The 82,047-nt window shown below is 40.1% G+C and carries 88 protein-coding genes; 40 read left to right on the top strand and 48 right to left on the bottom strand.

Features of this window, described 5'->3' with window-relative positions:
* Window positions 1-120 precede the first annotated feature (120 nt).
* A complete protein-coding gene (locus AC559H_RS15380) occupies window positions 121-525 on the bottom strand; it encodes a type II toxin-antitoxin system VapC family toxin (protein WP_026785412.1) in 405 nt (134 codons plus the stop codon).
* A gap of 2 nt (window positions 526-527) precedes the next feature.
* On the bottom strand, window positions 528-776 hold the full coding sequence (locus AC559H_RS15375) for an AbrB/MazE/SpoVT family DNA-binding domain-containing protein (protein ID WP_036831938.1): 249 nt from the start codon (window positions 774-776) through the stop codon (window positions 528-530).
* A 181-nt stretch (window positions 777-957) separates the two neighbouring features.
* Between AC559H_RS15375 and AC559H_RS15370 the strand changes: the two genes are divergently transcribed.
* Together AC559H_RS15370 and AC559H_RS15365 are read left to right on the top strand one after the other, a co-directional pair.
* Entirely contained in the window at window positions 958-1,203 is a 246-nt protein-coding gene (locus tag AC559H_RS15370) for a type II toxin-antitoxin system Phd/YefM family antitoxin (RefSeq protein ID WP_026795934.1), read from the top strand.
* Between the two features lie 12 nt (window positions 1,204-1,215).
* Window positions 1,216-1,614, top strand: a complete 399-nt coding sequence (locus AC559H_RS15365) for a type II toxin-antitoxin system VapC family toxin (RefSeq protein ID WP_026798539.1) — start codon at window positions 1,216-1,218, stop codon at window positions 1,612-1,614.
* Window positions 1,615-1,770: 156 nt separating this feature from the next.
* Here AC559H_RS15365 and AC559H_RS15360 read toward each other — a convergent pair whose 3' ends face one another.
* From AC559H_RS15360 to AC559H_RS15350, 3 genes are all read right to left on the bottom strand, one after another.
* On the bottom strand, window positions 1,771-2,154 hold the full coding sequence (locus tag AC559H_RS15360) for a type II toxin-antitoxin system VapC family toxin (protein ID WP_026785416.1): 384 nt from the start codon (window positions 2,152-2,154) through the stop codon (window positions 1,771-1,773).
* Complete coding sequence (locus AC559H_RS15355; RefSeq protein ID WP_026795933.1) at window positions 2,147-2,389, bottom strand: hypothetical protein; 243 nt, start codon at window positions 2,387-2,389, stop codon at window positions 2,147-2,149. Before AC559H_RS15355 ends, AC559H_RS15360 begins: the two co-directional genes overlap by 8 nt.
* 192 nt (window positions 2,390-2,581) lie before the next feature.
* The gene (locus AC559H_RS15350) at window positions 2,582-2,899 is read right to left on the bottom strand and encodes a hypothetical protein (RefSeq protein WP_051319544.1); all 318 of its coding nucleotides are present in this window, start codon (window positions 2,897-2,899) and stop codon (window positions 2,582-2,584) included.
* A gap of 252 nt (window positions 2,900-3,151) precedes the next feature.
* On the opposite strand from AC559H_RS15350, the gene AC559H_RS15345 reads away from it, so the two are divergent.
* Both AC559H_RS15345 and AC559H_RS15340 read left to right on the top strand, forming a co-directional pair.
* Window positions 3,152-3,382 (top strand): type II toxin-antitoxin system Phd/YefM family antitoxin, encoded by a 231-nt coding sequence (locus tag AC559H_RS15345; RefSeq protein ID WP_026795932.1) that lies wholly within the window; start codon window positions 3,152-3,154, stop codon window positions 3,380-3,382.
* Window positions 3,379-3,768: a type II toxin-antitoxin system VapC family toxin gene (locus AC559H_RS15340; protein ID WP_026795931.1), complete on the top strand. Its 390-nt coding sequence runs from the start codon at window positions 3,379-3,381 to the stop codon at window positions 3,766-3,768. The genes AC559H_RS15345 and AC559H_RS15340 overlap by 4 nt, the downstream gene beginning before the upstream one ends.
* Window positions 3,769-3,938: 170 nt before the next feature.
* On the opposite strand, the gene AC559H_RS15335 is transcribed toward AC559H_RS15340, so the two are convergent.
* Entirely contained in the window at window positions 3,939-4,532 is a 594-nt protein-coding gene (locus AC559H_RS15335) for a hypothetical protein (protein WP_026785418.1), read from the bottom strand.
* A gap of 213 nt (window positions 4,533-4,745) precedes the next feature.
* Here AC559H_RS15335 and AC559H_RS15330 point away from each other — a divergent pair, with 213 nt between their 5' ends.
* Entirely contained in the window at window positions 4,746-6,140 is a 1,395-nt protein-coding gene (locus tag AC559H_RS15330) for a helix-turn-helix domain-containing protein (protein WP_026798538.1), read from the top strand.
* Between the two features lie 213 nt (window positions 6,141-6,353).
* Here the strand turns inward: AC559H_RS15330 and argB are convergent, their stop codons facing one another.
* The 6 genes from argB to cax form a co-directional block, all read right to left on the bottom strand.
* On the bottom strand, window positions 6,354-7,247 hold the full coding sequence (argB, locus tag AC559H_RS15325; protein WP_026795928.1) for an acetylglutamate kinase: 894 nt from the start codon (window positions 7,245-7,247) through the stop codon (window positions 6,354-6,356).
* A gap of 79 nt (window positions 7,248-7,326) precedes the next feature.
* Window positions 7,327-7,833 carry a rod shape-determining protein MreD gene (mreD, locus tag AC559H_RS15320; RefSeq protein ID WP_235751400.1) on the bottom strand — a complete coding sequence of 169 codons (507 nt, stop codon included), beginning with the start codon at window positions 7,831-7,833 and terminating at the stop codon, window positions 7,327-7,329.
* 61 nt (window positions 7,834-7,894) lie between these two features.
* Entirely contained in the window at window positions 7,895-8,671 is a 777-nt protein-coding gene (gene mreC / locus AC559H_RS15315; RefSeq protein ID WP_026785422.1) for a rod shape-determining protein MreC, read from the bottom strand.
* 128 nt (window positions 8,672-8,799) lie between these two features.
* Window positions 8,800-9,948: an RNA-guided endonuclease InsQ/TnpB family protein gene (locus AC559H_RS15310; protein WP_036831933.1), complete on the bottom strand. Its 1,149-nt coding sequence runs from the start codon at window positions 9,946-9,948 to the stop codon at window positions 8,800-8,802.
* 234 nt (window positions 9,949-10,182) lie between these two features.
* Window positions 10,183-11,223 (bottom strand): rod shape-determining protein, encoded by a 1,041-nt coding sequence (locus AC559H_RS15305; RefSeq protein WP_071782712.1) that lies wholly within the window; start codon window positions 11,221-11,223, stop codon window positions 10,183-10,185.
* Window positions 11,224-11,416: 193 nt separating this feature from the next.
* A complete protein-coding gene (gene cax / locus AC559H_RS15300) occupies window positions 11,417-12,532 on the bottom strand; it encodes a calcium/proton exchanger (RefSeq protein WP_026795924.1) in 1,116 nt (371 codons plus the stop codon).
* A 261-nt stretch (window positions 12,533-12,793) separates the two neighbouring features.
* Here cax and AC559H_RS15295 point away from each other — a divergent pair, with 261 nt between their 5' ends.
* Entirely contained in the window at window positions 12,794-14,257 is a 1,464-nt protein-coding gene (locus AC559H_RS15295) for a bifunctional orotidine-5'-phosphate decarboxylase/orotate phosphoribosyltransferase (RefSeq protein ID WP_026795923.1), read from the top strand.
* A 90-nt stretch (window positions 14,258-14,347) separates the two neighbouring features.
* Here AC559H_RS15295 and AC559H_RS15290 read toward each other — a convergent pair whose 3' ends face one another.
* Window positions 14,348-14,761, bottom strand: a complete 414-nt coding sequence (locus AC559H_RS15290; protein ID WP_026785426.1) for a response regulator transcription factor — start codon at window positions 14,759-14,761, stop codon at window positions 14,348-14,350.
* 825 nt (window positions 14,762-15,586) lie between these two features.
* Between AC559H_RS15290 and AC559H_RS15285 the strand changes: the two genes are divergently transcribed.
* Entirely contained in the window at window positions 15,587-19,309 is a 3,723-nt protein-coding gene (locus AC559H_RS15285) for a PAS domain S-box protein (protein WP_071782615.1), read from the top strand.
* Window positions 19,310-19,361: 52 nt separating this feature from the next.
* Here AC559H_RS15285 and mutT read toward each other — a convergent pair whose 3' ends face one another.
* Complete coding sequence (mutT, locus tag AC559H_RS15280; protein WP_026785427.1) at window positions 19,362-19,775, bottom strand: 8-oxo-dGTP diphosphatase MutT; 414 nt, start codon at window positions 19,773-19,775, stop codon at window positions 19,362-19,364.
* 220 nt (window positions 19,776-19,995) lie between these two features.
* Here mutT and AC559H_RS15275 point away from each other — a divergent pair, with 220 nt between their 5' ends.
* Window positions 19,996-20,286: a hypothetical protein gene (locus tag AC559H_RS15275; protein ID WP_026785428.1), complete on the top strand. Its 291-nt coding sequence runs from the start codon at window positions 19,996-19,998 to the stop codon at window positions 20,284-20,286.
* 71 nt (window positions 20,287-20,357) lie between these two features.
* Window positions 20,358-20,585, top strand: coding sequence for a hypothetical protein (locus tag AC559H_RS15270; RefSeq protein WP_036831929.1), 228 nt, complete (start codon window positions 20,358-20,360; stop codon window positions 20,583-20,585).
* 256 nt (window positions 20,586-20,841) lie between these two features.
* Here the strand turns inward: AC559H_RS15270 and AC559H_RS15265 are convergent, their stop codons facing one another.
* From AC559H_RS15265 to AC559H_RS15250, 4 genes are all read right to left on the bottom strand, one after another.
* Window positions 20,842-22,545 carry a DUF262 domain-containing protein gene (locus tag AC559H_RS15265; protein ID WP_026785430.1) on the bottom strand — a complete coding sequence of 568 codons (1,704 nt, stop codon included), beginning with the start codon at window positions 22,543-22,545 and terminating at the stop codon, window positions 20,842-20,844.
* 181 nt (window positions 22,546-22,726) lie between these two features.
* Window positions 22,727-22,885, bottom strand: a complete 159-nt coding sequence (locus tag AC559H_RS15260) for a hypothetical protein (RefSeq protein WP_233428072.1) — start codon at window positions 22,883-22,885, stop codon at window positions 22,727-22,729.
* A 230-nt stretch (window positions 22,886-23,115) separates the two neighbouring features.
* Window positions 23,116-23,457: a DUF760 domain-containing protein gene (locus AC559H_RS15255; protein ID WP_026795922.1), complete on the bottom strand. Its 342-nt coding sequence runs from the start codon at window positions 23,455-23,457 to the stop codon at window positions 23,116-23,118.
* 146 nt (window positions 23,458-23,603) lie between these two features.
* Complete coding sequence (locus tag AC559H_RS15250; protein ID WP_026795921.1) at window positions 23,604-24,563, bottom strand: RNA polymerase sigma factor, RpoD/SigA family; 960 nt, start codon at window positions 24,561-24,563, stop codon at window positions 23,604-23,606.
* Between the two features lie 425 nt (window positions 24,564-24,988).
* Between AC559H_RS15250 and AC559H_RS15245 the strand changes: the two genes are divergently transcribed.
* Together AC559H_RS15245 and AC559H_RS15240 are read left to right on the top strand one after the other, a co-directional pair.
* Window positions 24,989-25,756 (top strand): proteasome-type protease, encoded by a 768-nt coding sequence (locus tag AC559H_RS15245; protein WP_026785434.1) that lies wholly within the window; start codon window positions 24,989-24,991, stop codon window positions 25,754-25,756.
* A 48-nt stretch (window positions 25,757-25,804) separates the two neighbouring features.
* Window positions 25,805-26,659, top strand: a complete 855-nt coding sequence (locus tag AC559H_RS15240; protein ID WP_026785435.1) for an NAD(P)-dependent oxidoreductase — start codon at window positions 25,805-25,807, stop codon at window positions 26,657-26,659.
* A gap of 196 nt (window positions 26,660-26,855) precedes the next feature.
* Here AC559H_RS15240 and AC559H_RS15235 read toward each other — a convergent pair whose 3' ends face one another.
* From AC559H_RS15235 to AC559H_RS15220, 4 genes are all read right to left on the bottom strand, one after another.
* Window positions 26,856-27,494, bottom strand: a complete 639-nt coding sequence (locus tag AC559H_RS15235) for a Uma2 family endonuclease (RefSeq protein WP_026795920.1) — start codon at window positions 27,492-27,494, stop codon at window positions 26,856-26,858.
* 235 nt (window positions 27,495-27,729) lie between these two features.
* Window positions 27,730-29,187, bottom strand: a complete 1,458-nt coding sequence (locus AC559H_RS15230; RefSeq protein ID WP_026795919.1) for a mechanosensitive ion channel family protein — start codon at window positions 29,185-29,187, stop codon at window positions 27,730-27,732.
* Between the two features lie 143 nt (window positions 29,188-29,330).
* Window positions 29,331-31,433: an adenylate/guanylate cyclase domain-containing protein gene (locus tag AC559H_RS15225; protein ID WP_202806303.1), complete on the bottom strand. Its 2,103-nt coding sequence runs from the start codon at window positions 31,431-31,433 to the stop codon at window positions 29,331-29,333.
* Window positions 31,434-31,615: 182 nt separating this feature from the next.
* Complete coding sequence (locus tag AC559H_RS15220) at window positions 31,616-32,809, bottom strand: RNA-guided endonuclease InsQ/TnpB family protein (protein ID WP_051319543.1); 1,194 nt, start codon at window positions 32,807-32,809, stop codon at window positions 31,616-31,618.
* A gap of 53 nt (window positions 32,810-32,862) precedes the next feature.
* Here AC559H_RS15220 and AC559H_RS15215 point away from each other — a divergent pair, with 53 nt between their 5' ends.
* From AC559H_RS15215 to AC559H_RS15205, 3 genes are all read left to right on the top strand, one after another.
* Window positions 32,863-33,015, top strand: a complete 153-nt coding sequence (locus AC559H_RS15215; protein ID WP_155806353.1) for a hypothetical protein — start codon at window positions 32,863-32,865, stop codon at window positions 33,013-33,015.
* 88 nt (window positions 33,016-33,103) lie between these two features.
* The gene (locus AC559H_RS15210; RefSeq protein ID WP_026795917.1) at window positions 33,104-33,448 is read left to right on the top strand and encodes a hypothetical protein; all 345 of its coding nucleotides are present in this window, start codon (window positions 33,104-33,106) and stop codon (window positions 33,446-33,448) included.
* On the top strand, window positions 33,445-33,624 hold the full coding sequence (locus tag AC559H_RS15205) for a hypothetical protein (RefSeq protein ID WP_026795916.1): 180 nt from the start codon (window positions 33,445-33,447) through the stop codon (window positions 33,622-33,624). The genes AC559H_RS15210 and AC559H_RS15205 overlap by 4 nt, the downstream gene beginning before the upstream one ends.
* Window positions 33,625-33,725: 101 nt before the next feature.
* On the opposite strand, the gene AC559H_RS15200 is transcribed toward AC559H_RS15205, so the two are convergent.
* The 4 genes from AC559H_RS15200 to bchI form a co-directional block, all read right to left on the bottom strand.
* Window positions 33,726-34,985, bottom strand: coding sequence for an aspartate aminotransferase family protein (locus AC559H_RS15200; protein WP_026795915.1), 1,260 nt, complete (start codon window positions 34,983-34,985; stop codon window positions 33,726-33,728).
* A gap of 86 nt (window positions 34,986-35,071) precedes the next feature.
* Window positions 35,072-35,446, bottom strand: a complete 375-nt coding sequence (locus AC559H_RS15195) for a hypothetical protein (RefSeq protein ID WP_026795914.1) — start codon at window positions 35,444-35,446, stop codon at window positions 35,072-35,074.
* Window positions 35,447-35,452: 6 nt separating this feature from the next.
* Complete coding sequence (gene ruvC / locus AC559H_RS15190) at window positions 35,453-35,971, bottom strand: crossover junction endodeoxyribonuclease RuvC (RefSeq protein WP_026795913.1); 519 nt, start codon at window positions 35,969-35,971, stop codon at window positions 35,453-35,455.
* 55 nt (window positions 35,972-36,026) lie between these two features.
* Complete coding sequence (bchI, locus tag AC559H_RS15185; protein WP_141295063.1) at window positions 36,027-37,118, bottom strand: magnesium chelatase ATPase subunit I; 1,092 nt, start codon at window positions 37,116-37,118, stop codon at window positions 36,027-36,029.
* A 124-nt stretch (window positions 37,119-37,242) separates the two neighbouring features.
* Between bchI and AC559H_RS15180 the strand changes: the two genes are divergently transcribed.
* Window positions 37,243-37,707 (top strand): DUF29 domain-containing protein, encoded by a 465-nt coding sequence (locus AC559H_RS15180; protein ID WP_026795912.1) that lies wholly within the window; start codon window positions 37,243-37,245, stop codon window positions 37,705-37,707.
* 71 nt (window positions 37,708-37,778) lie between these two features.
* Here the strand turns inward: AC559H_RS15180 and AC559H_RS15175 are convergent, their stop codons facing one another.
* The 4 genes from AC559H_RS15175 to AC559H_RS15160 all read right to left on the bottom strand — a co-directional run bounded on the left by AC559H_RS15175 (window position 37,779) and on the right by AC559H_RS15160 (window position 39,081).
* Entirely contained in the window at window positions 37,779-37,988 is a 210-nt protein-coding gene (locus AC559H_RS15175) for a type II toxin-antitoxin system HicB family antitoxin (RefSeq protein WP_026795911.1), read from the bottom strand.
* Window positions 37,985-38,203 (bottom strand): type II toxin-antitoxin system HicA family toxin, encoded by a 219-nt coding sequence (locus AC559H_RS15170; RefSeq protein WP_026795910.1) that lies wholly within the window; start codon window positions 38,201-38,203, stop codon window positions 37,985-37,987. Before AC559H_RS15170 ends, AC559H_RS15175 begins: the two co-directional genes overlap by 4 nt.
* 48 nt (window positions 38,204-38,251) lie before the next feature.
* Window positions 38,252-38,662: a helix-turn-helix domain-containing protein gene (locus AC559H_RS15165; protein ID WP_026795909.1), complete on the bottom strand. Its 411-nt coding sequence runs from the start codon at window positions 38,660-38,662 to the stop codon at window positions 38,252-38,254.
* Between the two features lie 116 nt (window positions 38,663-38,778).
* Complete coding sequence (locus tag AC559H_RS15160; RefSeq protein WP_026795908.1) at window positions 38,779-39,081, bottom strand: type II toxin-antitoxin system HigB family toxin; 303 nt, start codon at window positions 39,079-39,081, stop codon at window positions 38,779-38,781.
* Between the two features lie 484 nt (window positions 39,082-39,565).
* Here AC559H_RS15160 and AC559H_RS15155 point away from each other — a divergent pair, with 484 nt between their 5' ends.
* Window positions 39,566-40,645 carry a helix-turn-helix domain-containing protein gene (locus AC559H_RS15155; RefSeq protein WP_043939635.1) on the top strand — a complete coding sequence of 360 codons (1,080 nt, stop codon included), beginning with the start codon at window positions 39,566-39,568 and terminating at the stop codon, window positions 40,643-40,645.
* A gap of 17 nt (window positions 40,646-40,662) precedes the next feature.
* On the opposite strand, the gene AC559H_RS15150 is transcribed toward AC559H_RS15155, so the two are convergent.
* The gene (locus AC559H_RS15150) at window positions 40,663-41,313 is read right to left on the bottom strand and encodes a DUF938 domain-containing protein (protein WP_026795907.1); all 651 of its coding nucleotides are present in this window, start codon (window positions 41,311-41,313) and stop codon (window positions 40,663-40,665) included.
* A 179-nt stretch (window positions 41,314-41,492) separates the two neighbouring features.
* Here AC559H_RS15150 and AC559H_RS15145 point away from each other — a divergent pair, with 179 nt between their 5' ends.
* Both AC559H_RS15145 and AC559H_RS15140 read left to right on the top strand, forming a co-directional pair.
* Window positions 41,493-42,680: an AAA family ATPase gene (locus tag AC559H_RS15145; protein ID WP_026795906.1), complete on the top strand. Its 1,188-nt coding sequence runs from the start codon at window positions 41,493-41,495 to the stop codon at window positions 42,678-42,680.
* Entirely contained in the window at window positions 42,677-43,252 is a 576-nt protein-coding gene (locus AC559H_RS15140) for a DUF4276 family protein (protein WP_026795905.1), read from the top strand. Before AC559H_RS15145 ends, AC559H_RS15140 begins: the two co-directional genes overlap by 4 nt.
* Before the next feature lie 307 nt (window positions 43,253-43,559).
* Here the strand turns inward: AC559H_RS15140 and AC559H_RS15135 are convergent, their stop codons facing one another.
* Both AC559H_RS15135 and AC559H_RS15130 read right to left on the bottom strand, forming a co-directional pair.
* Window positions 43,560-44,063, bottom strand: coding sequence for an EAL domain-containing protein (locus AC559H_RS15135; protein ID WP_233423134.1), 504 nt, complete (start codon window positions 44,061-44,063; stop codon window positions 43,560-43,562).
* A complete protein-coding gene (locus tag AC559H_RS15130) occupies window positions 43,996-45,720 on the bottom strand; it encodes a CHASE2 domain-containing protein (protein ID WP_051340407.1) in 1,725 nt (574 codons plus the stop codon). The genes AC559H_RS15135 and AC559H_RS15130 overlap by 68 nt, the downstream gene beginning before the upstream one ends.
* Window positions 45,721-45,847: 127 nt before the next feature.
* On the opposite strand from AC559H_RS15130, the gene dapB reads away from it, so the two are divergent.
* Window positions 45,848-46,675 (top strand): 4-hydroxy-tetrahydrodipicolinate reductase, encoded by an 828-nt coding sequence (gene dapB / locus AC559H_RS15125; protein ID WP_026795904.1) that lies wholly within the window; start codon window positions 45,848-45,850, stop codon window positions 46,673-46,675.
* Between the two features lie 72 nt (window positions 46,676-46,747).
* Window positions 46,748-47,491 carry a DUF8619 family protein gene (locus tag AC559H_RS15120; protein WP_026795903.1) on the top strand — a complete coding sequence of 248 codons (744 nt, stop codon included), beginning with the start codon at window positions 46,748-46,750 and terminating at the stop codon, window positions 47,489-47,491.
* 415 nt (window positions 47,492-47,906) lie between these two features.
* Here AC559H_RS15120 and AC559H_RS15115 read toward each other — a convergent pair whose 3' ends face one another.
* From AC559H_RS15115 to AC559H_RS15090, 6 genes are all read right to left on the bottom strand, one after another.
* Complete coding sequence (locus AC559H_RS15115) at window positions 47,907-48,533, bottom strand: precorrin-8X methylmutase (protein ID WP_026785457.1); 627 nt, start codon at window positions 48,531-48,533, stop codon at window positions 47,907-47,909.
* Window positions 48,534-48,698: 165 nt separating this feature from the next.
* Entirely contained in the window at window positions 48,699-49,502 is an 804-nt protein-coding gene (locus AC559H_RS15110; RefSeq protein WP_026795902.1) for a TPM domain-containing protein, read from the bottom strand.
* Window positions 49,503-50,054: 552 nt separating this feature from the next.
* On the bottom strand, window positions 50,055-51,536 hold the full coding sequence (locus tag AC559H_RS15105) for a GUN4 domain-containing protein (protein ID WP_071782711.1): 1,482 nt from the start codon (window positions 51,534-51,536) through the stop codon (window positions 50,055-50,057).
* A 159-nt stretch (window positions 51,537-51,695) separates the two neighbouring features.
* Window positions 51,696-52,304 (bottom strand): Uma2 family endonuclease, encoded by a 609-nt coding sequence (locus AC559H_RS15100; protein WP_026795901.1) that lies wholly within the window; start codon window positions 52,302-52,304, stop codon window positions 51,696-51,698.
* Window positions 52,305-52,409: 105 nt separating this feature from the next.
* The gene (locus AC559H_RS15095) at window positions 52,410-52,895 is read right to left on the bottom strand and encodes a molybdenum cofactor biosynthesis protein MoaE (RefSeq protein ID WP_051319549.1); all 486 of its coding nucleotides are present in this window, start codon (window positions 52,893-52,895) and stop codon (window positions 52,410-52,412) included.
* 184 nt (window positions 52,896-53,079) lie between these two features.
* The gene (locus AC559H_RS15090; protein WP_036831923.1) at window positions 53,080-54,078 is read right to left on the bottom strand and encodes a polysaccharide deacetylase family protein; all 999 of its coding nucleotides are present in this window, start codon (window positions 54,076-54,078) and stop codon (window positions 53,080-53,082) included.
* A 225-nt stretch (window positions 54,079-54,303) separates the two neighbouring features.
* Between AC559H_RS15090 and sixA the strand changes: the two genes are divergently transcribed.
* From sixA to nuoK, 9 genes are all read left to right on the top strand, one after another.
* On the top strand, window positions 54,304-54,798 hold the full coding sequence (gene sixA, locus AC559H_RS15085) for a phosphohistidine phosphatase SixA (RefSeq protein ID WP_026785463.1): 495 nt from the start codon (window positions 54,304-54,306) through the stop codon (window positions 54,796-54,798).
* A 120-nt stretch (window positions 54,799-54,918) separates the two neighbouring features.
* Complete coding sequence (locus AC559H_RS15080; RefSeq protein WP_026795899.1) at window positions 54,919-56,091, top strand: citrate synthase; 1,173 nt, start codon at window positions 54,919-54,921, stop codon at window positions 56,089-56,091.
* 116 nt (window positions 56,092-56,207) lie between these two features.
* Complete coding sequence (locus AC559H_RS15075) at window positions 56,208-56,783, top strand: IS607 family transposase (RefSeq protein ID WP_026798537.1); 576 nt, start codon at window positions 56,208-56,210, stop codon at window positions 56,781-56,783.
* Window positions 56,780-56,980, top strand: coding sequence for a helix-turn-helix domain-containing protein (locus tag AC559H_RS15070; RefSeq protein WP_081692406.1), 201 nt, complete (start codon window positions 56,780-56,782; stop codon window positions 56,978-56,980). Before AC559H_RS15075 ends, AC559H_RS15070 begins: the two co-directional genes overlap by 4 nt.
* A 209-nt stretch (window positions 56,981-57,189) precedes the next feature.
* Window positions 57,190-58,407 carry an RNA-guided endonuclease InsQ/TnpB family protein gene (locus AC559H_RS15065; RefSeq protein ID WP_052349360.1) on the top strand — a complete coding sequence of 406 codons (1,218 nt, stop codon included), beginning with the start codon at window positions 57,190-57,192 and terminating at the stop codon, window positions 58,405-58,407.
* Between the two features lie 104 nt (window positions 58,408-58,511).
* Window positions 58,512-59,630 (top strand): NADH-quinone oxidoreductase subunit NuoH, encoded by a 1,119-nt coding sequence (gene nuoH, locus AC559H_RS15060; RefSeq protein WP_026795898.1) that lies wholly within the window; start codon window positions 58,512-58,514, stop codon window positions 59,628-59,630.
* 146 nt (window positions 59,631-59,776) lie between these two features.
* Window positions 59,777-60,373, top strand: a complete 597-nt coding sequence (ndhI, locus tag AC559H_RS15055; RefSeq protein ID WP_026785466.1) for an NAD(P)H-quinone oxidoreductase subunit I — start codon at window positions 59,777-59,779, stop codon at window positions 60,371-60,373.
* A gap of 114 nt (window positions 60,374-60,487) precedes the next feature.
* The gene (locus tag AC559H_RS15050; protein WP_026785467.1) at window positions 60,488-61,108 is read left to right on the top strand and encodes an NADH-quinone oxidoreductase subunit J; all 621 of its coding nucleotides are present in this window, start codon (window positions 60,488-60,490) and stop codon (window positions 61,106-61,108) included.
* 123 nt (window positions 61,109-61,231) lie between these two features.
* Window positions 61,232-61,543, top strand: coding sequence for an NADH-quinone oxidoreductase subunit NuoK (nuoK, locus tag AC559H_RS15045; RefSeq protein WP_026785468.1), 312 nt, complete (start codon window positions 61,232-61,234; stop codon window positions 61,541-61,543).
* Window positions 61,544-61,594: 51 nt separating this feature from the next.
* Here the strand turns inward: nuoK and AC559H_RS15040 are convergent, their stop codons facing one another.
* From AC559H_RS15040 to ndhC, 5 genes are all read right to left on the bottom strand, one after another.
* Window positions 61,595-62,857 (bottom strand): M16 family metallopeptidase, encoded by a 1,263-nt coding sequence (locus tag AC559H_RS15040; RefSeq protein WP_026795897.1) that lies wholly within the window; start codon window positions 62,855-62,857, stop codon window positions 61,595-61,597.
* A 222-nt stretch (window positions 62,858-63,079) separates the two neighbouring features.
* Entirely contained in the window at window positions 63,080-64,711 is a 1,632-nt protein-coding gene (locus tag AC559H_RS15035; protein WP_026795896.1) for an SdrD B-like domain-containing protein, read from the bottom strand.
* 230 nt (window positions 64,712-64,941) lie between these two features.
* Window positions 64,942-65,445: an NAD(P)H-quinone oxidoreductase subunit J gene (locus AC559H_RS15030; RefSeq protein WP_026795895.1), complete on the bottom strand. Its 504-nt coding sequence runs from the start codon at window positions 65,443-65,445 to the stop codon at window positions 64,942-64,944.
* The gene (locus AC559H_RS15025) at window positions 65,438-66,160 is read right to left on the bottom strand and encodes an NADH dehydrogenase subunit K (RefSeq protein WP_201799603.1); all 723 of its coding nucleotides are present in this window, start codon (window positions 66,158-66,160) and stop codon (window positions 65,438-65,440) included. The genes AC559H_RS15030 and AC559H_RS15025 overlap by 8 nt, the downstream gene beginning before the upstream one ends.
* Before the next feature lie 20 nt (window positions 66,161-66,180).
* Window positions 66,181-66,543, bottom strand: a complete 363-nt coding sequence (gene ndhC, locus AC559H_RS15020; protein ID WP_026785473.1) for a photosynthetic/respiratory NAD(P)H-quinone oxidoreductase subunit C — start codon at window positions 66,541-66,543, stop codon at window positions 66,181-66,183.
* A 204-nt stretch (window positions 66,544-66,747) separates the two neighbouring features.
* On the opposite strand from ndhC, the gene AC559H_RS15015 reads away from it, so the two are divergent.
* The 7 genes from AC559H_RS15015 (at window position 66,748) to AC559H_RS14985 (ending at window position 70,741) form a co-directional block, all read left to right on the top strand.
* Entirely contained in the window at window positions 66,748-67,077 is a 330-nt protein-coding gene (locus AC559H_RS15015; RefSeq protein WP_026795893.1) for a rubredoxin, read from the top strand.
* Between the two features lie 25 nt (window positions 67,078-67,102).
* Entirely contained in the window at window positions 67,103-68,110 is a 1,008-nt protein-coding gene (locus AC559H_RS15010; RefSeq protein ID WP_026785475.1) for a photosynthesis system II assembly factor Ycf48, read from the top strand.
* 99 nt (window positions 68,111-68,209) lie between these two features.
* A complete protein-coding gene (psbE, locus tag AC559H_RS15005; RefSeq protein WP_026785476.1) occupies window positions 68,210-68,458 on the top strand; it encodes a cytochrome b559 subunit alpha in 249 nt (82 codons plus the stop codon).
* A gap of 21 nt (window positions 68,459-68,479) precedes the next feature.
* Window positions 68,480-68,617 carry a cytochrome b559 subunit beta gene (gene psbF / locus AC559H_RS15000; RefSeq protein ID WP_026785477.1) on the top strand — a complete coding sequence of 46 codons (138 nt, stop codon included), beginning with the start codon at window positions 68,480-68,482 and terminating at the stop codon, window positions 68,615-68,617.
* Window positions 68,618-68,627: 10 nt separating this feature from the next.
* Window positions 68,628-68,747 (top strand): photosystem II reaction center protein PsbL, encoded by a 120-nt coding sequence (gene psbL, locus AC559H_RS14995; protein ID WP_071782613.1) that lies wholly within the window; start codon window positions 68,628-68,630, stop codon window positions 68,745-68,747.
* Window positions 68,748-68,885: 138 nt separating this feature from the next.
* Window positions 68,886-69,005: a photosystem II reaction center protein J gene (locus AC559H_RS14990; protein WP_071782612.1), complete on the top strand. Its 120-nt coding sequence runs from the start codon at window positions 68,886-68,888 to the stop codon at window positions 69,003-69,005.
* Window positions 69,006-69,130: 125 nt separating this feature from the next.
* A complete protein-coding gene (locus AC559H_RS14985) occupies window positions 69,131-70,741 on the top strand; it encodes a B12-binding domain-containing radical SAM protein (protein WP_026795892.1) in 1,611 nt (536 codons plus the stop codon).
* Window positions 70,742-70,801: 60 nt separating this feature from the next.
* Here the strand turns inward: AC559H_RS14985 and AC559H_RS14980 are convergent, their stop codons facing one another.
* The 3 genes from AC559H_RS14980 to AC559H_RS14970 all read right to left on the bottom strand — a co-directional run bounded on the left by AC559H_RS14980 (window position 70,802) and on the right by AC559H_RS14970 (window position 74,309).
* Entirely contained in the window at window positions 70,802-71,386 is a 585-nt protein-coding gene (locus AC559H_RS14980; protein ID WP_036833789.1) for a Uma2 family endonuclease, read from the bottom strand.
* 344 nt (window positions 71,387-71,730) lie between these two features.
* Complete coding sequence (locus tag AC559H_RS14975; RefSeq protein ID WP_026785480.1) at window positions 71,731-73,881, bottom strand: polyribonucleotide nucleotidyltransferase; 2,151 nt, start codon at window positions 73,879-73,881, stop codon at window positions 71,731-71,733.
* A 284-nt stretch (window positions 73,882-74,165) separates the two neighbouring features.
* Window positions 74,166-74,309, bottom strand: coding sequence for a hypothetical protein (locus AC559H_RS14970; protein ID WP_158295758.1), 144 nt, complete (start codon window positions 74,307-74,309; stop codon window positions 74,166-74,168).
* Between the two features lie 446 nt (window positions 74,310-74,755).
* Between AC559H_RS14970 and AC559H_RS14965 the strand changes: the two genes are divergently transcribed.
* Window positions 74,756-78,193, top strand: coding sequence for a PAS domain S-box protein (locus AC559H_RS14965; protein WP_026795891.1), 3,438 nt, complete (start codon window positions 74,756-74,758; stop codon window positions 78,191-78,193).
* 124 nt (window positions 78,194-78,317) lie between these two features.
* On the opposite strand, the gene AC559H_RS14960 is transcribed toward AC559H_RS14965, so the two are convergent.
* Window positions 78,318-79,583 carry an RNA-guided endonuclease InsQ/TnpB family protein gene (locus tag AC559H_RS14960; protein WP_237746368.1) on the bottom strand — a complete coding sequence of 422 codons (1,266 nt, stop codon included), beginning with the start codon at window positions 79,581-79,583 and terminating at the stop codon, window positions 78,318-78,320.
* Between AC559H_RS14960 and AC559H_RS14955 the strand changes: the two genes are divergently transcribed.
* The 3 genes from AC559H_RS14955 to AC559H_RS14945 form a co-directional block, all read left to right on the top strand.
* On the top strand, window positions 79,560-79,883 hold the full coding sequence (locus AC559H_RS14955; RefSeq protein ID WP_347375197.1) for a response regulator: 324 nt from the start codon (window positions 79,560-79,562) through the stop codon (window positions 79,881-79,883). The genes AC559H_RS14960 and AC559H_RS14955 overlap by 24 nt on opposite strands.
* A gap of 395 nt (window positions 79,884-80,278) precedes the next feature.
* Window positions 80,279-80,695: a response regulator gene (locus AC559H_RS14950; protein WP_237745595.1), complete on the top strand. Its 417-nt coding sequence runs from the start codon at window positions 80,279-80,281 to the stop codon at window positions 80,693-80,695.
* A gap of 601 nt (window positions 80,696-81,296) precedes the next feature.
* On the top strand, window positions 81,297-82,047 hold a 751-nt coding region (locus tag AC559H_RS14945; RefSeq protein WP_158442207.1), incomplete at its 3' end, for a response regulator transcription factor.

Below are 82,047 nucleotides of genomic sequence, written 5' to 3'. Positions count from 1 at the left end.
AGTGCGATCGCTCCTTTTTTTAAGAATGCGATCGCACTTTCTTGTGATGATCACGTTGTCATGATAGAAATTGGTGGTATAATAGACTAACTCATTCCCATGAATCCAATCAAAAATTAATTAATCTGGCTCTATATAACGTATATCTAAACGTTTGAAATCTCGATCAAAAGAAGCAACAGACTCATTTTCTTTACGAGCCACTTCTGCAAGATAAGCATCAACAAAATCAACATTTGCTGTCGCCATACTATCAAGGGCTGCTATTACTTGCTCACTAGATTCAAGAATAATACCCTCTGATGTTAACAAACCTATCAAAACATCTGCAACTTGTTGTCGAGAATAACCATAAAAAGAAATTAATACCCAAACCACTTCAGCCACAACAATTGAAGATACCTTGAGTGTAATTTCCCCTTGTTCAGCTTTCTGTAAAAATCTAGCAGATCGTTCAGCGAGATTGAGGGGATCATTGGTAATGAACCTTAATAAAATATTGGCATCTACCCAATAATTACTCATGATTATGACTGATTAGATTTCTGAGCTAAAGATTGAGCTACAGCTTGGCGTATAGTTGTTTTACCCGAATAAGGTTGAGTAGCTGGTAAAACTCCTCGAAATTCACTCAGGCATTTTCTTTGAATCGGTTGTAACTTAATTTCATTTCCGGTAACAATTAATAGGAATTCATCTCCCTGTTTCAGTTCTAAACGCTCACGAATTTCAGGAGGTATAGTAATCTGTCCCTCTTGATTAAGTTGTGTTTTCATGATTGAGCTATTTTCTTAGATGGGTTGTTTTGATTATATCTTAAGCAATCGCTCTCCCTACAATTATTACAAGAAAGTGCGATCGCTCTTTATTTTAAGAAGGCGATCGCTCTCCCTACAATGATCACATTGATATGATGGAAACTGGTGATATAATAAATTAAGTAATTCTGGGATCGTCATGGCTAAACTTCAGATTGAAAACTTACCCAACGACTTCAAAAAAAATCTCTCTGAGTTATTGTCTCGTGTAGAACTTGGAGAAGAAATTATTATTTCCAATCAAGGGGTGGCGATCGCGAAGTTAATTCCGTTTCGTCCTTCATCCAATCGACGGGCGAGTTTAGGGCAAGATCAAGGTAAATTTATCATACCAGACGACTTTAATGAACCGTTACCCCAAGAAATTTTGGCAGCATTTGAATGAAGGAAATGAACAGTGAAATTATTGTTGGATACCCAATGCTGGTTGTGGTGGTTTGCCCAACCTGAGCGATTAAATCAAGAAGTGATCGCACAGATTGCCGATGAAAGTAATGAATTATGGTTTTCTGTTGCTAGTGTTTGGGAAATTGGGATCAAAGTTGCGATCAGAAAATTACCATTGCCAGAGCCAATAGATACCTACATTTCTAGTCGTATGGTGCAGTTAGATATGCGATATTTAGAAATCAAAGCACCTCATGCACTGCGATCATCTGCATTGCCATTACATCATCGAGATCCCTTTGATCGTATGTTGATTGCTCAGGCTCAAATTGAGAATATGACGCTGGTGAGTGCTGATTCAATATTCAAGCAATACAGCGATATTTCTGTTCTTTGGGCTGCTAATTAATGTTAGATAACTGCTCTTTTTGTAAGAGTGCGATCGCTTTCCCTACAATTATTACAATAAAGTGCGATCGCTCCTTTTTTAAGAATGCGATCGCTTTCCCTACCTACAATTAAAACTACACCGATTAGGCAAATATTCTAATTAATTAGCTTCAATCTAACGCACCACTCGGACTTCAACTGCAAGGCTAAGATTGCTCCACAATCTATCAGTTGTCAGAACAGGTTGATTAAGAGAAATCCCTAACGCTAGACAAGCGCGATCACCAAATGAAAGCCCAATTGATTTAGTTTTTGGTCGCAGCATTCCCGACTTTAATGCTTGTTCTTGATCAAAAGCTACAACCTCAAGATTTAGATTAGATAGAATCTGCTGAATGACGTTTTCATTTATTCCTGCTTCTGCTAACTTTGCTATCACTTCAGACAAGTTAACGGTACTGATAGCAGCATTTCCAATAAACCGCGAAATTTCTTCGCTACCCGTTTCTTGATTCAGTAAAGCTAAGACAGCAGAGGCATCTAAAACAACTTCACTCACCTGTCGCCTCCAATTTCCGCTCCTGAATCAACTCCTCCGAGAGTTTTCTACCAGCAGGAATATATTGCCTGAAAATAGCTTGAGCCTTTTGGACGGAAGTTTGAGCCTGATCCGAAATCGGTTGATCTTCTATAACGAGAACGGCATTATACTGACCCACTGGTATATCTACAGGAGAATCGACTAACAACTTGCCATTGCTTGTTATCGTTACCTTTAATCCAATAGTTCGCATCGTCAACTCTACTGATTAATTTAACTATTAATTATAATTATAAAGATCCCAAAAATGACTAACAATCGCAATGATAATGAAGGGCAATCTCATCGATCTTCCTTGTCATTGGGATCACTTTAACTAAATCTTCTAATTAGCTTCAATTTAATACACTACAGCGAAAAAACCGTATATTCATAGGGGCGATGTTCAGATCCAAGATTCCAAGTCGAATGGTTGTACTGCTTGAATGCGCTGAAAGTCTTTATCAGTTGTTACTAGAGTAAGTTGATAGGGATTGGGGTTGTAGTCAAATTGTATTTCGCCTCGTGAGTATTTGACGGCTTCTAAACATTCTTGGAAATCGTCCCCTGACCAAGTGCCGATTGTCTTGAGATGAGCCAGAAAGGATCTAGCGGATGTGTTACGAGGTTTGCCCGCAAGAGAGTTAACGAAGGTGAGGACTTCGGCAAGGTGATCGCTCGGCAAAGTTTCAATTGCTTGCAGGAGTTGTTCTTTTAGGGTCATAAGCTGTGCGGGGGTTGTTGTTTATGGGTTGATCCTAATGGGTGTTCGCCCTTTATATTTTAGGTGATCGCCATGAACTTTTGACGCATTGCGATCACTTTCCCTAAAATTATTAAAAGAAAGTGCGATCGCTCTCCCTACAATTATTACAAGGAAGTGTGATCGCTCTTTTTTATTTAAGAGTGCGATCGCTTGGACTACAATGATCACATTGATATAATAGAAATAGATCAGATTGTGAACCGTTAAAAAATGACACAAATTACTACAACTGAATTACCCCAAACCTTGCAAACTCTATTGATAGAGGTTGAACGCACTAAAACCCCTCTAACTGTCATCCATGAAGGGCAACCATTAGTAATTATCTATCCCGCCAACAGCCAACCCTCACGCCCCGCTTTTGGGGCTATGAAAGGAAGCGGTGAAATATTAGGAGATTTAATCACTCCTGTTGCCCAACCTTGGGAGGTTTTAGAGTGAAAATTCTACTCGATACCCACATCTGGCTGTGGTATTTACTCGGTGACCAACGCCTATCAATCCAACTTCAAACGGTAATTGCAGATGTTAACACTGAACTTTGGTTGAGTCCTATTAGCATTTGGGAGACACTCATTCTTGCAGAAAAAGGACGGATATCTTTACAGCCTGATCCGGTTATATGGGTTAACTTAGCTTTAAAAACCCTAGAAACTCGTGAAGCCCAAATTAATCACCCTATTGCTATTTTAAGTCGCCAGATTTCACTACCCCATCAAGACCCCGCAGACCGATTTATTGCCGCTACAGCCATTTACTATGATTTAAAATTAGCCACAGTTGATGCTAACCTGACAAGCAATTCAACAATACAAACACTCAGTTAAGCAATATTCTATATTGGTGTAGGCGATCGCTTTTTTAAGACTGCGATCGCTCTCCCTACAATTATTACAATAAAGTGCGATCGCTCTTTATTTTAAGAATGCGATCGCTCTCTATATCATTATCAGATTGATATCATGGCAGTGGCTTAAATGGACAGGTAGAAATTGAGCTACTTTTTACCTCCAAAAAGTTTATATACTCCGTATCCAATAGCCGCAGCAGCCGCAACAGGTGCAGCCGCAACGATGGCAGTACCAGCAATTGCACCTCCCCCAACAACACCACCGATCCCTGCAAGGGTACCCATAATTGCAGCACCAGAAGCACCGCCAGCTACCGTTGCTATACCAGCACCAGCTATACCAGCAGCAGCCCCAATATTTGTAGCTGTTCTTGCCTTTGCACGAGCATCATTCTCCTCCTCAGACAAGTCAGGTTGGTCTTTGAACAAAGTTTCATTCATTATTTTTGCCCCAAGATAAGCTGGGCCTGCTGCTAATACCGCAGGCCCAACAGCCATCCCACCACCAACCACGCTACCGGCGGCAGCTAAACCCGAAGTAATTCCTGCTCCTGAAGTTGCTGCAACAGTCAACCCCGTAGCTGCACTGGCAGCCGCACCTACCGCAGCACCAGTTTCTGCAACTGCTTTGACTGTTTTGACTGTATTTCCATCAATACCCGTAGTTTTTTCTACAACAGTCTCCGTACCCTGTTCAAAAGCTTTTTCAACAGCTTGACGGGCGATATCTTCAAAACTCATATTTGTAATTCCTAGTTTGATATTTGAATACTGTCTTTATTATTTCTTAAAAATCGAAGTTTTGTCTAGCCCCAAAATATCCTATTTTGTCAACAATTTTTACCAACCTTTGTCTTCTTGAAATCTAGTTTTATACAAAAATATACAAAATTGTCTAAAAAAGTCCGCTAATGTGCGCTATAATACACAAAACTCTCCTATCTCCTAGCCGTAATGAACCTTAAAGAAATGTTAAAAGTGGCTGATGATATAGTATTTGCTAAAACTGGTAAGCATCTTGATGATTTAGAGGAAGCGGTATTGCGGGGAACACTGGAACATGATACATACAAACAAATTGCTAAGGATTTTGATTGTTCGGTGAGTAATGTGAGAAATGCAGGATCAAAATTATGGAAAATTATTGCAAAAGAGTTAGGGGAAGATGTTAATAAATCGAATTTTAAATCTGCAATTGAGAGGTTACAAGACTCTAATCTTTTCAACTTTGCACAAAATGTTAATAATAATTTTAGTCATAGTTTTAATATTTGTGGAGAAAGTAGACATCCGCCAGATATACCAAACCCACATCAGCAAAATGAGGATATTTCTCAGTCAGAATCAACTGAAACTCTGCATAATGATTTAAGTGAAATGCCTGATTTGGGTGCTTTTTATAATCGCACTCCTGAACTAGAAACCCTGACTACCTGGATTTTACAAGAACAATGTCGCCTAATTGCTATTGCGGGTATTAGTGGTATTGGGAAAACGGCGTTAACGGTGCAATTGGTTCAACAAATTAAGGATGAATTTGAGTATGTAATTTGGTGTGATTTTGACTCATTGCCGACTTTAGCGGAATTTCAAAGTAATTTGATTCGGATAATTTCTCAGTCTGAACAGTTAGATTTATCTGCAAACAATCATAAATCTTTACCTCTAATTAAATATTTGCAAAAGTATCGCTGTTTAGTGGTTTTAGATAATATTCAAAATCTTTTTAGTAGTGGGGAATTGGTCGGGAAGTATAAGTCTGGATATGAAGATTATCGGACTTTATTTAAACAAATTAAAGAATTATCTCATCAAAGTTGTGTTGTGTTAATTGGTTGGGAACAACCTAGAATTATAACTGAGGTTAAAAGCGAAAATTCTCTAATTCGGACTTTACGACTGACGGGTTTGGATATTGTAGCTGCGCGGGAAATATTCAGAGATAATGGGTTAACGGAAATTGATCACCGGGATACAATTATTCAACGCTATCAAGGCAATCCTTTCTGGTTAAAGAGTATAGCAAATTTGATGCAGGATTTGGGAGAATGTGAAATTGAGGTATTAATTAATAATACTCTATTGTTACCTGAAGATATTAAAGATAGTTTACAGCAACAGTGCGATCGCTTATCGGAAATAGAAAAACAAGTGCTTTCTTCATTGGCAAAGGAAAACCATCCGGTTAATTTAGTTAAATTGTTAGAAAATAGTAAAATTAATTCATCGGATTTAATTAATGTCCTCCAGTCTTTATTAAAACGGTGTTTAATCGAACAGCAAGGCAATTTTTATACTGTTTTACCTTTAATTAAGCAATATATAGAAAGTCTAAATAACCAGGTATAAATAATTTATTACGGATGCCAATATTGTTGCCGGATACTTCTCACCAATTGGGTACTATTTTGAGTCTCTGGGCGATCGCTCGATATTTCAGTTACTCTCTATCATGTATAGCAGAATCCCTTGGGCGATCGCTTGAGCCATGCGACAGCGTTGAGCCGGATCACGTAACATAGAGACTCAACAGCTTATCGGGTGAAAACTATCGGTGAATCTTTACCGCATAAATTCAGAAGCGACAATCATAGTGCCTATACCTGAATCAGTGAAGACTTCTTGTAATAAAGCATGGGGAACACGACCATCTAAAATATGAGCAGCCCGCACACCTTGGGCTAAACTTCTGACACAACAATTAACTTTAGGAATCATACCCCCAGAAACAATTCCTTGATCAATTAATTGTCGGGCTTCCTGAATATTAACTTGGGCAATTAAGGTATCAGGATTATGATAATCCTCCAAAATTCCGGCTGTATCTGTTAACAGAATTAACTTTTCAGCACCCAAGGCGGCCGCAATTTCCCCGGCGACCGTATCGGCATTCATGTTATAAGCCTGTCCATCTTCATCCGTTGCCACACTAGAAACTACGGGAATATAACCACTACTCACCAAAGACTCTAAAAGTTTAGTATTGACACTACTGACTTCTCCTACAAAACCAATATCCGCTTGACCTTCGGGACGAGCTTTAATTAAGTTAGCATCCTTGCCACATAAGCCAACAGCTTCCCCTCCCGCCTGGTTAATCAAAGAAACAATTTCCTTATTCACCCGACCCACTAACACCATTTCCACTACATCCATGGTTGCAGCATCGGTGACTCGCAACCCATTTTTAAATTGAGGCTCAATTCCCAATTTAATCAACCAACTATTAATTTCTGGGCCACCGCCATGAACCACCACCACTCGAATACCGACAAAAGATAGTAACACAATATCCTGCATCACCTTATCTTTGAGGCTACTGTCTTTCATCGCAGCCCCCCCATATTTCACCACAATCGTACGATTAGAAAACTTTTGAATATAGGGGAGAGCTTCACTGAGAATTTTAGCGCGAACTGCTGTATCTGTTTGGTCAAAATCGCTATGTTTAAGCATATAAGTTTCGTTGAGAGCGTGTAGAAGCGAGTTCCGTGAGATCTTTGTGAATTAACCCAACTCTCCACCAAACCCGCCCCTAAGATTTTAGTTGATTTGAGGTTTCCAGAAATGCCCACCAGCGATTAAGCGGCAGATAGATGACAGGAGCCCACAAACTACTCAAAATTGCTGTGGACAGTGCTACCCGTTGTTGATGTCGGAATAATTCATCTAAAGCCGAATATCCAAAACTGTTCAATTGAAAACCTCGGATAGCTTCTACCAAAATCGCCATTCCAAAAACAATCACAGCGACGGAAATAAAATCCTCTTGAATTTTTTTAATAATTCGTTTATACATCACTACAGTTAAAAGACTAACAATCACCAAGGAAATAATATGGGAAGGAGAAGAAACTGTTAATCCATCTAAAATCAACCCACAGCATAAACCTCCGACCATAGCCTGTAAAAAAGATCGTTTAATACTCCAAGTCACCAGCCAAATTAACACCCAATTCGGGGTAATTCCAAAGAGTTCTAACCCAGGAATCCGAACCAAGGATAACCAAATACAAACCATTAAAGAAATAATGGTAATCATCAAATTTAAAACTTGATAAAACTGAAAAAACATATTTATTGTACGGATTACTGATCACTGATTACTGACTACTGTTGACTGGTTTTTGATTCGGATAAATAATCACCCATTCCACAGAAGAAACAGAAGCAAAAAACTCAACAATTGCTTCGGGGGATGGGGCTTTATTCATATCTACAGAAACGACTTTACCAATGGGCAAACCTTCAGGGACAAGCTGGCTATAACTAGAAGTAACAACCACATCTCCCACCTTGACTTTAGGATCACTTTCAAAAAATTCCATGATTCCTTGTTCGGTCGAATTTCCCTTGAGAAATCCCATATTGCGACTGCGACTAATTGTCACCGCAATCCGACTCATCGGATCACTCAAAAGCATCACCTTACTGGTACTAGGTGTCACGCTCATCACCCGTCCAATTAATCCCCCAGGAGCCACCACTAAATCCTGATTCCGAACCCCCTGCTGACTCCCACGACCAATAATAATTTGTTTCCACCAAGAATCAGCACTGCGACCAATCACAGGAGCCACAATTCCCTTACCGTGTTTTTTAGAAGCGACATAATTTAAAATATCCTGAAACTTTTGATTTTGGTTTTTCAGTTCTTGAATTTGAGCTTCTAACTGATTAATTCGAGGATCAATTTGTCGAACAATTTTTTCCTGTTCCATTACTGTTGATGTCGATAAATGAAACGGACGAGTTACCCAATAATACATTTCATATAAAGCAGCCCCTTGAGTTTGTCGCACTAACCAAGCGGCTAAAATTGCCAAACCCAGTAAAAAAAATTGATTCCGACTGCGACTCCACCAACTGCGTGTTTGCATACCGATTAAAATTAACTGTGAAAATAATTAATAATTGTTGAACCTCCACTGGCTAAAGCCGAGTGGATTCTTTTTTCACAGGCTCTTAACTAGGATTTCTCCCCCGTCAGATCGCCTCCAAAAGCAATTTAAGTCACGGATGCACCAGCCGCCACAATATTTAAACCTCTATCTCGAATCACCATAGAAGCAGCAATATCTCTATCAATTTCAAATCCACATTCTTGACAATGATGGACTCTTTCACTTAACTCTTTTTTACCCGTGTTTGTGCCACAATTAGGACAAATCTGTGAGGTGTAATTTTTATCTACTTTGCAGAAATAAGTGTCAGTTTGGCTGCCAACATATTCTAGAATTGTGAAAAACTGTCCTAATCCCATATCTAAAGATTGCTTGCCAAATAAACCTTGACTCCATGACGTGAAATTGATATCTTCTACAAATATCATTCCCACATCCCTACAAAGTTGATGAGCTAATTTGAAATGATAGTTTTTCCGTCTATTTGCTACTGCTTCGTGTAATAATGCTATTCGATGTTGTAGTTTTTTCCAATTATTAGAACCTAAAACTTTCTTTTTCAGCTTTCTTTGTAGTAATTGAATCTTACGCAGTGCTTGATCAAGAAACTTAGGTCTGGGAATAACTAAACCATCGGAGGTTGATAGCATATTTAAAATACCTACATCAATTCCTATGGCATGACCATGGGGAGTAGGTTTGGGAACATTAACATCGAGTTCAATCATTAGATTAGCATAATATCCAGATGCCTTCTTAATGATTTGAACTTGCTTAATCTTAAATCCTTCTGGAACTTCCCTAGATTTTCTGATCTTTACCTTTTTGAGTAAAGGCATTTTCAGATAGTCACCATCTATCGAAGCCGAACAGGGTAGATTAAAAGATTTCATTTTCTTTTTATATCTAGGAAATCCCATGTTCTTAGCTTTCATATCATTAAATGCCCGATCTAATTTTCTCAAGGTTTGCTGCATTGTTTGAGCATTACCAGATTTTAGAAAAGCATTATTTTTCTTAGCTAAAGTTAATTTAGCGGATTGATTATGGTATGATGGATATTCAAAAGGTTCTACTATGTATTCACTGTTGAGTGAACACATATTTACTTTACAACTACGAGAATTATACCAAAGTTTTCTTTCATACAGAGCATAATTCCAGACGGATTTACAAACATCTAAATTATGCTCAATTATTTCTATTTGTTCTTTATTTGGTTTTAACCTGTAGTTGTAAGTAAGATTAAGCATTCGACGGGAGTGCTAATGTTGTTTCTTGAGCTTACCTGACTTTTTTACAAAATAGCAGACGACTTTGTAAAATTAACAAAAGTTAATATAAAGCCGTCCTCCGCTATCGCTAAAAGCCTGTCCTGAGCCGTGAGCCGTGAGCCAGTCGAACGGTCGAACGGTCGAAGGGACGGGGTTTAAAACCCAATTTTTCGATAATTGTTTTTTTCAGGGTCAATTACCAATTATCAATTGTTACAGATTTCGGGAACCCCCAGTAAAAACCCGTTCTAACTGTTTGAAATTTTCTAATACCCGACCTGTGCCCAATACCACACAACACAGAGGGTCAGCCGCAATATGGGTAATAATTCCGGTTTCGTGGCTAATCAAGGCGTCGATACCCTTGAGTAAGGCTCCTCCACCCGCCAACATAATTCCCCGGTCAATGATATCCGCAGCCAGTTCTGGAGGAGTGCGTTCTAAAGTGCGTTTGACCGAATCAATAATAACCGATAAAGGTTCAACCATACTTTCGCGCACCTCCGTGGATTTAATGGTAACGGTGCGAGGTAAACCAGATAATAAATGAATCCCCCGTACTTCCATAATCATTTCTTCATCGGCGGCCGGATTCGGGTAAGCTGAACCCATCTTAATTTTGATATCCTCAGCCGTTTGTTCTCCAATCACTAAGTTATGAACTTTTTTCATATACAAAATGATCGCATCGTTGAGTTCATCTCCAGCCACCCGCACGGACTCGCTCAATACCGTTCCCTGTAAACTCAGCACCGCGACTTCTGTAGTACCGCCCCCAATATCCACAATCATATTTCCCGTCGCTTCCGAAACGGGTAAACCTGCACCAATCGCCGCGGCCACAGGTTCATCAATTAGTCGCACGTCCCGCGCCCCGGCTTGAGAAGCCGCTTCAATCACCGCCCGGCGTTCTACTCCAGTGACTCCACTGGGAATTCCAATCACAATTCGAGGAGCAATCAGGGTTTTTCCCTGATTCACCCGCCGAATAAAATGTTTGAGCATTTGTTCGGCTGCATCAAAGTCCGCAATCACCCCATCCCGCAGGGGTCGTAGCACAACTACATTTTCGGGAGTGCGGCCTAACATTTTTTTGGCTTCCTCTCCTACCGCCAACGGGACTTTTTCTAGTCTGTCAATAGCGACAACCGAGGGTTCTTGTAGTACAATGCCCTTACCCGATACATAAATCAATGTGTTAGCAGTCCCTAGGTCAATGCCCATGTCCTGCGAAAAACGACTAAAAAGACCCACTATTCTTTCCCTATAAAAAATTAACAGCAATCCTTTCGGAGTGTCCGTAAGGGCGACTAACCGATGTAGATTGTATTATGTTTTGGGTTGTGCGTCTAGTCATCACGGCTGAGAACTTCAACCCAAAATTTCTAGCCATCGGTTTTCAGGATCATAGTTCACTTCGTGGGATAGAATACCGGATCAGTGATAATCAACCAATCCCCTCAATAATCGGATGGAAGTAAAACGCAATACCCAAAACGGTATAAGCAGCCAAGAGTAAAACCCCCTCCAACCAATCGGAACGGCCATCGGAACTGACGGAATTAGCAATTAACACAGACACGGCAACGGCGATTAATTCAAAGGGGTTAAAATTCAAATCCATCGGTTGGCCTAATATCCATCCGGCTAAAACTAACACAGGGGCCACAAATAAGGCAATTTGTAAACTCGAACCCAAGGCCACGGATACGGATAAATCCATTTTATTTTTCATAGCCACGGTAACGGCGGTGGCGTGTTCAGCCGCGTTACCAATAATGGGAACTAAAATTACCCCGGTAAATAATGCTGTTAGTCCCAAACTAGAGGTAGCTTCCTCTAAAGTCCCCACCAATAATTCCGACTCGAAGGCTACAGTTAGGGTAGCCAATAACAAAACCCCAATCCACAGCTTTAAATTCACATTTTCTGCCTCATGTCCGGCTTCTTCTGGGGTGATTTCGCCGTCTTCATCGTTTTCGGCCACTCCCACATCATATAAATAGGAGTGGGTTTTCATCGAAAACAGCAGGGTAAGAACATAAACCGTAATTAAAACCACCGCCACCGCCGCCGAGAGGGTTTGCATGGTGGATTCCTCAATGCCAATGGAGGTAACATCTACTGCCGTTGGTACTAAAATAGCAATTATCGCTAAATTCATGGCCGAGGCATTCAAACGGGCAATCACGGGCTGGAATTTTTGCTCTTTGAAGCGTAAACCTCCTAAGAACATGGATAAACCCATAACTAATAGTAGGTTTCCTATAATTGAGCCGACTAAACTGGATTTGACCACATCAATTAATCCAGCATTCAGGGCGACAACTCCAATAATTAATTCCGTTGCATTCCCAAAGGTGGCATTTAACAACCCGCCTAAATTCGGGCCCAGGACGACGGCTATTTCTTCGGTTGCAGTTCCCATCCAACCCGCTAAGGGGATAATCGCTAAGGCTGAGGTGACAAATACAATAGTTGATCCCCACTCCAAAAAGTGACCCGCAATCGAAATCGGCACAAAAATTAACAGGGCTGAGAGTATGGTTTTTGTATTCAACATTTCAGTAATCAGTTATCAGTAATCAGTTATCAGTTGTAGGGGGCGGGTTCATCGGCGATTTAGGTAATTAACAAAGATCTAAAATAACCCGCCAGTACCAGTAATCAGTAATCAGTTATTAGCGGTAGAATTTATCATAGAACCTGTTGGCACGACAAGACCAGATCAACAAATATTAATTTTTTGATCTGGTCTTGCCAGAGGTTATAATTGGAATCAACATCTGTAATCCATGTAAACCGTTAATATTTAACCTTAAAAATGAACTTTTTTAACCAATTATTGGCAGCAATTGAACGGCAAAATAGTTTACTTTATCTTGCCCTAGAACCTGATCCCGATAGCCATATTTTTGAAATTGGAAATTGTGGGGGAATTGATGGCGATCGCTCTGATATTATTGAACAATGGCAGGAATGGCTAGGTTTTATTATTCGAGAAACTTCGGAATTTGTCTGTGCCTATAAACTCTCTTTCGGGTTTTATTTGGGTTTGGGGATACCTGGTTTAAAACTATTGGAAAAAACCATAAAATTAATTCCGCCTAATATTCCGATTATTTTAGATGCCAAACATAGCGATTTGAATTCTAGTACCGTTTTTGCTCGTTTTGTCTTTGAAGATTTAAAGGTTGGCGCTTGTACCTTAACTCCTTATGCCGGATTAGATCAAGTTGCACCCTTTTTAGTTTATCCTGATCAAGCGGTTTTTATTTCCTGTGCCACGGCTAATCCTTCGGCTTCTATTATTCAAGAATATCCTCAATCTCAACAACCTTTATATTTAGAATTAGTCCGGGTATCTCAAACCTGGGGAACTCCTGAACAATTGGGATTATTAGCGGGAATGGTACCGGATATGTTGGCAAAAATTCGTCAAGCTGCACCGGAACAATTTATCTTATTAGAGGGGGATGTAGCTGAAGAAAATGATTTAATGGATGTAGAAGATTTAACCCCAATTTTAGCCTCTGGATTAAGTTTAAATGGCGATCGCTTATTAATACCCATTCCTCCTCAGTTATTAGAAAAAGAAACCATAAAAACCGAAATCAAACAGTTAAGAGATCAAATTAACACGGAACGACAAAAGGTAATCCAAGGAAATCCTACCTGTGATTTATGGTTGCCCGATGTTTGTTTTTTAAGACATCAACCCCATCGAGATTTAATTTTACAATTGTATGATATTGGCTGTATTATTTTTGGAGATCATGTTCAAGCATCGGGAGAAACTTTCCCCTATTATATTGACTTGAGACGGATTATTTCAACTCCCCAAATTTTTCATCAAATTGTTGGTGCCTATGGGGATATTTTAGAAACCCTAAGTTTTGATCGAATTGCGGGTATTCCCTATGGTTCTTTACCAACAGCAACCGGGTTATCATTAAGATTACAACGTCCGATGATCTTTCCCCGAAAAGAAGTTAAAGCCTATGGTGCAGGACGATTAATTGAAGGGCATTTTCAACCTGGGGAAACTATTGTAGTGGTGGATGATATTTTAATTACGGGAAATAGTGTAATAAAAGGAGCTCAAAAGCTACAATCTGCGGGATTAAAAGTTAATGATATTGTGGTTTTAATTGATCACGAAGGCGGAGTTAAAGAAAAATTAAAAGATAATAATTATCAAGCCCATGCGGTATTAACCCTTTCTGAAATCGCAGAAACCTTGTATGAAGCGAACCGAATTACCGAAGAACAGTTTAACTTTTTTTAAAGGGAATAGGGAATAGGGAATGGGTTTTGGGGAATGGGTTTTGGGGAATGGGAAAAATAATATTACTAGAGATTCCTGTTTTTTTAGTGTTTAGTGGGGATAACCTTGAGGATTAATTTGCTGTAATTGCAAAACTTGACTAACAACTTCCGATAACTTTTGAGCATCAAAGGGTTTAGTGAGATATTCACTCGCGCCCGCTAGACGGCCTTGAACCTTATCAAAAGCACCGTCCCTTGCTGTTAACATAATAATAGGCAAATTTTGAAACTGAGGAATACTACGAACGGTGCGACAGAGTTCTAGGCCATCAATTCCCGGCATGGCCACATCCAGAAGTAAAACCGAAACAGCTTCATGGTAAATTGTGGATAAAGCGTCTACAGCATTATCAGCAACAAGGACACGATATTCTTTCCCTAATGCCTGTTGGACGAGTCCTTGCATGACTTTACTATCGTCAACGGCTAAAATGGTGAGTATAGAACTTTGAGATACTGACATAGTGATTCATCATAAAAATGGGTAGAAACCCCTAACTTCTAGTTAGGCTTTATATTTCCCCTTTCAGGGAGGAGGGTATGGTTGCCCTCCTAACTCCTATTTCTAGGGTAAAGTTAGCTTCGCCAATGTTTTAAGAGCTTGTTAGGTTAGCAGCACTTCCTTAACCCGATAAAGATGTTTAACCACTAACGACAGAGCCAGGGACTAGCTATGGCTAACGCCACGCTGCAAAGAACGCATCCAACAGGGTGTCATGACTCAAAAAACGTAGTACACAAGGCACTTAAGCTGGTCAACTATCGTTGAAGGTGAGGCACGAAGCCCCGTCGCTTCAGCGCGGGGTGCTGACGTTCCGTGAGTCGAGATGCCCTGCTCATCTGTAATCAAACCTATAAAAAATAGCCTTGATTGTTGGATCTGAGTCCGACTATCTATTATTTTCATTATAGTTGAAAAGTATTCGTTCGTTTTAATATCAACAATTCTATACTTTTAAGCCGAATAATGATTAAGAAATTTGATCAAATCTGTTTTTGGTGTTTCTGATTGATCTAATCGCGAAAAATTGGATCTTTCTTTGTTAAGATTAAAGTAGATTAAAAAAGTTGTGTGAGATCAGGACGTTTGGACAAACAATGTCATACAGCTAAGGCGAGTCAAACAAAAATCAGATGTCGGGTAACAGTTGGGGTGTTGAGGTGTTAAGGTGTTGAGGTGTTAGCGACTAACCCTTGACCCCTCAGTTAATATGAACATCTCATCCCAAAAAGCTAAATACCCAGTTGCTGATATCTAGCCACTCCCTTTGTATGGTAATTACCGATCATGAATGCAAGATTTTTAGGTCAAACCATGTTCAGCCCAGAGGGCAATAATCTTTCTCAGGTCATCCACAGGTTTGCTGAAATTCCCTTTGATGATTTGACTCACTTAGCGTCCCATCTAGCCCAGACGCCGATTGCTTTAATTACCTTTATGGATGTCAGCCATCAGTGGTTGAAATCCCAGGTGGGTTTAACGGAAAAAATACATCCCTACTTGAATTTCTGCGAGTTTATTATCTACTTGCAGTGTCAATTTCAGTCGTTAAGGGAGGATCAAGAAGATCCCGATCATTCCTTAACCCCAAACTCCTCTAACTCTACCTTAAAACTATCCCCAGAACCAATTATCATCCCCGATACCTGGAATGATCAACGGTTTTCTAGCCAACCTTTAGTTAAACAGGATCATGGCATTCGGTTTTATCTGGGTATTCCCTTAATCACGGCTGATAATTTAATGGTGGGGATGCTGTCGATTATGGATTATCAGCCCCGGGAGTTATCACCGGAAACCATTAAGGCGTTACAATCCCTCAATAATCAAATTATTAGCCAAATTAATTTACACCGTCAACTGATTCACTCCAAAACAAAACTTAGTCAACTAGAAGATATTATTAATGAACGCAAGCAAGTCTGGGAAGTAGTTCGTCAAGAAAGAGACTTTGTTTGTGCTGTTCTCGACACAGTTAGTGCCTTAGTGATTGTCCTTGATCCCGATGGTCGAATTATTCGGTTTAATCGAACCTGTGAACAACTGACGGGATATTCCGCCGAGGAAGTCGAAGGAAAAACCTTTGATGAGTTGGGGGTCAACCTATTACCCTTGGATTCTGGTAGTCAACCGCATTCTGGAGGGATGATGATTGAGTTTGACGAACCTCCCAAATCAGTGAAAACTCAAAATTCGGTTCCTCTAATCCCCAATCATACCCGTTTAAATGCTTGGGAAACCGAATGGGTTAAACCTAATGGCCAACGCCATTGGATTACTTGGTCAAATACGGCTTTATTTCAGGCGAATGGCTTGATCAAATATGTGATTGCTACGGGAATTGATATTACCGAACGCCGACAGTCCGAAGTGCGGATGGAATTGCTGGAAAGGGCGATTACTGCCAGTCCTAGCGGAATTATGATTAGCGATTTTACCGCCACCGATTGTCCGATTATCTACTGTAATCCCGCTTTTGAAAAATTAACGGGCTATTCTCAGGAGGAGGTTTTAGGACGCAATTGTCGGATGCTTCAGGGTGAGGATACTGATCCAAAGGAATTAGCTCGTCTTCGGGATGCGATCGCCCAAAATACTGATTGTAGCGTTACCCTAAAAAATTATCGTAAAGATGGCAATTACTTCTGGAATGAACTGTCGATTTCTCCGGTGCGCGATCGAGAAGGAAGTTTAACCCATTTTATCGGAATTCAAACCGATATTACCCAACGCAAACAGTCTGAGGATGCTTTGCGCGAAAGTGAGGCCCGTTATCGACTTTTGGCTGATCATGCGACGGATTTAATTTCTCGACATAGCAACGATGGCACTTATTTATATGCTTCTCCGGCCAGTCAGCAATTATTGGGATACCAACCGGAAGAATTGATCGGGAAATCGGTCTATGACTTGATTCATACCGAGGATTTGGCAGGGACTCAAGAGAAATATTTGCTATTAAGAAATAGTCAAGATATTTATACCTTGAGTTACCGAATTCGATGTCACAATGGAGAATATATCTGGTTTGAAAGTACCTGTCATGGCTTGAGAAATCAGAACTCACAAGACATTGATGAAATTATTGCGGTTTCGCGGAATATTACGGAACGAAAACAAGCTGAAACCCTATTATTAGAGCGATCAAGGCTTTCTCAATTGGAAGCAGAAGTGGGAACAGCCCTGGGACATGGGGGGTCGATTGCCAGGATTCTAGGCCGTTGTATACAAGCGATCGCCCAGTATCCCGATGTGGCTGGGGTGGGAATTTGGACATTAAATCTTAATAGCAATCAATTAGAACTCCAAGCCAATGCCGGATTAACTGTTCATGAACATAATATTACCGAAACCGATGTTTTAACCTGTTCGATTCCCTACCCCCTACCCCTAATGAAAAATCTCACCTTTGATTTTCCCTTGGTGGTGGAAGGTCGTCTAGTGGGGTTAATGGCAATTTGTAGCCACTCCACCCTCAATGATGAAGCTCGGGGGGTTTTGGGATGGGTGGCAAATGCTCTGGCCGTTGGGATTGATCGGGTGAAGGCGCGGGAAGAACTGCAAAGTCGCCGGGAAGGGTTATTATTTCGGTTGGCGAGTCAGATTCGGGATTCCTTAGATATTGATACGATTTTGGGGACGGCCGTGAGTGAAATTCGGGCCTTATTGCAGGTGGATCAATGTCATTTCCTCTGGTATTTGCACATTCAACCCAATCAACAAGCGAGTTTTACCGTCACCCACGAATCCCTAAATCCCAATTTATCTAATGGTTTGCAGGACTATCCCCCGGAACAAATCCTTCTGTTAGCCGAAAAAATTCGGATGGCCCAGACAATTAAAATTGATAATATTCACACCACAAAGGCTTTAGATGAATCAACCTGTCGGTTTTTACAAGCGACGGGGATTTTTTCCTTCTTATTATTACCCTTGGAAACCCGATCGGGTCAACGGGGGGCTGTGGTTTGTAATCATTATGGGGAATATCGACCCTGGCGGGACAGTGAGGTGGAGCTTGTACGGGCGGTGGTGGATCAGTTAGCGATCGCCATTGACCAGGCGGAATTATATGCCCAAACCCGGGCGGCGGCCTTAGCAGCCCAAACCCAAGCCTTTCATCTGAGTGAAGCCCTACAGGATTTAAAACAGAAGGAATCCCAATTAATTCAAAGTGAAAAAATGTCGAGTTTAGGACAAATGGTGGCGGGAGTTGCCCATGAAATTAATAATCCGGTTAATTTTATTTATGGCAATCTTACCTATGCCAAGGAATATACTCAAGATATTTTAGAATTGTTGGAATTGTATCAAGAAATTTATCCGATTCCGACTCCCGCCCTTCAAGCTAAAGCTGAAGAAATTGAATTAGAGTTTTTATCAGAAGATTTACCAAAAATTCTATCTTCAATGGAAATGGGAGCCGATCGGATTCGTCAAATTGTAGTGTCTTTGAGAAGTTTCTCACGATTAGATGAAGCTGAAATGAAGCCTGTCAATATTCATGATGGTATTGATAGTACATTATTAATCTTACAAAATCGCTTAAAACCCAAAGGATCATCCGGTGGGATTGAGTTAATCAAGGAATATGGCAAGTTACCCAAGGTTGAATGTTATGCCGGACAGTTAAATCAAGTGTTTATGAATCTGATTGGGAATGCAATTGATGCCTTAGATAATCAGCCCGAACCTCGAATCATTAAAATTACTACGGAGATCATTCATCCGAATTTGAAAGAATATAAGGGGAAATTACCCCCTTTAGAACAGGTTAGAATTACGATTCGAGATAACGGCCCTGGCATTGAAGATAAGGTCAAAAACAGGCTTTTTGACCCGTTTTTTACCACAAAACCGGTGGGCAAAGGAACAGGTTTAGGGTTATCAATTAGTTATAAAATTGTGGTAGAACAACATCTAGGAGAAATTCTCTGTTACCGAGATCAAGATAATTTTACCGCCTTTGAAGTTTCTATTCCCATATTCCAAAAAGAACAGAATCAGTAATCTCCTTGACATCCACCCCGCCCATTTTACGGTGGGGATTCATCTATTTGACTTAGGGATTATTTCTCAACGCGGCAATAATTTTTTCATTGGCTTTAGGAAAGGGAAATTGATCAATCTCATCTAAAGTGACCCAGCGAATTTCATCACATTCTAAAGGCTGGGGTTCGCCACTCAAATAACGACAGTGATAGACATTTAAAGTTACTTTAAAATTGGTATAGGTGTGTTCAATAGTAATTAAATGATCTTCGACTTCTATTTCAATTGCTAATTCTTCTTGAATTTCCCGTTTAATACAATCTTCTAGGGTTTCTCCCGCCTCCAGTTTTCCCCCTGGAAATTCCCACAGTCCTCCCAATAAATCTTTGGCAGGTCGTTTATCAATTAAAATTTGTTTTTGATGATTCCAAATCACACCAACACCAATAATTTTATGGGCTAAGGGAGAGGATATTTCAAGCATAGGAAGATAATAATTTACTTGACACTCTCAGGTCTGAAGACACTGAGATTCTGCGGACAGGATTAGTTTAACCTAATTCTCGCTACGACCGCCAAAGATCGTCTACTGAGTTGATCAAGCGATAAGTAGGTAGGCTCTATAAAATCTCCCTATGTAAACGATTGTAAATCGTTCTAACGCTCTCTAATGGATGATCTAAGCCTCCTTTACATATTGTTACATGAAAAAGTTTAATCCCGCCTACCTACTTAATGCTAATCCCCAGTCAGGTTTACCCAGTTGCACCCAGTCAGATTGCAATTGTCCTGACTTCAAAACCCAAGCTGAAGCCCAACGAGTTTTAGAAGCGTTAGAGCGTAAATCTTATGAACGTTCAAATAATGATGTTTACGCATCAATTAATAAAGATATAAAATTCAAAATAATTGCATTATGGGAGCGTGACCCTACAACATCCGGTGAAAGAATCCGGTGGATTGTTCCCAAAGGTTCTGAGGCTATTTATGAATAATTTTTCTCTCTTGCCTATAGAGTATAATAGAATTATAAAAATTGTTCATTCCAATAATAGGAAAATCAATCATGGTTAAGGCTAAAAAAGCTTCAGAAGGACAGAAGAAAATAAAAACCGTTCCTCCTGCTGTTGTATCTGAAGAGGAAGATGATGTTCTGAAGGAAGGGGAGACATTAAAAGAATTTGATGAAAGAATGGCTAAGGAATACCCAAAAAGAAGTTATGACGATTTGACAGAAGAAGAAAAACGAGAACGTGCCAAGCGTTTTGTAGCTCAAGGGCCGGAAGACTGGTAAACTCCTCCACAACCCTACACACAGGAATATTCAGTTTAAAGCTTTAACTCTCAAAAATAATATGGTCACAACCTTAAACCGTTCGATTCCCCTTCGCTTCGATGCCGCTCTTACAGGGGTAAAGCCGAGATCCGCGCAAAATAGGACACGATGTAAAGTTTTGTTATAACTAATCGCTGTAACCTTTACACAGATGGGCTTTAAATTGCTACTTTGCACTTCCTGACAGCTTCGCTATTTCTACGGCATCTTGAACTTATTTTTTATGCAAATTGGAATGAAAGAAACCCACAATTGATTCTAAAAATAATTTTTCTCTTGCTTCAATGTCGGTCTTTACCCAATCATCACTTGGGTATTTTGAAAGATCATTAACATTAGCAATGGGTGAGTCCTTATATTTATTTTTCTTTTGTCCGAAATAACCATTACCAGCTTGGATGTTTAATTTTTTTCCTATAGCCACTTTGTTTCCATATCGCTCCAGATAGACTTTTGCATCTTCGTGATTCCAGCCATTGTAGTTAGCTGCTTGCCAAACACGAGGGAAAATATGTTCAATCTCAAAATTTGACTCAATTAATTCAATTTGATTAGGATTTAGATAAGCGTGAAGCAAAATCATGGCGCGAGCAATTTTATAATTAACCGTTTGGGCCAAAGTGATCGAAAATCCTGAAGAAATTGAAGCGGTTATTGTTAGTGGCTTTCCTTCAAAAATATCAATGCAAAATTGGTAGCATGAGTCCTTTATTGCATTTACGGTTGGCTTCTGAACAAACTCGAAAAACAGAAATGAAACCAAAGTTCCGAGATATTCTGAAAAATTTGTATGAAATGAATCCGAATCTTTATTTTTGAAAAAATATGCACTTGTAACATATTTCCAGTATTCATTTGGGTAATGATTAAGGCAATGAAAATACTTAAACGACTGGTGAGAAATAAACTCTCGCCCCTGAAATTTCGATTCGCCTTGTTGTTTCACAGTTAGCCAAAATTCTGCAAGCTCTTGCAATTCTTTCATCAAGTTAGGTTGCTTTAATTTTTCAAATTTTTCGCCAGCATAAAATTTTCTTAGAGCGATTTCCTTTGTCCTATCACCGTTTCTGCCACGAATAACGTGCGAATAATTTCGGAAGAGAGCATCCAGGGTCATTCCTGCGTCATCAACTGTTTCAGTAAGCTCTCTCCATGAATTAGTGAATTCTGATTTTTCTTCCTCGGTATTCTTAGTACGATAAATTTGGGCTTTAAAAATGTCAGAATCTGAAAGCGGCATTCCTCGGTCGTTCAGAGTTGAAAATATGGTCAATGCTGTGTCTAGTTTTTCGCAATCAATTGGAAGTATAATGCAGTTCTTTAAAATACAAACACAAAATCCCTGCCAACTCATTGGATTATTCTTTGCGTATTCTTCACACATTGAAAAGAAATAATGATAATTCTTTGAATAAAGGTCGGTAGCATTTGGCTTTGATTTTCCTGACTGAAGAATTGTATGAAATATTTCTTTATCAGATTCGGTTGCAACTCGTGATTCTATATGGATTAAACTTGTGTTAGAAACTCTTCCCGAAATAGGATTAACGTCCCAAATACATGGTGCAATTTGATTCTTGAGACCTGTAATATTGTCATCTTCAATTGCACTATTTTCTAATTTTGAATAAAATGCTCTAAGAAGAAGCAAAAGTGATGTGATACGTTGTTGACCATCAATAACTTCTATTTCAGTCTTTCCAGATTCATCGTTTTTACAAGTAACAACCGTGCCTAAGTAATACTCCTCATTTCCCGTACTTTCTTCAAAAAAACTGGTAAGATCCTGCCATAGAATTTCGCATTTTTCTAAATCCCATTTATATGGTCGTTGATAATCAGGGATTATGAATTTAGTTCCCTGCATTTCAGAAAATAAACTACTTATACTTTTTTTCGTGACATTAAGTTCTGCCATATTTTACTCCTTAGAAAATTATTTCTTCTAATATTTAAGCTCTTGGCTGCGGTATTTAAGTAGGTAGGCTCTATAAAATAATCTCCCTATGTAAACGATTGTAAAGCTTTCTAACGCTTTCTAATGGCTGATCTAAGCCTCCTTTACATATTGTTACATGGAAAAGTTTAATCCCGCCTACCTACTTACCTGTCTTAAATAATGTTTGACGAGCGAAATAAATTCCCGTGTTGTACAATTTACCTGATTGTTGACAAAGGTATTCTAATAACGCACGGGTTTCTGGATCTGGAGACAACAATATTTGCTGCACTCCCATTGTTTTACTTGTTTTAGTCATTGACTCGACTATCACGACTATGTTAATTTCTTTATGATAGCATAATTGAATATTTCTAGGGGAATAAATTCCCCTGAGTCGTGTTTCCTCTGGTGGTCTGAAGACACTGAGTTTCCACACTCCCATCATGATCTTATGAACAATACAAAACTTTGGCAAACTCAAGATTCAGCTTGCCAAAATTTGAAACATTTTGTATTCATGGAATGGCACGGGATCAAGGAAAATAACTATTCTTGAGGGGCTTTTTCAATACCTGGGACAGATCGTTCAAATGCCATTCTCTGTTCCGCATTGCGAAGGAAATAGCCACTAATCATCGCAGACGCTAAGAGTCGTCCTAAATGTTCACGACTGGTTGTTACCGTAATTCCAAAATGTTCCGAGGGTAAATTGCCCAATAGTCCGATAATATTTCGTTCCATGACTTGGAAGACTTCCGAAGAATTCGGTTTCGACAGTTGGGAAACGGTATCAGGACTCATTGACTGTACATATTGCCACAAGAGGTTCCCCACTTCCCCCATTTCTTCCTGAAAAAATTTTGAATTTCGGTTAGATCTGTCGTTCATCTTTCTTCCCCCTTATACAAGAGTTTCAGTTGATCTCAATCTGAATCAAATGTTGATCCCTACACTCTAATCTAGCAGGATGTAGAGACGTTTTCAGAAAACATCCCTACTCTTTGAGGGCGTGTTATCCCCCCTAGAACAATGATTTAACTGGCCATATAGTCGTTAATATCTTGTTTCCGTTTTCGCAATTTTGTTAAGGCTTCCCTTTCAATTTGTCGAACCCGCTCTCGACTAATATTCAGCCGATCGCCAATTTTAGCTAAGGTTAAACTTTGCCCATCTTCTAAACCAAATCGCAGGGATAATACCTGACGCTGTTGTTCGGTTAGGTCAGCCATCATTAATTCTAAATCGCTGCGTAGAGAAGATTGTAAGGCAAAATCCTCTGGAGAAGTTCCCGTATCTTCTAAAAGATCTCCTAACTCCGTATCTTGATTATCACCCACCCGCAAATCCAGGGACAGGGGTAGACGGGCACGTTCTAAATATTCCCGAATTTGTCGCGGGGTGAGTTCTAATTCCACGGCTAATTCTGCCATGGTCGCAGCCCGTCCCAACTCTTGAGCTAACTGACGTTGGGCTTTTTTGATTTTGTTGAGTTTTTCGGTAATATGAATCGGGAGACGAATTGTGCGGCCTTTTTCGGCGATCGCTCGGGTAATCGCCTGACGAATCCACCAGTAGGCATAGGTGGAAAAACGATATCCTTTAGTGGGATCAAATTTTTCAACGCCACGCTGCATCCCAATGGTGCCTTCTTGAATTAAGTCCAGCAAGTCCACATTCCGCTTAATATATTTTTTAGCAACGGATACCACTAAACGCAAGTTCGCCTCCACCATTTTGCGTTTCGCACTTTGGCCTCGTTCGAGTACCCGTTCTAATTCCGCTTCCGATAGTCCGACCGCCTCCGCCCATTCTGCGGGACTAGGCGCTCGACCTAAACAGGTCGCTAGATCTTCCCACTGATTTTGAACGAGATTCAAGTGTTGAACTTGTTTACCATAGACAATTTCTTGCTCATGGGTTAGCAAGGGAACGCGACCAATTTCTCGTAGATAAGCGCGTACAGAGTCTGTGTCTGAGGTTTTAGCAAATTTCATGGCTCATCTCCGGCTGGATACCTTAACCTATAAAGGTTTGATACGTCAAGCCCCTACTTGAAGCACGAAGGACTTATATCTTTCGTCATCAAATACGGACGGTTAGTCTAGGTGTTACGACCTGGGGGTTTTTCCAATGTTTAAGCTCTATAACGCTAATTTGCCGTTACAGTCTTAACATAACTACATTATATGTTAAGAAGTTTAACATTTCTTAAAATAACTGACTATCCCCCCCAGGGAGTGAATCTCCAAGGGCCAAACACTATATTCCTAGGAGGGTAGCCTGTAACGGTTTTTTTGATTGCATCATACAAAACAAAATCTTCATGTTCCCTTAACAGTTGATGTCGGTTGACAGTTTCTATCCCAGAAGTCTATGATCTAGTGTTTGGCAATCTGCTAATTTTGTTTCAACTGCATTTATGACTTATTGTTTAGGAATTATTACGGATACGGGCTTCGTGATGGCTTCGGACTCCCGCACAAATGCCGGGGTTGATCATATTTCTACCTATCGTAAATTATTTGATTTTTCCAAACCTGGCGATCGGGTTATTTTATTATGTACCGCCGGAAATCTTTCCGTTACCCAAGGCATTGTGAGCGAATTAGATCGGGATATTAAAAGTCAGGAAGATGTTAATTTACATAGTCTTCCCTCCATGTATGAAGTGGCTCGATATATTGGTACAAAACTCAGAAAAGTTCAAGAAATTGATGAGCATTGGCTGAAAAAAGACGGAATTGAACCCAAATGCTCTATGTTATTAAGTGGTCAAATTAAAGAACAAGAACCTTGCTTATTTTTGATTTACAGCCAAGGTAATTTTATTCATGCCACCAAAGAAACCCCTTTTTTACAAATCGGAGAAACCAAATATGGTAAACCGATTTTAGATCGTACCCTCAGTTTCCATACCCATTTAGAAGCGGCGGCTAAATGTGCCTTACTTTCGATTGATTCTACAATGAAATCTAATATTTCTGTGGGGCCACCGATTAATTTAGTTTTGTATGAAAAAGATAGTTTAGAAATCAAAAATTTTCTGAAACTGCGTTTAGGTGATCCCTATTTAGCCAAAATTCGTAAAGTTTGGGAAGAATGTCTTAAACAAGGATTTAATGAGATTCCTGATATTGATTGGCAACACCGAGGGAGTGATTTTTCGGAAGATGTTTTAATTGATTAGATTATCGTATTCTTTGAATTATAGCCCTATTATTCTATCGGAGTTAACATGAAAATTGGAGTTATTGGAACTGGGTTAATGGGATTACCCATCGCCCTCAAAATTCTGGAAATGGGATTTAAAGTTATTGTTTATAACCGCACAACATCGAAAGTAGAACCGTTAAGAGAAGCCGGAGCAACAGTAGCGGGAACTCCCCAAGGTTTAATCACTGCTAGTGATTGTATTCTGTTAATGTTAACTAATCAAGAGGCGATTGAGTCGGTTTTGTTCCGTTCAGAATCTGAATCATTTTTATCAGGAAAAACAATTATTTCTATGGGAACAATTTCCCCAACGGAGAGTAAAAATATCCAAAAAGAAATTATTAAAGCTGGGGGAAATTATTTAGAAGCACCGGTTTTAGGGAGTATTCCTGAAGCAAAATCGGGGAAATTACAAATTATGGTCGGTTCCACGGAAGCCCAATTTAAACAGTGGTTTCATGTCTTACAACCCCTAGGGGAACCCAAATATATTGGGGAAGTTGGTAGTGCATCGGCGTTAAAATTAGCCTTAAATCAGTTAATTGCTTCCCTGACAACTGCCTTCGCCCTGAGTTTAAATTTTGTTCAAGGTCAAGGAGTTGATATCGAACTCTTTATGGAGATTTTACGCAAGAGTGCGTTATATGCTCCTACCTTTGATAAAAAATTACAACGGATGTTAGAAGAAAATTATCAAAATCCCAATTTTCCTACTAAACATTTATTAAAAGACACGAATTTGTTTTTACAAGAAGCGAAATCAATGGGGTTAAATGTGAGTTCTTTAGAAGGGGTTCGAGCAATATTAGAAGCTACACAAAAACTCGGAAAACTAGATGACGATTATTCCGCCTTATTTACCACCATTAAACCCTGATAAACCCGTGGGATGGGCTATGTAAATATAAGTATAGCAGGGAACACCGGAACAGCCCCCCCAAACCCCCCGTGCACGGGGGGCTAGGGGGGGAGGGAACACCGGAAGAAAAGACTTCACCGTCTAGCTTTGCTGCATCACTCTTTGTCCTAATAGGTCTGGCGACTGCTATAAGTTTAGATGATTTTTGACCTACTTAGGTCAACTTTCTAACCCAAGTTCTAAAAGATTTTAAGGTTGCGGTTTCCCCATCCCTTAAACTTTGACGAATATATTGGGGAATAACTTCTAAAGGGAGCCAAGGGAAATGTAAACTTTGAATTGATTTTTGATAGGATTGAGTTGTTTTATCTAAAACAAAAACCTCTAATTTCTGACCATTATAACGCCATAATTCGGGAATTTCAAAAGCAGCATAAATCGTTTGTTTATCTAAAGAACTGCTAGTCATATCAATTTCCAATACTAAATCAGGAGGCGGGTCTGATTCTAAATTAATATTCTGTTTATGTCTGACTAAGGGTTCATTTTCTAAATAATAACAAGAATCGGGTTCTGCACCTTTTAATAATTCTTCTCGTTTTAACGTCAAAGACCCAAATCTTTTAAGATTTAAGTTTAATTCATCTGCAATCACACCAATTAAACACTCAATAAACCGATTATTATTTTCATGTTCTCCTAATGGAGTCATAATTTCTAATACTCCTTGATCATAATATAAACGAATGACGCGATTATCCCCTAAATCGTTTAATAAATTAATAAATGTTTGCCAACTGACTTGATTTAAAACCGTGCGTTGTTCAGGTAAAAGTAAAGTTTTTGTAATCATTGTGGGTTTACCTCGATCAATTTAGTATAACCTCAAATTAATTATGGGGCAAGGGCAGAAATTGTAAGGGGATTAAGCATCTATAGCAATCCTAAATAGGTTGTAACATTTTAATACTGACATGAAACATCCAGAAGTATTACCCCAGATCCGGCGTTCCCTCCCCCCCTAGCCCCCCGTGCACGGGGGGTTTGGGGGCTGTTCCGGTGTTCCGGTGTTCCGGTGTTCCATTCAATTAAACACTGGACTGTTTTACTGCCTGAATTGCCTTTCTCCGAACTTCTAAAATTTGACCAATCTCACGAGCAAAACTCGGTTGACGTTCAATCATTTGATTAACAATAATCGAAGAAAAGATCATCACTTCGAGATCTTCAATAGCAGTTACAGAAACCGTACTAGGTTCACCAGAAAAAAGAGCCATTTCCCCAAAAAATTCTCCTGCTTTCAGTGACAATACTTCGCATTCAGTTCCCCACGCATCCGGGGTTGTTAAAAGGGCTTTTCCTGAAATAATAATATAGAGATCGTTACCTGGATAGCCTTGCTGAATTACTTTTTCCCCTGTACCAAAGTGATGAAGCATAACCCCTTGAGACAGGTTATCTAGGTTAGTTTGTTCTTTTTTGAGAGGCACAAATACCGGAATTGATTGTAGGGTTTCAGCAAATTTCTTAGAAGGATCTTCTGCTGGAGAATTCGATCCACGAACATGATATAACGTCCGAATTGGAAAGGGAATTTTTAAATTATTGCGTTGGGCTGCATACCAAATTCGAGTCATAAACCGATCCCGAATTTTTTCCAATTCGCTATAGTTTTCAATAAAAAATTTTACCTCATAAGTTACACTAGAATCATCATAAGAAAGGGTAAAAATCTCCGGTTCGGGTTCGCTTAAAATTCCCTGAGTTGAAAGGGCTGTGCTTTTTAAAACTTGTTTGGCTAAATTCGGTGGATCATTATAGGAAAACCCAATTTGAATCCGTTCTCCATGAAGGCGTAAGGGTTGGCTAAAATTATGAATGGTTTCTCCACCAATCACTTTATGGGGAATTACAATCATTTCCCGATCAAAGGTTTGTAGGCGCACTGCACGCCAATTAATATCAATAACTTGTCCGACCGTATCTCCTACTTTTAACCAATCTCCAACGGTAAATGGACGCTCAAATAGCAGTGCAATTCCTGACATAATACTGCCCAATGTATCTTGAAGGGCTAAAGCAATGACGATAGAACTAACCCCCAATGCGGTTGCTAAACCTGCGAGATCTGCATTCCAAACACTTGACAATGCGATCGCAGTTCCCACCAAAATCAAAAATAGTCGAGAAAGATCAATCAGAAGTTTAGGAAATCTAGCTCGCCAAGTATCAGCTTCTGCTTGTTCAAACAAGATAACATTCAGTAGAGAAAGTGCAGCATGAATCACGAAAATCCACAACAACGTTTGCACTGTTCTGATTAAATTGCTATTATGATCAAGTTTGAGAACATACTGCATAAACAGCAAGAACACAAGCACAGGTAAAACCAAATTTCGCACTACCTGTAAAGTGGTTGCTAGAGGTTTACCCCGTTTTTTTAATCGATGGATAATTTCCCCCAGAACGATAATCAAAAAAGGAAACCCAACCGCAAGGGTAATTGACCAAATAAATAAATTACTTTGAATAATTGTAGAGTTCATTGTATAGCAGGGAACAGGGGACAGCCCCCCCCAAACCCCCCGTGCACGGGGGGCTAGGGGGGGAGGGAAAACCGGAGGAAAAGACAGGTGTACGGTCTAGCTTTCAGCTTTCAAGATTCGGTTTAAAATGTCTATAAACTTATTCATAAAATTCCCAAGCTCTCAACTTCAATCGGTGAGTGTTTACTTTTCAATAACCACCCATTCAATTTAGGTTTACCATTAACTTCTTTCTCCGATATTGGCTCAAACTGATAAAGATCCTGAAGCCGACGATAAACGGTCTGAGATACTAAAATTCTGCCGGGTGGACAGGCATTTTTCAGGGCTGTAGCCAGGTTAATCGTATCACCCCAAACATCAAAAATACAGCGATTTCGACCCACAATTCCCGCAATAATATCCCCAGCGTTAATACCAATTGAAATATTCAAGGATAATCCCCGTTCATGACTAAATCGGCGTACAATAATCAAAATTTCTAAGGCAACATCAAGGGCGCGTTTATCGTGATCAAGATAAGGAATTGAAAGCCCACAAACGGCTAAATAACTATCTCCAATTGTTTTAATTTTTTCCATCCCATACCGTTCAGCAACTTCATCAAATGCGGTGAATAAATCATTTAAAATAGCGACGGATTCATTGGCACTTAAGGAGCTAGATAGTTTAGAAAATCCGGTTAAATCGGAGAACAAAACAGCAACATTTGATAGTTCTTCAGCCATATCTTTGTTTCCTCGTTGAAACCGTTTTGCTACTGAAGTAGGAAAAAGACTTAACAATAATTCTTCATTTTCCTGATTTTTTTGTTCTACCAGTAAGGTTTGATCCTGTAAACTCCGTACAATTTTATTGAAGGATTTTGCTAATTCTCCAAATTCATCTTCTGTTTCTAAAGGTACGATTGCATCAAGTTGTCCGGCGGAAATTTTGCGGGTTCCCTTAATCAGTTGATTGATCGGGTTTACAAATAAATTGGCTAAAACCATGGCTATTAATGTTATTACTAACATTAGTAATGTCGCTGAAATTAGAATTTGGTTCCGAAAGGAATAAATCGGAGCATAAGCTTCTGATATATCTATTTCTGATAAAATCACCCAGTCTAATCCATCAATGCGAAGGGGTGCAAAGGAACTCAAAACCGGAATGTTTCGATAGTCTCTAATAGTTCGAGTTCCTTGCTTACCATTTAACGCATCAGCAACGGCTTCTGTCCTCACATATTGTTGTAAAATAGACGTACCATATTGATTGATTCGGTTGATTTCTGCCTCACTCATTCCTAATAATCTCAACGCTTTAGCATAGCCTTTTGGATCTTGTACTAAAAACCTGGAAATGGAACGCATTAAGGTATCTCGTCCGACTAAATAAGTTTCTCCGGTTTGACCTAAACCATCGCTTTCCCAATGCTGATTACCCGTCATCACATGATTAATTTCATTAACTGGAAGTTGAAAAGCTAACACCCCAATTAGCTCAGATTTGTTCAAAATAGGAGCCGCGATAAATGCGGCTGGAGCGCCATAGGAAGGAGCATAAGCTTGAAAATCAATTATTGTGGCATAGTCCTTTGATTGTGCTTCTTTTACCTTCTGAAATAGATCAGCGAGATTACTATTTTGATAGGGGCCGTTTTCCAAATTAGTTGTAAAGTCAGTTTCTTTGAAAACGGTATAAACGATATTTCCTTGGGGATCAATTAGGAACATATCGTAATAACCAAACTTCTGAATAATATTGCGAAAAATAGGGTGATAGCGAGCATGAATTTTGCTATATTCGCTCCCATCTTTGGCATAATCTAAGGCCTCTTTTTTACCCACGGGATGGGGATTATCAGCAATATAATAATATTGTAAATAGCGCGAAGCGATTGTTTTGGGTAGATAGGATTCTAAAATCGGTGAACCTTCTTCAGTTTGGGTGAGGCGGGGAAGAAATTTGTCACGGTAGTAAGTGATTAACTTGGGGTCAAAACTCTGTGTAATATTAATAGTTTGGAGTTGAGGATAAGCCGTTGCAAATTCTTGCATCGCCGCGATGATTGCTGGATCTTCGCTCAAGGTTTGGGTATGATTGCGAATATTTTTAAAGTAGGATTCAATTTGGTAAGCTTTGGAAGCGCGAACACTCGTTAACTGATTAAAGACTCGGTGTGTTAGATTTAATTTTCCACTCCGATACCCTAAATAAGCAGTTACTAAAATTGAACAACTGCTGACGGCTAGCAGCATCATGATCAATTTGGATTTGATACTGACAGAGGTGAGCGATCGCATAATTAAAAAAGATTAGGATAAAGTTTACCTCCCAATGAAGTTTGACATCCACCCCGCCGTAAAACGGGCGGGGATTCCATCTATTTAAGTAGGTCAACCCTTCGACCGTTCGACTGGCTCACGGCTCAGGAGACAACTGCTTAAATGCTGGAAGGGTTGACGCTTCGCCGAGATGCGCTTTCCTTAGAAAGACTGACCTTCTCTCCACGTCCGTTTAAAGTCTCCGAAAGCCCTCCGGCGACTAAAATATTAATTGCGGCGTTAATATCTCGATCATGAGAAATGCCACAGTTTAAACAAATCCACTCTCTAATATTTAGCTCTTTTTTGCCACCTTTAAAACCACAACAAGAGCAAGTTTGAGAAGTTGGAGTCCATCTATCAATTACTCGAAAATCACGTCCGTACATGACTGACTTAGCCTCTAACATAGCTCTAAAACTACGCCAACCCAAGTCAGAAATAGCGCGAGACAACTTTCGGTTCTTAACCATCCCTGAAACATTCAAGTCTTCCAAGACTATTGTTTGGTTTTCACGAATAATCTTAGTTGACAGTTTGTGTAAAAAATCGTTTCTAGTATCAGAAATCTTAGCGTGAAGTTTAGCTAGTTTCTTTCTAGCAACTTCCCTTCTTCTGCTACCATTCTGTTTTCTTGACAAATTTTGCTGTAATCTCCTTAAACGCTTTAATTGTTTCTTTAAAGGTTTAGGAGATTTAATTTTTTCACCGTTACTTAATGTAGCAAAATCAGTGATTCCTAAATCAATTCCAACACTTCGTCCGTTTTTAGGTAATTGTTGAGGATTAAACTCAACTACAAAACTAACAAAGTATCGATCAGCACTGTCTTTAATTAAGGTAACACTAGAAGGAATTGCCGGTAATTCTCTACTCCAGATTACTTTAATGTCACCAATTTTGGCTAAGTAAATGTAATCAGAATTGGGATAGAGTTTAAAACCATTGTCGGTGAACTTAGCAGACTGTTTAGACTTACGTTTCTTGAACTTGGGAGGTTTAACTTTCTTGCCCTTTCTTTGCCCTTTACAGGATTTAAAAAAATTTGAATATGCTTGCTCTAAATCTCTTAAACTTTGTTGTAAGGGAATAGAGGAAACTTCTGTTAACCATTGTTTCTCCTCTGTTTTCTTGAGTTCTGTAAGTCTTTTAGAAAGCTCAATGCTAGAAGGTTTTTTATTCCCGTTCTGATACTCCTGTTTGCAATAGGCTAAGGCATCGTTAAAAACCACCCGACAACAACCAAACAGTCGGGATACTAGCCCCTTTTGTTGGTCTGTTGGGTAGATTCTGTAACGATATCTTAACTTCATTGATTTAACTTGTCATTTGGGATATACTCTAATTATAGAGATAATATTAGAGTATGTCAAGAGAGAAAAAAATTCAATTCAATGTCAATGAGCGCGAATACCAACAACTTAAAGAATATGCAGAATCCCTTAATATTTCAATGGCTGAAGTCTTGAGGGATTATATTAAGTCTTTAGAAAGCCGTCGTAGAACGACGGGGTTTTAAACCCATTTTTTCGATAACTTAAAAGTTCAGAACACAATATGTCATAATTAAAGCTGACATATCTTGATTGTTACTTTCCTAATTATCAATGGTTGCACTTCCCCTAGAACTTACAACAACGGTTTTAGAATTACAAAGGCAGTTATTAGTGGTTATTAACCATGCCACAGAAACCAGTTTTGTAATCATGGAAACCTATTCTGACACGGAAACCACTGTTATCGCCTTAGAAGATCTCGATAATATTCGGCAAAGGGCAAATACCTACTATTCCCGATTTTATACCCTGATGGTCAGAATGGCTGAATCACAGCCGATTCCTAATTCTGCTATGCTGGAGCCGCTGACTCGCTCTATTGAGGACGCAATAGTCACAATAGCCAGAGCACAAGCTACAATTAGAGAAGCAAGGAGTAACTTTAATTTGCCATGACTCAAGAACATCAACCCGATTTACAAAAAGTTAAACAAACATCTGTTAAAATTCAGGAAGTTTGCCAACGAGCAGATGCAGGGATTTCTATTTTGGATAATCTTATTTCCCAGTTAGAGATCCAAATGAATGCTTCTGCTCTGTATCGTTATCGTTCAAAAAAAACTAAGAATTGATTAAATATTTAGCCATAACTATTTCAAAACACTATCAAATATGGTTTGATTTTCCCTATCTTCTCTCGGTCAAAGAAAGAAGAATAGGGAATTGAGTGAAATTAAGCCGTTAACTGTTTTAAGGCATTTTCAACTGCTTGTAACGCCTGATTAACTTCTTCCTCTGTCACAATTAATGGTGGCACAAAACGTAACACTTTCGGGCCAGCCGGAACTAACAATAAACCCGCTTCCATTACTACTTTTACGACTTGGGGAGAAGTTAATTCCACATCCTCTTTTAATTCCAAACCATTAATTAAACCCCAGCCTCGGACATCAGCAATTAAATCAGGATATTTTTCAGCAATTTCTGTTAATTTACTGCGAAGTTGTTCACCCCGTTTCTGTACATTTTCCAGAATATTTTCTCTTTCTAAGGTTTGACAAACAGCCAACGCCACAGCACAAACAAAAGGATTTCCGCCAAAGGTAGAGGCATGACTTCCAGGTTCAAAAACATCACAGAAAGCTTTACACATCATCGCCCCGATGGGAATACCACCGCCCAAACCCTTCGCGGAGGTAAAAATATCCGGTTCAATTCCTAAGTTTTCATAACCCCATAATTTACCACTGCGACCCATGCCAACTTGCACTTCATCTAAGATTAAAAGAATGCCTTTTTGATCGCAAATTTGCCGAATTCGTTGGAAATATGCCATATCCCCAGGACGAACACCGCCTTCTCCTTGCAGCGCTTCTAACATAATAGCTGCAACCCGTCGCCCGTCTTTATCGACATCAGCAATTGTTAATTCTAAAGCATCAATATCATTATAAGGAACATAAACAAAACCTGGCACTAAAGGACTAAAACCTTTTTGATATTTAGGTTGTCCAGTAGCAGTAATTGTAGCTAAAGTTCGACCATGAAAACTGGCGTGGGCGGTAATAATAACCGGGTCTTCAATATTTAATTTATCATGGGCATATTTCCGGGCTAATTTAATCGCTCCTTCGTTAGCTTCCGCTCCAGAATTACAGAAAAATGCTTTATCTGCACAGGAATGATCTGTTAACCATTTCGCTAATTCTCCTTGCACGGGAACATAATATAAATTAGAAACATGGTGCAAGGTTTTAATTTGTTTGGTGACCGCTTCAATTAACACTGGATGGGCGTGTCCCAGGGTACAAGTGGCAATTCCCGCCACAAAATCTAAGTATTCTTTGCCATTGGTATCCCAAACCCGACACCCTTCTCCCCGCTCTAAGGCAATGGGAAAACGGGCGTAGGTGTTCATAACATGGGAATTAAAGTCATCAATACTAAAATCGCTGGTAACAGGTGCTGCTTTGACTAAGGTTTCTGGACTCATAAATTACTCCTAAATTCGGTTTGTGTTTGATTTCTAAATTTTAGGGTAAAATCTTCGTTTCCGGGGTTGGTTTTGTTACCAAATCCCTATAATTTATATTCTAAAGGTTGACAAAATTGCTCAATTCCCGATTTCACCGCATAAATGACAACCGGAGTAATTAATAGGGCTGGACATTGATTTTCAGCAATTAGAGATTCTACCATGGCTTTAATATTGCCTTGAATTAATTCTTCCCGCAGGTCTTTATTACACAAACTCACTCGATATCGTTTGGCTAACCCATCTAACCAATTTTCCGAAGTATCGGGCGACTGACCCACATAAATTGCCATTTCAATGGCCGCATCTTCGAGATCTCCTTCACAATTTTCAATTCTATCTAAGGCTTCTAAAGCAACGGAATATTCAGCTAATCGCGAGCGAAATTGAGCGATTTCTTGAGAAGTTAGGATTATCATAAATTATCAAATTAATTCATACTGAAAAATTATATCAGGATCAAACCAAGCTGTTAATGCGGTGGCTAAAGCATCCGCAGCATCATCAGGTCTAGGAATTTCTGTTAAATTCAGTTCCCTAGCAACAGCTTCTTGAACTTGATATTTGTCCGCATTGCCATGTCCCGTTAAAGCCTTTTTAACTTGACCCGGAGTAAACTCAATTAACGGAATCTGGTGTTGAGCCAAAACCAATAATAACACTCCTTTTGCTTGAGCAAGGGCAATGGTATTTGCCATGCGATAAAAAAACAGTTTTTCCACAATAGCCAAATCGGGTTTTATATGGGTTAATAACTGGTTTAAATCCTCATAAATAATACATAAACGCTTGCCTAATTCGGTTTTAGCTGGGGTTTTAATTACCCCAAAATCAATCATAGAAACAGATTTTTGTTCCTGAGTTTGATCATCAATTTCACACTCTATTGCTCCAAATCCTAATATTGCCAAACCCGGATCAAAACCTAAAATTATTTTTTTCATAAAATTTAAGGTGCGTCAGCCAGCAGCCCACGCACCATTTTTTGTCAATCACTAACTAGGCATCAGGTAAACCAAAAACTTGACGGAAAACCTTCTGAACTTTGAAACCAGAATCAATTGTTTCCAAAGGATCTTTGCGTAAACGGTGACGCAAACATAAAGTAATCACCCGTTGAATATCATCGACGGTTACTTCCGTTCGTTGTTCAAAAGCAGCTAAGGCTTTTGCCGCTCGGTTACTAACAATATCTCCGCGTAAACCATCCACATCTAATTCCGAACAAATCTGGGAAATTTTTACCCGTAAATCATAATCAATTTGTACAGAGGGGAGGAGGGTTTGAGCTTCTACAAGTTTATGTTGTAATTGGTGTTGGTCGTTAATATGCTTTTCTAAAAAAACTTCAGGATTTTGATCAAAAGCGGTTCTTTCTTCAACAATTTTAACCCGTAAATTCGGCTCTTTTACGGTTCTAATTTCGGCGTGCATTCCAAACCGATCTAATAATTGCGGACGTAACTCCCCTTCTTCGGGATTTCCCGAACCTACTAACACAAACCGCGCCGGGTGACGAATAGAAATTCCCTCCCTTTCCACGGTATTCCAACCACTGGCCGCCGAGTCTAACAAGACATCAACTAAGTGATCATCGAGGAGGTTGACTTCATCGACATACAAAATCCCCCGATTTGCTTTGGCCAGAAGTCCAGGTTCAAAGGCTTTCACCCCTTCAGATAGGGCTTTTTCAATATCAATTGTACCACAAACCCGGTCTTCCGTGGCCCCCAAAGGCAAATCTACCATCGGGACTTTTTTCCGAGATACGGGAATATCCTGATGTTGACTCAGACGTTCGCGGACGTTATCACTCATCAAGTCTGCATCGGTGGGATGGCTATTGAAGGGGTCATCGGCGATAACTTCAATTTCGGGAAGCAGGTCAGCTAGGGCGCGGATAGTGGTGGATTTTCCCGTCCCGCGATCGCCCATAATCATCACACCACCGATTTTAGGATCGATAGTATTTAAAATTAAAGCCAGTTTCATTTCTTCCTGGCCGACAATTGCGGTGAAGGGAAAAACAGGACGACGAGACAGGTTGACCGTTGTTTGTGTATCTGTTGGCAGTGCGACAGTTGAAATCACAGTTTACTCTCAATTTCCAATATTACCGTAATTTATTTTTACACATTTGGGGGACAATGGGTTCAATCATCCGTCAACCGCCTGCTGTCATTGGTTCTTGAATTAACTTTAAAGGGTTGGAAAAATGCTTAAACATCTCTATGAAAAAGATTTTCAACTTTGGCTTCAGCAAACAATTGAACAGTTAGAACAAGGCAATTTTGCTGCTGTGGATATGGAACATTTAGTTGAGGAGTTAACCGAGTTGGGAAAATCGGAAAAAAATCGCCTGGAAAGTAATTTGATGGTTTTGCTGGCGCATTTACTCAAGTTAAGGGTGCAAAAGGATGCACCGGAAATAATCAAGGGAAGTTGGTATAATTCCGTTGATGAACATCGTCAGCGTGTTCAAAAGCAATTGCAACAAACTCCTTCTTTAAAATCTTATTTAAAAACTGCCCTGGAAACGGCTTATATTGATGGTCGTCGGTTAGCGATTAAAGAAGGAAAACGTGCTCAATTTGGGGTTCGTATTCCTAATCAAGAAGAATATCCTCAGATTTGTCCATTTTCACTTGAACAAATTTTAGATGAAGATTTTTATGGTTAAAATCCCTAACTAATAAACCGAGTTTCTAGGGAAGAAAACCGCCGGAGAAACATGAAAAATATGAAGATTAACTAGACTTGAATTGTTAAAGGCTTAGGAAGTTCTTTTCCTCTCGCCTGATAATCTTCAATTAAAAGTTCTAATACTTCCTGACCACTTTTTAAGGCTTCTTCGTAGGTTTCCCCGTGAGTATGAGCATAAGGCCCAAATTCAGGTAAACTCACCACATATTTTTGATCTTCGTCTGACCATTGAATTAAAATACTATATTGAGAGTTCATTGTTCATCCTCCTGTTGTAACTGTTTTAAATCTCTAAGTGCATTTCTAACATCTCGTTCTTGATAACGATCTGCATCACTTCCATCTTTCCCAGAAATAGTTAGACTATATTCTAATAAAGAATGATTCCATACAGTATGACTTCCTTTACCGGAACGATATAAAAATCCCGCTTTAAGTAGCATAGCTTTTATTTCTCGAATTTTCTTTGGCACGAATTTATTTTCCTCCTTCAGACAATTTCCTTAACTCCAAATTTTTATCTACTTCCTCATTGAATTTATAGGAAAGAAAACCGCCGGAGAAACATGAAAAAATTCAGCTAATTCTTCAATATGCCGTTTCGTTAGTTCTCGTTTTCCGTTTAAAATATCCGAGACGATGGATTCAGTTTTAAAAATTGAAACTAAGTCTTTTTGACGTAATTCATTATCTTCGATTAAACTCTTGAGCAATTCTACTCCATAAATATCAGGAATGGGTTCTTGCTGTTGTTCATATTCATAAACTAAAGCACCTAACACATTCAAATAGTCTTTTTCATCTTGACTCAGTTTCCTCTGATCTAATAATTGATCAATCATATTTTGAGTCAATTCTAATTCTTCCTCAGACGTTATAGGACGCGGAGGAAAATTTGTGAGTAATTCAATATAATCATTAGAAGCTAACATTTTTAAATGAGTGTAAACTTGAAATTTTGATAGAAATAGGGCTGAGTTTGCCCTATTTCTATTACCTAATCAGTGCTTAACATCAACAAAACATACTTTTGCATGAGAGTTTTAGCTTACTGATACCATTTATCTTGTTTCCATTTGTCTTGATCATATTCTCCATGAGTGAGAATCTGACGAATAAAGAGTTTCCTATATTCATAATCTATATAAGCAATTAACCGATAGTTATTTCCCCCAATATCAAAAACCGTAAAGTTACCTACAAAATCTACAGTTCTGAATGTTAAACACACATCAGCAGTGGTTTTCCAGTCAGCTTTTTCAGTAATTTTATACCAACTTTTTAAACTGGTTTCAGCTTTAGGGTATTTTATCCAAAATGGTTTAAGTTTGGATTTGGCAATAATGTGCATTATTAGGGTATTTTGTCCAAAACGGTTTAAGTTTGGATTTTGAAATAATGTGCATTAGGAGAACCTCTTAAACAAATTTTTTTCATATCAAGGACTCCTTGTTGTTTTGTTTGTTAATCAATAAAATAATCTTAGCAAAATGCGAATAAATCTGCAACCTTGATCTTGAAGTTTTTTCAGAAAACGCCGAAAACCCTGACTGGCAAAGATTTCAACCTCGTAGAGTCCCTGCTCGTTACTGACGCACCTTATGGAAGTGATTGGTAAGAGGCGGTAAACCAGATTTTTAGATATTTGTCAATATTTCTTCAATAAAAGTTGCAAACTTGGGAGAGTTATGTTAACTTTTATTTTTACATATCCAGTTAAAAAATACTCAAACATCTTGATAAAAAAGATTTTTTCACAACCTCCGCATCCGGAATCACAACCAAACCATAGAAGAAATGACTTAGATAGCTGGTATGGAGGCGGGGTATAAATTATGGAACTAAATCCGGTTAATGGTTTTGGTGTGACAGCACCGACAACAGTAGAAGTCTCTCCTGAAGGTTTACGCTCCCTGGTGCGTCAAATTGAGGCGGAATTATATTGTAGTGAAGTCTATAATATTGCTTTAAAAAGTTTACAAAAAATGTTAGGACAGGCGGCAAGTAAAGCTGAAATTGTGATTAAAGCTGTGGGACGAGAAGCGATTCAATTGTCTTTAAAGCAAATGGCTAAACAAGAAACAACTATTATTTCTACGATGTCTGCTTCTGCTAATCATTCTATTTCTGTAACTGCTATTCCCTCGAATAATCAAGATATTTCTACTCCTACAGAAGTTCAAACTGTTGTAGTTTCTCCCCTGGGGTTAGTTGCGGGATATCAAGCACCGGATTTAACGGTAGAATCTTCGGAACAAACTTCGACTATTTCTGGATCAGATAATATTCCTAAAACTAAAACTAAAACTAAAAATCAACGTCCGAATCAAGCAGAAATCAATCAGCAAATTCATGAAAAACAAAAAATTTATTTACAAGAAATTGGGATAGAATTGCGTCAAGCTAGAGAATTCTATAGTCTTACATTACAGCAAATGCACTATTTTACTTTGGTTCCTTTGCATCATTTAGAGGCTTTAGAAGAGGGAAAACTTGAGGCTTTACCGGAAGATGTTTATATTCGCGGGTTTATTTATCGGGCGGCGAATGCTTTGGGATTAGAAGGGGGAAAAATGGCATCATCTTTTCCTTGTTTGGAATTTAATCAACAACTAGGAAAGTCTGCTTCTAAGGTTGATGTAGATTCAGAATTTTATCTCAATTCAGCCCATTTATATTTAGGTTATGCGGCTATTTTAGCAGGTTCTATGGGGGGAGTTGCTTGGTTATCTCAACAAAATGTTCCCGATGTAACTCTCCCCCCCGATATCCAAAATTTATTGGAACAAAAAACTCCCCAATCTCGCCATCAAGAACAAACAAATCCCATACCCGGAAGACAGTCAAAAACCAGTGAAGTTGAGATTGGCTTAGATTTTTCTCCTCCTGAAATGATGAATAATGCGATCACTTAATTATACTTAATTATATCCTATATTTTCTGAAAAATCAAGGATAAATTATTAGCTGGCATCGGTATTACTTCCACTAACCGGAAATTTTCTAATTCCGCAATTGCAACAACTTCTTCTAAATTTCTCACGCCCCATTCTGGATTAGATAACCGTAAAGAGGTATCAAAATCTTGATTACTTGGTGCGGTGTGTTTGCCATTTTGTTTATAGGGGCCGTATAAATATAAAATTCCTCCTGATGGTAAAATTCGATTTGCACCTGCAATTAATTTTAGGCAAGCTGACCAAGGGGAAATATGAATCATATTAATATTAACAATGGCAGTAATCGGAAATTCCTGTAAGCAAAAGGGCAATTTTAAATCGGGATTTTCGACTGACCAAACGGATTTATGTACATCTAATTCTAAAGGAGGAAATAAATTATCAGCAGGAAAATAGGTTTCCCAAGCTAAAATACTAGCTTGCAAAAGCGGATTAACTTCCGATGGCAACCATTTTCTCGGTTTCAACTCAGGGGCAAAAAATACCGCGTGTTGTCCCGTACCACTGGCTATTTCTAATACCGTCCCATTAACTGGAAGTACCCGTTTTAATACCTCTAAAATCGGTTGTTGATTCCTTTCTGTTGCTGGGGCATATTGACGAGCATCGTTGAGATGATTCATTTTATTAATTGGTAATGGGTAATGCAGCTTATAGCAAGTCTAAATGAATTATATAGTAGGAGTCACCGAAGTCATCTTTGGCGAAATGAGAGCGATCGCATAACAATTTGGTAAAGATGAGGAATGGGGAATAATATATAATAGATCACTATTAGTCAATTTACTTGTAAAATATAATTATGCAAATTACCAGTATCAGAGTCAAAAACTATCGAGTTTTTGAAAATTTGAGAGTAGATAATATTCCCGCTTTTTGTGTATTAATTGGTGCTAATGGTACTGGGAAATCAACTCTGTTTGATATTTTTGGTTTTTTGCGAGATGCTTTAAAAAATAACATTCGTCAAGCTCTCCAAATTCGAGGCGGTTACAAGGAAGTTATTACCAGAGGCAAAGAAAAAGAAGATATAGAAATAGAGCTACAATTTCAGATGGATATTTTAGGTAAAAAACGACTTGTTACTTATATATTGATTATGGGACAAGAAAATCAAAAAGCCGTGATCAAAAGAGAAATATTGCGTTATAAACGGGGTGAATATGGCTCTCCCTATCACTTCCTTGATTTTAGTAAAGGTAAAGGTTATGCGATTACCAATGAAGAAAATTTTAGTCAAGCAGATGAAGAATTAAAAAGAGAAGAACAACAACTAGAATCCAATGATATTTTAGCAATTAAAGGATTAGGACAATTTCAACGTTTTAAAGCCGCTACTGCTTTTCGCTCCCTAATCGAAAATTGGCACGTTTCCGACTTCCATATTAGCCTATCAAGGGGTAGTAAAGATGCACTTTATGCTGAACATCTTTCTCCCACAGGCGATAATATAGCGGTTGTTGCACAATATTTATATCGAGAACATCCTGAGATTTTCCAAACCATATTAACCAGAATAAAAGAAAGAATCCCCGGTATTTCTACAGTGGAAGCAAAAGACACAGAAGACGGGCGATTAATTTTAAAATTTCAAGATGAAGCATTTAAAGATCCATTTATTGATCGTTATGTATCTGATGGCACAATGAAAATGTTTGCCTATTTAATTTTGCTTTTTGATCCTAAACCTCACCCTTTACTTTGTGTTGAAGAACCAGAAAACCAGTTATATCCAAATCTTTTAACCGAACTTGCTGAAGAATTTGCTAGTTATGCAAATAGAGGAGGACAAGTTTTTGTTTCTACCCATTCCCCTGACTTTTTAAATGCAGTTTCTTTAGACAGTATATTTTGGCTAATCAAAGAAAAAGGGATCACTAAAATGTCTAAAGCCTCAGATCACGAAATCCTCAGAAAATTAGTAGAAGAAGGGGATTTACCTGGCTATTTATGGAATCAAGGTTGGTTTAAAGGGGTTGCACCTGTATGAGTTATGACTTGATTTTTTTATTAGAAGAACCTTCTATAAAAAATGTTTTAGAAGAAATCTTACCCAAAATCATACCTGAGCAAATTTCCTTTATTTGTATTGCTCATCAAGGTAAACAAGACTTAGCTAAATCTATTGCTATTAAAATTAGAGCTTTCAAAACCAGCCCCCATACTCAATTTATCGTAGTTCATGATCAAGATTCTCATGATTGCCAAAAACTTAAAGCCGAATTATTACAAATTTGTCAAACTGCTGGACAAAATAACCCAATGATTAGGATTATTTGTCATGAGCTAGAATCTTGGTTTTTAGGCGATTTGGAGGCGGTAGAAACAGCCTATAATCTTAAACCTAATACTTTGAGTAAACATCAAAATAACAGAAAATACCGTAACCCTGATCAACTTAACTCCGCTAAACAGGAACTCAAAAATTTAGTCCGAGAATATTATCCAGCTACTCACTCAAAAAAAATTGCTCCTTATCTATCTCTAACCGATAATAAATCTAAAAGTTTTAAAGTTTTTATTCAAGGCATACAAAATATTATCATAAACCTAAATTATTAGATTGCAAAAAAGTATATGATTGAGTTGTAGAAACTGCTATAGCAATCCTATTTGAGTTGTGTTCAAAAGTCCTGGGCAAAAGGGAACAGGGAACAGGGAACAGGGAACAGCCCCCCCAAACCCCCCGTGCACGGGGGGCTAGGGGGGGAGGGAACGCCGGATCTGGGGTAATACTTCTGGCTGTTTCATGTCAGTATTAAAATGTTACAACCTATTTAGGATTGCTATATAGAGCGATCACTTTCCAATGATAACTGTTTTTCTTCGTGTCTTAGTGCTTTTGTGTTTCCACCTAAAAAAACCCGAATTACCATTGGGGATTAGACTCTACAAAGGCTGTTACAATGTCTGAAGGAACAGGTTTAAGAAAGAAATAACCTTGAGCATATTCACACCCCAAAGAACGCAATTGTGCCAGTTGATAGGCGGTTTCTACCCCTTCAGCAATTACCTCTTTATTTAACGCATGAGCTAACCGAATAATCGTGCGGACAATGGCTAAATTTTCTCCCGCTTCATCTGCTTCTATTTGTCCGACAAAAGACCGATCAATTTTAAGTGTATCAATGGGAAATCTAGGTAAATAACTTAAGGAAGAAAACCCCGTCCCAAAATCATCAATACTCAATTTTAACCCTAGGGATTTTAACTGCTTTAATAGATAAATTGTAGCCTCCACATCATCCATTAACACACTTTCTGTAATTTCTAATCTTAACCCATTGGGGTTAATCCCTGAAGTTTTAATAATCTCTTGAATTTGTTCGACTAAATCCGGCTGAAAAAACTGTCTGACTGAAAGCAATTCCAATACTTAAAGTCATAAAAATATCATGATTACTCAAGTTAAAAGGAGAAAGGAGAGTATTTTGAATTCGATTAGCGACAAAAGTGGCATTTTCAGGGGGTTTTAAATGTTCAATTAAAATCGCAAATTCATCCCCTCCCAACCTAGCAATAATATCTTTATTTCTCAAACAATATTTAATTCTTTGGACAATCTCAATTAATAATTTATTTCCCGCTTCATATCCTAAACTATCATTAATTCGCTTAAATCGATCAATATTCAAAAACATAACTGCACATTGAGATTGATCATTTTTTGTATTTGCAATTGCCCATCCCACTCGATCTAAAAATAAAATACGGTTAGGTAATCCGGTCAAAATATCATGTAAAGAATTATGAATTTGTTTATAACCAATTACCCCTATTCCTGACAAAAATAAGGAAAAAATAGGAGCAATAATAGGAACCCAAATATTTAATAAAAACAGCCCGTAGCCAGTTCCCAATAAACCCAAAATCCCGATAATTAAAGCTAAACCTTGCTTCAGAGGATGGGAAATTACCCAGATCAATATCCCCCCTACTATTGCCCAAATTCCTATCCAAAATACTTCTAAAAATTGAGGCGCAAACCTAAATAAATCTGAAGGATATAAAACTTGGGATAATAGATTAGGAGATTTATAAATTAGGGTAGCATTAATAATCTGACTCACCATTTGAGCATGAATTAGTACCCCAGGCATTTTAAAATCATCCCCAGCTTTAATACTATAGGGGGTTAAGAAAACATCGGGAATACTCGGAGCAGTTGTGCCAATTAAAACAATTTTATTTTTAATCCATTTTGGGTCAACTTGATTTGATAAAACCTCTCCTATACTGACAATTCTAGCAATTTCTGGGGTGCGATAGTTCAGAAGAATTTGGTATCCTCGGTCATCAATATTGGCATAACCTCCATCTCCAGATTTTAACGGGAAAAATATAGTTTTTCCCAGTTCCATATATTGAGGATATCGGCTATTATTTTTAGGCTCAATTCCCTGAGCTTTCAAGTAAGCTAATGCTAGTTGTAAAGAAAAAGCAAAGATCGTTTGATCATCTTGATCACTAGCAAATAATAACTGGCGACGCACCACTCCATCCGGGTCTAATACTAAATCATTAAATCCAATCTGCTCAGGAGAAATTCCCGGAGGAGGTGACACACTGGGATTTTTAGAATTTCCGATTTTGGTAATTACAATAACATTATCTGCTTTTAACTGCTGTGATAATTGGGCAACCCCGGGTTCTAGGGGTAAATCTCGGTATAAATCCAAGCCAATTACCAGGGACTGATGTTGTTGGAGTTTAGCAAAAACCTCTGCCAAAACTTGATCCGTCAAAGGCCATTGTTTTTGAGATTGGATATCATCTTCAGTAATAGCAACAATTAATAAGTTAGGATCAGGTTCAGCAGTAGACCGCAAACAAATTAAAGCATCAAACATTCTTAATTCTAACGGCTCTAACCAGCCTAATTTTTGACATCCGACCACAAACACCGTAACCATTAAACTGGTCAATAAGGCTGGGGATAACCGGACTAAGGAAGGTAAGACCTTTCCCTGATCTCTAGCCATCGCTGAAGATATCCAAGTTTTGGGAAAACGCAACTTTCGAGAAAACATGAATTTAAGGTAAAATACAAATACCGAAATACCGGGCATGATTTTAATTAAATGCCCCTTCTAGGTATAATTTACGCGAAATCTTTTCTGTGACTGGAAATTTTGACTTAGATCTATTTAATTTATTATGACTAATTCCCTTCCAATTCCCGTAATTATTAATGGCGCTGGCGGAAAAATGGGCCGCGAAGTGATTAAAGCGGTCGCCGCATCTCCCGATATGACCTTGTTAGGGGCAATTGATCATAACCTGGCTTATCAAGAACAGGATGCGGGAACTTTGGTCGGAATTGAACCCTTGGAAGTTCCGATCACCAATGACCGAGAAGGAATGTTAGCCATGGCAGCCCAGGAAAAACAGCCTGGAGTTATGGTAGATTTCACCCATCCTGATTCAGTTTACGACAATATTCGGGCTGCGATCGCTTATGGCGTGCGTCCAGTTGTCGGAACTACGGGGTTAAGTCCGGCCCAAATTCAAGACTTAGCCGAATTTGCCGATAAAGCCAGTATGGGGTGTTTGCTGATTCCTAATTTTTCCATTGGCATGGTATTATTACAACAAGCAGCAATCACCGCGTCTCGCTATTTTGATCATGTTGAAATTATCGAATTACATCATAATCAAAAAGCCGATGCTCCCAGTGGAACTGCAATTCAAACGGCACAATTATTAGCAGAATTAGGGAAAACCTATAATTCTCCCCTAGTTACAGAAACCGAAAAAATCACCGGAGCTAGAGGCGCCGAAGCTGGAGAAGGAATTAGAATTCATAGTATTCGTTTACCTGGATTAATTGCCCATCAAGAGGTAATATTTGGGGCTGCGGGTCAAATTTATACCCTGCGTCATGATACTAGCGATCGCTCCTGTTATATGCCCGGAGTTCTACTCGCTATTCGCAAAGTCTTAGCATTGAAAACCTTGGTTTATGGATTGGAAAAAATCTTATAAATCAAGGTTTAGAACACTCAAACTTCCTTTATCTTGACTGATAACTGGTAACTGATAACTGATAACTGAAAAATGCTTGTTCCCATAACTCGTCAAACTTTTGAAAACTTAATTCCCGCCGTGGCTACGGGAGAACAATATAAGTATTGTTGGGGAAAACCCAGGGATTTTTTAAAACGTCTATTAATTTCTGCGGTCTGTTTAGCAATTTGGATTTTTCTGGAATATACCGTAGAAGGAGATACCCTAAGAATCCTAATATTAATCGCCGGAATTAGCTCCTCCTTATATTGGTTATGGATGCCTGTTTGGGAAGCCAGTTGGCGGAATATTAAATATCGAAAATATCCCTATGCCGGATTTTTACAGGGAAAAATTCTGGATTTCTATATTAGTGAAGCGGTCACCGAACAACAGGAATCTGTAAATCAGCGCGGAGAACTAATTATTATTGAAAACCTGGAAAGAAGAATTAATGTAGAAATCGGAGACTCTAGCGGGTTTACCACCTTAATTCAAGCCCCCCTAAATCGCAACCATAAACGCCTACGTCGGGGTCAAGTTGCCCAGATGATTGTGATGTCTTATTTAGATGATTTAAGCGAAATTAATGAAGTTTCCGATATCTATATTCCCAGTCAAAACCTTTGGATTAGTGACTATCCCTACGTCCGTCGAGATATTTTCAGAGAAATTAGTCATCGTTTCCAGTCCCGACGCCCTAAAAAAGCACCTCCATCTCCCCAAACTTCCGCAATTGAACGCTATCAACCCGCAAACAGTTATGATCAAGTTTATGATGATGATCAACCTTAACCTCAAAATCCATCCCCAATACATTAAATAATCTAATACCTACAACCGAATAATTTTAAAATTCAAAATCATCCCCATTTCACAATTCTTCACAAAAGCCCGATTATTGAGAAAAACTTCTATTAAGCCCACCACTTGACAATACTTTCAGCGAATGTTAGAGTTTTAGCAAATAGACTAAAGTTGGTATTTCTATACCCCTACCCCAAATTAAAAGCCACAAAGCCTATAAAAACCCTAAATATCAATAAAACTCCCAAAAATCACCCCTAATAAAACCCCATAGCAAACTTTTAAAATTTCACCCTTCCCGGACCACCCTTGACAAAAACACTAAAATATGATAAGGGCTAACCAATAAATTAGTATTTTCCACCCCTTCGTGTCTTCGTGTCTTTGTGGTTAAATAAGTTGATTAACTCCCATTCCCTTCTCGGCCATAGGCTTGCCAAGCCAGATCAACCAAAGCATCCATCAAAGCCACCGCCACCACCGCACTCCCCTTGCGTCCATCAATCCGAATATGGGGAACCATGGAATCATTCAAACGAGACTTAGCCACATCAGCCCCGACAAAACCCGAAGGCGTCGCAATCACCAAAGCGGGCTTAATTTCCTCCGCCTCAATTAAATCGACTATCCCAGAAAGGGCGGTTTGTTCCTGACCAATCACAAAAATCGCCTCTGGATAGCGCCTAGCTAACGTCTCAATCCCCCAAGCCGAGCGAGTTTTTTCCCGTTGGGGTCGAGTTACCGCCTCCATAGAACAATAAACCGGATTAGCAAAAGTCGAAAGAATCCGAGGAGTAATCCCGACTTGTACCATAGGCACATCCACCACAATCGTTGTCCGGGCAGCTAAGGCCGCCGCCCCACCTTGTAAAGCTTGATCAGAAAACCGCACTAAACTCTTATATTCAAAATCCGCCGTCGAATAAACTACCCGACGCACAATTTCATATTCGGCTGGCGAAAAGACATGATCGCCAATTTCACCATCAATAATTCCTAAACTCTGGGCATCCGTAATATGCCATTCCATTGTGACTCGCCGATTATTACTGAAGTTCTGGGGATAAGTAGAATTTACCTAGCACAACCAGATTACAACTTACCTAGTGTATCAGGTGCGTGCAGTTATTACCAAAAAAATCGGATAGGAAAGCGGTAAGACCCTATTAACTTCCACCTGCTTTCCCTAATCTGTTCAACCTTCCTGGGAGGAGGACTGATTTAATAACGGAGTCAGATAGGCTACCAAGAAACCAATTAAAAAGCCAGAAATATTACGGACAAGGGGAAGCCATTCTTGGGTACGAGAAATTACCGGGCCAATTCCGAAGGCAATAAATAAAATTCCCCACAGAGGCGAGAAAATTAACGCCCACTGCCAGGAAATCAATTGTCCCGACTTGCGGGGAATACTCGCCACGCCGCAAATAATCCCACCGATAGCAGAAGTAATTAGGGTTAAAATCCATTGTTCTGGAGGAAGCCCGGGAACTACCCGACAACCGCCTTGAATTAAACAGCCTTGAATAGTATCAATAGATTGAATAATTGATTGGTCTTCCCCATTGTCTCTAACAAAATATTGATTTCCGAAGCGAGTTTGTAACTCTACCCAGAATGTCCGAGACAGAAACGGGTAAATCTGACGACCGACGCTAAAGTTAAGGATATTCCCCCCCCGTTCATCAGCTACGACTAAAACGCTTTTATCATCCAGTCCCCAATACTCCTTAACGGCGCGACCGGGGGTTTGGTCAAATTGAGTTAATACCCTAACTTTCCAACCCGTTTCGGTTTCAAAGTTTTCTATATCCTTGGCCAATAGATTTTCCTGAATATCGGTGAAAATTCCCGCCAGGTCAATCACCGGAGTTTGAATCTGAGGAAGTAGGTCAGGATTATTAAACGCATGAGCAACCGGGGTAATTGCCCAGGTGGAGAGGGTAATAGCTAATATAGCAATAGAGAGGAGCAATCTATTGGGCCAATTCTGTTGCATGGTAGATCCTATAAATGTTTATAAGTGTGGACAATATTGGTTTTTGTTAACCGGGAGATAATCGGACTCTCATATTTCTTTACAATTTTTAACTTTATCACAGAATAGGCAATCAGCGACCAATACAGGCCAGAGGCGGAGGCAAAATTTCACCCGTCGCCAAGAAAGAAACCGGGTTTCTGTCATCACCTTTGTTATAAACAGAAATCTCAATTAAGAAACCCGGTTTCTGACCCGTGTACATAGCGCCAAGAAAGAAACCGTGTTTCTACCATCACCTTTGCTATGAACAGAAATCTTAGTTAAGAAACCGGGTTTCTGACCCAATTATTAAAATAAAACCCGTAGGGGCGGGTTCGACAAAATTTTTCAAATCTGACAAATAATCTTGATAAATCCGCCCCACCCTACCAAAATTTAATGTTAATAAAACCGGGTTTATATTGATTCCTATTACGGGGTTGGGCGGGTTTATTTAGGTTAATTATTATTAACAAAAATCCCGGTGAACCCGCCCCTACGCTGTCGGGTAAAAGCCTTATATGTTACAGTCTACAAGTCTCGACGCGAGAGAAGAGATACTCCCCCAACCAACTCCCCACAATCATATAACACAAACACAAAACCCAAACCCACATCCCCAAACCAAATTCCCCCACTTACAGAAGGGAGTTGGCCACTTGGTGCTGTCTGATTAAAATTTAGATCTTTGTAATACAACCAGCCACCTCCTACACGCCAACCCACCTGATCACCAAACGCTGACCAGACTTTACGATCATAACTCCGGGTTCCTCCCAGACTTTTATAGATGCGCTTCTGTACCGAAAAGCCGAAGCGTCCATTGCTATATTTTACCCAAAGTTGGTCAATAGTTCGCAAATCCTCACAGGGAAATTTATCAATATCTTCAGTCCCTAAATATCCCTCCTTTGTTCTTCCGGCTACTTCTAACATTTTTTTAGCCGTTTCTTCGTCAGCTTCTTTCCAACTTCCGGCTTTTAAAAGTTGTTCTAATTGACGATAATTAACACCTTTAGCTGACTTTAATTCTATATCCGGTTGGGGTGTAAATTGGGGTGTTGGTTTGACTGCTGGTTTGACTGTTGGTTTGACTGTTGGTTGCGGTGTAAATTTTAGTTTTGGTGGTGATATCGGTTTTGCGGGTAATTGTAATTCTTCTAATACTTCTTGAGCAGTTTGAAAGCGTTTTCTTGTTCCCTGTTGTAAAAGTTTATCTAAGACTTGACCCAAAGTATTATTGACTTTAACCGTTAAATAATCTCGCCAAACCCAATCACTTTCACTGACATCAAATAAATCAAACGGTTCAATATTAGTTAATAAATGAATACAAGTTACCCCTAAACTATATAAATCACTAGCAAAAGTCGGTTTTCCCATCGCTTGTTCGGGTGCAGTATATTGGGCAGAACCAATAACTGTTCCCGTGACCGCTAACGCCGTTATAGTGGCTGCTTTAGCTGCTCCAAAATCTACTAAAAATAATTTATTATCGCTCTTTCTTCTAATAATATTTTCCGGTTTTATATCTCGATGAATTACCTGTTTTTGATGAATAAACGCTAAAATAGGCAATAAATCTCCTAAAAGATTAATAATTTTAGCTTCTGAAAATGCCCCAGTTTGAGCTAATTCTTGAGCTAAATTTTGTCCTTCAATATATTCTTGAACGAGATATTGACGGTTATCTTGGATTAAATAGGCGAATAATTCAGGAATTTGTTGATGTTTGCCTAAATGTTCTAATTGTATGGCTTCTTGTTTAAAAAGTTCTCCGGCTTTTTCTTGATTATTCGTGCCTTGAGCTTGGGGTAAAAATTGTTTAATTACACAATAGGGTTGAGAAGGTTTATGCTCATCAACCGCTAGAAACGTTCGACCAAAACCCCCTTGTCCTAATATTTCTAAAGCCCGATATCGATCTGTTAACAGTAATTTAGAACCACACTTTTGACAAAAAGTTGTTTTAGAGTTGGTTTGTAAACAATCGGGGTTAAGGCACTTACTCATGTTTAAGCCTAGGGATAGATGACAATGCTGATTTAATTATAGCCGTAAGTGGTTCAGCTTGTACCAAGAAATCCCAGAAACCGGGTTTCTGCAATAACTTTTGTTAATAACAGAAAGATGAGTTGAGAAACTAGGTTTCTGAGCCCCCACACCTCCAAATTACCTGCGAAGTTGTTGACGAAAAGTTTGAATAGCAGCTAATTGTTGAGGATATAAAATGAATTGTTGTAAAAGTTCCAAATCTAATTCTGGAAGTAACAAACTCTGATCAATTTTTTGATAATGTTGGTTCTGTAAACCATAAATTGAAAGTTGGTTATTTTGCCAAAACCAAACTTCAGGAACATTTAACCGTTGATAAATTTCTAGTTTATTGACTCCGCCACTGGTTAAAATTACCTCGATAACTAAATCAGGAATTTCTTTTTCTGTTATAATACAATAACTTTCATCGGGTTCACTACCTCCCCGTTGTTCTTGAAGACGTAGGGTAGTAGAACCTAATGGAAAATATTCTATATTCCTTTCTTCAAAATAAACTTCTAATAAGGTGGCAATTCTTTTTTTAATCCCTTCATGACGACGACTCGGAGACACAATTTCTAATACTCCATTCCAGTAGGTTAGTCGCAATGATCCTTGATTACCAAGTTTATCAATTAAAGTCTCATAATATTGCCAACTCACCCCATTTATAAGCAAGTAAATGTCTTGTTCATGTAAGTCTTGATGATCCTGTTCTAATTCTTGAATTAACTCAGTTAACATTCTTTGTTCCTCTTGAACTTTTCCTGTCTGTTCCGTGTTCCCTCCCCCCTAGCCCCCCGTGCACGGGGGGTTTGGGGGCTGTTCCGGTGTTCCCTGCTATCGAAATTAACAATTAGTTTCACAAGACCCAATACTTACCCAACTACTTGAACCATCTTTCCAATGTTCTTTTTTCCAAATCGGTGCATTATGCTTTAAAGTATCAATAGCATATTGACAGGCTTCAAAGGCTTCTCGACGGTGAGGACAACCCACCGCAATTAAAACACTAATTTCACCAATTCTTAACCGTCCAATACGATGATGAATGACTACACGGGTCACATTTAACCAAGAAGCGCGGATATCTGTGGCAATTTTTTCAAAGACTTTTATCGCCATCGGTTGATAGGCTTGATATTCTAAGGATTCTACGGGTTGACCATTGGTTTGATTTCTCACCATTCCACTCATCACCACAATAGCCCCATTCCTATTATCATCGGCTAAAGTATAAATTTCCTCTAATAAAAGAGGTGCAATTGTAATTGAAAAACTATCTTGAAACGGAGATGGATTGAATGTTAAATCTGTCTCTAAATTATCAGAAATAATCACAACCTTAAACTCCCAAATTAATGAATTAACCTGTAAGGGCGGCTTGGTGTGAGATCTTTGTTAATCACCTAAATCTCGATGAACCTGCCCCTACGAACCTAACAATATTCTAAGGTTAGTGACAACCGATAATTGATCATAACTTTCCGGTGTCACTAATCCTTGATTAATGATAGACTTAAGGTTGACTGCTATCAGTAGATTGAGATGGTTCAACGGGTTTTTGATCCGCGAGTTTTAATAATTCAGGAACTGTGACAAAAGTATAACCCTGCTCTTTGAGTTTTTTGATCACAATTGGTAATGCTTTTATCGTAGCTGAACGATTTCCTCCCCCATCGTGCATTAAAATAATGCCACCGGATTTAGCCTGTTTTAAAACATTATCAATAATTTTGTCCGATGAAGCTTTCCAGTCCTGAGAATCCACTGACCATAAGATATTCACATGATTCTGCTTAAACGCATAATCCAGTAACCCATTATCCAAAACTCCCCCCGGCGGTCGAAATAAGGGACTTTCAACCCCGGTTACTTCTTCAATTAATTTATTGTTGCTTTCAATTTCCTCTGCGGCTCCGGCGGGACTATATTTTTGGTAGCGATGACTCCAGGTATGGTTAGCAATAACATGACCTTCGTTAACTACTTCCTTGCCAATATCTTTCTGATTTTTGAGAGCATAACCCACCCAAAAGAAAGTAGCTTTAATATTATTATCTTTGAGAATATCTAAAACTTGTCGGGTACTCTTAGGCCAGGGGCCATCATCAAAGGTAAACGCAATTACTTTTTGTTCCCCAGGAAGACTCACTTCTTTAACGGTTTTCCCTTGGAATTGTTCAGGAATGGTATAGGTAAAGCGTTGGGTTTCTAGTTGTGCTAAGTTCTTTTTCAGGTTCTCTACTCCCTGGGCGATCGCATCTTTCGGATTTAAGTCCGATCTGGATACCACCGCAGGAGTTGTCTGCGCCGTAGCAGTATCTTCAGCTTTTTGGGCCCCTTGAGAAATCTCCCTGTGGGGTTGTGAAGAAATCGCAGTAATACCCTGTTTACTTACTCGTTCAACACGCAGATTAAATGGTAATATCACACCCATCACAAAACTTGTAGTCGCCGCTACAAGAGCAAAGAGGGCGATTTTTTGTTGTCGTAGGATAGGACTATACTGAGCCACGAGATTACTCCTTCACACCGAAATGAATTGTAGAACTGAGAGGGATTAAGCTGCACCTAAAAATATCCACCGATCTAACTTTGAGATCAGCATTTATAGACGCATAGTTTCAATAAAAAGTCAAGACAAAGACGAAAGATTTAACCTAACTAATTTTCAAAGGTTTAAAGATAAAACCTTTAAAATCTTAGTATATAAAGCTATCAACAGGAATATATTTTTTTCATGACCAATTTATATTTGATTCGTCATGGCATTGCCGCAGAACGGGGAACATATCAAAATGATGATCAACGTCCTTTAACCCAAGAAGGCGATCGCAAAACCCGCCAAGTGGCCAATCGCTTGAAACAACTTAACTTACAATTTGATCAAATTCTCACCAGTCCCTTGATTCGCGCCCGCCAAACCGCAGACATTCTCAAAGCCGTAGGATTATCTTCTAACCTAGAGGAATTTGCCCCCTTAGCTCCCGATGGCAAAATTGAGGATTGGATCTCTTGGTACAAAACTTGGCAGTTAACGGGGGGTAAAAGTTTAGCCTTAGTGGGACATCAACCCGATTTAGGATATTGGGCAGAATTATTGATTTGGGGACAGCCCAAAGCCTCCCTAATAGTCAAAAAAGCCGGAATTATTGGAATTAACCTACCCGTCACTAACCCCATCGGGAATAGTCAACTGTTCTGGTTAACTTCCCCCAAATTTTTGTTAAGTTAAAGAGCCGAGGTTTGTTCATGAGTGTCAGAAGGAGATAACAAAATCCTGTCAAAATGAAAACACTATCAATTGCTCTGCTAATGTAGCTTGATAAATATCCACACACATACATAAACTTCTATGACTGCCATTAGTGAATTCAAGCCCGGTCTTGAGGGTGTTCCGGTTACCTTGTCCAGTGTTAGCTACGTTGATGGACAAAAAGGCATTTTAGAGTACCGAGGCATTGGGATTGAACAACTGGCGAACCAGAGTACCTTTCTGGAAACCTCCTATTTACTGATCTGGGGAAAACTCCCCACCAAAGATGAATTAGCAGACTTTGAACATGAAATTCGCTATCATCGACGGATTAAATATCGGATTCGGGACATGATGAAATGCTTCCCCGAAACCGGACATCCCATGGACGCCTTACAAACTTCGGCGGCGGCTTTGGGACTATTCTATTCTCGTCGAGCTTTAGATAATCCCGAATATATTCGAGAAGCCGTTGTCCGGTTACTGGCTAAAATTCCCACCATGGTTGCAGCTTTCCAATTGATGAGAAAGGGTAACGATCCCGTACAACCCCGGGATGATTTGGACTATTCCACCAACTTTCTCTATATGTTAAATGAGCGGGAACCCGATCCGATCGCAGCCCGGGTCTTTGATGTTTGTCTCACCCTTCATGCGGAACATACTATTAACGCTTCTACATTCTCCGCCATGGTAACCGCTTCTACCCTCACCGATCCCTATGCGGTAGTAGCTTCGGCGGTCGGAACCTTAGCTGGGCCATTACATGGGGGGGCGAATGAGGAAGTTTTGACGATGTTAGAGGAAATTGGTTCTGTGGAAAATGTTGGCTCCTACGTGGATAATTTGATTGCGACCAAATCTAAAATCATGGGATTTGGACATCGGGTTTATAAAGTTAAAGATCCCCGGGCTACGATTTTGCAACAACTAGGAGAACAGCTATTTGAAAGGTTTGGCCATGATGAATATTATGAAATTGCTTTGGAATTAGAACGAGTTGTGGCTGATCGTTTAGGGGAAAAAGGCATTTATCCTAACGTTGATTTCTATTCCGGTTTGGTTTACCGCAAGTTAAATATTCCCTCCGATCTATTTACCCCGATTTTTGCGATCGCCCGGGTTTCAGGTTGGTTAGCCCACTGGAAAGAACAAATTACCAAAAACCGCATCTTCCGTCCGACTCAAATTTATACTGGTTCCCATAATGAAACCTATGTTCCCATTCATGAACGCGACTGCGCGATTAACCTAGAAGGAGAAACTCTGTAAACCAGTTTGATCGCCGTATTCAGAGGGAATGTTCAGGCTATCAGGCTAAAGTTTTGAGGGTTATTCAACAGTATAGGTTTTGTTAACAGATACTAATGTATGTTATAGTTTAATACATGGCATACATACCACTCAGAAAAGCGGTCGAATTTCTGGGTCTGCATCCCAATACGTTGAGAAAATACGCTGATGAAGGGAAGATCAAAAGCATCAAAAACCCCGCAGGACAAAGACTCTACGATGTCGAATCCTACATCAGAGATACAGTGGTCGCTACCACTGTTTGCTACTGCCGAGTTAGTTCAACAAAACAGCGAGATGACCTCGATAGACAAGTCTCCTATATGCAATCAATCTACCCAGATGCAGAAATTGTCCGAGATATCGGTTCAGGACTTAACTTCAAAAGGAAAGGATTGCAAGGGTTACTGGTCAGACTTATGCGAGGAGATAAGCTCACAATTGTTGTTGCCTGTAGAGACAGATTATGTCGATTCGGATTTCAATTATTCGAGTTTATGGCAGAACAAAACGGTGGAAACATCGTGGTTCTCGAAAATCCTATATACTGCCCAGAAACCGAACTCACAGCCGATCTTCTCTCCATCCTTGGTGTCTTTTCTTGTCGGATGCACGGACTCAGAAGCTACAGCAAAAAAATCAAAGAAGATCCGAATCTACCTAAACCCTGACACAAAAAAAATTGCTCAAACAATGGTTTGGAGTTAGTAGATTTGTCTACAACGAAACCATTAAATATTTGCAGCAACCTGACACAAAAGCCAACTGGATGGCGATTAAAACAGGAATCTTAAACGGATTACCTGAATGGGCTAAACCCTTCCCTTATCAAATTAAATCAATAGCCATCTTGATACGCCTTGGTTAAGACAATTCTTAACTTATGTATTTGTTAGCAAACGTTAGCAAAAAAGTATCGGCATTCAAACGCTATACTGGTTTACAAAGCCAGGGTGGGAGCGTGAAAGCCCACTGGCTTCAGCCGTGGGATGAAACGCGACGCAGGCACTTTTAAGTGCCGTCATCTACCAATTAATTTGTACCCAGTTATTAGATATTTATGTTATCATATTTTCCATGATCAAAGTAACTCGGACGATTAAATTAAAATTCGCAAAACTCAACCGTTGTCAAGCTCAAATGTTTGAGCAAATGACGGAAGAAAACACGCAGATTGCTAATAAGCTGTTGTCATTGCCAATTAAAGAACGGCGAAAAATGACAACAGCTAAAATCATGTCCGAGTTAAAATCTGCTCTGGTCAATCAAGTTATTCGACATACCACATCCCCAACGGGTCGTAAAACCAAGCAATATAAAGTTCTTGCTGTAGAAGTTAACAATCAAAATTGGAAATTAACTCAAAAAGGGAGTACCTATTCAATTAGCTTCCCGACCCTCAAAGGTGAAAAAAGAATCCCCATTGAAGTAGCATCTCCTCATTGGCAACCCGTTTTAGATGGATTGTTAGAGGAAACAATTCAAGGGGGTTCTTTTAAATTGATTAAACATCGAAATAAGTGGTATGCCTATCTGTCGATAACAGAGGATGTTCCAGAAGTTGAGACAGAGAAAAGATTGGGATGTGACCGAGGGCAGAATAATTTAGCGGTAGTTGCACCAAAAGAAGGTTTCGGCAAGTTCTTTAATGGTCAAAGTGTTAAGCATCGAAGACGTTATTTTCAACAACGTAGAAAACAACTTCAAGAAGCTAAAAAGTTTCGAGCTTTAAAGAAATGGAACAAAAAAGAGCAACGATGGATGGAAGCTATCAACCATACCATTAGTCGCCGAATTGTTCGTTTTGCCGAATTTCATAATGCTGATGTTGTGATTGAGGATTTAGAAGGTTGTCGAAATACCATGAAACAGAGACAGAAATCTCGTTCTGATTCTGGTCAATCTCGGCATAGTTGGTCTTATTATTCTTTGGAACAAAAACTTAATTATAAGTTGGCTCTTAAAGGATTGAAATTAATTAAAAGACCTGCGCCCTATACTTCTAAATCTTGTTCAACTTGTGGTGTTATTGGTAAGAGAAATCGGCACGATTTTAATTGCCCTAATGGTCACTACCACAATTCTGATTTTAATGCTGCACGAAATCTGTCTCAATGGGATGGTTTCGCTTGTGATTTAAACCTAAAGAGAGATGCTTCTGTAATGGATTCATCCGGTTTAAATTATGGGGTGTTTGGCGCACCCCCGAACTCGGTGAAAAACAATCAAAAAGAGTATATTCAACTGTCTTTATTTGATTGGGCTAGATACGAGAATCCCACCCCTTTAGCGTAGCGTAGGGGTGGGAGTGTCAAGGCAAAAAATTAGTGATCAGTTCTACAATGATGACTGATGACTGATGACTGATGACTGATTACTGATTACTGATTACTGATTCCATGAACCCAGGAATTGATTTACAAGCAAGTTTTGTAGAAGGCCTCACAGGTCTGGGCCTATCCTTAGAGATGGCCAAATTGTTTTGGCTCCCTCTGCCCATGGGATTAATGATTGTATCTGCAACTGTTGGTGTTTTAGGAACGGTATGGCTAGAAAGGAAAATTTCCGCCGCAGCACAACAACGCATTGGCCCTGAGTATATGGGGCCAATGGGAATCTTAGCCCCTTTAGCTGATGGTTTGAAATTACTGTTCAAAGAAGATACTATTCCCTTTGATGCAGACCCCTGGTTATTTACCTTGGGGCCGGTTATTGTCTCCATTCCCGTGTTTTTGTCCTATTTAATTGTCCCCTTTGGACAAAACATGGTGATTACGGATCTAAGTACCGCTATTTTTCTCTGGATTGCCCTTTCAAGTATTCAACCGATTGGGTTATTAATGTCCGGTTATGCCTCCAATAATAAATATTCTTTATTAGGAGGGTTACGGGCCGTCGCCCAATCCATTAGCTATGAAATTCCCCTGGCTTTAGCAGTTTTAGCCGTGGTCATGATGTCCAATAGTATGAGTACCTTGGATATCGTGAATCAGCAATCTGGCTATGGGATTCTAGGTTGGAATATCTGGCGTCAACCCGTGGGGTTCATGATTTTCTGGATTGCAGCCCTGGCCGAGTGTGAACGCTTGCCCTTTGACTTACCTGAAGCTGAGGAAGAACTGGTTGCCGGTTATCAGACTGAATATTCGGGGATGAAGTTTGCTCTGTATTATTTGGCCTCTTATGTCAACTTGGTATTGTCCGCTCTAATCGTGGCGGTCTTATACCTGGGGGGTTGGGATTTCCCGATTCCGGTTGATATGGTGGCTCCGCTCTTAGGAGTCAGTGAAACTACACCCTGGTTACAAGTCATTTTGGCGATGTTGGGCATCACCATGACCGTTTTAAAGGCTTATCTGTTAGTGTTTACGGCGGTTTTACTGCGCTGGACATTACCTCGGGTTCGGATTGACCAATTATTAAATCTAGGCTGGAAATTCCTATTACCCGTTGGCTTAGTCAATCTACTATTAACGGCCGCACTCAAGTTGGCTTTTCCCGTTGCTTTTGGCGGATAAAGCCAAATCAGTAATCAGTTATCAGTGTAAGATTTTAATTTGAAAGCTACTGATTACCAACTGAGTCTGAAATGCTGATTGCAGATCACTTAAATCTTTACTGATAACTAATTACTGTTTACTGATAACTGTTAGAGGGAGACATCATGCTCAAGTTTCTGAACCAAGTTACCGATTACGCGAAGGAAACCTTTCAATCTGCAAAGTATATCGGCCAGGGGCTTGGGGTTACGTTTGATCATATGCGTCGTCGCCCCATTACCGTTCAGTACCCCTATGAAAAATTAATTCCTTCTGAACGGTTTCGGGGGCGGATTCATTTTGAATTTGATAAATGTATTTCCTGCGAGGTTTGTGTTCGCGTTTGTCCGATCAATTTACCCGTTGTGGATTGGGACTATAACAAGGAAACCAAGAAAAAGCAGCTTAAACACTACAGTATTGATTTTGGGGTCTGTATTTTCTGTGGAAACTGTGTGGAATACTGCCCCACCAATTGCCTCTCGATGACGGAGGAATATGAATTAGCGGCCTATGACCGTCATGAATTGAACTATGACAGCGTAGCCCTAGGACGTTTACCCTATAAGGTGACCAATGATCCAATGGTCACACCGTTGCGAGAGTTCGCTTATTTACCCGCCGGGGAAATTGACCCCCATGATTTACCGGAAACGGCAGTTCGACCCGGGTTACGCCCAGAATCCATTATTGAACAAAAGTCAAAAGGCAATCAGGAGTAACGCTGGTACAGACGCGCCGTGGCACGTCTGGCCCACTGATTAAACTGATGACTGATAACTGATGACTGATAACTGATTAAACTGATTAAACTGATTACTGATAAGGATAGAATTGTGAATTTAGCGGAAGGGGTTCAAATTGTTGCTTTTGGCTTATTAGCCGTGATGATGATTGGGACAGCTTTAGGTGTGGTGCTGCTCAAAAATATCGTCTATTCTGCGTTTTTACTCGGGGGTTCATTTATTAGTATTGCTGGATTGTATATTCTCCTGAATGCTGATTTTGTCGCCGCCGCCCAGGTTTTAATTTATGTGGGTTCGGTGAATGTTCTGATCCTATTCGGGATTATGTTGGTTAACAAGAGAGAAACCTTTAAAGAACTGCCTCTAAACTGGCTGCGGAAGGGTGCAACCGCCATTGTCTGTGTGGGATTATTTGCCCTCTTAGGAACCATGGTCTTATCGACTTCTTGGTTAATTACTCCGATTGTTGAACCCGTGGGCGGTTCAGTTACATTAATTGGGCAACACTTTTTTAGTGATTTCCTGTTACCTTTTGAGTTAGCCTCGGTGTTTTTATTAATGGCAATGGTGGGGGCGATTATTCTTGCTCGTCGAGATTATATTTCTGATATTTTACCCACCCAAAAAAGTGAACCTCCGGTTTTAACCTTACAGGAACGTCCTCGTGAGTTGATTTCCGTGGCAAGCGATCGCCCTCAAAAGGGGGAGTAGGGAAGTAGGGGAGCAAGGGAGGCAAACTCTTTCTATTACCTATTACCTATTACCTATTACCTGTTCCCTATTCCCTATTCCTTAATTTTGAACTACAATAAAATTGGAGAACAATAGAGATTTATGCAATTACAACTGGAGTATTTTTTGTTAATAGCAGCGGCTCTTTTTTGTATTGGAATCTATGGATTAATTACCAGTCGTAATGCCGTTCGAGTTTTGATGTCGATTGAATTATTATTGAATGCGGTCAACTTGAACCTCATGGCATTTTCTAACTTCTTAGATTCCGCCAATATTAGGGGTCAAGTCTTCACTGTTTTTGTGATTACCGTAGCTGCGGCGGAAGCGGCTGTAGGTTTAGCCATTGTTCTGGCTATTTATCGCAACCGGGATACCATAGACATGGAAGAATTTAATCTGTTAAAGTGGTAAACCCAATTAGGATTTAAGGATCAACAGAATCAATATGTTAATCTTTAAATCCTAGGGTTGAACCACCATCACCGCATAATTTTCTAAGTTTAGCAATTCCTTCAAAATAGCTTGCAATTCTAAAGGTTCAAAGGATTGTATTTGAGCCGGATAAGTTACCGATATCTCCGGTTCTGCGACAGTAAAATAATATCCATATAGCCCCGCTAATTGTCCTGGGGTTTCCGTTGAAAAGGCATAGTCATTACAGAGAAACCTTTGACTTCTCCTTAATTCTGGTTCTGAAATTGGCTGGTTCATTAACTGATTAACTTCTTCACAAATCAGGGCTTCTACTTTCTCTAAATTTTTAGGTTCTAATAAAGCACTAATCGTAAACAAACTAGACTCTTGTTGTAAGGAAAAGTCACTACAAATATCATGGACAAGTTGCAATTTCTCCCGCAGTTTTTGGACTAATCGAGAGGTTCTTCCCGAAGCAACCACCGAAGAAAGCAAATCGAGTCCATAGGCTTGTCTTAATTGTTCCACTCCTGGCCCCGTCCAAGCTAAGGTTAAACGGGCTTCTTCAACATAAGGTAAACGCAGTTCCCGACGATGAATTCCCCGAATTTGAGGTTGCACCACTTCATAAAGATGGGTGTAAGTAGTTGGGGGTAAAAAGTTACTAAAAGCCTGACTAATCATATCCAGAGCTTGTTGTTCTTCTACATCTCCAATAATCACCACAGCCATATTTTCCGGTTGGTAGCGACATCGATGAAACCGTCGCATTTCATGGGGCGCTCGCTCCATTAATTTCGCTTTTGTTCCCAAAACCGAACGACTGTAGGGGTGACGTTCATATACAGTTTCCATTAATATCTGGAAACTCAGCCAATCGGGATCATCTTGAGCCTGACGAATTTCTTCTAAAACCACATCCCGTTCTCGATTAAACTCACCATCGGGAATACTTGCATGGAGCAATAACTCTCCCAAGGCGTTTAAGGTTTCCTCTAAATATTGAACGGCGGTTGTAATATAAAAATGAGCATAGTCGTGACTGGTAGCAGCATTGGCGACACCCCCGCAACTTTCAATCACATGATCAAACATCCCCGGCCCAATCCAATCTGTGCCTTTAAAAATCATGTGTTCCAGAAAGTGCGCCATCCCTGACCACATATCCGGCTCATAAATAGCACCCGCCCTAACCCAGACATCCACAACCACAACCGGAGTGGCGGTCATTTGCTGATGAATCACCGTTAAACCATTGTTCAGCTTAAAAGTGCGGGCGGGAAATTTTGAAGTTGTCAAAACTTGAGACAAATTATTTTAAGTTAAACTCCACTTAATTTAGCCTACTTCAAATTAATCAGCAGTAGTAGAGAAAATCTGAGTACCTGGATACAAAATTCCTAGAGTTCTTCTTTCAAAAGAATTTGCCTTGCCAAAAAATATCACCCTAGAGAAGAAGCTAATTCTAAAGATTAGTGCTTCCCCAGGATGAAAATTAATTAAACAGATTGATGTATCAATCAATCACTAAATTTAAACGACTGGGAATCCAGTGTTAGGAAAGAAGGCGTTTTGGGCAACAACTTGGACTCCAGGAACGGGAACCAAAGCGTTAGGGTTAATAGCGGGCTTCGGTTGAACACCAGACACACCGATAGCCAGTTGGGCTGCTTGACCCGAGCCTAAGATGACATTAGGAATTGCAGTGGTCGGGAAATTCCCTGTTGTCCGTACAATGTAGTCGCCCGGGGTGGTCAGGTTAAAGAAGCCAAAGGAACCGGACGCATCGGTAACAGAAGCCGGCTCAACCAAAGAAGTATCATTATCCCGTTTGCCGTTGTTGTTGAAGTCAAGATAGACTTGGACTCCGGCTTTGTTGGGTTCACCCGGTTGCACAATCCCATCCGAGTTTAAATCATTGAAAACAAATCCAGTAATGCTATCACGCAGCACCGCTGTCGGTGTCTGAGCAAAAGTATACAGGAAGTTGGCCTGAGCCGAACCGCCTGGAATCACAGGAGCATTAATGGTGGCTCCGGGCGACGGTGACGTTCTAACGTAAGCGGTGGTTGGGGGAAGTGAAGTCACCGGGAAGGTCTTGGCGACAGACAGAGGATCAGTTAAAAGTTGGTAGGCGAGATAGGGGTTTTGAGCCAAGGTGGCGTTAGATTCCTGACCAACGTTGGTATTTAAGCCTTTGATAATATAGGCCCCATCAATACCACTGACCGTAGACTTTTCGCCCAAGTCAAAGACATTATTTCCGTTAGAGTCAAGAAAGACAGTAATGCCGTTAATTCCGGGTTCGTTGGCTTCTGGAACGCCATTACCATTTCGGTCATTAATGACTTTACCGTAAACACTATTGGGAACCACAAGTCCCAGATCCGCTTTGTTGATAGTTGAGCCAGCAAAGACATCAACAACTAAGGGAGTATTGGTTGTTTGTAAATCACCCAGAATCGAGAGAGCTCCATCTACCTTATCAGCAGTTTGAGCAATTCTCAACAGGTAGGAGCCAGCAGGTAAAGCATTAAAGTTATAGAACCCAGCTTCATTGCTCAAGGTTCTGGGTTCGTTAGCATTCAGGAAACCATCGTTATTGAGGTCAATGTAGACTGGAACCCTGGGTAACGTGGCATCCACTAAGGGATCGTATACCTGACTCTGAGGGGAAAACCCATTGGGATTGACAACAAGGTTACCATCAACGTCGCGGGTGTTGGTGTTGTTATAGGTAACAAGATTGCCCTTATCGTCATAGGCGTAGTTGTAGAGACCCTGTAGATTGTTATCTACAAAGACAGCCCCATTAATGTTGCCAGTCAAAGACGGAACAATAGGAGGGATAACAACTGCCGCCGTATTTACAATATTAAATGTAGCTACCTCAGCAGGGGCTCCCGTCAGGGGAACAGCCGATAATGGAGTTGTCCGGGTCAAACCAGGGGAAACCGTTGATGCAACTAGGTAACTTCCCGCAGCGAGATTAGGAAACGAATAAAGACCGTTAACGTCAGTGGCAGCAATCTTTTCAGCAGTGTCGGGTAAACCATTGCCGTTGCTATCTAAAAAGACTGTGACACCCGGAAGTGCCGCGTCTCCAGCATCAAAGATGCCGTTGCGATTAATATCATTAAATGTTTTACCGTTGAGTGTACTCACGATTTGACTCCTCCACCAGAGTGAATTGCGAAACGCATCGAAAACTTAGACTGATTCCGTTTGACTTAGGGCAGAACTCCTTGCTCAACCTTCAACTACAACCCTTAATCGGAATCACTAGGGTGTATCCAGTCCAAGCAAGATATGAATTCTACATTATCGTAGGCAACTATATCAGACTTCCTAGATATCTGGCAATTTTGATCGCCAGATTGAATTACGGGTTGCCATTAATAGGCATCTTGCAACTCATGGAAATCAGGAGAGATATAATCTTTTCTTAAAGGCCAACCCACCCAATCTTCAGGCATTAAAATCCGTTTCAGATTAGGATGACCTTCGTAGACGATACCATACATATCGTAGGATTCTCGCTCCTGAAAATCGGCTGCTTTCCATATCCAGTAGACTGAAGGGACTCTAGGGTCACCCCGTGGGACAAAGACCTTGACGCAGATTTCCTGCGGTTGTTCCACATCATCATCAATCTTAACTAAATGATAAACGCTGACGAGGGCATCTCCAGGGCCAGCATCATAAGCACATTGACAACGTAAGCAGTTAAAACCATAAGCATACAGGGCAGTGGCAAGGGGAATCAAGTAGTCTCGATCAACTTTAATCATTTCTACCCCCATGGCATTAGGGCCCAGGGATTCTTGCTCAAAACCATTTTCACTCAACCACTGGGAAACTTTCCCGACTTCGACTAAGGGGGCTTCAGGATTATCCACGTTTTTCCTCCTGGGCAGGTTCAGCCATTAAAGCGGGGGGAACTGCCCCACCCATGGCTTCGGTTAATTCCTTGGGGGGAACCTGACGGGATTGTGTCATCAAATATTGACCTGTTAAAATCGGTTCCACCGGTTTCAGATTGTGGGGGCGGGTGTAATAACGGTGGGTTTGTTGGAGATTGGCCCGCTCCTGTAGGGAATCATTGGCTACTTTTTTCCGCAGTTTGATCACCGCATCAATAATCGCTTCAGGACGGGGGGGGCACCCTGGAATATAAACATCCACAGGAATTAATTTATCCACGCCCCGCACCGCCGTGGGGGAGTCCATACTAAACATCCCTCCGGTAACCGTACAAGCCCCCATAGCAATCACATACTTAGGTTCGGGCATTTGGTCGTACAGACGCACCAAAATCGGGGCGTATTTCATGGTAATAGTTCCGGCGGTAATCAGTAAATCCGCCTGTCGAGGGCTAGATCGGGGAACCAGACCAAAACGGTCAAAGTCAAACCGAGAACCAATTAAACCTGCAAATTCAATAAAACAACAGGCTGTCCCGTACAACAGTGGCCATAGGCTAGAGAGCTTTGCCCAGTTGTAAAGATCATCTACCGTGGTCAGGATCAAGTTTTCCGAGAGTTCCTGAGTCACTTGGGGTCGCTCAACCGGATTAATAATTTTTTCCATGTCGGGTGAAACGTTTTGAGTCATGGTTGTATCACTATCACTGTCTATGACCATTCCAAAGCACCTTTACGCCATGCGTAAACCAGTGCAATGACAAGAATTGAAATAAAAATTAAGGCTTCAATAAAAGCCAAGAGTCCCAAATTATGGAAGACAACGGCCCAAGGGTAGAGAAACACGGTTTCAACGTCGAAAATGACAAACACCAAGGCGAACATATAGTATCGGATGTTGAATTGAATCCATGCTCCTCCAATGGGTTCGTTTCCTGACTCGTAGGTGGTATGACGGACACCACGACGGCTTTTAGGCCCTAAAACCTTGGAAGCTGTCAAAGCCAGGATGGGAACTAGGCTGCATAAGATTAGGAAGCCTAAAAAGTATTCGTAGCCACTAAGAACAAACACAATAAATTACTGACCGTTCTGGGTTTGTAACTGATTTTTTACATTTTGACATACTCCCACCCTTAATCTTCGATCTCACGGGGATTCTTAAATTTAAACTTAGACAGGGCTTCCCAACTCAGAAAGTTTCCGTGATTTGCTCAAATTTTGTAATATTATTTAATAGTTATTTTAATAATCCCAAACTCATCCGGTGTTGAAGTTATGAGTGATCCGGCCACTGAAGTTACAGTCCTTGATCGCCATGAGTGTAGGGCTTGTGGCTATGTCTATGAGCCGACGAAAGGGAGTTCTAAGGTTTCTGCGGGAACAGCCTTTACCGATCTGCCCAAAAAATGGCGTTGTCCGGTTTGTGGTGCGCCTTCAAGCCAGTTTATCAATATTGGTTCTCAGGAAAACCCATCGGGGTTTGAGGAAAATAGAGGCTTTGGTTTGGGGGTCAATACCTTGACTGCTGAACAGAAGAATCTTCTAATTTTTGGGGCCTTGGCCCTAGGATTTTTGTTTTTTATGAGTTTGTATGGCTTAAGTTGAGGGAGTTCAAATTTCTTTGAATCTGATGCACATTGTTAAATTTTTGCAAAAAATCGTTATAGTATTGACAGTTGCTCTTATCTGTGTTAGCTGTCGCTACTTACCCCAACTCAGTTACAATCCCTGGGAAGTGGTTTCTACGGGAACCCAAGCCGATTTAGCTGATATTGCCTTTACCGGAACTAATCCCCAACGGGGTTGGGTTGTGGGGAGTGACGCTACGCTACTGGAAACAACTGATGGCGGTGACCATTGGGATGTGAAACAACTGGATTTAGGTGAGGAAAAGGTTCGCTTCAACTCCATCAGCTTTAACGGTGCTGAGGGGTGGATTGTAGGACTTCCCTCGATTCTGCTGCACACGACCAATGAAGGTCAAACTTGGGATCGGATTCTTCTGAATGCTAAGTTACCTGGATCTCCCTATAGTATTGAAGCTCTGAGTCCCAATAGTGCTGAAATGACTACGGATTTGGGCGCAATTTACCAAACCGAAGACGGCGGGAAAAGTTGGACAGCCCTGGTTGAAGATGCGGTGGGTTTTGTCAGAAATTTATCTCGCTCTGAGGAGGGTCGCTATATTAGCGTTTCGGCGAAGGGCAATTTTTACTCGACTTGGGAACCCGGATCTCAAGCCTGGGAACCCCATAATCGTTTTAGTTCTAAGCGATTAGAGAAAATTGGTTTTGGTCAGAATGGCCGCCTCTGGATGATTGCTCGTGGGGGTGAATTGCGATTTACTGACCCGGAAAATGCTACTGAGTGGGGTGAACCCATTAACCCTGAATATTCAACCAGTTGGGGATTTTTGGATTTGGCCTATCGCACTCCTGAAGAAATTTGGGTTAGTGGTGGCAGTGGAAACCTCCTCTGTAGTTTGGACGGGGGTAAAACTTGGCAAAAAGACGTGGAAGTGCAAAACGTCCCTTCTAACCTTTACAAAATCAAGTTCCTGGACTCGGAACAGGGTTATGTCCTGGGTCAACGGGGTGCTTTACTCCGTTATCAGGGTTCTACCCCACAAACGGCTTAAACCGATTCTGAGGAAATCTATGGAGTAGGCTTGTTCCACATTCCCTGCTCCCGTATCATTAGATTTGAGTATTTAACTTTTCCTTGAGGAGATTTAACGATGTCAGGTACAACTGGAGAGCGTCCTTTTGGGGATATTATTACCAGTATCCGGTATTGGGTAATTCACAGTATTACTATTCCGGCTTTATTTGTTGCGGGTTGGCTATTTATCAGCACGGGTCTGGCTTACGATACCTTTGGCACTCCTCGCCCCGATGAGTATTTTACTCAACAACGGCAGGAACTTCCGATTGTAAGCGATCGCCTGAATAGCAAAAAACAAATTAGCGACTTTTCAAGTAAATAGTTGACATAGGAGTTTAATAAAATGGCAACGGGTGGCAGTTCCAATGAACCCATAAGTTATCCGATTTTTAGTGTTCGTTGGTTAGCAATTCATACTTTAGCAGTACCTACGGTTTTTTTCTTAGGTGCGATCGCGGCTATGCAATTTATTCAACGATAGGAGACTAACTATGGATCGCAGTAATAATCCTAATCGCCAACCTGTGGAGTTGAACAGAACTTCACTCTATTTAGGTTTGCTGTTGGTTTTTGTTGTGGGTATTTTGTTCTCCAGTTATTTCTTTAACTAACTGGATTTTTTCTCGATTTAACAATTTTGGATCTTGCCAATCGGAAACGTATTTTTTTACAAAATATTTATCCTAAATCTCATATCCAAAATCTAAAATCCCTTGTCAATTAAACTTTGAATTAACGAGGTAATAACTGTGTTGCAATCAGGTAGACTTCCTTTGTGGTTAGTCGCCACTGTTGCCGGAACTGGCGTTTTAGTGGTAGTTGGTTTGTTTTTCTATGGTTCCTATGTTGGTATAGGTTCTTCCTTCTAAGAACGATGTCTAATCAGTTATCAGTTAACAGTTAATAGCCAACAACTCAACTGTTGAATATTAAACTGTTAACTGTTAACTCTTAAACTGTTAACTGTTAACTGATGACTGATGACTGATAACTGATGACTGATTCTGTCTTTGATGCTGAACGTTTACTTTTTACTCCGACACCCTCTAATTTAGATGCTATTCCAATTATTTTTGCCTTTCCAAATGAATATACCGTTGGGATTACCAGTTTAGGTTATCAACTGGTTTGGGCAACTTTAGCGATGCGTTCAGGTGTAGAAGTCAGTCGTCTATTTACCGATTTACACGAACCTTTACCCCAACATCCTGAACTGGTGGGTTTTTCCTTTTCTTGGGAACTTGATTATGTCAATATTTTTGAGCGTTTAGAATTCTTAAATATTCCTTTACGTTCAATTCAAAGAACCGAAAAATACCCCTTAATTTTTGGAGGTGGCCCGGTATTAACTGCCAACCCAGAACCATTTGCCGATTTTTTTGATATTATTTTACTCGGTGATGGGGAAAATTTATTAGGCAATTTTATAGATGCTTATCAACAGGTGCGTCATGAATCTCGCCCAACTCAATTAAGACATTTAGCACAAATCCCTGGAATTTATATTCCCAGTTTATATCAAGTATCTTATCACAGTTTAGACGGTGAAATTCAAGAGATTAAACCCCTAGATTCTAGTATTCCTTCCCAAGTTCAAAAACAAACCTATCGAAGCAATATTCTATCCGCTTCAACGGTCGTAACAGAAAAAGCCGCTTGGGAGAATATTTATATGGTAGAAGTGGTTCGTAGTTGTCCTGAAATGTGCCGTTTTTGTTTAGCCAGTTATTTAACTTTACCCTTTAGAACTGCTAGTTTAGAAGCCTCATTAATTCCAGCAATTGAAAAGGGACTACAAGTAACAAGGCGCTTAGGTTTATTAGGGGCGTCGGTAACACAACATCCCGAATTTGATCAATTATTGAACTATTTAACCCAACCGAAATATGATGATGTGCGGTTAAGTATTGCTTCAGTTAGAACAAATACCGTTACCGAAAAACTAGCAAAAACCTTAGCAAAAAGAGAGACTCGCACCTTGACAATTGCCGTTGAAAGTGGTAGCGATCGCCTGCGAAAAATTATTAATAAAAAATTAGAAAACGAGGAAATTCTGCAAGCAATTATTAACGCTAAAAATGGCGGTTTACAGGGTATGAAAATCTATGGGATGGTGGGGATACCAGGGGAAGAATTAGAGGATGTACAAGCCACCGTAGACCTAATGAAAGCCTTAAAAAAATCTGCCCCAGGCTTTAGATTAACCTTGGGTTGTAGTACCTTTGTGCCCAAATCCCATACTCCGTTTCAATGGTTTGGGGTGAATCCCGATGCCGAAAAAAGACTAAAATTATTAGAAAAACAGTTAAAATCAAATGGGATAGATTTTAGACCAGAAAGTTATAAATGGTCAGTAATTCAAGCGCTACTTTCTAGGGGCGATCGCCGTCTTTCCCATCTATTAGAATTAGTTAGAAACTATGGAGAATCTCTAGGAAGTTATCGTCGCGCCTTCAAAGAATTACGGGGAAAATTACCGACTATGGAATATTATGTTAACCAAAATTGGGATTTAGATCAAGTCTTACCTTGGGAACATCTGCAAGGCCCCTTACCCGTCGCCACCCTAAAAAAACACCTCGCAGATTCTCTATCGGGGTCATAAGCAAAACCCAGGAACTTTATCACCCCCTATCTATTTCTTAGTGTCTTTGTGCCTTTGTGGTTACTTCTTGACTGAAAAAGTTAACCAACTGAATAATTTATTAACCGATAATTGGTAATCTTTTAATATATCTAAAACTGGTAAAATTTGTTCTCCTTCAAATACTTCGGGTTGTTGTTTAGGTTTAAATACTAATACTAATCTTTCCTGGGGGTCAATTAACCAACCTAATTGTGTTTGATGTTTTAAACAGAATAAAATATTATTAATCACACGGGTTGTATTTTGGTCTGGGGATAGGATTTCAATTTTCCAATCTGGGTAAATATTAACATCATTAGCGATTTCCCCTTGTGCATCTAGGGGGATATTTTGCCATTCTAATACAACAATATCAGGAATAATAGAACGCCCGCCAAAACTACAGCGTAATTCAGGGAAAGCACAGGCTAACTGTTGAGTTTCAGCGACTTGGCTAATAGAATCAATCAGACATTTTTGAAGGCGACTATGTTTTCCTTTAGGCATAGGTTTTTGATAAACAACTCCGTTAATATATTCTTGGGCGGGTTTGGTTTCCGGTTGGGTTAAAAATTCCTCTAGGGAGAGAGATTGAATTTGGGGTTTATCTTCAATTTGAATCATAATTTCAATAATAACTAATTCAGTAATAGCAAAAGCGATTGGACAATTAAGCGAAGATTATTTAGCACGTTTTTCCATCCGTGTTCATGATTCTATTGTTAATAATCAAAAAAATCAATATAATTACCTGTCTTTATTTGATTGGGCTAGATACGAGAATCCCACCCCTTTAGCGTAGCGTAGGGGTGGGAGTGTCAATTTCTTGTACATCAGGTTCAATTTGAGGAATTAATTGGAGAGTCAAATCGAATCCCCAATTTTGTAAAATATGCTGCTTTTTCAGGGGAATTTAGGGGGATCTAGTCTAGGATAAAAACACAGATCCATTACCCATTCCCCCTAACCTATTTCGCCCCTGCCGCCCGTGCAGCCGCAGCTTCATCGGGGTGAATATTCAGACGGGTAAGATTAATCCGACCTTTGCTGTCAATTTCCCGAACTTTGACAATCACTTCATCCCCGACGGAGACTTCATCCTCAACCCGAGGAACCCGATAATCTGCTAACTGGGAAATATGAATCATCCCTTCCTTACCAGGAAGTAATTCCACAAATGCCCCAATCGGGATAATCCGAGTAATTCGGCCCACATACACATCCCCGGTATTCAGTTTGCGAGTCATGCCTTGAATGATTTGATAGGCGCGAGCCGCATTTTCGCTATCGGTGGAAGCAATTGTCACCGTACCATCATCATCAATATCAATTTTGACTCCGGTTTCTTCGGTAATCCCCTTAATGGTTTTCCCTCCAGGCCCAATCACCAAACCAATCAAATCGGGATCGATTTTTAAGGTTAATAACCGAGGAGCGTAGGGAGACAAATCCGAACGAGGTTTGCCAATTACCTCCAACATTTTTTCTAGGATATGCAGTCGGGCTGGTTTAGCTTGATGAATGGCATCCGCCACCGTCTTCATCGGCAACCCGGTGATTTTCATATCCATTTGTAGGGCAGTGACTCCGGTATCTGTCCCCGCCACCTTGAAATCCATATCTCCTAAAAAGTCCTCGATTCCTTGGATATCAGTGAGAATCCGAACTTCTTCCCCTTCTTTAATTAATCCCATCGCCGCCCCACTCACGGGTTTAGAAATCGGCACCCCGGCATCCATCAACGCCAGAGTCGAGCCACAGACCGAACCCATAGAAGTTGAACCGTTAGAAGATAAGACCTCTGAAACCACCCGAATCACATAGGGAAACTGATCCTTAGAAGGTAATACCGGAACTAAGGCCCGTTCCGCTAAAGCTCCATGACCAATTTCCCGACGTCCAGGCGATCGCATGGGTTTAGTTTCCCCGACCGAATAAGGGGGAAAATTGTAGTGGTGCATATAGCGTTTTTCTTCCTGGGGATGCAAGTCATCCAAATCCTGAGCATCTCCGGGCGTCCCTAAAGTGGCAATTGACAACACTTGAGTTAAACCGCGATTAAACAAACCGCTACCATGTACCCGTTTCGGTAAACAACTGACCTTACAAGATACCGGACGCACCTGATCCAAGCTACGACCATCCACCCGCACGCTATCTTCAACAATTTGCTGACGCATCAAGGTTTTGGTGATGTCCTTGAAAATCTGACTCACCAACTTAGAATCCTCAGCCACCGCCACCCGGAGTGGATCATCTGTGGCTAGAGCTTCAATCGGAGCAATCACCTCACTTGCCTTGATTTTATCTAGGTTGGCATCCCGGGCGGTTTTATCCAGATCATGTTGTTTAAGAACCTGTTTAACCGGGAGAGTGACGCGATCGCGGACAAACTGGATTAACCCTAGATTTCCCTCTGGTGGCTCCTGTGGTTTAATTTCAATTCCCAAGTCCCGCATTAATTCCTCTTGGGCCTTGATTAAATCACAAACCGCTTCATAACCAAAGTCGATCGCTTCGATAATATCCTGTTCCGGTAGTTGGTTCGCACCCGCTTCCACCATCACCACGCCATCAGGGGAACCCGCCACGACTAAATCCAAATCCCCATTTTTGACTTCCCGGTAAGTCGGATTGATAATAAAGTCATCTCCGACTAACCCAACTCGTACCGCAGCCATCGGGCCAAAAAAGGGAATTCTTGCCAAGATCACCGCTACAGAAGCACCCGTCACCGCTAAAACATCCGGGGGTACTTGTTCATCCATCGACAGGGTTGTGGCCACAACCTGAATATCATCCCGCAACCAATGGGGAATCAGAGGACGTAAGGGACGGTCAATCAAACGACTGGTTAAGGTAACGCGATCGGGTGGACGACCTTCCCGGCGTAAGAATCCCCCTGGAATTCTTCCCCCCGCGTACAGTCGCTCCTCATAGTCCACCAACAAGGGCAGAAAGTCCAATCCGGGTCTACCTTCGGCGCGAGTCGCAGTCACTAGAACTGATGTATCTCCAGACTCGATTAATACGGCTCCACCTGCCTGTGGCGCAAGTAAACCTATTTTGAGTCGAATATCCCTTCCATCAAAGGATATCGACTTAATGATCTCTTCCATGTATTTTATCTTCCTTCTTCTTCCACTATTCTCTCTCTGTCGCCATCGTAACACGGTGATGAGCACGGGTAGGGAGTAGTAAACCCTCGCAATCAACCCTTAGTCTTGAACAGTTAACAGTTTTCTAGTCACGATTTCACTAGCAACAGAGGGAATTTTAAAGTTGGACTGAGGTTTCTGATCTTCAATCTCATCCGACCTCATCAATTGAGGTTGATTTTGACTGATCTTTGTGTTTTAGAAACCTAAGTTCAATTTTTTATTATAGTTGCTGACCCTCTCGATCAAATAATTCCGTGTTCTAACCTTTCAAAAATACCCCCCCTTTGTCGAGCTAAAGCCACATTAGCCACCGCCTGGGCGATCGCACCTAACGCACACCGAACCCTTCTATTAATACAAAATCCCGACTCCGTTGTAACTGACATAACTGCGACTAAACTAACTTTAAATCGACTATTTTTCCCTTCTCCAATTCCCGTTTACATCGGTTTAAAACCCCCTAAATTTCGAGAAGAATAATAGGTTTACCAATAGGAAATTAACGCCGTTTTCAATAGGGTTTTACCAACATTAGTATCAGTTCCAGCAATTAATAAAGTCTTGTTCACAATTCTCTCCAGTAACCACTTAACAAATAAAATCAGAACTTACGCATCACCGCTATCAAATGTAGGGGTAATTCATGAATTACCCCTACATTTAGGGTTACATCCCCAAATTTGCGTAAGTCCTGAAAATATTACACAGTTATAATTTCCCCATAGAACCTGTTATATTAGAAGAATAAAATTTATTCTATCAACATCTACCGATAGTATAAGTAGCACTTCAGCAAGTTGCGATCGCTAATTTCCCAAGCCAGAATCCGAACATGAATCAAACAAATCCTCCATTCCCACAAACAGTAGATTTAACTAACTGTGATCGAGAACCAATTCACATCCCCGGATTGATTCAGAGTCACGGAATTCTTTTTGTTTTGCAAGAACCTCAGCTAGAAATATTACAAGTTAGCAATAATATTTTTCAAATTCTCGGTATTCACCCGCAAGAAATTTTAGGAAAGAAATTAAAGAAAATTATCAAACCACGACTAATTGAGCAAATCAAGCAAAAATTAGCTGAAGAACTGGGAACAATTAATCCGCTCAAATTATCTATTAATACTCAAAAAGAAAAACTTTTTTTTGATGGTATTTTTCATCGTTCTAATGGATTGCTAATTATGGAATTAGAACCAGTTACCTCAAAAGAATTTAGTGATTTTTGGAGTCTATATCATTTAGTTCAAACACCGATTGCCAAAATTCAAAAAACCTTCACTTTGAATGAACTATGTCAAGTAATTGTCAAAGAAGTGCGGAAACTGACAGGATTTGACCGAGTGATGATCTATCAATTTGACGCAGAAGAATCGGGGATGGTCATCGCTGAAGATAAGTTAGAAAGATTGGTTCCTTATCTGGGTTTACACTATCCAGCTTCAGATATTCCCCGGCAAGCAAGGGAATTATATAAGCTAAATTTACTTAGGTTAATTCCTGATATAAATTACCAACCCGTAGAACTAATTCCTGTTAATAATCCAGTTACAAACCAGCCCATTGATCTCAGTTTTAGTGTTTTAAGAAGTGTTTCTCCCATACATATTGAGTATCTCAAAACTATGGATATGGGCGTTGGAGCTACAATGACAATTTCGTTAATTCGGAATCAACAACTCTGGGGATTAATTGCTTGTCATCATCAGTCACCGAAATATATTCCCTACGAAATCCGTACTGCTTGCGAACTTTTAGGAAAAGTCATGGCTTTAAAACTGACTTATAAAGAAGACAATGAAACCTTAGATTATCGAATAAAATTAAACTCAATTCAGTCTAAGTTTGTCGAAGCGATTTCCCAAGAAGATAGTTTTTTAGACGGTTTACTCAAGGAGAAAACTAACTTATTAGACTTAGTAGGTGCTCAAGGAGCAGCCATTTTTACTGATGAAAATTTAACCCTGATTGGTCAAACTCCTGAATTAGCTGATATTCAAGAATTAATAAATTGGTTCACAAAAACAATTAAGCAAGATATTTTTTATACAGATTCTTTACCCAAACTATATCCAGTCGCTGAGAAATTTAAACAAGTTGGTAGTGGGGTGCTGGTGCTACCTATAGATAATATACAAAAGCATTATGTTTTGTGGTTTCGTCCTGAAGTTATTCAAACGGTAAACTGGGCAGGTAATCCGAATAAGCCCGTTGAAGTTGAACAGAATGGAAATCAGCGTCTAACCCCGCGTAAATCCTTTGATTTGTGGCAAGAAACAGTTAGATTTAAGTCTTTACCTTGGCAGCAATGTGAAATTGACATAGCTTTAGAACTCAGAAGTGCGATTGTCGGAATTGTGTTACGCAAAGCCGATGAACTTGCCAAAGTTAATCAACAATTAACCTTAGCTTTGTCAGCAGTAAAAATGGGAATTTGGGATTTTGATTTGCTGACGAATCAGATGATTTGGTCAAGCGATCATGAAAAAATATTTGGGTTGGAACCTGGAAGCTTTGATGGCACTTTTGAAACGTTTGAATCTTGTATTTATCCAGAAGACCGAGCAGCAATTCTTTTAGCCGTAGAGCAAGCACGCCTGGAAAGACAGGATTATCAGCATCAATTCCGAGTAGTTTGGCCTGATGGTAGTATCCATTGGATTGAGGCCAAGGGCAAATTTTTCTATGACAGCGATGGTAATCCGGTGCGGATGCTGGGGACTGTGGTAGAAATTAGCGATCGCAAAGCCAGAGAAGCCCAACTCCGCCTGTTAGAATCCGTTGTCATCTCCACTAATGATTCCATCGTAATTACCGAAATCGATCTGATTAGCCCTCGGATTATTTACGTCAATCCTGCTTTTACCCGCATGACGGGCTACACCCTAGAAGAAGTTTTAGGTAAAACCCCACGAATTTTACAAGGCGAAAAAACAGACAAGACAGTTTTAGCTCGACTTCACACAGCCCTGCAAAACTGGCAACCCCTGCAAGTTGACCTGATCAATTATCGTAAAGATGGCTCCCCTTTCTGGGTAGAACTCAGTATTGTACCCGTTGCCGATGAAAAAGGCTGCTATACCAATTGGGTAGCAGTGCAGCGAGATATTACAGAACGCAAACAAGCTGAAGCCAATTTACAGCAACTGAATCAGGAGTTAGAAATTCGAGTTCAACAACGAACTCACGCACTCTTAAGCTCTCAAACTGCCTTACAACAAAGTGAAGCCGAATTTCGCTCTTTAAGTGAGAACTCTCCCGTCGGTATCTTCCGCATGGATGCCCAGGGACGCTGTACTTATACCAATCCCCGATGTCAGGCTATCTGTGGCTACACCTTTGACCAAGCCTTGGGAGAGGGTTGGTTACAGTTCGTTCACCCAGAAGATCGAGAGGGGCTAATCGAGGAATGGTCACAAACCCGATCCTCGCAACGGGAATTCTCGGCGGAGGTTCGCTATCTCCATCAAGACAGAACCCTTCATTTCGCTCAGATGAGAATATCTCCCCTATCTAAAACTAGCAACCAACTAATCGGTCACGTCGGAACAGTCGAGGATATCACGGAACGTCGAGCCATTGAAACCATGAAAAGTGAGTTTATCTCCATTGTCAGTCACGAACTGCGAACACCGATGACCTCAATTCGCGGCTCTCTAGGATTACTTGCTGCGGGGGTCTTCAAAAACCAACCGGAATCGGCTCAAAGGATGTTAGATATTGCTGTTCACGATACTGAACGCTTAGTGCGTTTAGTCAATGACATTCTCGATTTAGAGCGCCTAGATTCACAGAAAGTCAATTTAGTCAAGCAATGGTGTGATCTGGTGACACTCATGGAGCAGTCTGTTGAAACCGTGCAATCTTTGGCCGAAGAAAGTCAGATATTGCTATTGGTTGAACCAACTTCTGTTCAAGTTTTTGTAGATCATGATCGGATTATTCAAACTCTAGTTAATCTGGTTAGTAATGCGATTAAATTTTCGCCCCCAGGGACTACAGTTAACCTGAGTATCCAAGACCAAGCTGACCAGATTTTATTTGAAGTCAAAGACCAAGGACGAGGTATTCCGGCTGATAAATTAGAAGCGATTTTTGGACGATTTCAACAGGTGGATGCCTCAGATTCCCGGCAAAAAGGAGGGACGGGTTTGGGTTTGGCTATCTCCAAAAGTATCGTCCAACAACACGGGGGCAAACTCTGGGTGGAAAGCATTGTCGGAGAAGGCAGTAGCTTCTATTTTACCTTGCCAAAACTTCTCGATTAGCCCCGCTATAAATGCTATTTTAGTTGTATACCTTTAACTACAAATACTGCTGATGCCAGAAAAACGCATTCTGGTGATTGTTGACACTCTCAGGTCTGAAGACGCTGAGATTCTGCGGACAGAATTAGTTTAACTTAATTCTCGCTACGACTGCCGCATATCGTCTACTGAGTTGATTGAGCATTATACCCAATCTTCCCGATACTTTTCTGAGGATATTTGCTGCCCCATTTAGATCAGCATTAACAACAAAACCATCAGATGTCCGATAAAGACCACGCTTAATTCTATTTCCAGATGCTTTCCACCCCATCAGTTTTTCACCGTATTTGGGCAGGGAGTCTCCATCTAAGAAACTAGCTTTTGAAGTATAGGCTTCTTCGGTTTCAACAAATTTAATCCCGTGCAAATCACAAAGTTGTTTTACACGGGATTTTAATTTACCCAAAGGCATTTGAACAAACTTTTGATTATTCAAATTACCTAAATTAGCATTAATTTTAAAACCTTCATTCCAACCCATTACTAAAGTTCCAATGCCATATTTCAGACAATGGTTAATCATCAGTTTGGCTGCTTTGTTAATCCCGTCACGCATTTGGTGATTTCGCTTACGAGTTACACGGTCTAACCAATTATCCCAATATCCTTGAGATTTACCTTCTTTGCGTGTTGATACTTTTTTATTCCAAAGTTGATTCTTAGCTTTCAAATCTCTAGCATCAATCAAAAAGGAATTTCCCAAGGTATCAACACAAGCTGCTAAATTATCAGCAGTTCCCAGGTCAATTGACAAGGCTTGGTTAATATCTAATTCATGGTGTTGTTTCTCTGCTTCGTAGGACATTTCCAGATAAAAAGCACCGTTCTTAGGAAGAATAGTAAATTCTTTAACCTTGGAATAATCAAGGTTTGATGGCATGGGCAAGAAAAATTCAGATACCCCAAACCATCTTTTGACTGTTGTTCCGAGCGCGAATCTAAGTTGACCATCAATCAGTTTTGGTCTTTGTCCTCCCGAATTGGGATAGGCAACTTTAAACAACTTTGAACTTTTTAAATAACCAGGAGGTTTAGGTCGGAAATGCAATTGACCTTTGATATACAAATCCTTTAAATTCTTAAAAGATTTAAAGGATTCCGTCACAGACATTAGGGTCTGCTGCATCGGTGTTGATGGCATTGATTGTGCCAATAAAGACTTGGCTACCGATGGTTCAAAAGCTAAATCAAACTTTCCTGTTAGTAATTTCCCTGTCTTAAAAAACGTTTGACGAGCAAAATAAATTCCCGTGTTGTATATTTTGCCTGACTGCTGACAGAGATACTCTAATAATGCACGGGTTTCTATATCAATCTCTGTACCGTGATTCAGGCTTGTCTGGAACACTTAGGAGGTTGGGAAACACTAACCGCTTTATCCGCCAGAGAAGGACTTAAGATTGCCCAAACTCAACAGCTAGATGCCATCTTATTAGATGTAATGATGCCCGACATGGACGGACTCACGCTGTTCGGTGTATTACAAACAGATTTAGCAACTCAAGCAATTCCTGTGATTTTGTTCACTGCTAAGGTACAGTCCACTGACTTAGACCAATTTGCGAAAATCGGTGTTGCTGGAGTGATTTCTAAACCCTTTGACCCTTTGACATTGGCGGAGCAAGTTGCTTCCACCCTGGGATGGTAGGTGAGGTGATCCATCGGTTGAAACCGTTGCTACACAAACAAAACCCTTGATCAAAAGAGGTTAATAGTTAATAGTTAATAGTTAATAGTGATCCATCGGTTGAAACCGTTGCTACACAAACAAAACCCGCCTGCGCGGGTTTAAAACCCCTTGATCAAAGGAGGTTAATCGAAGAACAAACTCTTGATTAAAGAAGGTTAATAGTCCGCGCAGGCGGACTTCGTTTGTGTAGCCACGATTTCAATCGCTGGATATCTTATTGGATTCTATAACTGTTAATTTACCCCCCGCATTTCCTCAATTTGTTGTTTTACATTTATGCCGTAATGATTTCACTAGGCTGAATTCAGTTGAACCTGATGGCTTTTGTGGCTATAGCAGGGAGTGTAGCAAACATGATTACCATAATGGATATTAAGACTAAACGAATTTTATTTATTGATGACGAAACCCACGTCCGACAAATTGTGAAAGCTTGTCTGGAATCACTAGGGGGTTGGAATGTGTTATTGGCAGCTTCCGGTCAAGAAGGTTTATCTAAAGCAGTTTCTGAGCAACCTGATGCCATCCTACTCGATCTAATGATGCCAGAAATGGATGGTTTGGTTCTATTGAAAAAGCTACAAGCTAATTCCGTCACTCAGTCCATCCCAGTGGTATTTTTAACCGCCAGAAAGAGTTTGACTGAACCGCAAAAGTTTCAGGAGCTCGGAGTCAAGGGTGCGATCGCTAAACCTTTTAATTCTATGACTCTAGTTCCCCAAATCGCCAACGCTCTCGGCTGGAACACGGAAACCCAAAGTAATGGGTAATGGGGATCACGGATTTAAGAGGATTTCACGGATTTCACGGATTTAGTCCACTTAATCCACTTAGTCCTCTTCATCCCCTCTTAGAGAATTAAGGTGATTCAATAGGGTGTAATCCTTGTAATCCGTGTAATCCGTTTAATCCGTGATCAGTAATGGGTTTTGGGGTTGAAACGTTTTAGAGAAAACTCAAAAAAAAATTTCCCTCAAAGTTTCCTCAACTTTCTATCCTAATCTTTAAAGTATAGGAATTTCCTATAGCACCTATTTAGGATTGTTATAGTTCTTCATAAAAACAACCTATGCAAATTCCGATTCTCTATTTTAAGGAGTGAAAAGATCATAAAATGCTGATTCCTAATTGCCCTTGTTGCTCTGATACTTTAGTTAAGCACATTCGCTCCAGATAAATCTACTGTTATTGCTGATATTGTTATCAATAAATACCAAATTATGATATTATTCTAGGTAAATCATTAGAAACAGCCACCCACCTGAGTCATTACAGTAGCGTGATTAAAGTTAATAATGCTAAACAAAAAACTTTGGTTTTCAATCAATTGTAAACTTTGAGGCTCATTGAGGGAAAAAAAGGAGTCAGTTCATGAAAATTCTGCTAGTAGAAGATGATCAGACGACAGCTAAGATCCTAGCACAAGAACTCACGACCTATCACTACACTGTTGAGACAGTGGCGGATGGTAGTATGGGTTTAGAACTGGTGCAAGCCATTCACTACGATCTACTCCTGTTGGATATTATTCTTCCTAATCTGGATGGAATTAGTCTTTGTCGCCAATTGCGATCGCTCGGCTTACAAATACCGATTTTACTATTAAGTGCAAAGGAAAACATTACCGACAGGGTTAGGGGTTTAGAGGCCGGAGCCGATGATTATCTGACCAAGCCCTACGAACTATCAGAATTAATTGCTCGGATTCAGGCCTTATTGCGACGGGGCAATTCTACCTTAAAAACGGTGTTGACCTGGGAAAATCTTCAACTACACCCAGATGCTTACCAAGTGACTTATCAAGGAAATCTTTTACACCTGACCCCGAAAGAGTACGGCATATTAGAGCTTTTCCTGCGAAATCCCCGGCGGATATTCAGCCGGAGTGCCATCCTAGATCACATCTGGCCCAGTGGCGAATTTCCTCAAGAAGATGCGGTTTCCACCCAAATCAAGGGTTTGCGCCAGAAGCTCAAAGCGGCCGGAATTAGTACAAATTTAATTGATACTGTCTACGGATTTGGCTATCGGCTGAAAGTACCAACCGAAAAAAATGATCCCTCTCTCCCCCCATTACCAAGGGGGGGCCGGGGGGGGTATTCCCCAGGATTAGAAATATCTC

It is taken from the genome of Planktothrix prolifica NIVA-CYA 540, from assembly GCF_963864145.1.
GTDB lineage: Bacteria > Cyanobacteriota > Cyanobacteriia > Cyanobacteriales > Microcoleaceae > Planktothrix > Planktothrix agardhii.
Note: the sequence above shows the minus strand (reverse complement) of the source record. Positions and strands in the feature narration are given on the sequence as shown.

Bases quoted from the DNA above. Each gene is read 5' to 3' on its own strand.
- AC559H_RS15370 (WP_026795934.1), top strand. From the start codon at position 958: ATGGCTAAACTTCAGATTGAAAACTTACCCAACGACTTCAAAAAAAAT.
- AC559H_RS15065 (WP_052349360.1), top strand. From the start codon at position 57,190: ATGATCAAAGTAACTCGGACGATTAAATTAAAATTCGCAAAACTCAAC.
- ndhI (WP_026785466.1), top strand. From the start codon at position 59,777: ATGCTCAAGTTTCTGAACCAAGTTACCGATTACGCGAAGGAAACCTTT.
- AC559H_RS15075 (WP_026798537.1), top strand. From the start codon at position 56,208: ATGGCATACATACCACTCAGAAAAGCGGTCGAATTTCTGGGTCTGCAT.
- dapB (WP_026795904.1), top strand. From the start codon at position 45,848: ATGACTAATTCCCTTCCAATTCCCGTAATTATTAATGGCGCTGGCGGA.
- AC559H_RS15355 (WP_026795933.1), bottom strand. From the start codon at position 2,389: ATGCGAACTATTGGATTAAAGGTAACGATAACAAGCAATGGCAAGTTG.
- AC559H_RS15265 (WP_026785430.1), bottom strand. From the start codon at position 22,545: ATGGCAGAACTTAATGTCACGAAAAAAAGTATAAGTAGTTTATTTTCT.
- AC559H_RS14985 (WP_026795892.1), top strand. From the start codon at position 69,131: ATGACTGATTCTGTCTTTGATGCTGAACGTTTACTTTTTACTCCGACA.
- AC559H_RS15100 (WP_026795901.1), bottom strand. From the start codon at position 52,304: ATGTTAACTGAGTTAATTCAAGAATTAGAACAGGATCATCAAGACTTA.
- AC559H_RS15215 (WP_155806353.1), top strand. From the start codon at position 32,863: ATGTCAAGAGAGAAAAAAATTCAATTCAATGTCAATGAGCGCGAATAC.
- AC559H_RS15120 (WP_026795903.1), top strand. From the start codon at position 46,748: ATGCTTGTTCCCATAACTCGTCAAACTTTTGAAAACTTAATTCCCGCC.
- AC559H_RS15205 (WP_026795916.1), top strand. From the start codon at position 33,445: ATGACTCAAGAACATCAACCCGATTTACAAAAAGTTAAACAAACATCT.
- AC559H_RS15345 (WP_026795932.1), top strand. From the start codon at position 3,152: ATGACACAAATTACTACAACTGAATTACCCCAAACCTTGCAAACTCTA.
- AC559H_RS15080 (WP_026795899.1), top strand. From the start codon at position 54,919: ATGACTGCCATTAGTGAATTCAAGCCCGGTCTTGAGGGTGTTCCGGTT.
- AC559H_RS15295 (WP_026795923.1), top strand. From the start codon at position 12,794: ATGAACTTTTTTAACCAATTATTGGCAGCAATTGAACGGCAAAATAGT.
- AC559H_RS15350 (WP_051319544.1), bottom strand. From the start codon at position 2,899: ATGACCCTAAAAGAACAACTCCTGCAAGCAATTGAAACTTTGCCGAGC.
- AC559H_RS15115 (WP_026785457.1), bottom strand. From the start codon at position 48,533: ATGGAATGGCATATTACGGATGCCCAGAGTTTAGGAATTATTGATGGT.
- AC559H_RS15025 (WP_201799603.1), bottom strand. From the start codon at position 66,160: ATGACTCAAAACGTTTCACCCGACATGGAAAAAATTATTAATCCGGTT.
- cax (WP_026795924.1), bottom strand. From the start codon at position 12,532: ATGTTGAATACAAAAACCATACTCTCAGCCCTGTTAATTTTTGTGCCG.
- AC559H_RS14950 (WP_237745595.1), top strand. From the start codon at position 80,279: ATGATTACCATAATGGATATTAAGACTAAACGAATTTTATTTATTGAT.
- AC559H_RS15155 (WP_043939635.1), top strand. From the start codon at position 39,566: ATGGAACTAAATCCGGTTAATGGTTTTGGTGTGACAGCACCGACAACA.
- AC559H_RS15015 (WP_026795893.1), top strand. From the start codon at position 66,748: ATGAGTGATCCGGCCACTGAAGTTACAGTCCTTGATCGCCATGAGTGT.
- AC559H_RS15220 (WP_051319543.1), bottom strand. From the start codon at position 32,809: ATGAAGTTAAGATATCGTTACAGAATCTACCCAACAGACCAACAAAAG.
- AC559H_RS15175 (WP_026795911.1), bottom strand. From the start codon at position 37,988: ATGAACTCTCAATATAGTATTTTAATTCAATGGTCAGACGAAGATCAA.
- AC559H_RS15375 (WP_036831938.1), bottom strand. From the start codon at position 776: ATGAAAACACAACTTAATCAAGAGGGACAGATTACTATACCTCCTGAA.
- AC559H_RS14980 (WP_036833789.1), bottom strand. From the start codon at position 71,386: ATGATTCAAATTGAAGATAAACCCCAAATTCAATCTCTCTCCCTAGAG.
- AC559H_RS15145 (WP_026795906.1), top strand. From the start codon at position 41,493: ATGCAAATTACCAGTATCAGAGTCAAAAACTATCGAGTTTTTGAAAAT.
- AC559H_RS15335 (WP_026785418.1), bottom strand. From the start codon at position 4,532: ATGAGTTTTGAAGATATCGCCCGTCAAGCTGTTGAAAAAGCTTTTGAA.
- psbL (WP_071782613.1), top strand. From the start codon at position 68,628: ATGGATCGCAGTAATAATCCTAATCGCCAACCTGTGGAGTTGAACAGA.
- AC559H_RS15210 (WP_026795917.1), top strand. From the start codon at position 33,104: ATGGTTGCACTTCCCCTAGAACTTACAACAACGGTTTTAGAATTACAA.
- mreD (WP_235751400.1), bottom strand. From the start codon at position 7,833: ATGATTACCATTATTTCTTTAATGGTTTGTATTTGGTTATCCTTGGTT.
- AC559H_RS15245 (WP_026785434.1), top strand. From the start codon at position 24,989: ATGACTTATTGTTTAGGAATTATTACGGATACGGGCTTCGTGATGGCT.
- AC559H_RS14975 (WP_026785480.1), bottom strand. From the start codon at position 73,881: ATGGAAGAGATCATTAAGTCGATATCCTTTGATGGAAGGGATATTCGA.
- AC559H_RS15160 (WP_026795908.1), bottom strand. From the start codon at position 39,081: ATGCACATTATTGCCAAATCCAAACTTAAACCATTTTGGATAAAATAC.
- AC559H_RS15110 (WP_026795902.1), bottom strand. From the start codon at position 49,502: ATGCAACAGAATTGGCCCAATAGATTGCTCCTCTCTATTGCTATATTA.
- AC559H_RS15290 (WP_026785426.1), bottom strand. From the start codon at position 14,761: ATGTCAGTATCTCAAAGTTCTATACTCACCATTTTAGCCGTTGACGAT.
- AC559H_RS15260 (WP_233428072.1), bottom strand. From the start codon at position 22,885: ATGACTAAAACAAGTAAAACAATGGGAGTGCAGCAAATATTGTTGTCT.
- sixA (WP_026785463.1), top strand. From the start codon at position 54,304: ATGACCAATTTATATTTGATTCGTCATGGCATTGCCGCAGAACGGGGA.
- AC559H_RS15240 (WP_026785435.1), top strand. From the start codon at position 25,805: ATGAAAATTGGAGTTATTGGAACTGGGTTAATGGGATTACCCATCGCC.
- AC559H_RS15130 (WP_051340407.1), bottom strand. From the start codon at position 45,720: ATGTTTTCTCGAAAGTTGCGTTTTCCCAAAACTTGGATATCTTCAGCG.
- AC559H_RS14970 (WP_158295758.1), bottom strand. From the start codon at position 74,309: ATGTCAGTTACAACGGAGTCGGGATTTTGTATTAATAGAAGGGTTCGG.
- AC559H_RS15140 (WP_026795905.1), top strand. From the start codon at position 42,677: ATGAGTTATGACTTGATTTTTTTATTAGAAGAACCTTCTATAAAAAAT.
- argB (WP_026795928.1), bottom strand. From the start codon at position 7,247: ATGCTTAAACATAGCGATTTTGACCAAACAGATACAGCAGTTCGCGCT.
- nuoK (WP_026785468.1), top strand. From the start codon at position 61,232: ATGCAATTACAACTGGAGTATTTTTTGTTAATAGCAGCGGCTCTTTTT.
- AC559H_RS15105 (WP_071782711.1), bottom strand. From the start codon at position 51,536: ATGAGTAAGTGCCTTAACCCCGATTGTTTACAAACCAACTCTAAAACA.
- mreC (WP_026785422.1), bottom strand. From the start codon at position 8,671: ATGCAAACACGCAGTTGGTGGAGTCGCAGTCGGAATCAATTTTTTTTA.
- nuoH (WP_026795898.1), top strand. From the start codon at position 58,512: ATGAACCCAGGAATTGATTTACAAGCAAGTTTTGTAGAAGGCCTCACA.
- AC559H_RS15235 (WP_026795920.1), bottom strand. From the start codon at position 27,494: ATGATTACAAAAACTTTACTTTTACCTGAACAACGCACGGTTTTAAAT.
- AC559H_RS15275 (WP_026785428.1), top strand. From the start codon at position 19,996: ATGAAAAAGTTTAATCCCGCCTACCTACTTAATGCTAATCCCCAGTCA.
- AC559H_RS15180 (WP_026795912.1), top strand. From the start codon at position 37,243: ATGCTTAAACATCTCTATGAAAAAGATTTTCAACTTTGGCTTCAGCAA.
- AC559H_RS15285 (WP_071782615.1), top strand. From the start codon at position 15,587: ATGAATGCAAGATTTTTAGGTCAAACCATGTTCAGCCCAGAGGGCAAT.
- AC559H_RS15330 (WP_026798538.1), top strand. From the start codon at position 4,746: ATGAACCTTAAAGAAATGTTAAAAGTGGCTGATGATATAGTATTTGCT.
- AC559H_RS15250 (WP_026795921.1), bottom strand. From the start codon at position 24,563: ATGAAATTTGCTAAAACCTCAGACACAGACTCTGTACGCGCTTATCTA.
- AC559H_RS15270 (WP_036831929.1), top strand. From the start codon at position 20,358: ATGGTTAAGGCTAAAAAAGCTTCAGAAGGACAGAAGAAAATAAAAACC.
- AC559H_RS15310 (WP_036831933.1), bottom strand. From the start codon at position 9,948: ATGCTTAATCTTACTTACAACTACAGGTTAAAACCAAATAAAGAACAA.
- mutT (WP_026785427.1), bottom strand. From the start codon at position 19,775: ATGCTTGAAATATCCTCTCCCTTAGCCCATAAAATTATTGGTGTTGGT.
- AC559H_RS14965 (WP_026795891.1), top strand. From the start codon at position 74,756: ATGAATCAAACAAATCCTCCATTCCCACAAACAGTAGATTTAACTAAC.
- AC559H_RS15200 (WP_026795915.1), bottom strand. From the start codon at position 34,985: ATGAGTCCAGAAACCTTAGTCAAAGCAGCACCTGTTACCAGCGATTTT.
- psbF (WP_026785477.1), top strand. From the start codon at position 68,480: ATGGCAACGGGTGGCAGTTCCAATGAACCCATAAGTTATCCGATTTTT.
- AC559H_RS15150 (WP_026795907.1), bottom strand. From the start codon at position 41,313: ATGAATCATCTCAACGATGCTCGTCAATATGCCCCAGCAACAGAAAGG.
- AC559H_RS15255 (WP_026795922.1), bottom strand. From the start codon at position 23,457: ATGAACGACAGATCTAACCGAAATTCAAAATTTTTTCAGGAAGAAATG.
- AC559H_RS15010 (WP_026785475.1), top strand. From the start codon at position 67,103: ATGCACATTGTTAAATTTTTGCAAAAAATCGTTATAGTATTGACAGTT.
- ruvC (WP_026795913.1), bottom strand. From the start codon at position 35,971: ATGAAAAAAATAATTTTAGGTTTTGATCCGGGTTTGGCAATATTAGGA.
- AC559H_RS15380 (WP_026785412.1), bottom strand. From the start codon at position 525: ATGAGTAATTATTGGGTAGATGCCAATATTTTATTAAGGTTCATTACC.
- AC559H_RS15195 (WP_026795914.1), bottom strand. From the start codon at position 35,446: ATGATAATCCTAACTTCTCAAGAAATCGCTCAATTTCGCTCGCGATTA.
- AC559H_RS15230 (WP_026795919.1), bottom strand. From the start codon at position 29,187: ATGAACTCTACAATTATTCAAAGTAATTTATTTATTTGGTCAATTACC.
- AC559H_RS15165 (WP_026795909.1), bottom strand. From the start codon at position 38,662: ATGTTAGCTTCTAATGATTATATTGAATTACTCACAAATTTTCCTCCG.
- psbE (WP_026785476.1), top strand. From the start codon at position 68,210: ATGTCAGGTACAACTGGAGAGCGTCCTTTTGGGGATATTATTACCAGT.
- AC559H_RS15225 (WP_202806303.1), bottom strand. From the start codon at position 31,433: ATGATGCTGCTAGCCGTCAGCAGTTGTTCAATTTTAGTAACTGCTTAT.